102 protein-coding genes and 1 tRNA gene are annotated in these 113324 nt (G+C 63.0%); 54 read left to right on the plus strand and 49 right to left on the minus strand.

Annotated features, from left to right (window positions below; genetic code table 11):
* The 4 genes from nosD to RA25_RS03680 all read left to right on the plus strand — a co-directional run.
* The coding region (gene nosD / locus RA25_RS23195) for a nitrous oxide reductase family maturation protein NosD (protein WP_039170401.1) at positions 1–743 on the plus strand (743 nt) is incomplete at its 5' end.
* Entirely contained in the window at positions 736–1632 is an 897-nt protein-coding gene (locus RA25_RS03670; RefSeq protein WP_039148644.1) for an ABC transporter ATP-binding protein, read from the plus strand. The genes nosD and RA25_RS03670, both read left to right, overlap by 8 nt.
* A complete protein-coding gene (locus tag RA25_RS03675) occupies positions 1629–2450 on the plus strand; it encodes an ABC transporter permease (protein ID WP_039170403.1) in 822 nt (273 codons plus the stop codon). The genes RA25_RS03670 and RA25_RS03675 overlap by 4 nt, the downstream gene beginning before the upstream one ends.
* Positions 2447–2965: a nitrous oxide reductase accessory protein NosL gene (locus RA25_RS03680; RefSeq protein ID WP_039170405.1), complete on the plus strand. Its 519-nt coding sequence runs from the start codon at positions 2447–2449 to the stop codon at positions 2963–2965. The genes RA25_RS03675 and RA25_RS03680 overlap by 4 nt, the downstream gene beginning before the upstream one ends.
* Before the next feature lie 21 nt (positions 2966–2986).
* On the opposite strand, the gene hisD is transcribed toward RA25_RS03680, so the two are convergent.
* Positions 2987–4264: a histidinol dehydrogenase gene (gene hisD / locus RA25_RS03685; protein ID WP_039170408.1), complete on the minus strand. Its 1278-nt coding sequence runs from the start codon at positions 4262–4264 to the stop codon at positions 2987–2989.
* Positions 4265–4408: 144 nt separating this feature from the next.
* Complete coding sequence (locus RA25_RS03690; RefSeq protein WP_039148645.1) at positions 4409–5380, minus strand: LysR family transcriptional regulator; 972 nt, start codon at positions 5378–5380, stop codon at positions 4409–4411.
* A 206-nt stretch (positions 5381–5586) separates the two neighbouring features.
* On the opposite strand from RA25_RS03690, the gene RA25_RS03695 reads away from it, so the two are divergent.
* From RA25_RS03695 to RA25_RS03705, 3 genes are all read left to right on the plus strand, one after another.
* Positions 5587–6582 (plus strand): taurine ABC transporter substrate-binding protein, encoded by a 996-nt coding sequence (locus RA25_RS03695; protein ID WP_019294821.1) that lies wholly within the window; start codon positions 5587–5589, stop codon positions 6580–6582.
* A gap of 100 nt (positions 6583–6682) precedes the next feature.
* Positions 6683–7489: a taurine ABC transporter ATP-binding protein gene (locus RA25_RS03700; protein WP_019294822.1), complete on the plus strand. Its 807-nt coding sequence runs from the start codon at positions 6683–6685 to the stop codon at positions 7487–7489.
* On the plus strand, positions 7486–8751 hold the full coding sequence (locus tag RA25_RS03705) for an ABC transporter permease (protein ID WP_039148648.1): 1266 nt from the start codon (positions 7486–7488) through the stop codon (positions 8749–8751). The genes RA25_RS03700 and RA25_RS03705 overlap by 4 nt, the downstream gene beginning before the upstream one ends.
* Positions 8752–8820: 69 nt before the next feature.
* Here RA25_RS03705 and RA25_RS03710 read toward each other — a convergent pair whose 3' ends face one another.
* Positions 8821–11256, minus strand: coding sequence for a GcvT family protein (locus tag RA25_RS03710; protein WP_039170411.1), 2436 nt, complete (start codon positions 11254–11256; stop codon positions 8821–8823).
* Between the two features lie 459 nt (positions 11257–11715).
* Between RA25_RS03710 and RA25_RS03715 the strand changes: the two genes are divergently transcribed.
* The 4 genes from RA25_RS03715 to RA25_RS03730 all read left to right on the plus strand — a co-directional run bounded on the left by RA25_RS03715 (position 11716) and on the right by RA25_RS03730 (position 16330).
* Positions 11716–12840, plus strand: a complete 1125-nt coding sequence (locus tag RA25_RS03715) for an extracellular solute-binding protein (RefSeq protein WP_039148653.1) — start codon at positions 11716–11718, stop codon at positions 12838–12840.
* Between the two features lie 154 nt (positions 12841–12994).
* Positions 12995–14107: an ABC transporter ATP-binding protein gene (locus RA25_RS03720; RefSeq protein WP_019294826.1), complete on the plus strand. Its 1113-nt coding sequence runs from the start codon at positions 12995–12997 to the stop codon at positions 14105–14107.
* Between the two features lie 13 nt (positions 14108–14120).
* On the plus strand, positions 14121–15041 hold the full coding sequence (locus tag RA25_RS03725; protein ID WP_039170412.1) for an ABC transporter permease: 921 nt from the start codon (positions 14121–14123) through the stop codon (positions 15039–15041).
* The gene (locus RA25_RS03730) at positions 15038–16330 is read left to right on the plus strand and encodes an ABC transporter permease (protein ID WP_019294828.1); all 1293 of its coding nucleotides are present in this window, start codon (positions 15038–15040) and stop codon (positions 16328–16330) included. The genes RA25_RS03725 and RA25_RS03730 overlap by 4 nt, the downstream gene beginning before the upstream one ends.
* Positions 16331–16400: 70 nt before the next feature.
* Here RA25_RS03730 and RA25_RS03735 read toward each other — a convergent pair whose 3' ends face one another.
* From RA25_RS03735 to lpdA, 7 genes are all read right to left on the minus strand, one after another.
* Positions 16401–17405, minus strand: a complete 1005-nt coding sequence (locus tag RA25_RS03735) for a helix-turn-helix domain-containing protein (protein ID WP_039170413.1) — start codon at positions 17403–17405, stop codon at positions 16401–16403.
* A 71-nt stretch (positions 17406–17476) separates the two neighbouring features.
* Positions 17477–20335 carry an aminomethyl-transferring glycine dehydrogenase gene (gene gcvP / locus RA25_RS03740; protein ID WP_039170416.1) on the minus strand — a complete coding sequence of 953 codons (2859 nt, stop codon included), beginning with the start codon at positions 20333–20335 and terminating at the stop codon, positions 17477–17479.
* A gap of 61 nt (positions 20336–20396) precedes the next feature.
* On the minus strand, positions 20397–20762 hold the full coding sequence (gcvH, locus tag RA25_RS03745; protein WP_019294831.1) for a glycine cleavage system protein GcvH: 366 nt from the start codon (positions 20760–20762) through the stop codon (positions 20397–20399).
* A 21-nt stretch (positions 20763–20783) separates the two neighbouring features.
* Positions 20784–21881 (minus strand): glycine cleavage system aminomethyltransferase GcvT, encoded by a 1098-nt coding sequence (gene gcvT, locus RA25_RS03750; RefSeq protein WP_039170418.1) that lies wholly within the window; start codon positions 21879–21881, stop codon positions 20784–20786.
* A 69-nt stretch (positions 21882–21950) separates the two neighbouring features.
* Positions 21951–23321, minus strand: coding sequence for an alanine/glycine:cation symporter family protein (locus RA25_RS03755; RefSeq protein ID WP_019294833.1), 1371 nt, complete (start codon positions 23319–23321; stop codon positions 21951–21953).
* Between the two features lie 25 nt (positions 23322–23346).
* Positions 23347–24291, minus strand: a complete 945-nt coding sequence (lipA, locus tag RA25_RS03760; protein ID WP_039170538.1) for a lipoyl synthase — start codon at positions 24289–24291, stop codon at positions 23347–23349.
* Positions 24292–24307: 16 nt separating this feature from the next.
* Complete coding sequence (gene lpdA / locus RA25_RS03765; RefSeq protein ID WP_039170421.1) at positions 24308–25690, minus strand: dihydrolipoyl dehydrogenase; 1383 nt, start codon at positions 25688–25690, stop codon at positions 24308–24310.
* A 173-nt stretch (positions 25691–25863) separates the two neighbouring features.
* Here lpdA and RA25_RS03770 point away from each other — a divergent pair, with 173 nt between their 5' ends.
* Complete coding sequence (locus RA25_RS03770) at positions 25864–26478, plus strand: helix-turn-helix domain-containing protein (protein ID WP_019294836.1); 615 nt, start codon at positions 25864–25866, stop codon at positions 26476–26478.
* A 221-nt stretch (positions 26479–26699) separates the two neighbouring features.
* On the opposite strand, the gene RA25_RS03775 is transcribed toward RA25_RS03770, so the two are convergent.
* The 4 genes from RA25_RS03775 to RA25_RS03790 form a co-directional block, all read right to left on the minus strand.
* Complete coding sequence (locus tag RA25_RS03775; RefSeq protein WP_039170423.1) at positions 26700–27791, minus strand: sensor histidine kinase; 1092 nt, start codon at positions 27789–27791, stop codon at positions 26700–26702.
* On the minus strand, positions 27763–28254 hold the full coding sequence (locus RA25_RS03780) for a response regulator (protein ID WP_039148673.1): 492 nt from the start codon (positions 28252–28254) through the stop codon (positions 27763–27765). Before RA25_RS03780 ends, RA25_RS03775 begins: the two co-directional genes overlap by 29 nt.
* 83 nt (positions 28255–28337) lie before the next feature.
* The gene (locus RA25_RS03785) at positions 28338–29027 is read right to left on the minus strand and encodes a response regulator (protein WP_019294840.1); all 690 of its coding nucleotides are present in this window, start codon (positions 29025–29027) and stop codon (positions 28338–28340) included.
* 498 nt (positions 29028–29525) lie between these two features.
* Positions 29526–31889 carry a methyl-accepting chemotaxis protein gene (locus RA25_RS03790; protein WP_152612161.1) on the minus strand — a complete coding sequence of 788 codons (2364 nt, stop codon included), beginning with the start codon at positions 31887–31889 and terminating at the stop codon, positions 29526–29528.
* A 576-nt stretch (positions 31890–32465) separates the two neighbouring features.
* On the opposite strand from RA25_RS03790, the gene RA25_RS03795 reads away from it, so the two are divergent.
* A complete protein-coding gene (locus RA25_RS03795) occupies positions 32466–33179 on the plus strand; it encodes a trypsin-like serine peptidase (protein ID WP_082008999.1) in 714 nt (237 codons plus the stop codon).
* 62 nt (positions 33180–33241) lie between these two features.
* On the opposite strand, the gene RA25_RS03800 is transcribed toward RA25_RS03795, so the two are convergent.
* The 4 genes from RA25_RS03800 to RA25_RS03815 form a co-directional block, all read right to left on the minus strand.
* On the minus strand, positions 33242–34420 hold the full coding sequence (locus RA25_RS03800; protein WP_039170428.1) for an HlyD family type I secretion periplasmic adaptor subunit: 1179 nt from the start codon (positions 34418–34420) through the stop codon (positions 33242–33244).
* Complete coding sequence (locus RA25_RS03805) at positions 34417–36714, minus strand: type I secretion system permease/ATPase (RefSeq protein WP_152610588.1); 2298 nt, start codon at positions 36712–36714, stop codon at positions 34417–34419. The genes RA25_RS03800 and RA25_RS03805 overlap by 4 nt, the downstream gene beginning before the upstream one ends.
* 29 nt (positions 36715–36743) lie before the next feature.
* Positions 36744–38033 (minus strand): TolC family protein, encoded by a 1290-nt coding sequence (locus RA25_RS03810; protein WP_039151519.1) that lies wholly within the window; start codon positions 38031–38033, stop codon positions 36744–36746.
* A gap of 76 nt (positions 38034–38109) precedes the next feature.
* Positions 38110–40665: an Ig-like domain-containing protein gene (locus RA25_RS03815; RefSeq protein ID WP_039170540.1), complete on the minus strand. Its 2556-nt coding sequence runs from the start codon at positions 40663–40665 to the stop codon at positions 38110–38112.
* 730 nt (positions 40666–41395) lie between these two features.
* On the opposite strand from RA25_RS03815, the gene RA25_RS03820 reads away from it, so the two are divergent.
* The 3 genes from RA25_RS03820 to RA25_RS03830 are packed head-to-tail and all read left to right on the plus strand — an operon-like array spanning position 41396 to position 46187.
* Positions 41396–43330 carry a PrkA family serine protein kinase gene (locus RA25_RS03820; RefSeq protein WP_019294937.1) on the plus strand — a complete coding sequence of 645 codons (1935 nt, stop codon included), beginning with the start codon at positions 41396–41398 and terminating at the stop codon, positions 43328–43330.
* An 18-nt stretch (positions 43331–43348) separates the two neighbouring features.
* Positions 43349–44686, plus strand: coding sequence for a YeaH/YhbH family protein (locus RA25_RS03825; RefSeq protein WP_039151526.1), 1338 nt, complete (start codon positions 43349–43351; stop codon positions 44684–44686).
* Positions 44673–46187 (plus strand): SpoVR family protein, encoded by a 1515-nt coding sequence (locus tag RA25_RS03830; RefSeq protein WP_039170430.1) that lies wholly within the window; start codon positions 44673–44675, stop codon positions 46185–46187. Before RA25_RS03825 ends, RA25_RS03830 begins: the two co-directional genes overlap by 14 nt.
* A 75-nt stretch (positions 46188–46262) precedes the next feature.
* Here RA25_RS03830 and RA25_RS03835 read toward each other — a convergent pair whose 3' ends face one another.
* Positions 46263–47375 (minus strand): S-(hydroxymethyl)glutathione dehydrogenase/class III alcohol dehydrogenase, encoded by a 1113-nt coding sequence (locus RA25_RS03835; RefSeq protein WP_029204687.1) that lies wholly within the window; start codon positions 47373–47375, stop codon positions 46263–46265.
* Positions 47376–47731: 356 nt separating this feature from the next.
* Here RA25_RS03835 and RA25_RS03840 point away from each other — a divergent pair, with 356 nt between their 5' ends.
* On the plus strand, positions 47732–50239 hold the full coding sequence (locus RA25_RS03840; RefSeq protein ID WP_039170431.1) for a heavy metal translocating P-type ATPase: 2508 nt from the start codon (positions 47732–47734) through the stop codon (positions 50237–50239).
* Positions 50236–50625, plus strand: coding sequence for a Cu(I)-responsive transcriptional regulator (gene cueR, locus RA25_RS03845; RefSeq protein WP_039170434.1), 390 nt, complete (start codon positions 50236–50238; stop codon positions 50623–50625). The genes RA25_RS03840 and cueR overlap by 4 nt, the downstream gene beginning before the upstream one ends.
* A gap of 99 nt (positions 50626–50724) precedes the next feature.
* Here the strand turns inward: cueR and RA25_RS03850 are convergent, their stop codons facing one another.
* Genes RA25_RS03850 through pcaC form a run of 4 tightly spaced genes read right to left on the minus strand, consistent with a single transcriptional unit; the run spans position 50725 to position 53316 of the window.
* The gene (locus RA25_RS03850) at positions 50725–51555 is read right to left on the minus strand and encodes a 3-keto-5-aminohexanoate cleavage protein (RefSeq protein ID WP_039170436.1); all 831 of its coding nucleotides are present in this window, start codon (positions 51553–51555) and stop codon (positions 50725–50727) included.
* Between the two features lie 11 nt (positions 51556–51566).
* Entirely contained in the window at positions 51567–52187 is a 621-nt protein-coding gene (gene pcaG / locus RA25_RS03855; RefSeq protein WP_039170438.1) for a protocatechuate 3,4-dioxygenase subunit alpha, read from the minus strand.
* Complete coding sequence (gene pcaH / locus RA25_RS03860; RefSeq protein ID WP_039170441.1) at positions 52187–52924, minus strand: protocatechuate 3,4-dioxygenase subunit beta; 738 nt, start codon at positions 52922–52924, stop codon at positions 52187–52189. The genes pcaG and pcaH overlap by 1 nt, the downstream gene beginning before the upstream one ends.
* Complete coding sequence (pcaC, locus tag RA25_RS03865) at positions 52921–53316, minus strand: 4-carboxymuconolactone decarboxylase (protein ID WP_241477358.1); 396 nt, start codon at positions 53314–53316, stop codon at positions 52921–52923. Before pcaC ends, pcaH begins: the two co-directional genes overlap by 4 nt.
* An 86-nt stretch (positions 53317–53402) precedes the next feature.
* Here pcaC and pcaQ point away from each other — a divergent pair, with 86 nt between their 5' ends.
* The 3 genes from pcaQ (at position 53403) to RA25_RS03880 (ending at position 59161) form a co-directional block, all read left to right on the plus strand.
* Positions 53403–54329 (plus strand): pca operon transcription factor PcaQ, encoded by a 927-nt coding sequence (pcaQ, locus tag RA25_RS03870; RefSeq protein ID WP_039151536.1) that lies wholly within the window; start codon positions 53403–53405, stop codon positions 54327–54329.
* A gap of 304 nt (positions 54330–54633) precedes the next feature.
* The gene (locus RA25_RS03875; protein ID WP_039170442.1) at positions 54634–56292 is read left to right on the plus strand and encodes a transcriptional regulator; all 1659 of its coding nucleotides are present in this window, start codon (positions 54634–54636) and stop codon (positions 56290–56292) included.
* A 214-nt stretch (positions 56293–56506) separates the two neighbouring features.
* Entirely contained in the window at positions 56507–59161 is a 2655-nt protein-coding gene (locus RA25_RS03880; RefSeq protein WP_039170443.1) for a methyl-accepting chemotaxis protein, read from the plus strand.
* A gap of 138 nt (positions 59162–59299) precedes the next feature.
* Here the strand turns inward: RA25_RS03880 and RA25_RS03885 are convergent.
* Positions 59300–59375, minus strand: a tRNA-Ala gene (locus tag RA25_RS03885).
* A 185-nt stretch (positions 59376–59560) separates the two neighbouring features.
* Positions 59561–59887 (minus strand): TIGR02300 family protein, encoded by a 327-nt coding sequence (locus RA25_RS03890; protein WP_039151541.1) that lies wholly within the window; start codon positions 59885–59887, stop codon positions 59561–59563.
* 100 nt (positions 59888–59987) lie between these two features.
* On the opposite strand from RA25_RS03890, the gene RA25_RS03895 reads away from it, so the two are divergent.
* From RA25_RS03895 to RA25_RS03910, 4 genes are all read left to right on the plus strand, one after another.
* On the plus strand, positions 59988–60674 hold the full coding sequence (locus tag RA25_RS03895; protein ID WP_039170446.1) for a M48 family metallopeptidase: 687 nt from the start codon (positions 59988–59990) through the stop codon (positions 60672–60674).
* 84 nt (positions 60675–60758) lie between these two features.
* Positions 60759–62615 carry an adenylate/guanylate cyclase domain-containing protein gene (locus tag RA25_RS03900; RefSeq protein ID WP_039170447.1) on the plus strand — a complete coding sequence of 619 codons (1857 nt, stop codon included), beginning with the start codon at positions 60759–60761 and terminating at the stop codon, positions 62613–62615.
* Between the two features lie 52 nt (positions 62616–62667).
* A complete protein-coding gene (locus RA25_RS03905; protein WP_019294953.1) occupies positions 62668–63324 on the plus strand; it encodes a GntR family transcriptional regulator in 657 nt (218 codons plus the stop codon).
* A 55-nt stretch (positions 63325–63379) separates the two neighbouring features.
* A complete protein-coding gene (locus RA25_RS03910) occupies positions 63380–65617 on the plus strand; it encodes an adenylate/guanylate cyclase domain-containing protein (protein WP_039170449.1) in 2238 nt (745 codons plus the stop codon).
* Between the two features lie 31 nt (positions 65618–65648).
* On the opposite strand, the gene RA25_RS03915 is transcribed toward RA25_RS03910, so the two are convergent.
* Entirely contained in the window at positions 65649–66410 is a 762-nt protein-coding gene (locus RA25_RS03915) for a YdhR family protein (protein ID WP_039170450.1), read from the minus strand.
* An 89-nt stretch (positions 66411–66499) separates the two neighbouring features.
* On the opposite strand from RA25_RS03915, the gene RA25_RS03920 reads away from it, so the two are divergent.
* Together RA25_RS03920 and RA25_RS03925 are read left to right on the plus strand one after the other, a co-directional pair.
* A complete protein-coding gene (locus RA25_RS03920) occupies positions 66500–66913 on the plus strand; it encodes a winged helix-turn-helix transcriptional regulator (protein WP_019294956.1) in 414 nt (137 codons plus the stop codon).
* An 87-nt stretch (positions 66914–67000) separates the two neighbouring features.
* The gene (locus RA25_RS03925; RefSeq protein WP_039170452.1) at positions 67001–68206 is read left to right on the plus strand and encodes a tetracycline resistance MFS efflux pump; all 1206 of its coding nucleotides are present in this window, start codon (positions 67001–67003) and stop codon (positions 68204–68206) included.
* 106 nt (positions 68207–68312) lie between these two features.
* On the opposite strand, the gene RA25_RS03930 is transcribed toward RA25_RS03925, so the two are convergent.
* The gene (locus RA25_RS03930; RefSeq protein ID WP_039170453.1) at positions 68313–69275 is read right to left on the minus strand and encodes an acetyl-CoA carboxylase carboxyltransferase subunit alpha; all 963 of its coding nucleotides are present in this window, start codon (positions 69273–69275) and stop codon (positions 68313–68315) included.
* A 126-nt stretch (positions 69276–69401) separates the two neighbouring features.
* On the opposite strand from RA25_RS03930, the gene RA25_RS03935 reads away from it, so the two are divergent.
* On the plus strand, positions 69402–70235 hold the full coding sequence (locus tag RA25_RS03935) for an AraC family transcriptional regulator (protein ID WP_039151552.1): 834 nt from the start codon (positions 69402–69404) through the stop codon (positions 70233–70235).
* 88 nt (positions 70236–70323) lie between these two features.
* Here the strand turns inward: RA25_RS03935 and RA25_RS03940 are convergent, their stop codons facing one another.
* Entirely contained in the window at positions 70324–70920 is a 597-nt protein-coding gene (locus tag RA25_RS03940; protein ID WP_029204689.1) for a LysE family translocator, read from the minus strand.
* A 73-nt stretch (positions 70921–70993) separates the two neighbouring features.
* Here RA25_RS03940 and RA25_RS03945 point away from each other — a divergent pair, with 73 nt between their 5' ends.
* Positions 70994–71446 carry an Lrp/AsnC family transcriptional regulator gene (locus RA25_RS03945; RefSeq protein WP_039170454.1) on the plus strand — a complete coding sequence of 151 codons (453 nt, stop codon included), beginning with the start codon at positions 70994–70996 and terminating at the stop codon, positions 71444–71446.
* A 437-nt stretch (positions 71447–71883) separates the two neighbouring features.
* Here RA25_RS03945 and RA25_RS03950 read toward each other — a convergent pair whose 3' ends face one another.
* Both RA25_RS03950 and RA25_RS03955 read right to left on the minus strand, forming a co-directional pair.
* Positions 71884–72498, minus strand: coding sequence for a hypothetical protein (locus RA25_RS03950; RefSeq protein WP_039170456.1), 615 nt, complete (start codon positions 72496–72498; stop codon positions 71884–71886).
* A gap of 66 nt (positions 72499–72564) precedes the next feature.
* Entirely contained in the window at positions 72565–73524 is a 960-nt protein-coding gene (locus tag RA25_RS03955; RefSeq protein WP_019294963.1) for an L-malyl-CoA/beta-methylmalyl-CoA lyase, read from the minus strand.
* A gap of 174 nt (positions 73525–73698) precedes the next feature.
* Between RA25_RS03955 and RA25_RS03960 the strand changes: the two genes are divergently transcribed.
* The 6 genes from RA25_RS03960 to RA25_RS03985 all read left to right on the plus strand — a co-directional run bounded on the left by RA25_RS03960 (position 73699) and on the right by RA25_RS03985 (position 79638).
* Positions 73699–74970, plus strand: a complete 1272-nt coding sequence (locus tag RA25_RS03960) for an MFS transporter (protein WP_019294964.1) — start codon at positions 73699–73701, stop codon at positions 74968–74970.
* 110 nt (positions 74971–75080) lie between these two features.
* Positions 75081–76082 carry an N-acetyltransferase DgcN gene (gene dgcN / locus RA25_RS03965; protein ID WP_039170457.1) on the plus strand — a complete coding sequence of 334 codons (1002 nt, stop codon included), beginning with the start codon at positions 75081–75083 and terminating at the stop codon, positions 76080–76082.
* Positions 76083–76234: 152 nt separating this feature from the next.
* A complete protein-coding gene (gene dgcA, locus RA25_RS03970; protein ID WP_039170458.1) occupies positions 76235–77200 on the plus strand; it encodes an N-acetyl-D-Glu racemase DgcA in 966 nt (321 codons plus the stop codon).
* Between the two features lie 10 nt (positions 77201–77210).
* Positions 77211–78071 carry a D-amino-acid transaminase gene (locus RA25_RS03975; RefSeq protein WP_039170459.1) on the plus strand — a complete coding sequence of 287 codons (861 nt, stop codon included), beginning with the start codon at positions 77211–77213 and terminating at the stop codon, positions 78069–78071.
* 323 nt (positions 78072–78394) lie between these two features.
* Positions 78395–78631 carry a hypothetical protein gene (locus tag RA25_RS03980; protein WP_019294968.1) on the plus strand — a complete coding sequence of 79 codons (237 nt, stop codon included), beginning with the start codon at positions 78395–78397 and terminating at the stop codon, positions 78629–78631.
* Positions 78632–78801: 170 nt separating this feature from the next.
* Entirely contained in the window at positions 78802–79638 is an 837-nt protein-coding gene (locus RA25_RS03985) for an alpha/beta hydrolase family esterase (protein ID WP_019294969.1), read from the plus strand.
* Positions 79639–79672: 34 nt separating this feature from the next.
* On the opposite strand, the gene RA25_RS03990 is transcribed toward RA25_RS03985, so the two are convergent.
* Entirely contained in the window at positions 79673–80500 is an 828-nt protein-coding gene (locus RA25_RS03990) for a dienelactone hydrolase family protein (RefSeq protein WP_039170460.1), read from the minus strand.
* 73 nt (positions 80501–80573) lie between these two features.
* Here RA25_RS03990 and RA25_RS03995 point away from each other — a divergent pair, with 73 nt between their 5' ends.
* A complete protein-coding gene (locus tag RA25_RS03995; protein WP_237754612.1) occupies positions 80574–81062 on the plus strand; it encodes a winged helix-turn-helix transcriptional regulator in 489 nt (162 codons plus the stop codon).
* A gap of 109 nt (positions 81063–81171) precedes the next feature.
* On the opposite strand, the gene RA25_RS04000 is transcribed toward RA25_RS03995, so the two are convergent.
* The 3 genes from RA25_RS04000 to RA25_RS04010 form a co-directional block, all read right to left on the minus strand.
* Complete coding sequence (locus tag RA25_RS04000) at positions 81172–81486, minus strand: DUF1244 domain-containing protein (RefSeq protein WP_039151566.1); 315 nt, start codon at positions 81484–81486, stop codon at positions 81172–81174.
* A gap of 80 nt (positions 81487–81566) precedes the next feature.
* On the minus strand, positions 81567–81806 hold the full coding sequence (locus RA25_RS04005) for a DUF6868 family protein (protein WP_039170461.1): 240 nt from the start codon (positions 81804–81806) through the stop codon (positions 81567–81569).
* A 171-nt stretch (positions 81807–81977) separates the two neighbouring features.
* On the minus strand, positions 81978–82715 hold the full coding sequence (locus RA25_RS04010; protein ID WP_039170462.1) for an N-formylglutamate amidohydrolase: 738 nt from the start codon (positions 82713–82715) through the stop codon (positions 81978–81980).
* 120 nt (positions 82716–82835) lie between these two features.
* Here RA25_RS04010 and pyk point away from each other — a divergent pair, with 120 nt between their 5' ends.
* From pyk to rplT, 4 genes are all read left to right on the plus strand, one after another.
* The gene (gene pyk, locus RA25_RS04015; RefSeq protein WP_019298275.1) at positions 82836–84281 is read left to right on the plus strand and encodes a pyruvate kinase; all 1446 of its coding nucleotides are present in this window, start codon (positions 82836–82838) and stop codon (positions 84279–84281) included.
* An 84-nt stretch (positions 84282–84365) separates the two neighbouring features.
* The gene (locus tag RA25_RS04020) at positions 84366–84587 is read left to right on the plus strand and encodes a hypothetical protein (RefSeq protein WP_019298274.1); all 222 of its coding nucleotides are present in this window, start codon (positions 84366–84368) and stop codon (positions 84585–84587) included.
* Between the two features lie 116 nt (positions 84588–84703).
* Complete coding sequence (gene rpmI, locus RA25_RS04025; RefSeq protein WP_019298273.1) at positions 84704–84904, plus strand: 50S ribosomal protein L35; 201 nt, start codon at positions 84704–84706, stop codon at positions 84902–84904.
* Between the two features lie 15 nt (positions 84905–84919).
* A complete protein-coding gene (gene rplT, locus RA25_RS04030; RefSeq protein ID WP_008557989.1) occupies positions 84920–85285 on the plus strand; it encodes a 50S ribosomal protein L20 in 366 nt (121 codons plus the stop codon).
* Positions 85286–85343: 58 nt separating this feature from the next.
* On the opposite strand, the gene RA25_RS04035 is transcribed toward rplT, so the two are convergent.
* From RA25_RS04035 to RA25_RS04045, 3 genes are all read right to left on the minus strand, one after another.
* Positions 85344–87083 (minus strand): adenylate/guanylate cyclase domain-containing protein, encoded by a 1740-nt coding sequence (locus RA25_RS04035; RefSeq protein WP_039170464.1) that lies wholly within the window; start codon positions 87081–87083, stop codon positions 85344–85346.
* Between the two features lie 146 nt (positions 87084–87229).
* Entirely contained in the window at positions 87230–88279 is a 1050-nt protein-coding gene (locus tag RA25_RS04040; protein ID WP_241477359.1) for a PAS domain-containing sensor histidine kinase, read from the minus strand.
* 150 nt (positions 88280–88429) lie between these two features.
* On the minus strand, positions 88430–89032 hold the full coding sequence (locus RA25_RS04045) for a pyridoxamine 5'-phosphate oxidase family protein (RefSeq protein WP_039170466.1): 603 nt from the start codon (positions 89030–89032) through the stop codon (positions 88430–88432).
* A gap of 68 nt (positions 89033–89100) precedes the next feature.
* On the opposite strand from RA25_RS04045, the gene RA25_RS04050 reads away from it, so the two are divergent.
* Together RA25_RS04050 and RA25_RS04055 are read left to right on the plus strand one after the other, a co-directional pair.
* Positions 89101–89868, plus strand: coding sequence for an AraC family transcriptional regulator (locus RA25_RS04050; protein ID WP_039151622.1), 768 nt, complete (start codon positions 89101–89103; stop codon positions 89866–89868).
* A gap of 98 nt (positions 89869–89966) precedes the next feature.
* On the plus strand, positions 89967–91133 hold the full coding sequence (locus tag RA25_RS04055) for a sterol desaturase family protein (RefSeq protein WP_039170542.1): 1167 nt from the start codon (positions 89967–89969) through the stop codon (positions 91131–91133).
* 3 nt (positions 91134–91136) lie between these two features.
* On the opposite strand, the gene RA25_RS04060 is transcribed toward RA25_RS04055, so the two are convergent.
* Positions 91137–91490: a GFA family protein gene (locus tag RA25_RS04060; RefSeq protein WP_039170468.1), complete on the minus strand. Its 354-nt coding sequence runs from the start codon at positions 91488–91490 to the stop codon at positions 91137–91139.
* Positions 91491–91669: 179 nt separating this feature from the next.
* On the opposite strand from RA25_RS04060, the gene RA25_RS04065 reads away from it, so the two are divergent.
* On the plus strand, positions 91670–91933 hold the full coding sequence (locus RA25_RS04065; RefSeq protein ID WP_039170469.1) for a 50S ribosomal protein L20: 264 nt from the start codon (positions 91670–91672) through the stop codon (positions 91931–91933).
* Between the two features lie 8 nt (positions 91934–91941).
* On the opposite strand, the gene RA25_RS04070 is transcribed toward RA25_RS04065, so the two are convergent.
* Both RA25_RS04070 and RA25_RS04075 read right to left on the minus strand, forming a co-directional pair.
* Entirely contained in the window at positions 91942–92577 is a 636-nt protein-coding gene (locus tag RA25_RS04070; protein WP_019298266.1) for a DUF1326 domain-containing protein, read from the minus strand.
* Positions 92578–92665: 88 nt separating this feature from the next.
* Positions 92666–93118, minus strand: a complete 453-nt coding sequence (locus RA25_RS04075) for a PACE efflux transporter (protein WP_019298265.1) — start codon at positions 93116–93118, stop codon at positions 92666–92668.
* A gap of 100 nt (positions 93119–93218) precedes the next feature.
* On the opposite strand from RA25_RS04075, the gene RA25_RS04080 reads away from it, so the two are divergent.
* Both RA25_RS04080 and pheS read left to right on the plus strand, forming a co-directional pair.
* Positions 93219–94112 (plus strand): LysR family transcriptional regulator, encoded by an 894-nt coding sequence (locus RA25_RS04080; protein ID WP_193748092.1) that lies wholly within the window; start codon positions 93219–93221, stop codon positions 94110–94112.
* Positions 94113–94236: 124 nt separating this feature from the next.
* Positions 94237–95310 (plus strand): phenylalanine--tRNA ligase subunit alpha, encoded by a 1074-nt coding sequence (gene pheS, locus RA25_RS04085; protein WP_019298263.1) that lies wholly within the window; start codon positions 94237–94239, stop codon positions 95308–95310.
* Positions 95311–95895: 585 nt separating this feature from the next.
* Here the strand turns inward: pheS and RA25_RS04090 are convergent.
* Positions 95896–97026: a DUF2652 domain-containing protein gene (locus tag RA25_RS04090; RefSeq protein ID WP_039170470.1), complete on the minus strand. Its 1131-nt coding sequence runs from the start codon at positions 97024–97026 to the stop codon at positions 95896–95898.
* Between the two features lie 179 nt (positions 97027–97205).
* Between RA25_RS04090 and RA25_RS04095 the strand changes: the two genes are divergently transcribed.
* The gene (locus tag RA25_RS04095; protein WP_039170471.1) at positions 97206–98021 is read left to right on the plus strand and encodes an alpha/beta hydrolase family esterase; all 816 of its coding nucleotides are present in this window, start codon (positions 97206–97208) and stop codon (positions 98019–98021) included.
* 89 nt (positions 98022–98110) lie between these two features.
* On the plus strand, positions 98111–100507 hold the full coding sequence (gene pheT / locus RA25_RS04100) for a phenylalanine--tRNA ligase subunit beta (RefSeq protein WP_039170472.1): 2397 nt from the start codon (positions 98111–98113) through the stop codon (positions 100505–100507).
* Positions 100508–100611: 104 nt separating this feature from the next.
* Here pheT and RA25_RS04105 read toward each other — a convergent pair whose 3' ends face one another.
* Positions 100612–101505, minus strand: coding sequence for a LysR family transcriptional regulator (locus RA25_RS04105; RefSeq protein ID WP_039170473.1), 894 nt, complete (start codon positions 101503–101505; stop codon positions 100612–100614).
* Positions 101506–101592: 87 nt separating this feature from the next.
* On the opposite strand from RA25_RS04105, the gene RA25_RS04110 reads away from it, so the two are divergent.
* The 5 genes from RA25_RS04110 to RA25_RS04130 all read left to right on the plus strand — a co-directional run bounded on the left by RA25_RS04110 (position 101593) and on the right by RA25_RS04130 (position 104614).
* Positions 101593–102228, plus strand: coding sequence for a class I SAM-dependent methyltransferase (locus RA25_RS04110; protein ID WP_039170474.1), 636 nt, complete (start codon positions 101593–101595; stop codon positions 102226–102228).
* A 47-nt stretch (positions 102229–102275) separates the two neighbouring features.
* Positions 102276–102938 (plus strand): phosphoribosyltransferase, encoded by a 663-nt coding sequence (locus tag RA25_RS04115; RefSeq protein WP_039170475.1) that lies wholly within the window; start codon positions 102276–102278, stop codon positions 102936–102938.
* Positions 102929–103378 (plus strand): YtoQ family protein, encoded by a 450-nt coding sequence (locus RA25_RS04120; protein ID WP_029205037.1) that lies wholly within the window; start codon positions 102929–102931, stop codon positions 103376–103378. Before RA25_RS04115 ends, RA25_RS04120 begins: the two co-directional genes overlap by 10 nt.
* The gene (locus RA25_RS04125; protein WP_019298254.1) at positions 103375–103902 is read left to right on the plus strand and encodes a GNAT family N-acetyltransferase; all 528 of its coding nucleotides are present in this window, start codon (positions 103375–103377) and stop codon (positions 103900–103902) included. Before RA25_RS04120 ends, RA25_RS04125 begins: the two co-directional genes overlap by 4 nt.
* A 175-nt stretch (positions 103903–104077) precedes the next feature.
* Positions 104078–104614: a hypothetical protein gene (locus RA25_RS04130; protein ID WP_019298253.1), complete on the plus strand. Its 537-nt coding sequence runs from the start codon at positions 104078–104080 to the stop codon at positions 104612–104614.
* Between the two features lie 98 nt (positions 104615–104712).
* Here RA25_RS04130 and RA25_RS04135 read toward each other — a convergent pair whose 3' ends face one another.
* The 5 genes from RA25_RS04135 to ald form a co-directional block, all read right to left on the minus strand.
* On the minus strand, positions 104713–105519 hold the full coding sequence (locus tag RA25_RS04135) for a mechanosensitive ion channel family protein (protein ID WP_019298252.1): 807 nt from the start codon (positions 105517–105519) through the stop codon (positions 104713–104715).
* A gap of 78 nt (positions 105520–105597) precedes the next feature.
* Positions 105598–106029, minus strand: coding sequence for a large conductance mechanosensitive channel protein MscL (mscL, locus tag RA25_RS04140; RefSeq protein ID WP_039170476.1), 432 nt, complete (start codon positions 106027–106029; stop codon positions 105598–105600).
* Positions 106030–106175: 146 nt separating this feature from the next.
* The gene (locus RA25_RS04145) at positions 106176–107069 is read right to left on the minus strand and encodes a hypothetical protein (protein WP_039170477.1); all 894 of its coding nucleotides are present in this window, start codon (positions 107067–107069) and stop codon (positions 106176–106178) included.
* 194 nt (positions 107070–107263) lie between these two features.
* Positions 107264–107896, minus strand: a complete 633-nt coding sequence (locus RA25_RS04150) for a LysE family translocator (protein WP_082023035.1) — start codon at positions 107894–107896, stop codon at positions 107264–107266.
* Between the two features lie 102 nt (positions 107897–107998).
* Positions 107999–109117: an alanine dehydrogenase gene (ald, locus tag RA25_RS04155; RefSeq protein WP_039151601.1), complete on the minus strand. Its 1119-nt coding sequence runs from the start codon at positions 109115–109117 to the stop codon at positions 107999–108001.
* 139 nt (positions 109118–109256) lie between these two features.
* Here ald and RA25_RS04160 point away from each other — a divergent pair, with 139 nt between their 5' ends.
* Entirely contained in the window at positions 109257–109715 is a 459-nt protein-coding gene (locus RA25_RS04160) for an Lrp/AsnC family transcriptional regulator (RefSeq protein WP_039170544.1), read from the plus strand.
* Between the two features lie 69 nt (positions 109716–109784).
* Here RA25_RS04160 and RA25_RS04165 read toward each other — a convergent pair whose 3' ends face one another.
* Positions 109785–110624, minus strand: a complete 840-nt coding sequence (locus RA25_RS04165; protein WP_039170478.1) for a CPBP family intramembrane glutamic endopeptidase — start codon at positions 110622–110624, stop codon at positions 109785–109787.
* A 193-nt stretch (positions 110625–110817) separates the two neighbouring features.
* Here RA25_RS04165 and ppk2 point away from each other — a divergent pair, with 193 nt between their 5' ends.
* On the plus strand, positions 110818–111735 hold the full coding sequence (ppk2, locus tag RA25_RS04170; protein WP_019298245.1) for a polyphosphate kinase 2: 918 nt from the start codon (positions 110818–110820) through the stop codon (positions 111733–111735).
* 67 nt (positions 111736–111802) lie between these two features.
* On the opposite strand, the gene RA25_RS04175 is transcribed toward ppk2, so the two are convergent.
* Positions 111803–112990, minus strand: coding sequence for a CAP domain-containing protein (locus RA25_RS04175; RefSeq protein WP_039170479.1), 1188 nt, complete (start codon positions 112988–112990; stop codon positions 111803–111805).
* Between the last annotated feature and the right edge of the window lie 334 nt (positions 112991–113324).

A 113324-nucleotide genomic window follows, 5' to 3' on the forward strand; every position in this document is an offset into this window, starting at 1 on the left:
ACGATATCCGCTTCGGCCGCGACGGGATCTTTGTGAACAGTTCCAAGAAGAATGCGTTTACGAATAACCTGTTCCGCGACCTGCGTTTCGCGGTGCATTACATGTACGCCGATAATTCCGAGGTTTCGGGCAATGTCTCGATCGGCAATCACCTGGGTTATGCGGTGATGTTCTCGAAACGGGTCAAGGTGACCGGGAATGTCTCGCTGAATGACCGCGATCACGGGGTGATGCTGAACTATGCCAACCAGGGCGAGGTGCGCGGCAACTATGTGAAAGGCGCCAAGGACAAATGCACCTTCCTCTACAACGCGCACAAGAATGATTTCTCCGGCAACTGGTTCGAGGGCTGCGGCATCGGCATCCACTTCACCGCGGGCAGCGACGGCAACCGGATGGTTGGCAACGCCTTTGTCGGCAATCGGCATCAGGTGAAATTTGTCTCCACCAAATGGGTGGAGTGGAGCGAGGCCGGCCAGGGCAACTACTGGTCCGACTTCGCGGGTTTCGACGTGGACGGGGATGGCATCGCCGATGCGCCCTACCGTCCGAATGACAGCATGGACCATGTGCTGTGGACACAGCCGGCGGCGAAACTGCTGATGGGATCGCCCGCGGTGCAGCTGGTGCGCTGGTCGCAGTCGGCGTTCCCGGCGCTGCTGCCCGGCGGGGTGATCGACAGCCACCCGCTGATGCGGCCAGAGCGGCCTGGGGCCGCCAGAAAGGTTGAACAGGATGGATAACTCTCCGCTGCAGATCCGCGCGCTGGACAAGTTCCGAGGCAAGACACAAGTGCTGCATGGCATCGACCTGGACATCGCGCCGGGCGAACGGCTGGCGCTGTTAGGCCACAACGGCGCGGGCAAGTCGACGATGATCAAGGCGGTGCTGGGCCTGATCCGGCATGAGGGCGGAAGCATCCGCATTTGCGGTGCGGCGCCCGGCAGCGCCGCGGCGCGGGCGGCCACTGCCTTTCTGCCAGAGGCGGTTAGTTTCCACCCGGCTCTGACCGGGCATGAACAGCTGGCGCTGTTTGCCCGCCTTGCCGGTGAACGCGCTGACATCGAGGGCCTCTTGGAACGGGTCGGGCTGGGCGAGGCAATGCACCGCCGCATCGGCGCCTATTCCAAGGGGATGCGGCAGCGGCTGGGGCTGGCGCAGGTGCTGCTGGGCCGCCCGAAATTGGCGCTGCTGGACGAACCCACCAGCGGGCTGGACCCGATCTCGCGCCAGGACCTTTATGCCATCATCAACGAGCTGGCCGAACAGGGCGCGGCGGTGCTGATCGCCTCCCACGCGCTGACTGAGGTGGAGGCGCGCACCGACCGTATCGCCATTCTGCGCAAGGGTGTGAAAGTGGCGGATGACACGCTGGCGGGCCTGTCGGCCCAGGCCGGGCTGCCGGTCAAGCTGCGGGTGCAGGCCAGCGGCGCGCACGCCGACCGGATCGCAACAGAGACCGGCGGGCGGCGGATCAACGGCGCCTCGGTCGAGGTCCTGTGTTCACCGCAGGACAAAATGGCCGAGCTGCGCAAGATCGCAGCCATGGGCGATGCGGTGGCCGATATCGACATGGTGCCGCCGCGGCTCGAAGACCTCTATCGCCATTACTCCGGGGAGGACCGCAAATGAGACGTGCCTTTGCCATTGCCCGCGCCGAGATGCTGATTCTGCGCCGCAACCGCTGGCTTTTCATGGCGACGCTGATCATGCTGGCCTTTGCGCTGGCGTTGTCCTTTGCCGGATCGGCGCCGACGGGAACGCTGGGGGTGGATATGCTGACCGTTTCGGTCGCCTCGATGACCACGCTGTCGGTCTACCTGGCGCCGCTCCTGGCTCTGATGATGGGATTTGACACGGTGGCGGGCGACCGGGACCGGGGCAGTCTTGCCCTGCTCCTGGCCTATCCTGCGGGCCGTGCGGAGATCCTGCTGGGCAAGCTGATGGCGCATCTGGCCGCCTTGTCTGTTGCCATGTGCATCGGCTTTGGCGCGGCAGGGGCCGTGGCCGCCTGGTTCGGCGGTGCAGGTACAGAGAGCTTTATGGCGCTGGGGCGGCTGGTGCTGACATCAATCCTGCTGGGTGCGGTGTTCTTGGTGCTGGGCTATGCGCTGTCGGCGCTCAGCAGCAGTGCAACAGCTGCCGCGGGTCTGTCTGCGGGCGTGTGGCTGGTGTTTGTGGTGCTTTATGACCTGGGACTGCTCGGGGCCGTGGTGATGGACAGCGGCGGGGTCTTTACCCAGAAGATTTTCCCCTGGGTGATGGTTGCCAACCCGGCGGATGCGTTCCGGCTGTGGAATGTCGCAGCCTCCGAAAGCGTGGCCCTGTCCAGCGGCATGGCTGGGGCTGCCAGTGCGCTGCCCGGCTGGGCCGCACCGCTGTCGCTGCTGCTGTGGCCCGCGCTGGGCTTTACGCTGGCCTGTGCCGCCTTCCGGAGGGTGGAGCCATGAAACGCCTGATCCTTGCGGCTGCCTTGGTCCTGTCCGCATGCCAGGAGGAGGAGGCCAAGACGCCGCCTGCGCCGGTGGAGCTGACCGAAGCGGCGCTCAGCTACTTCTGCCAGATGAATGTGGCTGAACATGGCGGACCCAAGGGGCAGATCCATCTGGACGGTTTCCCTACACCGCTGTTCTTTGCCCAGGTGCGCGATCTGGCGGCCTATGTGAAAAGCCCGGAACGTGATGCGGAGATCACCGCGATATATGTGAGCGACATGGGTGCAGCACGAAGCTGGGAACATCCCGGCACTGAAAACTGGATTGATGCCAAGGGTGCGCATTTCGTGGTCGGATCCAACGCCGCTGGCGGCATGGGCGCGCCGGAGGTTGTGCCATTTTCCTCGCCGGAAGAAGCTGCGCGGTTTGCCAAGCGGTATGGGGGCACTGTTGCCGGGTTTGACAGCATCCCGGACGAGGCGGTGCTTGGACCGGTTGATCTGGACCAGCAACTGGAGACGCCGTCCTGAGAACGGCGCCTCCCTAAGGTATTAAACCGTCTCGGGCATCAGCCGCATTTCGGCGGCGATGGCGTGGCCTTCCATTCCTTCCATTCGGCTGATCCGCGCGGTGCGCTGGGCCAGTTCATGCGAGGCGGCGGCGTTGCAGCGCTGCCAGGTCACGGTCTTGGTGAACTTGTGCACTGACAGCCCGCCGGTATAGCGCGCCGCGCCGCTGGTCGGCAGTACGTGGTTGGGGCCTGAGCTCTTGTCGCCGAAGGATACCGTGGTTTCCTTGCCCAGGAACAGCGAGCCATAGGCGGAGAGGCGGTCGAGCCACCAATCTAGGTCTTCGGCCTGCACCTGCAGATGTTCGGGTGCATAGCGGTCGGCCACTTGGGCGGCCTCCTCGCGGGTTTCGCACAGAACGACCTCTGCGCGTTCGTGCCAGGCGCGGTGGGCGGCGGAAAGGTTGGGTTCAGGCAGCCTGTCGATCAGGCCCTGTACCCGGGCCATGACCCCAGTTGCCAGAGGTTCGCTGGTGGTGATCAGCCAAACCGGGCTGTCGGCGCCGTGTTCGCACTGGCTGACAAGATCCCAGGCGACGGTCTCTGCATCGGCGGTGTGGTCGGCAATCACCAGCGAGTCGGTTGGACCTGCAAACATGTCGATGCCAACCTCTCCGAACAGCATCCGTTTGGCCTCTGCCACATAGGAGTTGCCGGGGCCGACCAGAATGTCGGCAGGCTGGGCGCCAAACAGGCCCTGGGCCATGGAGGCAATGCCCTGCACCCCGCCGAGGTTCAGGATCAGGTCTGCGCCGCATAGGTCCATGGCATAGACGATAGCATCGGGGATGCCGCTGCCGGGGCGCGGCGGCGACACCGCTGTGATGTGGGACACGCCTGCCACCTTGGCGGTGGTGATGGTCATCAGCGCGCTGGCGATATGGCTGTAGCGGCCGCCCGGCACGTAACAGCCGGCACTGGATACCGGGATCTGCTTCTGGCCTGCGATCAGGCCGGGGATCACCTCCACCTCGCATTCACCCATCGTGGATTTCTGCGCCACGGCGAAGCGGCGGATGTTGGCATGGGCAAACTGGATGTCGTCCTTGGTTTGCTGCGATACCCGGTTGCAAGCGGCGCGGCGCTGGGCGTCTGTGACCACGATCGGACCGGTCCAGCCATCCAGCTTTTCCGCATAGCGGCGCACGGCCTCCTCGCCCTCGCGCTGGATATTGGCCAGCATCACTGCAACGGTATCGCGGATGTCGCTGCTTTCGGTGGCAGGACGTGCCTGGGCCTTTTTCAAATAAGTGATTGCCATGTCATGTTCCTCGAAGGGCCGCAGAATGCGCGGGGAGCGCACGGCGCGGATTGCGCCTAAGACAGCTGCTGACAGGCTTCATGGTCAACCCGTGGCCGGCGGGTTTCGAAAAACACGGATGTTTGTTTCGAATAGCAATAGCGGTCAGCCGGCGCCCGACGGCAGGGTCCGGAACTCTTCGCCCAGCCAGGGAAAGCGCTGGGTGATCGGATCGGTGAAATGCAGGCGCAGTGACTTTTGCAGGGCTTCATGAATGAGCTGGGAAGTGGCCGCGGGGTAGACGCTGGTTGTAAACAGCGACACCGTGCGGGCAAAACTTTTACCAGGAAAGCGCACGACCTTGACCTTGTCGTGGAAGCGCTGGGCGCGATGGTAGCTGGCGGCGGTGGTGACGGTCCAGCCGCTGTCTTCGGAAACCAGACCTATGATGGATTGGTTGCATTCCAGTTCAAAGCGGTTGGGCAGAGCGATCTTGAGCCGGGTCAGCTGGGTTTCGATCTGCTTGCCAATTGTGTGGTCGCGGGAATAGCGCAAGAAGGGCAGCGGCGCGTCAGCCTTGGTCAGATCCTCGACGCTGCCGGAATAGCCTGCCGGGACAACCAGAATGAACGGGTCGCGCATCAGCGGGTATTCGATCAGATCAGGGAGCAGCCCGGACGGGCGGGTGGCAACGCCTGCATCCAGTTTCTGCGCCTGCAGTTTTTCGATGATCTCATGGCTGGGGCGGGTGTAGTGCCGGAAGCTGCACCGGGGCAGCGCGGTGGAGAGGAACTGGAACAGCTCCGGGCCGACTTCATTGTCGAAGTCATCCAATAGGGCCATGCGCAGATCGGTTGCGTGCTGCCAGCTGCCGGAGCGTATTTCTGCTTCGCCCCGCCTCAGCGTCATCAGCCCGTCGTAGACATAGCGGGCAAAGACCACGCCTGCGGGTGTCAGACCCATCGGACGGCGTGTGTGATCCACCAGATCAACGCCAAGCGCGCTTTCCAGGCTGCGCAGATGATTGGACACGGTGCTGATCGAGAGCCCGGTTTCTGCTGCCACTTTTTGTATAGACCCGGACTTCGAAATCAGCTGAAAAACTTCCAGCCAGCGCAGGCTCAGCGTTTTTTGCATATGCGGCCCTCCTTAGGGTTTGCATATGCTATCCTCAGAAATGCGCCAACACATCCGAAAAAATCGAAACTGAGTTTTACTTTCCGTGCATGAGTAATTTTATTCTACAGCGAATTCTCTTCCCGGATAAGGTTTGCCGTGCAAAAATTAGAGCCTTAAGGCCCGCATAGAACGGGTCAGGCGTGACAACTGGGAGAACCAAAAACATGATCAAAAAGTATCTGCTTTCAACAGCCTGCGCAGCCGCAGCCGCGATTTCAGCAACACAGGCCTCAGCTCTGGATGAGATTACCGTGGCCTATTTCCTGGAATGGCCGATGCCCTTCCAGTTTGCCAAGGCCAACGGCACCTACGAAGAAGAGATGGGTGTAAAGATCAACTGGGTCTCATTTGACACCGGCACCGCAATGTCTGCGGCGATGGCCTCAGGCGATGTGCAGATTGCCGTCAGCCAGGGCGTTCCGCCGTTTGTAGTTGCGACTTCGGCCGGTCAAGACATCCAGACGGTGGATGTGGCGGTCAGCTACTCTGACAACGACAACTGCGTAGTGGCTGAAGCGCTGGAGATCGACAAGACCAACGCGGGCGAACTGAACGGCAAGAAGGTTGGCGTACCGATCGGCACCGCCGCGCACTACGGCTTCCTGTCGCAGATGGCGCACTTCGGTGTTGATATTGGCTCGATGGAGATCGTCGACATGGCGCCTGCCGATGGCGCAGCGGCATTTGCCCAGGGTAACCTGGACATGGTTTGCGGCTGGGGCGGCGCGCTGCGGCGGATGGTGGAGCATGGTAATGTTCTGCTGACCGGCGCCGAGAAAGAAGAACTGGGCATTCTGGTATTTGACGTGACCAGCGCGCCGGCAGGTTTCATTGCGGATGAGGGTGCGCTTCTGAGCAAGTTCCTGAAAGTGACCGCAGATGCCAATGCAATGTGGAATGCGGGCGACAGCAAGGATGAGATGCTGCCGGTGATTGCCAAGGACGCAGGTATGGACCTGGCCGATGCCGAGGCCACCATCGCAACCTTCAGCTTCCCCTCGGCTGAGGATCAGCTATCCGAGAAGTGGCTGGGCGGCGGCGCGCAGAACTTCATGAAGGGTGTGGCGGATGTGTTCGTGAATGCGGGCAGCATCGAAGCGGCGCTGGATTCCTATGACGGTGCCGTGGACAGCGGACCTCTGGAAGCCGCTCTGAACTGAGCCGTCATGTTTTGACTAAGGCGGACGGCCCGGATCCCGGGCCGCCCGCATCCGCATTTGCAGACCGGCTGCAAACTGGCGCTAACAGGAAGGGGAAGCGATGTCGGGACTGGACATCAAGAGTGTCTCCATGCGTTTCGATCTGCCCAATGGCAGCTCGGTTCAGGCGCTGAAAGACGTTTCATTGAATTTGCAGGCGGGAGAACTGCTGTCGGTGCTGGGACCGTCGGGCTGCGGCAAGACCACGCTGCTGAACATTTTGGCCGGGTTCCTGGCCCCCACCGAAGGCGAGGTGGAGCTGAACGGCCATGTGGTGACTGGTCCTGACGCTGAACGCGGCATGGTGTTTCAGAAAGGCGCACTGTTCGAATGGATGAACGTGCGCGACAACGTGGAATTTGGCCCCCGGATGAAGGGGATGGGCAAGGCGGAGCGGGAGAAGATCTCCGACCATCTTCTGGAAATCGTCGGCCTGCAGGATTTCAAGGAAAAGGCGGTTTACGAGCTGTCGGGCGGCATGCAGCAGCGTGTGGCGCTGGCACGCTGCCTGGCCAATGAGCCGGATGTGATCCTGATGGACGAACCTCTGGGTGCGCTCGACGCGCTGACGCGTGAGAAGATGCAGGGTCTGGTGCTGAAGCTGTGGAAGGAGACCGGAAAGACCATCATCCTGATCACCCACTCGGTAGAGGAGGCGCTGCTGCTGGGCGAGCGGCTGATCGTTATGGCGCCGCGGCCCGGCCGGATTCACCGCGAGTACCAACTACCCTTTGCTGAGCGCGGAGTGAATGCGGACCTGCGCGACGTCAAGAAATCCGAAGGTTTTGCCGAGACCCGGGATGAGATCCTCTCGATGATCTGGGAGATGGAAGAGGAGATCATGGGCCGGACGGAGCAAGTGGCATGAGCGTACTTCTGTTTTACATCGCGCTGTTTGCCGGTGCCTTTTTCCTGGTGCAGGTTATCCGCAAAGGAATGCAGTCGAGGCAGGACTTCACCAGCCTCAAGACCGTGACCTTCGGCGACGAAAGCGCGGTCACGCCGGACCGTGCGGCGTCGATCATATCGGTTCTGGTGATTTTCGTAATCTGGGCGGCGTTTACCGGCTCCAAGCTGTTCCCGATTCACGTTCCCGGGCCATTCACCGGCGAAACTGTATTCACGTATACCTTGGAAAACGCGGATGGTGCCACGGATGACGCAGATGTCACCGTGCGGGTCTTCGGATTTGGCGAGGACGTCGAGAAGTTCGAAGTCGAGGGCGGCAGCGGCTTTGCCGCGAATGATGCGCTGGCGGCCCAGGCAGGGCGTTCAACCACGCTGCTGTTTGACAAGAATGACGAGGCCAAACGCCGGGACGGCGCAAAGATCGTGGCGATCAATGGAGAGCCGATTGCGATTGGCGGCGCGGTCGACACAGGAGACGGCACCGTGACGCTGACCGGAAAGGGCGCAATCAGCTTTACTCCGGACAGCGGCATGCAGATGAACCCGATCTGGCTGCCGGCCCCGGAAACCGTGGTGTCGAGATTCTTTGAGATTGCCAGTGAGGGCTATCAGAATTTTTCGCTGTGGCAGCACCTGGGCTGGTCGCTCTTGCGGGTTGTGGCGGGCTTTGTGACCGGCGCCATAGTCGGTATCCCGCTAGGCTATGCCATGGGGCTATCCGGCTGGTTCCGCGGCTGGTTCGATCCGATTGTCGAGTTCATGCGGCCGGTGCCGCCTTTGGCGCTGATCCCGCTGGTCATCATCTGGTTTGGCATCTGGGAGACCGGCAAGATCGTTCTGCTGTTCCTGGCGGCGCTCTGGATCATGACCATTGCGGCGCGTGCCGGGGTTTCGGGCGTGAACATCTCCAAAATCCATGCGGCCTATTCGCTGGGCGCTTCAAAGTGGCAGATCATGCGCCATGTCATCGTGCCGAACTCTCTGCCCGAAATCTTCACCGGCGCGCGGGTTGCAATGGGGGTTTGCTGGGGCACGGTTGTGGCGGCTGAGCTGGTTGCAGCGCAGAAAGGCGCCGGCATGATGATCATTGCGGCGTCCAAGTTCCAGCTCACGGATATCGTGATTATGGGCATCGTACTGATCGGTATTATCGGCTACGGCATTGATATCCTGATGCGCAAGGCAGAGAACTGGCTGGTGCCGTGGAAAGGCCGAAGCTGACCTGAAAACTGCAGCGCAAAATAACAACGCCCGGGGACGGTCCCGGGCGTTTTGCTGTTCAGCACAGGATCAGCTGCGAATGCGGTCAAATCCTGGATCATATGGGGAGGGAGCGATAACCGTAGCGGCAACCAGATCCCCGCACAGATCAAGCTGCATGGCGCTGCCGGTCGCGGCAAGTTCCGGATCCACAAAGGCATAGGCCAGATTCATCCCTACCCTGTGGCCCCAGTCGCCGGAGGTCACAGTGCCCACAACTTTATTCCCTTGAACCAGCGACGCGCCGCCATGCGCCGGAGCATGGCTGGCCTCCACCTTCAGAGTGACCAGCCTCTTGCGCGCACCTTTTGCCTGGCGTTTCTGCAGGGCTTTCCTGCCAATAAAATCACCTTTCTCCAGCTTCACGAAACGGTCCAGCCCCGTCTCAAAGGGATCGAACTCCGTGATCAGGTCGGCCTTCCAGTGCAGAAAGCCCTTCTCCATCCGCATCGACTCGACCGCACGGGCGCCGAAAAGTTTAAGGCCGTGCGCCTCTCCAGCTTTGCGCAAGGCCAGATAGGCAGCATAGAGCGAGGCATTGGGAACGTGGATTTCATAGGCGAGCTCACCGGAGAAACTGACGCCCATCACCGTGGCCGGGGCAATTCCGATGAAGCATTCCCGTACCGACAGCCAGGGGAAGGCTTCAGCCGACCAGCTGCCCCGGGCGCAGTCCGAAAGCACATCCCGCGCCCGGGGGCCGGCCAGAACCAGGATCGTCTGGTCATTGGTCAAGGACCGGATGCGCACGTCTTCCCCCGGCTGGATGTTCTGGCTGAGCCAATCCATGTCGTGGAACTCGCTGGCGGCTGCAGAGCCGTACCAGACTCGCTCCGGCCCCCGGTCAGAAGCGGGCAAGTTGGCGATCGTGGCTTCGCTTTTGATCATGCCGTGGTGGTTCAGCAGATAGCCGAGGCCAACCCGTCCTGAATGTTTGTTGACGGTGCCGCAGAACATGCGATCAAGGAAGCTGTGGCGGTCGGCGCCGGTGAGCTCGAACCGGTTGAAGCCGCTAACCTCACAGAGGCCCACGTTTTCCTGCACGTTTTTTACTTCGGCGGCAACTACGTTGAAGGCCTCATCGAAGCTGAAGGTGAGTGAAGGGTGAAAGTCTGGCGCGGGCTTGATGTAGTCCACCCGCTCCCAGCCGTTCACCACGGTGAATTCAGCGCCCTCCGCGGCCATCACAGGCGTGAGCGGCGTGGTCTTGGCCGGACGGCCTGCCGGGCGGTGCTCATGCGGGAAGTGGAAACGGAATTCGTTCTGATAGTCCTCAATAGCCTTCAGAGCGGTCAGCTCCACGTTGGCATGGCCCGTGAAGCGACGCGGGTCGATGCACCAGGTATCGTAGCAGGCCTCGCCATGCACGATCATCTGCGCCAGAAGCCAGCCGTGGCCGCCCCCTTCACCCAGTCCTGCGCGCAAACCGATGGCGCAGAAAGCGTTGCGCTTGCCCGGGATTGGGCCGATCAGCGGCGCGCCGTCGATGGTATAGGTGATCGGGCCGTTCACGATGGATCGGATGCCGGTTTCGCGCAACGCAGGCATCCGCGCGAACGCGCCCTCCAGCACATCCATCACCCGCTCCAGATCATCTGGGCAGAGCGCGTTGACAAAGTTCGGGTCGATCCCGTCCATGCCCCAGGTCTTGCAATCCTGCTCGTAGAAGCCGATCAGCAGGCCGTTCTTTTCCTGGCGGCAGTAATAGTCGGAGATCGGGCAGCGGATCAGCGGCATCCGGTGGCCTGCCTCCACGATTCCGAGGATGTCTTCGGTCAGGAAATACTGGTGTTCCATCGACGCGACGGGGTGGTGCACCCCCATCATCGCGCCGACCTCATTCACCCGGTAGCCGCAGGCGTTTACGACGATGTCGCAGTCGATGCCCCCGTGTTCCGTGTGCACGGTCCAGGTGTCGTCCTTGTGCTGGGTAAGTGCGGTCACAGGCGTGTTGCGGTAGACCTCAGCGCCTGCCTTGCGGGCGTGATAGGCCAGCGCCTGGCATAGCTGCGCCGGGTCAATGTCGCCGTCCATCGGATCCCACAACCCGCCGGCCAGGTTAACGGTTGAAATCAGCGGGTGGCGACGGGCGCATTCCTCGGCATCAATCACCTCGAAGTGCACATCCATGCCGCGGGCCATCGAGGTAAAGTGGCGATAGCCACACATTTGTTCGGCAGTGTTGGCAAGGCGGATGCCGCCGTCGCCATGGTGGTAATTGATCGGGTACTCCGGGTCATCCGCCAGTTTCTTGTAGAGCGCGATGGAGTGGCTTTTCAGGCCAACCATCGTTTGGTTCATGCCGAAATTCGTTACCTGGGCTGCCGAGTGCCAGGTTGTGCCGCTGGTCAATTCGTTGCGTTCGACCAAAACGACATCGCTCCAGCCCTCCTGGGTAAGGTGGTAGAGGGTGGAGCAACCAGCGATGCCGCCGCCGATCACCACAACTTTGGTGCGCGATTTCATGAAGTGGGCCTCCCAACAGTATCGTATCGACTAGGCCGCAGGACGGCAGCGGCGGCAAGGCAACGTTCCGGAATTCGCAGAAAAACGAATGCGGAATTGAGCGAAATTGAAAGATACCGCAGCGCCACTGCCAGCGAGGCATTCCGTTAACGCTCAGCTGTGTCACGATGTTTTTACCTGCCGGAGTGATACAGCTTTCTGCTGGCCTAAGACGCAGGAGCGTTGACGGCCCGCCCCGCGGCGCGCAGAGTGCTACTACAGAGATAGTTTCTCATCGCGGTTTTGTCGCGGGTGTTCTCAAATCGTGCCAAAACTGGCACCATGTTGCGCAAATTGATGGGTGATCTGGTCTTATCGTTTTTGAAAACTGTCACTGTTGGAGGCGGGCAAGCCTTCGCAAGGTTTCACTGTTGAAACAACAAGAACAACAATTAACAGTCCAAAGGGAGAATTGGATCAATGACAAACACTGGTAAGCTGACGCGGCGGAGCATTCTGAAAAGTGCCGGCGCCGCCGCCCTGGCAGCCCCGCTTTATTCGAAAAGCGCGCTGGCGTCTTCGGGCGAAATCAACATCCTGATGTGGTCGGACTACCTGCCGCCGGAATTCATTTCCGGTTTTGAAGCCAAGACGGGCATCAAGGTGAACTACACCGGCATCGGGTCTAACGAAGAAATCATCAACAAGATGAAGGCCACCAAGGGTCAGGGGTTCGACATCGTTTCGCCGACCAACAACCGCTCGCTGCAGTGGGGGCCGCTGGAACTGCTGAAGCCGTTTGACATGAGCAAGGTCAACATTGACGCGGTGAACCCGGCTATGGCCAAGATCGGCACGGATGCCTGGAACTTCGGCGGTGGCGGTGTGCACTGGCTGCCGCATATCTGGGGCACCGAAGGCATCGCCTACCGCACCGACCTGTGGCTGCCGGAAGGCGATGCGCCGTCTTATGGCGACGTCTGGTCCGAAGAGAATGCAGGCAAGACCATGGGCCGGGCGCACTCGATGATGCTGGGCGCAGGCCTCTATATGGAAGCCTCGGGCGAGATGGAGCCGGGTTCGATCTGGGCTGCCTATGACGACGAAGAAACCATGCGCAAAGTCTGGGGCCAGGTTACTGACTGGTGCGTGGCGCGCAAGGACCGGATCAAGCTGATCTGGAACGATGCCGATACTCAGAAGAACGGCCTGCTGAACGAAGGCGTGGTGGTCGGCCAGACCTGGGACGGCCCGCCGCTGGCGCTGAAATCCGCAGGCGAGCCGGTGCACTATCAGGCGCCTGTTGAGGGCGCGATGGCCTGGGTTGACGGCATCTCGATGCCGGTGGGCGCGCAGAACGAAGAGCAGGTCTATGCCTTCATCTCCTATGCATACGAGCAGGAGCCTGCAGGCAAGGCAATCGACAGCCACGGATATAACTCGCCGGTGCTGGGCGCAGACGGCTTCTCCGGCGACGTCTACAAGAAGAACTTTGCCGAGGCCTATCCGGGCAATTCGCTGGCCAACCTGAACCCCTGGCCGGCAGAGGCGCCCTGGTACGCCGACGTGCGCACCGAGTTCGTCAACAAGTTCAAAAGCGCGTAACAACTGCGCCTGAAACACTTGGCCCCCGGATCTTTTCCGGGGGTCAGCCATGTGCCGCGCGGCGCAATCACAAAAGAATAGAAACAGGAAGCAGGCCTAGCGGGGCCGGTGGCTTGCCACCGGATTGGGGACCTGCACCCTGGGGAGAAGCCAAATGAGTGCTGGGGTCGGCGTTGATCTCGAGAATCTCTGGATCCGTTTCGGTGACTTTGTCGCCGTGCGAGATGCCAATGTGAACATCAATGGGGGGGATTTCTTTTCCTTCCTTGGGCCTTCGGGCTGCGGCAAGACCACGATCCTGCGCGCGGTTTCCGGCTTTCTGGATCCGAGCGACGGCCGTGTGCTGATCGGCGGCAATGACATGAAGGGGATCGGGCCGAACAAACGCCCGACCGCGCTGATTTTCCAGAATCTGGCGCTGTTCCCGCTGATGAAGATCTGGGAAAACATCACCTTTTCCATGGAAATCAAGGGCGCCTCTGCCAAGGAACGCCGCAAGCGCGCGGATGAGCTCTTGGACATGATCGCACTGCCGGGACAGGGCGACAAGCTGCCCTCCGAACTGTCAGGCGGCCAGCGCCAGCGGGTGGCGATTGCGCGCGCCCTTTGCGCAGAGCCGGATGTGCTGCTGCTTGATGAGCCGCTGTCGGCCTTGGACCTCAAGCTGCGCCAGCACATGCGCACCGAGCTGCGCGAGATTCAGCAGCGGGTTGGCATCACCTTCATCTACATCACCCACGACCAGGGCGAGGCGCTGACCATGTCCGACAATATCGCGGTGATGAAGGCGGGCGTCATTGACCAGATCGCCGATGGCAAGACCATCTACAACGACCCCTCAACCGCATTTGCGGCGTCATTCGTCGGCGAAAACAACGTCTTCCGCGGCAAGGTCAAGCGCGTTATGGGCAATGAAGCTCTGATCGCGACCAACCGCTCCGGCGAACTGGTGGCGCGGATCTCCACTGCCAACCAGGGCAGGATGAAGGAAGGCGACGATGCAATGATGTTCATCCGCCCCGAGGCCTTTGCCTTGGCGCCGCAAGGCGCGTCCGGTGACCATTTCGTGACGGCCAAGGTCAACCACGAGGAGTTTGAGGGCAACGTCTTCAACATTTTCATGGAAGGCGACGGCGGTAAGGAGCTGAAGGTCTCCATCCCCAATCTGGGCCAGTCCTTTGAGGATCACACCGGACAGAATATCACCCTGGAATACGAGACGAAGAACGCCGTCTGTGTTCCCGCCGGTGAGCTGGCCGCGGAATAAGGAGGCCCAAACCATGCCAAGCTTCCTGAGGGAGTTTTTCAAACGCAACGGCGTCGGCATGGGCAGTCTGATGCTGGGCCTGGTCCTGTTCTGGACCATTGGCCTCATCATTCTGCCGCAGCTGTCGATGCTCGACTTCTCGTTCCGTCCCAACCTGCCGCCGCCGGAGATCGGCGGACCCAAGGACGTCTATACGCTGGAGAACTACAAATACCTGATCTACGGCCCGGAGGGCGGCAGCCAAGACTATAACGCGGTCGACCTCAAGGTGTTCTTCCGCACCCTGGTAGCGGCGGTCTGCGTCACCATCTTCAACCTGATCCTGTGCTATCCGATCGCATATTACCTGGCTCAGACCAAGGGCAACCATATCCGCATCTTCGCGCTGATGCTGATCATCCCGTACTGGATCAACGAGATCCTGCGCGCCTTTGCACTGCGCATCATCTTCGGCGAGACCGGGGTGCTGAACAACATGCTGGTGGGCTTGGGTGTTTTCGACACGCCCTTCGACTTCATCCGCAATGACATCGCGCTTTATGCAGGCTTGGGCTACGCCTACATCCTGCTGATGATCTTCCCGATCTACAACGTGATCGAGAGCCTTGACCGCAACCAAATTGAGGCCGCGCGCGATATGGGCGCCAGCTGGCCGATGATCCACCGCCGGGTGGTCATTCCCTATGCCAAACCGGGGATTTCTTCGGGCTGCACCATGGTGTTCATGCTGTCGGCGGGCGCACTGGCGGCGCCGCAGATCCTCGGCGGCCCGTCGTCCCTGTGGTTCACGCAGCTGATCTATCAGCAGTTCAATGACAATTCCGACTGGCCGCAGGGTGCTGCTTATGCGGTGGTTCTGTTGGTCACCTGTATCCTGCTGGTGCTGGCGGTCATGCGCTTGTTCAAGGTGAACATGGGGGATATCGGCAAATGAAGAACTTCACCTTTATGCGCCTGAGCCTCTGGGTCTATCTGGCGATCTTCTTTGCCTATCTGCTGGGCCCCCTGGTGATCATGTCGGCGACCGCCTTCAACTCGCCATCGTTCCCGCGGATGACCCCCTGGGAATGCCTGACGTTTGAGTGGTTCTCGGCCCTGTTCCAGGACGAGCGGATTTTGAACGGTATCTGGAACTCGATCCTTGTGGGGGCGGGCACGGTTGTGCTGTCGGTGGCGATGGGTCTGGCGGGCGCGCTGATGCTCACCCAGATATGGCCCAAACTGCGGGCCACCTATTACACGGTGATCATTGCGCCGATCCTCATTCCCGGCGTGGTGCTGGGTATCTCGACGCTGGTATTCTGGGACCGGATCAACCGGATGCTGGGGCTTGGCGCCGACAGCTTCCTGTCGAACGGCTTGTTCCTGACCATCATCGGTCAGTCCACCTTCATCGCCAGCTATTGCATGCTGGTGCTGGTGGCGCGCCTGCAGCGCTATGACATCGCCCTGACAGAGGCGGCGCTGGATCTGGGGGCCACCCATGCTCAGGCTTTCCGCAAGGTTCTGCTGCCGTTCATGCGGCCCGCCATCGCCTCTGCCGCGGTGCTGGCGTTCCTGGCGAGCTTTGAGAACTACAACACTACCACCTTCACCTTCGGTGAATACCCGACGCTGACCATCGAGCTGGCGCAGAAAGTGCGTTACGGCATCACGCCCGCGATCTCGGCCCTGGCCTTTATCATCGTGGTGCTGACGGTCTTTGCGGCGCTCTTCAACGAGGCCAGCATCCGCCGCAAGCAGCTGGTGGCCGAGGCGCGCAAGAAGGCGACCGTGGAAGAGTTGGAAAGCGGCAAGCTGCGGCTTCCAGGTTTCCTCAGCTCAAATGCTGCTGCGGTAGCGCTTGTGGTTGTTGCCTGTGTAACAGTTGCGGTTGTCGGAACCGCAACGGTTTACAGCCCGCAGCAGTGTATCGCCAACGTGCAGGAGCAAAAGCGCCTGGAGACCGAAGAGCGCATCCAGGAACTGCGCCGCCAGCGCGAACTGCGCCGCCAGCAGTTGCAGGAACAGCAGGGCGAAGCCCCTGAACCAACCGCGCCCTCCACCGGCTCCGGCAACAACTCCGGCTTTGGCGGTGTGTTTGCCCCGGGCAGCCTGTCGGGTGAAGGCGAGGCAGAGCCTGAGGCAGAGCAGGCGCCTCAGGGCAACAACTCCGGCTTCGGCAATGTCTTTGATCCGAACGCCCTGTCAGGCGACGGCGAGGACAGCGGCTCCGGAAATTGAACTCCTCTGCCCTGAAACACCAAAGGCGGCCCGAAGGGGCCGCCTTTTCAGTTGCCAGGACCGGCTGTGCTCAGGCCAGCGAGCCTGCCGGATGCCGGTCAGCATAATATTGTTTGCGGAATGCCTGCGGGCTGGTTTTGTACTCACGTTTGAACCATTCCGTCAGGCTGCTGCGCGAGCCAAAGCCGGTGGCGGCCACAATCTCGGCCAGCGGCAGGGTGGTGTGCAACAAAAGCTGGCGCGCCTTTTCGATGCGCAACTTTCGGTAGGCCGCAAGCGGGCTGGTCTGTGCTTTCTGCTGGAAGCGGCGTTCCAGCTTGCGCGGAGAAACCCCGGCCTGCTGAGCGATGTCGCGGATTAACAGCGGCTCTTCCAGGTTCTGCTGCATCAGGTCGAGGATCTTGACCACCAGCGCGTCGCCGCCGGCTGTCTGACGCAGTTGCAAGGAGACCTTGGACTGTTCAGAGGCCGGGCCAAAGGCAAGGCCCAGGTAGTCGCAGACTGCATCAGCGATGAAGGCGCCGCGGTCAGCGCGCAGGAAAGCCGCAAGCACGCGCAGCGCAGCGAAACTGCTGACCGCTGTGCTGATGCGGCCTGCCGAGGTGGTCAACGTGCCTGACGGAGCGCAGATCATCTGCTCCTCTTCCGCGGCGGCGGCAAAATTTGTATGTACCGCGGTCTCGATAGCGGCATTCAGGCCGGTTTCCGGCAGCAGGAAAATGGCACTGCCGGCAAACAGGCAGCGCTGTGCCTGGCGGCAGATCCGCTGCAGGCTGGCTTTCTCGCCGGAGTTCAGCGGCCAGCGGCTGGAAATGCCACCGAGGAAAATGACGGTCTGCGGTTTCCAGCCCTCCGGCACGGTACGCATATGCGAGGCCAGATTGCGCACGGCGGTGCGGTAGCCGCTGTCGGGGAACAGATCATTGGCGGCGCGGAAGATTTCGCAGATCATCTGGGCCGCGGCGGGGGAATCTGGCTGCGGCAGAATGATTTCGACATCGTGGAAGCGGGCCTGTGCCGCGCTGTCAGCGGATTGCCGGGGCGCTGGCACGATCAGCGGTTCGAGACGGGACATCATTCTCTCCTCTGAGCGGGTCATGCGGGGTGCCCCGCCGGACAGGCCGGCGGGGCAGAAAGCCTGTTTGATCAGGCTTCAGCTTCTTCGTAGTCCGACATCGGCGGGCAGGTGCAGATCAGGTGACGGTCGCCATAGGCGTTGTCGACCCGGTTCACGGCCGGCCAGTATTTGTCGACGCCGAGGTTGCCCGGCGGGAAGCAGGCCTGTTCGCGGCTGTAGGGACGATCCCATTCACCCACCAGGTCGCGCACCGTGTGCGGCGCGTGCTTCAGCGGGTTGTTTTCGGGGTCGATCTTGCCGTCGATGATGTCCTGCGCCTCCGAGCGGATCGACAGCATGGCGTCGCAGAAGCGGTCCAGCTCATCCTTGGGCTCGGATTCGGTCGGTTCCACCATCAGCGTGCCGGCCACAGGCCAGGACATGGTCGGGGCGTGGAAGCCCGAGTCGACCAGACGCTTGGCGATGTCGTCCACGGTGACGTGGCCTTCATCGTTCAGCGGGCGGGTGTCCAGGATGCACTCATGCGCCACACGGCCCGTTTCCGAGGTGTAAAGGATTTTGTAGGCATCCTTGAGACGGGCTGCGATGTAGTTCGCGTTCAGGATCGCAACTTTGGTCGCCTGGGTCAGACCCTCGCCGCCCATCAGCAGACAGTAGGCCCAGCTGACCGGCAGGATCGAGGGCGAGCCGAACGGAGCCGCCGAAACCGGACCGACTGCAGTGCCGTACTCCGGGTGCCCCGGCAGGTGCTCTTCCAGATGCGCCTTGACGCCGATCGGACCCATGCCGGGGCCGCCGCCGCCATGCGGAATGCAGAAGGTCTTGTGCAGGTTCAAGTGCGAGACGTCGCCGCCAATCTTGCCCGGCTGCGCGAGGCCCACCATGGCGTTCATGTTGGCGCCGTCGATGTAGACCTGACCGCCGTGATCATGGGTGATCTGGCAGACTTCCTGAACGGTTTCCTCGAACACGCCGTGGGTCGACGGGTAAGTGATCATGCAGGCCGCGAGGCTTGCGGAATGCTCCTCGGCCTTGGCGCGGAAGTCGGCGACGTCGATGTTGCCGCTGTCGTCCGACTTCACCGGAACCACCTTGTAGCCCACCATCTGCGCCGATGCCGGGTTGGTGCCGTGCGCGGAGGTCGGGATCAGGCAGATGTTGCGGTGTGCTTCACCCCGGGCTGCGTGATAGTTGCGGATGGTCAAGAGGCCCGCGTATTCGCCCTGCGCACCGGAGTTCGGCTGCTGGGAGATCGCGTCATAGCCGGTGATCTGGCAGAGCTTGTCGTTCAGATCGGCGATCATCTGGTGGTAGCCCTGTGCCTGGTCTTCCGGGCAGAAGGGGTGCAGGTTGCCGAATTCCGGCCAGGTGACCGGGATCATTTCGATGGTCGCGTTCAGCTTCATGGTGCAGGATCCCAGCGGGATCATTGCACGGTCCAGCGCCAAGTCGCGGTCGGCCAGGCGGCGCATGTAGCGGGTGATTTCTGCCTCGGCCCGGTTCTTGTGGAAGATCGGGTGGGTCAGATACTCGCTTTCACGCAGCGCATAGTCCGGCAGGCGGTAGGCTCGGTTGGCAACGCTGTCGTCTTTCTTGTCGATGCCAAAGGCACCCCAGACGGCTTCGATGGTTTCCGGGCGGGTCTGCTCGTCCAGTGAGATGCCGACGTGGCTGTCGCCGATCTTGCGCAGGTTCACGCCGCGGGCAACCGCTGCTTCCATGACGGTTTTCTGCAGCGGGCCAACTTCAACTGTCAGCGTGTCGAAGAAGACTTCCGGCTGCACTTTGAAGCCGTGCTCTTCCAGGCCAGCAGCCAGGCGCGAGGTCTTGCGGTGCACCGACTGGGCAATCGCCTTGATGCCGTCGGGGCCATGGTAGACAGCATACATGGACGCGATGACAGCCAGCAGCGCCTGAGCAGTACAGACGTTCGAGTTGGCTTTTTCGCGGCGGATGTGCTGTTCGCGGGTCTGCAGCGCAAGGCGGTAGGCCTTGTTGCCGCGGGCGTCGACCGACACGCCGATAATGCGGCCGGGCATGGCGCGCTTCAGCTTGTCGGTGGTCGCCATGTAGGCTGCGTGCGGGCCGCCATAGCCCATCGGAACGCCGAAACGCTGGGTGGAGCCGATGGCAATATCCGCACCCATTTCGCCGGGCGACTTCAGCAATGCCAGCGCAAGGATGTCGGCGGCGACAACGGCGATGCCCTTGTGCTCGTGAATGGCTTCGATTTCCTTGGTGAAATCGCGCACGTGGCCGTAAGTGCCGGGGTACTGGAATATCGCGCCGAAGACCGCGCCCGGGTCCAGCTCGTCCGGATCGGCAACCACCACGTCGATGCCCAGAGGCTCGGCGCGGGTCTGGATCACGGCGACGGTCTGCGGGTGGCAGTTCTTGTCGACGAAGAAGGCCGCGTTGTTCGCCTTGGAGCGCGAGCCGCGATGCGCCATTGCCATGGCTTCGGCAGCGGCGGTGGCTTCGTCCAGCAGCGAGGCGTTGGCAACATCCAGGCCGGTCAGATCGCTGACCATCGTCTGGAAGTTCAGAAGCGCCTCAAGACGGCCCTGGGAGATTTCCGGCTGATAGGGGGTATATGCAGTGTACCAGGCCGGGTTTTCCAGGATGTTGCGCAGGATCGGCGCCGGGGTGGTGGTGCCGTAGTAGCCCTGGCCGATCAGCGAGGTCAGCACTTTGTTCTTGGAGGCCACCTGCTTCATGTGGAAGAGGGCGTCGCGCTCGGTCATTGCCGGGCCCCAGTCCAGCGCCTCTTTCTGGCGGATGGCGGGCGGCACGGTGGCGTCGATCAGCTCGTCCAGGGTTTTGAAGCCGATCACCTGCAGCATATCCCGCATCTCGGTCGGAGACGGGCCGATATGGCGCCGGTTGGCGAAGTCATAGGCTTCGTAATCGGTAAGTTTGAAGGCCATTACAGAGGTCCTTGTCTGGGGCAATGGACCCCGCCGGACGGTTCCGGCGGGGAGGGGGTGCTTAGCCGATCAGGGCTTTGTAGCCGTCCAGATCCATCAGATCGTCCAGCTGCGACGCGTCCGACAGCTTGATCTTGTAGATCCAGGCGTCGCCTTCCGGGCTTTCGTTCAGGGCGCCGGGGTTGTCAGCCAGGGCTTCGTTCACCTCGACCACTTCGCCGTCCAGCGGCGCGTAGATTTCGGAGGCTGCTTTCACCGACTCGATGACGCCGATCTCGCCGCCTTTTTCGAACTCTTCACCCGCTTCGCGCTGTTCGACGAAAACAACTTCGCCCAGCTGGTCGGCGGCGTGCTGGGTGATGCCCAGGGTTGCCACGTCACCTTCGACGGTGATCCATTCATGCTCTTCAGAGTAATAGGTGGCCATGTTGACTCTCCTGATGATGTCTTAGCGTTTGTAGTTCTGAGTAACGAAGGGCAGGGCGACGATTTCAGCCGGCTGCGCCTTGCCGCGGATGATGAGATTCACATTGGTGCCTGCGGCGCTGTGATCCGCCGCAACATAGCCCATGGCAACCGGGCCGCCGACAGTGGGGCCGAAGCTGCCAGAGGTGATGGCGCCCAGAGTATCGCCGCTTTCGCTTTGGATTTCCACGCCCTGGCGGGCAGGGGCACGGCCTTCGGGCTTGATGCCGACCAGTTTCTTGGCGGCGCCTTCGGCCAGTTCCTTCTGGATCCGGTCGGCACCGGGGAAGCCGCCTTCTTCCTTGCGGCGCTTCTGGATTGCCCAAGACAGCGACGCCTCGATCGGCGAGGTCGACTGGTCGATGTCGTTGCCATAGAGGCAGAGGCCGGCTTCCAAGCGCAGGCTGTCGCGGGCGCCCAGGCCTGCGGGCTCGCAGTCGTCATGGGCCAGGAATAGCTTGGACACGCGGATCGCGTCGGCTTCCGGGATCGAGATCTCGTAGCCGTCCTCGCCGGTGTAGCCCAGGCGGGAGATGCGGCATTCGACACCGCCGATCTCGGCAATGGCGGTCTCCATGAACTTCAGTTCACGGGCTGCGGGGCACAGCTCGCCGACAACGTCCTCGGCCTTGGGGCCTTGCACGGCAACCAGCGCGCGATCGAAGATCTCGGTTACTTCGACACCGTCCAGATTGGCCTGCATATGCGGGATGTCCTGGTGGCGCAGGGCGGCGTTCACCACCACAAAGTAATGATCGCCAGCGTTGGAGACGATCAGGTCGTCCATGATGCCGCCGCCCTCGTTGGTGAAGAAGCCGTAGCGCGCCTTGCCTTCCTTGAGGGTGGCATAGGCCTGCGGGCAGAGCGTTTCCAGCTTCTCGCCCACGTTTTCACCGCGCAGGATAACCTGGCCCATGTGGGAAACGTCAAACAACGCTGCTTTTTCACGGCATTGCTTGTGCTCGCCCATGATGCCCATGGGATACTGGACCGGCATTTCCCAGCCGGCGAAGTCGACCATTTTGCCGCCAAGCTCGACGTGCAGGTCATAAAGCGGGGTGCGTTTGGGTGCGTCGGTCATCCTGTGCAGCCTTTGAATTACTAGGGTTTCGGGGTGGAGGAGGGCGCAGGACGCGCCCTCCCGGAGAGCTTACTCGGCAGCGTGGCCGGCTTCTTCCGATTTGCCGCCGGTGGCAAAGAACTCTTTCGTCACCTTGAAGACGATCGGGCTCAGCAGCGCCAGGGCGATCAGGTTCGGGATGGCCATCATCGCGTTCAGCGTGTCAGCCAGCAGCCAGATGAAGCCCAGATCGGCGGTTGCACCGAAGTAAATCGCGATGATCCACAGGATGCGGTAGGGCAGCATGACCTTCACACCGAACAGGAACTCCATGCACTTCTCGCCATAATAGGACCAACCAAGGATGGTGGTGAAGGCAAAGATCGACAGAGCGATTGCGATCAGGTAGCCACCGAAGCCGGGCAGCGAGGTTTCGAACGCCAGCGAGGTCAACGCCGCACCGGATTCACCCGAGGTCCAGGCGCCGGAGGCGATGATCGCCAGGCCGGTGATCGAGCAGACAATGATGGTGTCGATGAAGGTGCCCAGCATCGCGATCAGGCCCTGGTTGACCGGACCTTTGGTCTCAGCCGCTGCGTGCGCAATCGGGGCGGAGCCGAGGCCCGCTTCGTTGGAGAACACACCGCGGGCCACACCAAAGCGGATCGCGGCCCAGACCGCCGCACCGGCAAAGCCGCCTTCGGCTGCCGACGGGGTGAAGGCATGGGTGAACACCAAGCCGAACGCGGCGCCGATAGCGTCTGCGTTGATGACCAGCACGATCAGGCCCGCAATGATGTAGCTGACCGCCATGAACGGAACCAGCTTGCCAGCCACTGCGCCGATGCGGGTGATGCCGCCCAGGATCACAGCGCCGGTCAGCACCATCAGAACTACGCCGGTGACAGAGGTGTTGAAGCCGAAGTTTGTTTCCAGCACTTGCGCCACACCGTTGGCTTGTACTCCGTTGCCGATGCCGAAGGCCGCGATGGAGCCGAACACGGCAAAAGCAACACCCAGCCAGGCCCATTTCGCGCCGAGGCCGTTCTTGATGTAGTACATCGGGCCACCGACATAGTTGCCTTCTTCGTCCCGCTCGCGGAATTTCACCGCGCAAACAGCTTCGGAATACTTAGTGGCCATGCCGACCAGCGCGGTCATCCACATCCAGAACAGCGCACCGGGGCCGCCGAGGAAAACGGCAGTCGCAACGCCTGCGATGTTGCCGGTGCCGATTGTGGCCGACAGTGCCGTCATCAGTGCGTTGAACGGGGTGATCTGGCCTTCGCCGGTGCCTTCACGGCCTTTGAACATCAGGCCGAAGCCCATGCCCAGTTTCCGGATCGGCATGAATTTCAGGCCGACCTGAAGGAAGAAGCCGACGCCGAGAATGAGGACCAGCATCATCGGCCCCCAAACCACGCCGTTTACGGCTCCTACGATTGAATTTAACGCTTCCATGGGTCTCCTCCCGCTTGCGTTAAGGTTAAATGCCCTTTGCCAAGGCCATCTGACGGGCCTCTTTCAGGGCGGCAAAATCTTCATCCGCGTGGAACGAAGAGCGGGTCAGCGGTGTCGCTGACACATGCAAAAAGCCCTTGGAACGCGCGATCTGTTCCAACTGCGCAAACTCCTCCGGCGACCAGAAGCGGTCGATCGGGTGATGCTTGGGAGTGGGCTGCAAATACTGGCCGACGGTCAGGAAATCGACCTGGGCCGCGCGCAGGTCGTCCATCACCTGGCGCACGTCCTCCAGTGTTTCGCCCAGGCCGACCATGATGCCGGATTTGGTGAACAACTGCGGGTTGGCGCGTTTGGCGTCATCCAGCAGCCGCAGCGAGGTGTAATAACGCGCGCCAGGGCGCACACGCGGGTAGAGGCGTGGCACCGTTTCCAGGTTGTGGTTGAAAACGTCCGGGGCAGCCTCGAATACCGCATCAGCGGCCGCGCCTTTGCCCAGGAAGTCCGGGGTCAGCACCTCGATTGTGGTGCCGGGGTTCTGGTGGCGGGTGGCGCGGATGGTTTGGGCGATATGCTCCGCTCCGCCGTCCGCCAGATCATCGCGGTCAACAGAGGTGATCACCACATGGCGCAGGCCCAGCTTTTTGACCGCCGCTGCAACCCGGCCCGGCTCAAACGCGTCCAGCGTGTCCGGCTTGCCGGTGGTCACGTTGCAGAAGGAACAGCCGCGGGTGCAGACCTCGCCCATGATCATCATGGTGGCGTGGCGCTTGGACCAGCATTCACCGATGTTGGGGCAGGCAGCCTCTTCGCAGACGGTGGCCAGATCATGCTCCCGCATCAGCTTGCGGGTTTCATAATACTCGGCGCTTTCGATCTTCTTCTTACGGATCCACCGCGGTTTGCGCGGGATGGCGCTGTCAGCCTTGTGGGCCTTTTCCGGATGGCGGGGGCGCAGCTGGATTGTCATCTGGCGGACCTCCGGGTCAGGCGTGAATGGCGCGGCCAAGCGCGTCGAGGCAGGCTTCCTTCACCGCCTCGCCCATCGCGGGGTGTGCGTGGCAGGTGCGCGCTACCTCCTCGACGGTTGCGCCCTTGGTCATTGCCAGCACCAGCTCGGCAATCAGGTCGCCGCCATGCGCGCCGCAGATATGTGCGCCAAGGATCTTGCCCGCTGGCGTTGCCAGCACCTTCACGGCACCGTCAGTTTCACCGGTTGAGCGGGCGCGGGAGTTCGCCATGAAGGCAAATTTGCCGGAAATGTACTCGGTGCCGGCCTCTTTCAGCGCTTCCTCGGTCTGGCCGACGGAGGCAACTTCTGGGTCGGTGTAAACCACGCCAGGCACGGTGTTGTAATCCACATGGCCGTGCTCGCCGGCCATGATCTCGACGCAGGCAACGCCGTCTTCCTCGGCCTTGTGCGCCAGCATCGGGCCGGGCACGCAGTCGCCGATGGCATAGATGCCGGGGACCGAGGTCTGGAAGGTTTCGTCAACTTCGATGAAGCCTCGCGCGTTGATGGAGACACCCAGGCCTTCGAGGCCCAGCCCGCGGGTCACCGGACGGCGGCCGATGGCGATCAGCACCTTGTCAGCCTCGATTTGCTCTTCTTTGTCTTTGCCCACGCGCTCCAGGGTCAGGGTCAGGCCGTTTTCACCTCTCTCAATGGACTTCAGCGCGCGGCCCAATTGGAATTTCAGACCGCGCTTGCTCAGTGCGCGCTGGGACAGCTTGGCGATCTCGCCATCGATGCCGGGCAGGATGCGGTCTAGGTATTCCACCACCGTCACCTTGGAGCCAAGGCGTGACCAGACCTGACCGAGTTCAAGCCCGATCACGCCGGCGCCGATCACCACCAAATGCTCTGGCGCGGCTTCAAGCGCCAGCGCTCCGGTGCTGCTCAGCACGTCCACCTCGTCGATCTCCACGCCTGGGAGGGGGGTGGGTTCCGAACCGGTGGCAATCAGAATGTTTTTTGCGGTGTAGCTGTCTTCCCCCACCTGCACCTGGCCGGGTGCCGGAATGCTGGCCCAGCCTTCGATGTGGTCGACGCCGTTCTTCTTGAACAGGAAGGCGATGCCCTTGGTCAGGTCACCAACAATTTTGTCCTTGCGGGCCATCAGCGCCCCCAGATCCAGGCTGACGCCTTCAACGGAAATGCCGTGGGCGGCGATGTGGGACAGCTCGGCGTATTTGGCGGACGAAGTCAGCAGCGCCTTGGAAGGAATGCAGCCAACGTTGAGGCATGTGCCGCCCAGCGAGCCGCGGCCTTCGACACAGGCAACCTTCATGCCCAGCTGTGCAGCACGGATTGCTGCGACATAACCGCCCGGACCGGCTCCGATCACGATCAGATCATATGCGCTCATGTGGTTTCTCCTCCGAAATGCGGTTCAGGACCGGCACGTATTCAGCCGTATACGACGTTGCGTCTCCTATAGGAAACTTTTTCCCTCTTGCAAACAAAAAGTGCGATCACGGAAATTTTGACCGGAAAATACATCAAAGCTAAAGTGTTTGCGGATCAGGAGAATTCGCAGAAATGGAACCAATTCCCTCAGAAGAAACAGGACTGGGCCCCGAGGCCATGGAGGCCCCGGATGGCGAAGTTCTAGGAAAAATGATTCGCGAAGCCCGCAAAGAAAAGGGGCTGACATTGGAGGAAGCCGCCAAGGCAGCAGCCATTGGCAGGTCCACTTTATCCAAGATCGAGAACAACCAGACCCGTCCCAGTTTCGAGATCATCCGCCGCCTGATGCAGACGCTAGAACTGGAAACACCGCAGTTGTTTGTGCAGTCCAGTCAAAGCGGCGTCACCGGGCGCCGGGACTTCACCCGCACTGGCGAGGGCGAGCACAAGGAAACCTCGACCTATGATCATGAACTGTTGTGCAGCGAGCTGACCAGCAAGCGCATGGTGCCTTATATCAGTACCATCAAGGCCCGGGATGTGACCGAGTTTGACAATTGGGTGCGCCACCAGGGGGAGGAGTTCATGTTCGTGCTGAGCGGGGAACTGATCCTTTATACGGAGCATTACCGGCCGTTGCGCATGGGGGCCGGGGATTCCGTTTATTATGACAGCGGCATGGGCCACGGCTGTGTTTCCGTCAGTAAAGAAGACGCCAAGGTGCTTTGGGTGTCGTTGGAGGGATAAACGCAGCAAGGCGCTCTTTGGCGTGAAAACATCCCGTCAGCTGCGGCTGAAACAGGCAGTTCCGGCCTGCGCGACCTCAGTTGGCCTAGTGCAGCCCGCCTTTCGGCAATGACGCAAAACGTGGCGCATTGAGATAGCGGGGCGTCCCCTCTGCCGATCGCTCCGCAACCTTCATCAATCGCGAAGCGGTGTAGGCTACCTGTAGCGTAATGCCTTTAATTTCAGGCTGATTGCCGTGCAGGTAGCGCGTCCAGGCTGATCGTGAACCGGATTGTGGTGCCGGCCTCAGTTTGCGGGTCGCACCAGATTAGTCCCTTGTGCCGCTTGGCGATTTTTGCGCAGGTTGCCAGCCCCAGGCCGGTGCCAGGCTGCTCGCTGCCGCGCTGCAGCCGCTTGAAGGGCTCAAAAATCTTATCCCGGTATTCCGGCGGCACACCAATGCCATTGTCGGCTACAGAGATCATCAGCCCCGGCTGGGCTGGTTCCGCGGTTATTGCGATCTCAGGTGTTTTGCCGCCGCTGTACTTTATTGCGTTGCCAATCAGGTTCTGCAGCAACTGCACAATATCGGGTGGAAAACAGACCACCCTCAGCCCACCGGACTGCCAATCAATGCGGGCACCGGATTCTGCCAGATCCTGCGCAAGGACAGCACGCAAGCTGTCGAACAGGCTGTCAACGGTTACTCGCTCTGCCCGGCCGTCGCTGTGCGGGTTGATATGGCTGGCAAGCCGCTCAATCAGCTCTGATGTCTTGTTTACCGACTTCTTCATCAGGTCGAATTGCCGGGCAACCTCGTCCAGGTCACCGTCTGCGTACTCTTCCTGGATCTGATCGCTCAGGAACTTGATTGCCCGCAACGGCGCCCGCATGTCGTGGACCAGAACGTCGGAGAAAAGCCTCAGCTCGTTTTGCTGTTCCTGAATGCGCCAGCGCATATCCGAAACTTTCAGCCCGTTTGCGATCATCCGTTTCAGTGCCTCTGCACTGAGCGCCGACTTCGGAATGTAGTCACTGGCGCCGGCCAGGATAACGCTTTTGGCAATCTCCTCATCGCCATGGCCAGTGGTCATGAACAGCACCGCCCGTGGCCAGGCTTCATTCAAACGTGCAATCAGATCGAGCCCGGTTCCGTCCGGCAGCAGGTAGTCGAGGAAAATCACGTCCGCCGGGTTCCCGGCAAATTCCAGCGCTTTCTCGCCGCTGTCGGCTTCGGAGATGCTGGCGTCCGGGTGAGGCTGCTTTAGTAACCGGCGCAGCAGTTTCCGGTCGCCGGCGTCATCGTCAATGAGCAGGATGTTGAGCGCCGCCATCGGTCACCTTTCTGATGTGGATTTCGGGCAGTTCGACAATCCGCCAGTAATTGTCGAGCGTTGCCATTAGGTCGGTAAACATGTCGCCGGCCTTTGATTTCAGTATGTAGCCTGCGACATTGTTGGCATAAGCCTCAGAGATGTCCCGATCGTCATCCGAGGTCGTCAGCACGATGAACAGGATATTGTGCAGTACCGGGTCCGCGCGGATTTCCCGCAGAAGCTCGATCCCGTTCTTGCGTGGCATGTTAATGTCGCTCAGCACCACGAAATGAGGCGGCGGAACCTGACTCATTTCACCACGCAGGAAGGCCAAGGCCTCGACCCCGTCAGCAAACCGGGTAACTGGATTGGCAATCCTGGCCTGCTCAAAGGCGCGCCGCAAGGCCTTTGCGTCGCCGTCATCATCTTCCACCAGAATGATGTTCAGGGCAGGGCGGCTGGCGTTCCGGGGGCTTTGCATCGTGCTGACACTCCTTTCTGCCGGGGCTTGGTGCTGTTCGGTGCGATCACCAGCTGGAGGGCTGGAAGAAGCGCGGCGGTCCCCTACTGGAGAAGGGTTGGGGACACGCGGGCTGTCACTTCGCGGGTGTCTTCGATCACGCTGTCCAGATCATCCATGAAGGCCACCAGATCCTTGCAGCTGCGTTCAAGCATCGACACATCCGACAGCACGGCTGGAGAAAAACTGTCATCCTGGCGGGCTTGCGACTTGACGATCCTGACCCCGGCAAGCGTCCGGCTCAGCAGCAGGCGCAGATCGGGGCCGCAGCCGACGATGAAGCGCTGAAAGATCCGCTTCAGTTCCTTCTCTGAAGCTTTGGCGCTGGAGAGCTGGCCGTAAAGGGCCCGCCTTTCGATGGCGGAGGCAATAGACTTTATCAGCGCATCCACAGAAAGCTCTTCCTTGACGATGTAATCGGAGCACCCCCGGCGCATGGCTTCGACGGCAGTCTGGTAGCTGGTGACGCTAGTGAGCATGATCGGGACGGCTTGGACCTGTTCCTCGTGGCTCAGCAGAAGTTTCAGCGCATCCAGGCCGGTATCCATACCAAGATTGTGGTCCAGAAAAACCAGGTCGTACTGCTCCTTGTCCAGCAGCTTGCGCATTTCCTCCAGATTGGCAGCCTCAAAGAACTCGGCTTCCATTCCAGCCTTGCGGCACAGCTTTTTAAGGCGCAACCGGTCTATTTCGTCATCATCAACCGAAAGGATGTTGAGGATTACGGGCGGCATGAAGGGCGGTGCAGCCCCTTTCTGAAAACGATTGTTACTCATCCTGGTACCCCTTTGAATTGACACAGCGCCCGGAACTAAAATTCGGAACGAGCACTCGCTTGGATTGTTTATATCACACAAGATCACGCTAAGGGTTATTATCAGGCGAGATTTGATTAAAGAACACTAAGCCGCTGCATGAGGGGGGAGGATTTTGCGGTTTCAATTCGCAGTTTGCTGAACTTTTATGGAAAAATTTCGGAGCGGCGTGCCTGCACGCGGGCTGGTAATCTGAATGCTGTGCGGAAGTTAAAACTTATTGAAAAATTGGCGTTTTTTAGGGGGCTGTTGCAGCAAGCTGGGGAAGGGGCTTGCAAGCGAGTGCCGCGGCCCTGGAAACTTATCGGCTGGAGTGGCGTCCGGTGGCCGCAAGCGGCCTGGCAGCCAGCCGCGTTCAGGCACAGGTTGCCATAGTCTGAAGGCGCCGCAGGTTTTTGCGGCGCCTCCGGTGAGTTTTCAGAAGTCCTGCCAGAGATCGCGGGCAGCGCTGCCGTTGGAAGCTGCCGCTGCGGGCGCCGGGCTGGCCTCGATGTCCCAGTTGTCCTCGCCATGCGCCGAGGGCGCAGATTTGGCGGCCGGGACGGCGGCCGGGGCCGCTGCGGGCGCCGGGCGGGCGGGGGCCGCGCCGCCGGAGACCCGGAAATGCGCCACCAGCTCGGCCAGTTTGCCGGCATCGGTGTTCAGCATATGGCCGGCTGCAGTCGCCTCCTCCACCATCGCCGCGTTCTGCTGGGTCACCTGGTCCAGCTGGGTGACGCCGGTGTTGATCTCGTTGAGGCCGGTGGACTGCTCCGCCGCGCCTTCGGCAATGCCGGAGACCAGCTGCGAGATATGGGTGACCTGCTCTACGATGCTCTGCAGCGCCTCGCCGGCCTTGCCGACCAGATCGACGCCGCGCTCCACCTGCTTGGAGCTGTCGGAGATCAGCGTCTTGATCTCCATCGCCGCATCCGAGGAGCGCTGCGCCAGGGCGCGCACTTCGCTGGCGACCACCGCAAAGCCCTTGCCGGCCTCGCCCGCCCGCGCCGCCTCGACGCCGGCGTTGAGCGCCAGCAGGTTGGTCTGGAAGGCGATGTCGTCGATCACGCTGATGATCTGGCTGATGTGGTTCGAGGACTGCTCGATCTCGGTCATGGCCGACACCGCGCTCTGCACCACTTCGCGGTTATTTTCCGCTTCGGTGCGGGCCTCGGCCATGGTCGCCTCGACGCTGCGGGCGCCGTCGGCGGCGGATTTGACGCTTGCGGTCAGCTCATCCAGCGCCGCGGCGGTTTCCTCCAGGGTGGCCGCCTGGCTCTCGGTGCGGTGCGACAGGTCGTCGGAGGCCTGGCTGATCTCGGCGGCGCCGTTGCGGATGCTGCCGGAGGCCTCGATCACCTGCTGCACGGTGGCGCTGAGGTTGCTGACGGTGCTGTTGAAGTTCTGCCGCAGCTGCTCGTATTCCTCCGGGAAGGCGCTGCTGATCGGCTGCGAGAAATCGCCGTCTGCCAGCTGCACCAGGCCGCTGCTCAGCTTCTCAACCACCTGCTGCTGCTGGCGCTGCATCTCGGCGCGCTCCTCCTCGGCGGCGCGGGCCAGCTTCAGGTCGTCCTGCATCGAGACCAGCGTTTTGCCGATCTTGCCGATCTCGTCGCCGCGGCTGGCCGCCGCAACTTCGGTGTCGAGATCACCGGAGGACACCGCTTCCATATCGCTGCAGATCCGGTCGATCGGCTTGGTCACCGACCGGGCAAACAGCCAGCCGAAGAAGGAGACCAGGGCTGCGCAGGCCAGGGAGATCAGGAGCATGATCCGCTGCTGGGCGGTTGCCGGAGCCAGGACCTCTGTCCGGTCAAGCTCTGCGACCAAAGCCCATTGCAAATTGCGGAAACTGACAGGTGCAGAAGCTGCGGTGACCTCACGCCCGTTGTCCCTGATGACGGACGGGTAGAAGGAGGCATCAGTGTTCGCCGGCGCCTCACCTGACGAGGCCGAAGTAAATGCAAAGGCCTCTTGGATGTGCGGCAGTGCCGGCAAGTCTTCGAGCAGCTCATGGCCACCTTCGAGACGCGAGGGCGTGCGGGCCTTGAGGTCCGCCCCGGCCAGGTACACGTCAAGCGTCTTCAGATCTCCTTCGAAGCTGGAAGTAATCGCAGCGATTTCGTCGATAGCAACCTGCAGTGCAAAGACGCCGATGTAACGGCCGCCGCTGTCCAGGATACGGGTCGCCGCAAAGGCCGCAGGAGCGTCTGCACTAGGTGCGTAAGGGGCGATGTCAGAAAAATAGACCTGTTCTTTTTCTCCCTCAGCGGCCAGACGGAAGGCTTGCGCCAAGCCGCTTTCGGTGTAGGGGCCGGAAGTCAGGTTGGTGGCATAGTCAGCTTCTTTCGCAACAGAGAAGATCACGTCACCCTCAGGATTGACCAGAAAGATGTCATAGTAGCCAAGCCGTTCCATCATTCCTGCGAATGCAGGGTGGTTGCGCTCAAAATGAATATCATACGGCGATGAGGCCGAGGCAAACATCGACAGGTTGCTGACTTCCTCCTGGCCGCTGCCGCCACGGCTGCTCCAGGTTATGCCCATGTCCTTCATCGCCTTTGCGGTGGAGGGTACGGCTGAGACTGTCAGAATTGCCGCTTCAATGGATGCCAGGTAGGATTGCAGCCCGGCTTCTCGGTCGCGGACCAAGGATTTCAGGACAATCTCTGCATCGTGGACGACGCTGCGCCGGAAGTAGCTGCTGGAGAAGGCAATCAGGACTACTGTTACCGTTAGTGCGGTTCCGACGATCAGCAACGGAAGCTTTTGGGAAAGTTTAAAATTCTGCAACATCTTCAACATAAAACCTCCGGCAGGTATCCCTCGGTTTGCCGCCGGGGATAAGGAACTGAGACTGGGGCTGATACAACGACAGATTGATTTTCGATCCGTTAATGCTCCAAAAAAAAGGCGGAAAAAATTTTCAAAATGATTGCATCCTGCAGGCGGCGCTGGCCTGCCTTGGCGCTTATTGACCGAGCCAGCGTTAAGGAATTGGCCTGATAGTGTGCGTTTGACCGGTTAGCGGCTGATGGCGGACACCTGGCCGGGTGGTTTGGATTCGTTAACCTTTCGCGGCTCGGATGGTGTCGAATCGCGCCGGGCCGGGGGGCTCCTCACCCGGCTTACGTCCGGAATTGACCGCTGAGTTCTCTTTTGTTGTTCGCGGGTTGGAAAAAATATTTACGCTTTGTTTACTTTTCCTAGCCAAGCCGCAGGATTTTTTGCCATGGTTAAGCATCAATAACCGGGGGGTTAGGGAATTGTTAACGCTGCCGCATTCTGTCCACCTTTTGGTCTCAGCCCGGCAACTTTGGGTCTCATTCCAGCCGCACGCCTGAATGACGATGCCCATGTGGGAAGCTGGAGTGGGTTATGAGACTGACTATTGCTGCAATTGCGGCATGCCTGTCCCTGGGCATGCCAATAGGCACGGCTGCGGATGAACTGCAGCCACGCGACGAAACGATACAGGGACTGGAGGCCGTCGGACGGCTGAATATCGCCAACCGCAACATGTGCACCGGAGCGCTTGTTGCGCCAAATCTGGTGCTGACCGCAGCGCATTGCCTGTTCGATCCCAGAACCGGTGCCAGGGTCGATCCGCAAAGCATCTGGTTTGAGGCCGGACTGTCAGGGCGCCGGGCCGTTGCCTTGCGGCAGGTGGTGAAGGCGGTTGTGCACCCGCAGTACCGGTACCGGCCGTCCGGAGCGCATCAGATCGGCAGTGACCTGGCGGTTCTGCGCTTGGACCGGCCAATCAGCAGTCGTCAGGCTGCGCCGCTCGCCATGGCAGGTGATGCCCAGCTAGGTGATACACTGGATGTTCTGTCTTATACCCGGGCGCATGCGACACGGCCCCGGCTGAAACGCTCGTGCAGTGTTCTCGCCCGCAAAAGCCGCACGCTGGTGATGTCCTGTCTGGTTGATTTCGGGGCGTCCGGGTCGCCGGTGCTGGAATTGCGGCCGGGCCGGGCACCGCGGCTGGTTTCGGTGATTTCGGCCAAAGCCGCCATGGGCAGCCGGAGGGTGTCGATCGGCACCGCCTTGGACGCCACGCTCAGCGATCTGATCCGCCGCGCCGGCTGACAGGTGCTTCCCGCACGTCAAAACGCAGGGGCTGCTTCGATCTGGGGCTGCCCCTTTCTGTATTAGGGTTCGCGCAATGCTTCGCGGGATTTGTAAAGCGGTTTCAGCAGGTATTGCAGCACGGTTTTGGCGCCAGTCTGCAGTTCCGCGACGGCGCGCATGCCCGGGCGGATCTCTATGGATTGCTGACGTTCGCTAAAGCCGGATTTGTCGACCCGAACCGTTACCCTGTAATAGGGCTCGGCGCGCGGATTGCGCTCATCCTCGAAGGTGTCGGCAGAGACGAAATCCACCTTGCCGCGGAGCGCGCCGTAAATGGTATAGTCATAGGCCGACAGTTTGATGGTAGCGTCCTGGCCGGGCTGCACGCTGGCGATGTCTTCGGGCTTGACCCGTGCCTCCACAAACAGTTCCTCACCCAGCGGGATGATCTCCAGGATCTCCTCGCCCGGGCGGATCACGCCGCCGATAGTGGTCACCGCCAGGCTATTGACGATGCCTGCCATGGGGGAGGTGATGATGGTGCGGTTCAACTGATCGACAGCGAGCCGCTGCTCCTGCCGCAAAGTAGTAATCTCCCGCAGGGTCTGGGCATATTCCTCGGCCTGCTCCAGTTCCGCCTGGGTTCCGATTTCGTTATATTTCGCGCGGGCGTCGGTGGCCGCCTTGCGGGCCTTGTTCACTTCAATCAGCGCCACGATCTTCTGCTTGAAGAGCTTCTCCATATTGGCAAGCTCCGCATTCAGCTGATCCATGACTTGCCGGGCGCTGTCGCGGCGGCTTGCAAAGTCCGTTTGCCGCGCGGTAAGCAAGCCGCGCTCGGAAGCCAGAATGCCGGGGGAGCGCTGTGCCAGCATGTCCGGCACGGCGAATTCAAAGGCGCCCTTCATTTGCGCTTCCAGCCGGTGGCGCCGGATCTCCAGCGCATCGATCTGGTTTTGCAACTCATCCGCAGCAGTGCGGAACTTGGTGTCCTGCAGCTTGGCCAGCACCTGGCCAGCCGTCACGATGTCGCCCTGGCGGACATGCAGCTCTGCCAGGATGCCGCCCTCCAGGTTCTGTACGATCTGGGCGCGGGAGGAGGAAACCACCTGGCCCTCGCCGCGCACGATCTCGTCGATAGAGGCAAAGGCGGCCCAGATCAGGAAGGTGAGCACGGCGGCCAGCGCCAGATAGATGATACGGCTGGCGCTGCGCGGCGTCTGCGCATCACCGTAGGGATCGTGAAGCGCCATGCTCATTTGCCCTCTCCTGCGGCCAGATGCGCCAGAACCTGATCTCGCGGGCCGTCCACCACCATTCGGCCTGACTGCAGGATCAGGGTACGGTTGGTCAGCGACAGGATCGGCATCCGGTGCGTGGCGATCACCGCGGTCCGTCCCTCCAGCCAGCTTTCCAGGCGGCTGACCAGGGTGCGTTCCAGCGTCTGGTCCAGCGCCGCGGTGGGTTCATCCAGCAACACGACAGAGGGGTTCTGCAGCCACAGCCGCGCCCAGCCGATCGACTGGCGCTGGCCGATCGACAGGCCATGGCCGCCGTCGCTGATCTCCAGATCCAGCCCCTTGTGGTGGTTGCGCACATGGGCGCCGAGGCCTGCGAACTCCAGCGCTTCCATCAGCCGGTCGTCGTCGCGCTCCAGCTGGTTGAGGTTCAGGTTGTCGCGAAGGGAGCCTGCAAACAGCCGCACGTCCTGGCTGAGATAGCCGATGTTGGCGCGCAGGTCGCGCGGGTCGATCTGGGCCATGTCGGTGCCGTCCAGCAGGATGCGGCCCCGGTCAGGTGCATATAGGCCCGACAATAGTTTGAGCAGGGTGGACTTGCCTGAGCCGTTGACCCCCAGCACCGCAACACGCTGACCCGGCGTGACCGCCACAGCCTGCACGTCCAGCGTCGGGGCGGCGTCATCCTCATAGCGGAACATGATCTCGCGCAGCTCAAACCGGCCTTCAATTTTCTGGCGGCGCAGATAGGTGCGTTCTTGTTCTTTCTCCTGCGGCGCCTGGGCGATTGCATCCAGCCCTTCCAGCGCTGCCTTGACGTTGCTCCAGCGTGCCAGGGTTGCGGCGAACTGCGTAAGCGGCGCAAGCGTGCGGCTGGTCAGGATGCCGGTCGCGATAATGGTGCCGACGGTGAACTCACCGGCAAAGACCAGCAGCGTGCCCAGCACCACAGCAGTGATATAGGTTGCCTGCTGCACCCCTTGCGACCAGTAGGTGAGGGCGCTGGACAGCTTGCGCTGCTCGGTGGCGGAGTGCGACGACAGCGTGTTCAGTTCATCCCACAGCCGCAGCACCCGTTCCTCGCCGCGCTGGGTCTTCACGGTGTCGAGTTCCGTCACCACCTCATGCAGCAGGCGGCCCGCCTTGGCATTCGCACCTTGGGTCTGCCGGGTATAGGCGATCATCTTCTTCTGCATGAAATAGGCAGGCAGCAGCATCAGGACGCCGCCAGCAATGATCACCCAGACCACCGGCCCGGCGATGGAAGCGACCAGCAGCAGGAACACCGCGATAAAGGGGATGTCCGCCAGAGTTGAGATGGTGGAGGAGGTAAAGAACTCCCGTACCGAGCCGAAATCGCGCATCGCGGCAAACAGGCCGGAGGGCGGCAAGGGCTTTTTGTCAGAGCGCATTCCGATCAGGCGGCGCATCAGGTTGTGCTGCACCGACAGCTCGATCTGGCGGCCGGCCGCATCGGTCAGCCGCGCGCGCGCCAGTTTCAGCATTGCTTCCAGCGCGATTGCCAGAAAGGCGCCCACCGCCAGCACCCATAGGGTTGCGTGCGACTGGTGCGGCACCACACGGTCGTAGACCTGCAAGCTGAACAGCGCGACCGACACCGCCAGTATATTGGCTACCAGCGACCCCAGCATGATCTCGCCCACCTGCCGGCGGTACTTGGGGAACTCGCTCCAGAACCAATGGCCCGGGTCGATCTGTGGAGTGTGCTTGGCTGCCATCTGTTTGAGCGATGGGCGGGCTGACAGCACGGTGCCGGTGAAATAGGGGCTGAACTCCGCCAGCGGTACCTCGGTCCGGTTATCCGGGCAGGCAGTGTCATATATGGTCAGCGCATCTTCGGCCTGTCCCAGCACCAGCACGCATTGGCCGCCGGACATGATCGCCAGAGCGGGCCACAGGGCTGGGGCAAGGCTCTGTTTTTCCAGCACCTTGGGCTGCAGCCCGGCGGATTGCACCGCCTTAGCAAGTGTGTGCAGCGACAGATCGCCCGGCGTTTCCTGCCAAAGGAAGGCGGCGACGTCGCTGACCGGCACCTCGCTGCCCTTCAGGGCGGCAAGGGTGGCAATCAGGCTGGCCCGGTGCTGGATGCGCGCGGCTGCCCCTTCCAGCAGCGAGCCGACCTCAGGTTGGGCGTCCTGCGGCTTGGGCCGGTTGTCGGTCTTGGGTTTCACCTGCGCATTGGGGCCAGCGGCTGGGGCAGAGATGTTGGCGGGCTGCAGCCCGTCCTGCGCCGCGGTCCTGGGAGCGGCAGCAGGGACCGACCGCAGAACCGGCTTCTGGCCAGGGGCGGGCATGCGGCGGGGCGGCTTTTGCGTGGTATCGGTCAAATCTTGTCCCCATCAGCCAAAAGCCCCAGGTCGCGCGCCAGCGCCAGCTGGATCAGCACCACCTCGTATTTTGCGTCGATATAGGCTTGCTCACGGCGTACCAGTTCCTCGTAGACCTGGATCACTTCCATCACCGGGCGCTGGCCCGCCTCAAACTGCTTCTGGAACAGCTCGTAGGTCTCACGGCTGCGGCGCACCAGCACCGCGGTCTCGCCTTCTTGCCGCTGGTAAGAGGCGATTTGCTGCACCTGGCGGCTGTAGGCGCGCCGGGCGGTTTCCTCGGCCTCGCCCACCTGGCGCATTGCGGCCTCCTTGGAGGCTTCCAGCGCCTGGATTGCGGCTGGAGTACCCAGTCCCAGCGGCTGGCCGACCCCCAGGGTGATGCCGGCGCCAGAGCCGTCCGTGGTGACGTTACCGGCTGCGGAAATCTGCGGCAGCAGCCCGGCGCGTCCGGATTTGGCCTGTGCAATGGTGCGTTCTGCTTCGGCGCCGGCTTTTAGCACAGACAGGAACTGTCCCTGTTCCGGCGGTGTGCCTATGGCTAGGTGCGACGGCTTCTGATCGAAACTCTGGCCTGTCATCGCCTGCAACTCGGCGCGAGCGGTGGTTGCAGCATCGCGGGCGGTGGCAGTGGCGGTGCGGATGCCGCTGATCTTGCTGTCTACCACGTTGAGATCTGCGCGGTCCGAGACCCCGCCATCGACCCGTCCCTGAACAATTCGGCGGAACTCCTCCATTCGGCGCAGGGCGCGGTCGCCATAGGCCGCCTTTTCGTCGCCGCGCAGGGCGGCGGCATAAAGCCCGACAGCGGTCTCTACCCGGCCGTTCATGTCCTCTGACAGGCTGACGGCGGCGACCTCAACATCGGCGGCGGCAAATTCGCGTTCCGCCTTGCGGCGGCCATTGTCGAACAGCACCTGCTCGATCAGCAGCCCGGCCACCAAGTCGCCCAGATCGGTCAGGCTGACCGAGGGTCCCAGGGTTGGAAACCAATTTTTTGAGGCGGCTTCGGCCCGCAGTTTGGCACTGATCAATTCTGCCTCGGCGGCGCGGGAAGAGGCGGCGATGGCAGCTGACGCGACCTGACCGTAGGCGCTGTCTTCCGCCAGCAGCGAACGCCGGTTCATCAGGGCGCTGATGACCGCGGAGGAAGTCTCCCCCGTTTGAGTGAAATTGCTGTGCGGGGCTCCGTCCGCTGCCTCGTTCGTGCCGCCAAACGGGGCCGTTGCGCAGCCAGACAGGCTGCACATCACTGCGATGGCGCAAAGAAAGCGTCCCGGTTGCATCCTGCCCTTTTGCCCTTTTGTTCAAGGCTTTTGATGATTTGGGTCTGGCAGCAGGTGCCGCTGCCAGACCAGAAAATCAGATCACGGTGTTGACGTCTTCATCAACAAGGATCGTGGTGCCGTCGTCGCCCAAAGTATAGACATCGTAAGTCTCGCCATCGATGGTCTGAGACCCGTCTGCGGTTGCACCGGTGATGGTCAGCGTGTCATCGGAGCCGCCGTGCACCGTCAATGTGTCGCCGTTGCCGGACAGCGCGTTAATGTCCGCTTCGGTCAGGGTCAGGTCGACGTTGTCTGCATGGACAAGGTTCAGTTCGTCAATGTTGAACTGCGACAGGCCCGAGTGATCCAGAACGGTGGCGTCGGCACTGTCTTCAAAAACAACCATGGTGCCAGAGCTGTTGCCGGCTTCGTCCACGCGGTTGACCACCAGGTTTGACCCGTCCGGCACGGTTTCGTCGAAGCTGAACAGGGTGCTGCCGCCAATGTCTGTCTCGGTGCCGGAAACATCCTCCACGCCGCCGCCGCTTGTCAGCTCATGCGTGGTGTCGCCGTCTTCATAGTCGTCGCTGAAGAAGCCTGTGACGCCGGAGCCGGTGCTGACAACGCTGCCCACATTCGGTGCATCGTATTCGGTATCGACTTCAAAGGTCTCTGTCAGGGTTGCGGTGTTGCCTGCGGGGTCGGTCGCAGTGATTTCTGCGCGGCTGGTGTAGGTGCCCTCCGGCAGATCGTCCGCGTCAAACTCCACGCTCCAGTTGCCATCGGCATCGACGGATGCGGCCCGGGTTACACCTTCGATGGTGACGTCGACCGTGGAGCCAGCCTCCACCGTGCCAGTCAGAGTCAGCCCCGCGGCGCGTTCGGCGATGTTGACGATGTCATCATCGGCGATGCTGTCGGCTTCGAAGGGCACAACTTCGGTGTCGATGGTAAGGGTGTCTGTGATTTCCGCCGTGTTGCCGGCAGCGTCCGTGGCTGTGACGGTGACATCGGCTTCATAGCTGCCGTCAGGGATGTCGGAGGCTGCAAAATCCACGCTCCAGTTGCCGTCGCCATCCACTGTTGCAGTTTCGGTAGCATCACCCAACTGCACCACCACGGTTGAGCCCGGCTCCACCGTGCCAGTTAAAGTGATCCCGTCGCTGTGCTCGTCCTCATTGACGACGCCATCCCCCTCAACAGTTGCTGTCTCAACGGTGAGCGGATCGACCAGGGTGTCCACATGCAGGTCAGCTGTTGCAGTTGCGCTATTGCCCGCTGCGTCGGTCGAAGTGACGCTGATCGTTGTGTCATATTCACCGGCAGGCAGGGAGCCCGCCTCGAACTCTGCAGCCCAGTTGCCATCGGAATCCACTGTCGCAGTCCGGGTCACGCCTTCGACGGTCACGCTGACCGAAGCGCCGGCCTCGCCGGTCCCGGTCAGGGTGAGCCCTGCTGCGGCTTCGGCGTTATTGACGAGGTCGTCACCGCCCGCTTGGCCGCTGTCAATTGCCACCTCAGTGGTGGTGTCTACACGGATCGTGCCGGTGGTCGTCTCGGTGTTGCCATAGGCATCGGTCGCGGTGGCCGTTACCTCCGCGTCGTATTCGCCGGACAGGATTTCGGACGCGGCGAAATCGGCGCTCCAAGTGCCCTCATCGGTGGCCGTCACCGTGCGTGTCACCCCCTGAAAGGTCACGTTCACGGTTGCCCCGGCTTCGGCGGTGCCGGTCAGGGTCACCCCGTCCGCGGCCTCCGCGCCATTGATCATGTCATCACCACCGGCCTGGCCGTCATCAAGAGCGACGGAGGTTTCGGTGTCGATGCGGATTGTGGAGGTGGCGGTTGCCGTAGCTCCGGAGGTGTTTGTCGATGTGGCCGTTACCTCCGCGTCGTACTCGCCGCCGGTGATTTCGGAGGAAGCGAAATCAGCGCTCCAGGTGCCTTCATCGGTAGCGGTCACTGTGCGGGTCACCCCCTGAAAGGTGACTTCCACAGTGGATCCAGCCTCCGCGGTGCCAGTCAGCGTAACGCCGTCTGCAGCTTCAGCTGCGCTGATCGTGTCGTCCCCTCCGGCAAGGCCGCTGTCGACAGTCACAAACGTGTCACCGTTATTGCCGCCAACGCCACCGCCGCCACCGCCGCCTCCATCACCGCCGCCGCCGCCGCTTGCGATCGCTGCGACGCCAACAGCGCCCGCAGCGGCTCCAGCCGCGCCCAGGCCGCCGAACAGCGGTGCCGCCAGCGGTGCCACAACAGGTTCAATCCGGTCGACGTCCAGGAACACCATCTCATCATAGGCGCTCCACTTGCCGGCCAGGTCAAGCGGCTCGTAGGTGGCAAACAGCATCCCGCTGGACTTGTCCTCCAGCACCACTTCGATGAATTGGCCTTCTTGGCTGAGGAACAGGTTCTTGCCGCCGGTTGCACCGAAGGAATAATAGTTCTCCAGCACCAGCTCCTGGCCGTTCGCCAAGGTCACATGCAGGTTGCTGCCCTGCCGGGAGTAGCTTTCGACGTCAGCAGGGCTGAGGTTCAGCGAAATGTCCTTGGCCTGGCTGGCATCAATGCGCGCCGGGGTGCCTTCAGAGAAATTTCCATGCTGCGTGGTGCCCGCCATATCGCGGGTGATAAATGCGACCGTGCTCATAAACTTACCGCCCATCTGAATGCGCCGCGGCCCGGAAATTGGCCATCGGCTTATGGTTAAGTTGCCTGTATTTTTGCCCAGCGGCCGTCTTTTGCGGCCATTTTGAGGCCACAATGTGACAATTTTTTCTGTCCTGTCCAGTATATGCAGGGCGTGTGTGAGGTTATTTTGCCGCCAACCGTGTCCTGGCTGCCGCAGATTTTCTAAGTTTTTTAACGCGACTGTGATGCTGCACCGGGCGCAAATGCCCCCTGCGCACGCACTGAAACCGGCTGGCAAAGCCCGCTGGGTGCGGTGTTCCCGGAGGCGCTGCGCCGAAAGGGAAAAGTTGCCGTGAAGCTCGGGTTTGACGGTCAGATTGCTGCAGAAGCCTTTGAAATGCCGCGACGCAGAAGGTCCGTGCAGCAGCGGTGATCGCCGTGATGTGAAGAAAATTTCCCGCAAAAGTTTCTGGCAATTAATTAAAAGTACACCACTTTCAGATAGTAAGAAGTTCGTAATTGGTGTAAGCTCGGAAGTAACTAACACGACGCCGCCAGCCTGGACTCCGGGCGCAGGCCGCCGCCAAGAGCGGCCAGCCGGACGTATGACGCCAGAAGCGGCGCCGAGCAGAAATCAGAACTCAACACTGACGCGGACACCTATGCCCACGTGCTGGGCACTCTCTGTCCGTGCGCGATCTTAAACGCCAGGAGGAACGGCGCGAGTTAACCAGGAGGCTTGATCCAAGATGAAAGACATTGCCGAACTTTTTGCAGAGCAGTACGGCGAAACGCGCGAGCAGGAAATGCCGCTGCAGGAGTATTTGAACGCCTGCCGTGACGATCCGAGCCTGTACGCAAACGTCGCCGAGAGGATGCTGAAGGCAATTGGCGAAGAGGAGCTTGTGGATACGTCCAAGGACGCACGGCTCGGGCCGATCTTTCAGAACCGCACGATCAAGCGCTACAGCGCCTTTCACGACTTCTACGGCATGGAAGATACGATCGAGCGCATCGTCGGCTACTTCCGCCACGCCGCGCAAGGGTTGGAGGAGCGCAAGCAGATCCTTTACCTGCTGGGCCCGGTCGGTGGCGGTAAATCCTCGCTGGCGGAGCGCTTGAAGCGCCTGGTCGAAGATCAGCCAATTTATGTTCTCAAGGCCGGTGACCAGATTTCGCCGATCTTCGAAAGCCCGCTGGGCCTCTTTGACCCGGTCCGCATGGGCAAGGTGCTGGAAGAGGAATACGGCATTGCCCAGCACCGGCTGCCGGGGCTGATGTCGCCCTGGGCCGTGCAGCGGCTGGATGAATTCGATGGCGATATCAACAAGTTCTCGGTTGTCCGCATGTATCCATCTCGGCTGCGCCGGATCTGTGTTGCCAAGGTGGAGCCTGGCGATGAAAACAACCAGGACATCTCTACCCTGGTCGGCAAAGTGGACATCCGACAGCTGGAGCATTTCAGCCAGGATAATCCGGATGCCTACAGCTTCTCCGGAGGCCTGAACCGATCAACCCAGGGCGTCTTGGAATTTGTTGAGATGTTTAAGGCGCCGATCAAAATGCTGCACCCGCTGCTGACGGCGACCCAGGAAGGCAACTACATGGGCACCGAAAGCTTTGGTGCCATTCCCTTCAACGGACTGATCCTGGCGCATTCAAATGAGTCCGAATGGCAGTCCTTCAAGAACAACAAGAACAACGAGGCCTTCATTGACCGGGTGTCGATCGTCAAGGTGCCCTATTGCCTGCGGGTCTCGGATGAAACCTCGATCTATGAAAAGCTGATCGAGTTCAGCGAACTGCGTGACGCGCCCTGTGCGCCGGAGACGCTGAAAATCCTCAGCCGCTTCTCGGTGCTGACACGCCTGAAGCCGCATGAGAATTCGAACCTCTACTCCAAGATGCGGGTCTATGATGGCGAAAGCCTGAAAGACACCGATCCCAAGGCGAAGACGGTGCAGGAATATCAGGACCGCGCCGGCGTCGACGAAGGAATGAACGGCATCTCCACCCGTTTTGCTTTCAAGGTGCTTTCGACCACATTCAACTTCGACACCAACGAAGTTGCGGCGGACCCGGTGCATCTGATGTACGTGCTGGAGCAGATGATCAAGCGTGAGCAGTTCCCGCAGGAGACGGAACAGAAGTATCTTGAGTTCATCAAGACCGAACTGGCACCGCGCTATGAGGAATTCATCGGTAACGAGATCCAGAAGGCGTACCTCGAAAGTTATACCGAATACGGTCAAAACGTCTTTGACCGGTATATCTCCTATGCTGACGCATGGATCGAGGAGCAGGACTACAAGGATCCTGACACCGGCCAGCTCTACAACCGCGAGGTTCTGGATGCGGAGCTCAGCAAGATCGAGAAGCCGGTCGGCATTGCTAACCCCAAGGATTTCCGCAACGAGGTGGTCAAGTTTGCGCTGCGCCACCGCGCCAACACTGGCAAGAACCCGGCCTGGAACTCCTACGAGAAGCTGCGCGATGTGATCGAGAAGCACATGTTCAGCCAGGTCGAGGAACTGCTGCCAGTGATTTCCTTCGGGTCCAAGAAGGACAGCAAGACCGAAGGCAAGCATCAGGAGTTCGTCGAGCGGATGCGCGGCCACGGTTACACCGACCGCCAGGTGCGGCGCCTGGTCGAATGGTACATGCGGGTCAACAAGGCGGGCTAAAGAGGAGCGCTGTGCAACATGCATCATTTCATCGACAGGCGCGCCAATCCAAAGGGCAAGAGCCTCGGGAACCGCCAACGGTTCCTGCGGCGGGCCCGGGAGAATATTAAGGAGCGCGTCGATCAGTCGGTCCGGGGGAAGTCGATCCAAAGCGGAAGCGGTGTCCCGGACGAAGGCGAAAAGGTCACCATTCCCACACGGGGGCTGAAGGAGCCGCGGTTCTTCCATTCCTCCAAGGGCGGCATGCGCCGCCATGTGCTGCCCGGCAACAAGGATTTTGTTGTCGGCGACACCATCAAGCGGCCGCAGGGCGGTGCCGGACAGGGCGGCCGCCAGGCATCGGAGGACGGGGATGGTGAGGACGAGTTTTCCTTCACCCTGACCCAGGAAGAATACCTGGAAATTCTGTTTGAGGGGCTGGAACTGCCGGACCTCGTGGAAAAGGCCACGGTGGAAACCGAAACTATCGGCACCCGCCGGGCTGGTCTGACAACAGCGGGCACCCCGAACAACCTGAACTTGGTGCGCACCATGCGCAACTCGCTGGGCCGCCGCATTGCTTTGCAGCGACCCACCACCAAATCCCAGCGTGAGCTTGAGGAGCAGATCGCTGAGCTGGAAGCGCTGGATGAGCGCACCCCGCCGCAGGAGGAATTCCTGGCGACGCTGAAAATGCGGCTGGAAGGTATCATTCGCAAGCGCAAGGTGGTCGGATACATCGACCCGCTGGACCTGCGCTATGACACCTTTGTGCCGGAAAAAATCCGCAACTCCCGTGCCGTGGTGTTCTGCCTGATGGATGTCTCCGGCTCCATGCAGGAACGCGAGAAGGATCTGGCGAAACGCTTCTTCCTGCTGCTGCACCTGTTCCTGGAGCGCTGCTATGAACACACCGAGCTGGTGTTCGTGCGCCATACCCACCACGCCCAGGAAGTGGATGAGGAAACCTTCTTCTATGCGCGCGAAACCGGCGGCACCATCGTGTCGACCGCGCTGGAAAAGATGAAGGAGATCATCGAGGAACGCTATCCGCCGGACGAGTGGAACATCTACGGCGCCCAGGCCTCGGACGGCGAAAACTTCGGCAATGATTCAGTGCGCTGCAAGAATCTGCTGCTGAATGATCTGCTGCCGGTCAGCCAGTTCTACGCCTATGTGGAAATTGTAGACGAGGCGGCGGAGATGCTGCTGAACAACCCCGAAGCAGGCGAAGACCTGTGGCAGAACTACCGCGAGGTGAAGGCGCAGGCGCAGCATTTCGAGATGCAGCGGGTTTCGCAGCCCGGCCACATCTATCCGATTTTCCGGGAATTCTTCCTCCCCAAGGTGAAAGGGATGCAGCATGCAGGCAGCTGAAAAGGCGCGCGAGCCGCTGTTTGACGGGCCGGAATGGACCTTCGAGCTGATGGAAAAGGCGCGCGACGCGATCGAAAAGATCGCGCTCGAAGACCTCGGGCTGGACGTCTATCCCAATCAGATCGAGATCATCTCGGCGGAGCAGATGCTGGACGCCTATTCCTGCGTCGGCCTGCCGCTGATGTACCAGCACTGGTCTTTCGGAAAACACTTCGCCCGCGACGAGGCGCTCTACCGCACCGGCCGCCAGGGCCTGGCCTATGAGATCGTCATCAACTCCAACCCCTGCATCAGCTATAACATGGAAGAAAATACCATGGCGATGCAGACACTGGTGATGGCGCATGCAGCTTTCGGGCATAACCATTTCTTCAAGAACAACTACTTGTTCCAGCAATGGACCGATGCGGCCGGCATCCATGACTACCTGGCGTTCGCCAAGAACTACATCGCCGCCTGCGAGGAGCGCTATGGCCCGATGGCGGTGGAAGAGGTGCTGGACGCCGCCCATGCGATGCAGTCTCAGGGGGTGTTCCGCTACGGCCGCCCGCCCAAGCCCACCAACGAGGAACTGGTGGCGATGCAGAAAGTGCGCGAAGGGTATGAAAGCGGCCAGAGCGTGCTTGATATTTGGACCGACTCAACCCTTGGCCGGGACAAGCTGGAACTGATCGAGGATGCCGACTTCAGCGCGCGCCGCAAGATGATGAACCTGCCGCAGGAGAACATCCTGTATTTCCTGGAGAAACACAGCCCGGTTCTGGAACCCTGGCAATGCGAGATCCTGCGTATCGTGCGGATGCTGGCGCAGTATCTGTATCCGCAGAAACAGACCAAGGTCATGAACGAGGGCTGTGCAACCTTCGTGCATTACTACATCATCAACAAGCTCCATGAGCAGGGTCAGATCACGCAAGGAGCCTATATGGAAATGCTGCACAGCCATACCAATGTGGTGATGCAGCCTGAATATGACGATCCGCGTTATTCCGGCATCAACCCTTATGCGCTGGGCTTTGCGATGATGCAGGACATCCGCCGCATCTGCCAGGATCCGACTGACGAGGATCGCGAGTGGTTTCCGGACTTTGCCGGCAACCCGGACTGGCGCGGGGTGCTGCGGGATGCCTGGGCGAATTACCGGGATGAAAGCTTCATCCAGCAGTTCCTGTCGCCCAACCTGATCCGCAAGTTCAAGCTGTTCACGCTTACGAATGACGCGGAGCTGCCCAATCTGGTGGTCAGCCAGATCCACAACCGGGCCGGATACAAGGCCATCCGGCGCGATTTGGCGAAACAGTATGACCTCGCCTATCTGGAGCCGGATATCCAGGTGACAGACGCTGATCTGCGCGGCGACCGGGAACTGAAGCTGACCCACAACGTGCGCGATGGCATCCATCTGGATGAGGACGACCAGGAGGAAGTACTGAAGCACTTGCGCCGGCTCTGGGGCTATGGCGTCAGACTCGATGCGGTGGAGGCCACCACGGAAAGCTGACGGCAGGACACGCGATGCCAAAAGAAAACGCAGGCCCTCGGGCCTGCGTTTTGGTGTTTCACATGAATCCCGGGATCAGAATTCCACTACCGCGCGGATCGACTTGCCTTCATGCATCAGCTCGAAGCCCTCGTTGATCTGGTCCAGCGTCAGCTTGTGGGTGATCATCGGGTCAATTTCGATCTTGCCGTCCATGTACCAGTCAACGATCTTCGGCACATCGGTGCGGCCCGACGCACCGCCAAAGGCGGTGCCGCGCCAGCTGCGGCCGGTGACCAACTGGAACGGGCGGGTGGAAATCTCGGCCCCCGCAGGCGCAACACCGATGATGATTGACTCACCCCAGCCCTTGTGCGCGCATTCCAGCGCGGTACGCATCACGTTGACGTTGCCGGTTGCGTCAAAGGTATAATCCGCGCCGCCGCCGGTCAGTTCCACCAGATGCGCCACCAGATCGCCTTCGACCTCGGCCGGGTTCACGAAATCGGTCATGCCGAATTTCTCAGCCATCTCCACCTTGCCCGGGTTCAGGTCGACACCGACGATCTGGTCGGCACCGGCCATCCGCAGGCCCTGGATCACGTTGAGGCCGATACCGCCGAGGCCAAAGACCACCGCGCGGGAGCCGATTTCCACCTTGGCGGTGTTGATCACAGCACCAATGCCGGTGGTGACGCCGCAACCGATGTAGCAGACCTTGTCGAACGGCGCGTCCTCACGGATTTTCGCCAGCGCGATTTCCGGCACCACGGTGTGGTTGGCGAAGGTCGAGCAGCCCATGTAGTGGTGGATCGGGGTGCCGTCCAGCATCGAGAACCGGGTGCTGCCATCGGGCAGCAGGCCCTGGCCTTGGGTCGAGCGGATCGCCTGGCACAGGTTGGTCTTGGGGTTGAGGCAGTACTCGCACTCACGGCACTCCGGGGTGTAGAGCGGGATCACGTGGTCGCCCGGCTTCAGGCTGGTCACGCCTTCGCCGACCTCAATCACGATGCCTGCGCCCTCATGGCCCAGGATCGCCGGGAAGATGCCTTCCGGGTCGTCGCCGGAGCGGGTGAATTCGTCGGTGTGGCACAGGCCGGTTGCCTTGATTTCCACCAGAACCTCGCCCGCCTTGGGGCCTTCCAGGTTCACTTCCATGATTTCCAGCGGTTTGCCGGGGGCAACCGCAACGGCAGCGCGGGTCTTGATCATGTGACTGGTCCTTCGTTCTTTTCTTCGGGACCGGGCCGCCGACAGGCGGGTCCGGGGTGAATGCGGTGCCGGCGGCTGCGCCGCGGGCCGGAATGACCCAGCGTTACATTTGCGAACCGGCACGCGCAAGCATTGCCTCGGCACCCTAACAGGGGAGGCACCCTGGGCTTTGCCCCGAAAGCGACAGCTGAGCCGCGGTCCGCGCCATCCAGGCGCAATGAAAAATGCCCGGTTTCCAGCAGTTTGCCTGCAGGCTTCCAGTTTTGGGAAGGAATTATGCTGCCACCCCTTGACCTTCCCCTGACTGGAACCCTCATATCCACTGTCAATGGTATAGAACCGGCGGATTTCCGATGTCAGACACGACCCAAATATCCTTGCATATCACAGGCCTGAGCTGTGCGGGCTGCGCTGGCCGGGCGGAGCGCGCGCTGGCGGCAGTGGAGGGGGTTCAGTCGGCCTCCGTAAACCTCGCCAATGCCACCGGCCAAGTGGAGGCCGCCCAGGATGTGGCGCTGACGGATTTGACCGGCGCCCTGACCGATGCCGGCTATCCGGCCGCGGAATCGCAGGCTGTAGTGGTGATCAGCGGCATGAACTGTGCTTCCTGCGTGGGTCGCGTGGAAAAGGCGCTGCTGGCGGTGCCGGGGGTGCTGTCGGCCAGCGTCAACCTGGCAAACGAGACCGCGCAGATCCGCTATCTGACCGGTGCCGCCCGCGCTGCGGATCTGGCCCGCAAGGTGACGGAGGCCGGCTATCCGGCCCGTCTCAGCGGTGCGGTGGAGGATGAGGCGGAACAGGCCAGCCAGCGCAAGGCGGATGAAATTTCCGCACTGGGCCGCCAGGTGCTGATCGCCGCGCTGCTGACCCTGCCGGTGTTCCTGATCGAGATGGGCGGCCATATGGTTCCGGCGCTGCATCACTGGGTGGCGGCAAATATCGGCATGCAAAACAGCTACTTGCTGCAGTTTGCCCTGACCACCGCGGTGCTGGCGGGGCCGGGACGGCAGTTTTGCGCCAAGGGTTTCCCGGCGCTTTTCCGGGGCGCACCCGACATGAACGCGCTGGTGGCTTTGGGCACTGCCGCGGCATACGGGTTCTCGGTTATTTCCACCTTCGCACCCCGGCTGCTGCCCGCAGGCACCGCCAATGTCTATTACGAGGCCGCAGCGGTCATTGTCGTTCTGATCCTGACAGGCCGCTTCCTGGAAGCCCGCGCCAAGGGCCGCACCGGTGCCGCAATCCGCAAGCTGGCGGGATTGCAGCCGAAGACCGCTATGGTGGTCTCTGGCGGCGAAGCAATCGAGACCCCGGTGGAGGAGATTGGCACTGGCGATCTAATCCGGGTCCGCCCGGGCGAACGTATCGCGGTGGATGGCGAGATCACCTCCGGCGGTTCCTACATCGACGAGAGTATGATTTCAGGCGAACCGGTGCCGGTTGCCAAGTCCCCCGGCGATGAGGTGACGGCTGGCACCATCAACGGCAACTCCGCGCTGGAATTCCGCGCGACACGGGTGGGGCGCGACACTGTGCTGGCGCAGATCATCCGCATGGTGGAGCAGGCGCAGGGCGCCAAGCTGCCGGTGCAGGGACTGGTCGACCGGATCACTCTGTGGTTCGTGCCTGCCGTCATTGCGGTGGCGGCGCTGACCGTGCTGGTCTGGTCCGTGTTCGGCCCGGCGCCGTCGCTGCCTCTGGCATTGGTGGCCGGCGTCTCCGTGCTGATCATAGCCTGCCCCTGCGCCATGGGGCTGGCAACGCCGACCTCTATCATGGTGGGCATTGGCCGTGCTGCCCAGATGGGGGTGCTGTTTCGCAAGGGCGACGCGCTGCAGCGGCTGCAGGAAGTCAAGGTGGTGGCGCTCGACAAGACAGGCACATTGACCGAGGGCCGTCCGGCGCTGACCGAATTGATCTGCGCCGAGGGTTTCATCCGCGAAGAGGTGCTGCGCCTGACTGGCGCCGCCGAGGCGCAGTCCGAACACCCGATTGCCCGGGCCATCACGGCGGCCGCAGGCAAGGGGCTGCCCAAGGCGTCAGGCTTCGAGGCGATCCCGGGCTACGGCCTGCGGGCAGAGGTCGAAGGACGCGTGGTGCTGGCCGGTGCTGCCCGTCTGATGGCACGCGAAGGCATTGCGCTTGGCGCGCTGGAGGCGGAAGGCGCGCGGCTGGCCAAACGCGGCGAAACCCCGCTCTATGTTGCCGTCAACGGCCAAGCCGGGGCCGTGATTGCGGTGGCGGACCCGATCAAGCCGGGCACCCCGGCAGCGATCAAGGCGTTCCACGAGCAGGGGCTGAAGGTGGCCATGATCACCGGCGATGCGGCCGCGACGGCGCAGGCGATTGCCAGGCGGCTGGGTGTTGACGCGGTTAAGGCCGAATGCCTGCCTGCGGACAAAGTAAAGGCGCTGCAGGAACTGCAGGCGGAACACGGCACCTTGGCGTTCGTCGGCGATGGCATCAATGACGCCCCGGCGCTGGCGGCGGCAGATGCGGGCATCGCCATCGGCACCGGCACCGACGTGGCGATCGAGGCCGCCGATGTGGTGCTGGTCTCCGGCGATCTGCGCGGCGTGGTCAACGCGCTGACCGTCAGCCGCGCCACCATGCGCAACATCCGCCAGAACCTGGGCTGGGCCTTCGGCTATAACGTGCTGCTGATCCCGGTGGCGGCGGGCCTGCTCTACCCCTTCGGCGGGCCGCTGCTGTCGCCTGCGCTGGCGGCAGGCGCCATGGCGCTGTCGAGTGTTTTTGTGCTGTCGAACGCGCTGCGCTTGCGCCGCCTGAAACCGGCCATAGATGAGGATCAGGCCGCACCGGCACCCAAGGCGGACACCAAACAGGAGGCGCGCGCATGAATATCGGGGATGTTTCCAGCCGCTCAGGGCTTCCGGCCAAGACGATCCGCTATTACGAGGACATCGGCCTGATCAAGCCGCACCGCAGCGCCAACGGCTACCGCTGCTTTGCCGAGACCGACCTGCACAAGCTGGCCTTTCTAGGCCGCGCCCGGGCGCTGGGCTTCACCATCGAGGACTGCCGCACCCTGATGGCTCTGTATGAGGACGAAAGCCGCGCCAGCGCCGATGTGAAACAGCTTGCGCAGGAACATCTGGCCAAGATCGAGGAAAAGATCGCCGACTTGCAGGCAATGCACGACACGCTGGGCGAGTTGGTCAAAGGCTGCGCCGGCGACAGCCGTCCGGATTGCCCGATATTGAAGGATCTGTCCGGCGAAGGGTGAGTTTCGGAGGGCAGGGGCTCCCGCGCCCGCAGCAGCCCTGCCGGGCCGCCCTGGCGGCCTTGGGCATGGCTGCGGGCCGCTGGCCCGAAGCGGGTGCACTCATGCGGGGCGCAGCTCCAGGATCTTGCGGGCTTGCTGCCAGGTGGCGATGGGGCGTTCGTATTTGTCGCAAAGCTCCGCCGCCCGTTTCACCAACGCCGCGTTGGAAGGCGCGAGCGTGTCACGGTCCAGCCGCATGTTGTCCTCCAGCCCGGTGCGGGTGTGGCCGCCCGCGGCGATCGACCATTCGTTGACCAGGATCTGCCCCGGCCCGACACCGGCACCGCACCACTGGGCCTCCGGCGCCAGCCGCTGCATAGTCTTGACGTAGTAGTCGAACACGTCCTTGTCGACCGGCATCGCGTTCTTCACCCCCATCACGAACTGCACATAAAGCGTGCCGGGAATGCGTCCCTCGCGGTTCATCTTCACCGCCTGGTGGATATGCGACAGGTCAAAGGCCTCGATCTCCGGCTTCACGCCGTAGGTGCGCATCTCCGATGCCAGCCAGTCCACCAGATCGGGGGAGTTCTCATAGACCCTGGTGGGGAAATTGTTGGACCCCACTGACAGCGACGCCATGTCGGGCCTGAGCGGCAGCATGCCGCCGCGTTCGCGGCCCGCGCCGGAGCGGCCGCCGGTCGACAGCTGGATGATCATGCCGGGGCAGTGTTTCTGCAGACCTTCCATCAGCCGCGCGAACCTTTCCGGGTCCGAGGTCGGAGTCTGGTCGTCGTTCCGCACATGGCAATGAGCGATTGAGGCCCCAGCCTCAAACGCCTCATGCGTGCTTTCGATCTGTTCCGCGATGGTGACAGGCACCGCCGGGTTGTTTTCCTTGGTCGGGACAGAGCCGGTGATGGCAACGCAGATGATGCAGGGTTTGCTCATGGATTTCCCCTTCAGGTGTCGAAAAACACAGTTTCATCTTCGCCCTGCAGGCGGATGTCGAACCGGTAGACGGCCAGACCGTCCCGCAGCTCACGCTTTGCGATCAGGGTGGCGCGGCGGCGCTCCCACTCTATCACATTCAGCACCGGGTCGGCAGTGTTGGCCGCGGCCTCATCCTCAAAGTAGATCCGCGTGTTCAGCCCGACGTTGATGCCGCGCGCCACGATCCACAGGTTGATATGGGGCGCCATCATCTGCCCGTTGCGGCCCGTCACCGGCCCGGGCTTCACCGTGTCAAATCCCCATTCGCCGGTTTCGAAATCGGTGATCACCCGGCCCCAGCCGCGAAAACCGTCCTCCACCTCGCCTGTGTGCTCCGGATGGGCATAGATGCCGTCCGCGTTGGCCTGCCAGGCCTCCAGCAGCACGTCCTTGACCGGTGAGCCTGTGCCATCGGTCACCACGCCCTCTACCCGGATGCGCTCGCCCTTGGCGTTGGGGCCAGCAATATCCCAGCCAAGTTCTTGGCCGTAGATTTCAAACCCTGCCGCGCCGGGAGCCAGGCCGATATGAACATATGGTCCTGCGGTTTGCGAAGGGGTTTCCTTCAGGTACTCCAGCTTCTGGCGCATCAGTTCCCCTCCAGCCGGTTCTCAAACAGGGTGGACCGCCGCCCGCGCAGAACGATGTCGAACCTGTAGGCGATGGTGTCCAGCGGAATGGTGGCATTCATGTCGAGCCGGGCCACCAGCATCTCCACCGCTTCCGGGTCCGGGATGGTGCTCACGATTGGGCAGCGGGCAATCAGCGGGTCACCCTCGAAATAGAGTTGGGTGATCAGCCGCTGGGCAAAGCCGCTGCCAAAGACCGAGACATGGATATGCGCCGGCCGCCAGTCGTTCACCCAATTGCGCCAAGGGTAGGCTCCGGGCTTCACGGAGCGGAAGTGGTAGCAGCCGTTCTCATCCGTCAGCGTCCGGCCGCAGCCGCCGAAATTCGGGTCCAACGCGCCAAGGTAGGTATCCTTCTTGTGCCGGTATCGGCCGGAGGCATTGGCCTGCCAGATTTCCACCAGCGTATTCGGCACCGGGCGCGCGTTTTCATCCAGCACCCGGCCGTGCACGATGATGCGTTCGCCGATCGGGCTCTGGCCGGGCTGGGCAAAATTCGACAGCAGGTCATTGTCGGCGGCATTGATGTCGTTATGGCCGAACACCGGCCCGGTGATCTCGCTGGCGGTGTTTTCCAGGCTGATCAGGGGGAACTTCGGCGAGCGGGTGACCGAGGTCTTGTAATCCTGCGACAGGGCAGGGGGGTGCCAGTGGCGGTCCCTCTGGTAGAACTCCCCGGGCTGCGGCGGCTTGGTCATGCGGTGTCCTCTCCCTCGCTCTCCATTTCGGCATAGGTCTGTTTGGCCAGTTTCAGCGCGCGGTTGGCCCGCGGCACCCCGGCATAGATCGCCACATGTTGGAAGGCCTCCAGCACATCCTCCCGGCTGGCGCCGGTGCGGGTGGTGGCGCGAATGTGCATCGGGATTTCGTCAAAGTTGCCAGTCGCCGCCAGCAGCGCCAGCGTTAGCATTGAGTGTTCCCGCAGGCTGATCCTGTCCGAGGCCCAGACTGTGCCCCAGGCGCCTTCGGTAATCAGCTCCTGAAACGGCTGGTCCAGCGCGGTCTTGGCGGCCTCCGCGCGGTCCACATGGGCGTCGCCCAGAACCCTGCGCCGCACCTGCATACCGCGGTCGTAACGGTCTTGCATCATTCCAGTCTCCCTTTGCTCAGGAGTATCGCATACCGCAAGTGATCTGTATAATCTTCAAAAAGGCATAAACAAATAACCTGTGTGATATGCGTCTATCGTCATCCTTGAAGCTGCGCCATCTGGAGGTCTTCGTCGAAGTCGCCCGCAAGATGAGCGTCACCCAGGCGGCGGAGGCGCTGGGGATGTCCCAGCCCGCTGTCACCCGGGCTCTGCGAGAGCTGGAAGCGGTCTGCGGCAAGCCTCTGGTGGAGAAACATGGCCGCGGCATCCGGCTCAGCAGCTATGGCGAGCTGTTCCGTGATCATGCAGGCCGCAGCCTGGCGCTGGCCCGCGACGGTGTGGCGCTGCTGCGCGGCCTGGATGAAGCCGATGGGCCGCTGGTTGCCATCGGCGCCCTGCCCACGGCGGCGGCAGATCTGGTTCCGGACACGCTGGCAGAGCTGCGCAGCAGCGGCGCACCGGGCCGGTTCGTGGTGGTGTCCGGGGACAACCGCTATCTGATCGACCAGCTGCGCCGGGGCAGGCTGGATGTGGTGGTTGGGCGGATGCCGGCGCCGGAGACCATGGCTGGGATCGGTTTCGATCCGCTTTACCGCGAGCGTGTGGCCGCAGTTGTGGCCCGGGACCACCCGCTGGCCAGTGCCGGCCGCCTGCTGCCTTCTGCCTTTGAGGACTATCCGGTGCTGATGCCGTCAGAAGGGGCGGTGATCCGGCCGCTGGTGGAACGGATGTTTCTGGAGCAAGGGCTGGCGATGCCCCGGTTCCCGGTTGAAACCGTTTCGTCCAGTTTCGGGCGGCGCTTTGTGCTGGCACATCAGGCCATCTGGATCATCAGCCAGGGCGTGGTGCGGCCGGACCTTGACGCGGGCACGATGACGGCTTTGCCGTTTGACACCAGCACCACCCTTGGGCCGGTCGGCCTGTGTGCCCGTCTGGAGCACCAGCTGTCACCCGCTGCGGCGCGGTTCTGCAATGCCTTGCGCAGCACTTGTAAGGAACGGGGACTGGGGTAGCCTGCAATTGCCAATGTGAGCGGTTGCTTTTTATAGCATTAAATGCACCTTTTGCGAGCATTTACCCATCTCTTGAGTCTGGGGCAGCGGTGCAGGGCTGTTTCTGCGCGTCATTTATGTCGCAACTTTCCTTACTTTATACCACTGAATTTAAATACATTATACAGCTCGCCTTCTCTCTTCTGGCAGGCTGCTGAAGGTGAATTTTCCGGATAATGCAATCAGTAATTGCAAAACAACCTAAAGGTGTGCACCATAACGGTACTTTAATATTGAATGTATCACGCGTGGAGTGGGGTGGCAGATGACTGTTCTTCTGAAAATTCGCCGGTTCGGAGCTTTTGGTGTTTTCCATGCGGACGGGGCGGGCGTGCAGCTTGGCGCCAAGCATCAGGCTTTGATGGCTTTGCTGTCCACTGCTGAGGGCGGTATCCGCACCAGGGCCTTTCTGGAGAAGACATTGTGGTGCCTGGCGCAGCCGGAGCAGGCCAAGGCCAGTTTGCGCACGGCCCTGTCGACGCTGCGGCGGCACCTTGGCCCGGAGGCGGCCAGGCTGCTCTATGCCAACCGGGAGCGGGTCATTCTGGACCTGACCCGGGTGGAGCTGGACAGCCGCGCGGGCGGGGCAGACTTCATGGAAGGCTTCGAGCTGCCGCATGAAGCTGTGTTCAATACCTGGCTGGATGAGGCCCGGACAGAGCTTTCCCGCAGGCCCGCGGCTCCGGCTGCCCAAGGGGGCACGTCGCCGGGCCGGGTGATCCTGGATGGGCTGCTGCCTTCCATTGCAGTACTGCCCTTTGTGCACCGGTCCCCGGGGGAAGCAACCGCACCGCTCGGCTCGCTGATCTCAGAAGAACTGTCGCGCTACCTGTCGCGCAGCTGGGCATTCTCGGTCACCTCCTATTTGGCCTCCCGCCAGTTCGACCCGGCAACCGTGCGCCCGGCGGAGGTTTCCTCGGTGGCTGGCGCAGACTATCTGGTGTCGGGCGCAGTCACTTGCAGCAGGGGCCGTTTCCATGCCGAAATCGACCTGCATGATGCGGTGCGGGAAAAGGTGATCTGGTCACGCAGGTTCGAAGGCTCGCTGGACAATCTGATGGAGGGCCGCAGCTCTGTACTGCGCAACGCCACCTTGCAGATCGGCCAGACCGCCGCGGGCGAGGCGGTGCGGCTGGCCGATTTCAAGCCGCTGGCGGGGTTGGAAAGCCACACCCTGCTGATGGCCGCCATATCCTTGATGCAGGAAATGGATGTGCAGAAATTCCAGCAGGCCTACGGTATCCTGTCGCATTTGCTGGAGCGTGAGCCTGGCCACGCGCTGCCGCTGACCTGGATGGGATTCTGGCATGTGATGCGGGTCGAACGCGGGCTGTCCCGCAACCGCGAGGAAGACAGCCGGCTGGCTTGCCAGATGGCTGATGCCGCGACTGAGGCCGCGCCGGGGTTTTCCTTGGCCCATACTCTCAAGGGGTTGATTTCCAGCCACCTGACCTTCCGCTTCGATCAGGCCCTGGACGCCTATGATCTCGCGCTGCGCGATAACCCGAACGAGGCGCTGGCGCTGCTGCTCAAGGGCGCAACGCTGGCCTATCAGGATATGGCGGACGAAGCCGTGCAGATGACCGATGCCGCCCGGCGCCTGACGCCGCTGGGGCCGCAATGCTACTATTTCGATGCGTTGTCGGCACTGGCAAACCTGTCGGCGCGCAATTACGGCCGCGCCATCGAACTGGCGGACCGCTCGCTTGAGGCCAAGCAGGCCTTCCCGGTGCCGTTGCGGTCCAAGGCGATTGCGCTGCAGATGTCGGGCCAGGACGCGGAGGCGCGCAGCACCGTCCAAAAGCTGCTGGAGGCAGCGCCGGAATTCTGCCTGTCGCAATTCCAGCGCGATAACCCGGCTGCCATGAGCCCGGCTGGCCAGGAATGGGCCAGCGCCCTGCGGCAGGCCGGCGTTCCGGATTAACCGTTCCAGAGCTGCCCTGGCCGGAGGCGGCGGCTGCGCGAATGTTGGCGGCCTGCGCAAGCGGGTCGTTAAAATACGCGGTAATATCCGCCGCATTCTCACCCTTTCTTTACGTCTTGCGGCCCTTCTTTAGGGAAATGCAGGCCCCTGCACTTCAGCGGGGCCAGCGCCGCTAGAAGTGCCCGGGGTGCGGGCTGAAGACTTGGGTGATAGAATGAGTTCGAAGAAAGACCTCCCGGCGAAACGCAGGTTCCGGCTGTTTTCCAGCATCGGTGCTAAGATCACGCTGATCCTGATGGCAATGGGCGCGACGGCGGCAGTCGGCGGTGTTCTTGTCACCCTTGTGTTTGCCCAGACCGGCCGCCAGATGGAGGTCCTGACCGGCGAGAAAGTACCGCAACTGGAACTCAGCAGCCGCATGGTTAATGCTGCAAGCCAGGCCAAGAATGCGATGATTGGCGTGCTGCAGGCCGCCTCGGTGGAGGAGCTGGCAGCAGCAGAGGAGGCCGCCGCTGCCGCGGTTTCCACCCTTGAGGGCAGTGTTGCGGAGCTTCCTGCAGAAGAGCAGGCTCAATTCGCCCCTGAAGCGGCAGCGTCCTCGGAGCGGCTCAGCAACCTGCTTGCTGCGCGCCAGGCAGCGTTCCGTAATCAGGCCTGGATCGACACCCAGACTGCTGACCTTCAGACCCTCAGCCAGGGGGTGCAGGAAAAACTGGTTCAAGTGGCGGCTGAGGCGCGCGACAGCCTAATGGATGGCGGCGAGGAGACCATTATCCAGGTCGACGAGGTCCTGAACAATCTGGTGGACCAGCAGTTCGGCAGCTTGCAGACCCTGCTGGAAGCGCGTGCTGACATCAGCATTCTGTCCGGTGCTGCGCTGGCGCTGGGCCATGTCCGCGATGTGCCAACCAAGCGCGCGCTCAAGAAGATGGCGACTGATGCCCTGAAACGGCTGGAACCTGTACTGGGTCGACTTGAAGAGCTGGGCCTCGATGCGTTCCGCGCCAAAAAGGTGACGGAGGGGGTTGAACTGTTCCGCTACACTCTGACAGCCAGCCGCAAGGAATTGAAGGAAAGCCGCAAGCAGGTGCTGAGCGCCCGGAATGCCAGTGTCCGGCCGCTGACCCAGGCGATGGAGCGGATGGTGTTTACCCTGTCGGTGGCTGCCACCCAGGCCAGCGCTGACAACCGCACTGCCATTCAGGGGCTGCTGGACAATCAGGTTGATGTGCTTTTGCGCCTGCTGGAGATCAACGGCTGGACCAGCGCTTTCCAGGTTGCCGCGCTGGATATGGCGGCCGCGCATAGTATCGAAGCCGCCAATGCTGCCGCTGTCCCGCTGCAGGAGGCAGCTGCGGCGCTGCAAGGCTATACCGGATTCGGCGGCGGCGTTTTTGCAACGGAGCTGGAAGGAATGGTTGCGCTGGCCGACCCGTCCCAGGGGCTGCCGGCATTCAAAGTCGCCTCGCTGGAGGCCGCGGCGGAAGCGGACGCAGCTTCGGAGGCCACGGTCGAGGCGGTTCTGCAATTTGCCCGCCGTGCAACCGCGCTGGGCAATGAAAGCCAGCTTGAGATCGCCGCAATTGCAAATGGTCTTGCAGCCGATGTAACGGGGGCGCAGCACCAATTGCAGGTCCTGGCTGCAGTCTCCGCCGGAGTGTTCGTGGCCGCTTTGATCCTGACCCGGATCCTGATCCTGCGCCCATTGGCGGACATCAGCGGCACGACAGAGCGCCTGGCGGCAGGCAACCTGCGCCCGGTGAAAGGGTACGAGCGGTCCAGTGATGAAATCCGCCGCATTGCCATGGCTCTTGCGGTGTTCCGTGACGGTCTGGTGGAAAAGGCTGAGGTCGAAGCCGCGTCCAATGAGGAGCGCAATGCCCGTCTGGCGGAACAGACCGTTGCCGTAACCGCAATCGGCAACGGGCTGGAGCGGCTGTCGCAAGGCGACCTGACCTTCCGCATCCGCGAAGAAATGGGCGAGGGCTACGCCAAGCTGCGGGACGATTTTAACGCGGCACTGGAAAAGCTCGAAGCTTCGGTGCGCAGCCTCAGCGCCAACGGTCAGTCCATTGCCGGTGTCAGTACCGAAATTTCTGCCGCCTCCCACGACTTGTCGGAACGGTCTGAGCGCACCGCGCAAACCCTGGCGGGCACTGCTGCCGCGGTGAATCAGCTGTCGGTGTCGATCGCCGGCACCGCTCAGGCTTCGGGTGAGGCCTCCGCTTCTGTCGAAGCGGCCCGCCGCAACGCGACCGGCAGCATTGATGTGGTGAAGCGCACCTATGGCGCCATGGAGGCGATCAAGGAAAGCTCCGAAAAGATCTCCCGCATCATCGGCATGATCGAAGCGATTGCCCAGCAGACCAACCTGCTGGCGTTGAATGCCGGCGTTGAGGCCGCCCGCGCTGGCTCCGTCGGCAAGGGGTTTGCCGTTGTCGCCTCCGAGGTCCGCACCCTGGCACACCGGTCCAAGGAGGCTGCGACCGAAATCGCCACCCTTGTCGATGAGGCCAGCCAGAATGTCGAACTGGGCGCTGACCTGGTCGAGCAGACCCGCGCCGCCATCGGTGAAATCTCGGAATCCGTCGCCAGTGCTGCCGACCTTATGAAAACAATCTCCCAGGCCTCCTCGGAACAGTCCGGAAGCCTGCAGGAGATCAACTCGGCGATGGCCAATCTCGACGATGCCACCACCCGTAATGCAGGGCTGTTTGAAGAAGTCACATCCTCCAGCCAAGGGCTCTCGAAAGAGGCCCAGGCCATGGCTGGCGCCCTTGGCGCCTTCCGCACCAATACGGCTGCGGCGGAACCGGCCTGGGATGAGGCTGCGCTGTCAGAGGGAGACGGCTGGCGGCTGCAAGCCTGATGGGAATGTGGCCCGGCAGCCTCGCGGGGCGGCCAGCACAAGGGGGCAAAGGGGCTTTTGCCACGCGTCCGGAGCTGCGGATTGCAGCGCGGCGCAGATGCAATGGCTGGTCTTCGCAGGTTATCAAAAGAGAGGATTTGGTGGAGCCTAGCGGGATCGAACCGCTGACCTCCTGCATGCCATGCAGGCGCTCTCCCAGCTGAGCTAAGGCCCCAAACCTGTCCGCTTTCAGTGTCCGTTCCGTCTCCGGTGCGGTCCGTCTTGCGGTGTGAGCGTCGTTTACGGGACGGCGGCGCGGGCTGCAAGCGGAAAAATGCGCCGGGTCCGAAAATTTTTGCCGCCGGTCAAAGCGGACGGTCCGGGGACAGCAGGCCGCGCCCCCGAACCGCTTGAAACGCCTTAGGAATCGTCGTCCGGCGACGACATGTCGGCGATGTCGTCCAGCGAGACGTTGTCATCATCATCGTCATCATCCAGGACATCATCTCCCAGATCGACATCGACGTCTTCGTCATCATCCAGGACCACGTCATCCGCGTCCATGTTCTCTTTGGCCTTCAGGGTGGCCGCATCTTCGGCATCTGCTTCGATCATCCGGGTCTTGCCGGTATCCAGCTCGACGACCTCGCCCGTGTAGGGGCTGACGATCGGGTCCTTGTTCAGGTCATAAAAGCGCTTGCCAGTGGTGGGGCAGACGCGCTTTACACCCCATTCTTCCTTGGGCATGTGGATCCCCTTGATTTACTGGTGAGTCGTATCGACGATTCCGGTGCCTTGCCATATGAGGGGGGCACTGTCAAAGCCAAAGCCTGGAAAGGGCACGTGCATGGCCGACTATCATCTCTCCGGGAACCCGCCAGTGCAGCTGACTCTGCGCCGTTCTGCTCGGGCGCGGCGGATCAGCCTGCGGATTTCCTCGCTGGACGGGCGGGTGACGCTGACCCTGCCTAAGGGGCTGCCGGAGCGCACCGCGCTGGCCTTTGCGGAGGAAAAAGCCGACTGGATCCGTGCCAACCTGGAAAAGCACCCTGACGCGGTGGATGCGGTCTTTGGCGCGGTGCTGCCCATCGACGGACAGGACCGGGTGATCAAGCCCGCACCAGGCCGCCGCATCCAGCTGGATGCCGGCCGCATCGCAGTACCGGGATCCAATCCGGGCCGTCCCTTGCAGCGGTACCTCAAGGAACTAGCGCGCAACCGGCTGGCCGAGGCTTCCGATTTCTACGCTGGCCGGCTGGGCATGGGCTACAGCCGTCTGACCCTGCGCGACACCCGCTCGCGTTGGGGGTCCTGCACTGCGGACGGCGGGCTGATGTATTCCTGGCGGCTGATCCTGGCACCGCCCGCGGTGCTGCGCTATGTCGCCGCCCATGAGGTGGCGCATCTGGCGGAAATGAACCACTCGCAGGCCTTCTGGGACACGGTGGAGCGCATCCACGGCCGCTGGCAGGAACCGCGCGCCTGGCTGCGCGAAAACGGCGCCAGCCTGCACCGCTTCCGTTTCGGCGAATAGAATCAGGGCTTTGAGCCGGCGGGTGCGCGGGCTAAGCTGACACCAGTTGCAGTTGCCAGTTCCCGGTCAAAAGGCCCGTGTCCCGTGTCAGACAAGCCGCAAAGACGCCTTGCCGCCATCTTCATGCTGGATGTCTCCGGCTTCAGCCGGATGATGGCCCAGGACGAGGCTGGCACCCTGAACCAGGTGCTGGCACAGCAGCAGACATTGATTGCGCCCGCCATCCGCAGCCATGGCGGCCGCATCGTCAAGCTGATGGGCGACGGGGTGCTGGCGCTGTTTCCCAGCGTGATCTCGGCTGTGGAGGCCGCAGCGCAGATCCAGTCGGATGCGGCGCGCACCCGGCATCTGCAGCTGCGCATCGGCATCAATCTGGGCGAGGTGCTAATCGCCCAGGGCGACGTTTTCGGCGACGAGGTGAACATCGCTGCCCGGCTCGAAAGCCTGGCGCAGCCCGGCGGGGTGGCGCTGTCGGCCGCCGCCTATGACCAAGTCCGCAACCGCATTCCCTATGATTTCGAGGATTTCGGTCTGCATGAGGTTAAGAATATTCCCGATCCGGTGCAGGTCTTTGTCCTTGGAGAAGAACTGACCTCGCTGCCGTCCTTGCGCCGCAGCACCCAGCCGCCCAGGCCGCCCGCGCCTGCGCAGCGCGCCGGCATGCGCCCCGCGGTGCTGCTGCTGGCAGGCTGCCTGGGGGCGGCCACAGCTGTGGCCGGGATCTGGGGCTGGCAGCAAGCGGGCCGCCAGGGCAGCGCCGCACCCGTGCCCGGTCAGCCCGCTGCCGCGGCATTTGAGGGCCGCCCGGTGATTGCGGTGCTGCCTTTCACAGCCGAGACGTTGCAGCCGGAAACCGCGCGGATGCTGTCGCAGGACGTGGCCCGCAGCCTGGCTGCCGCCAGCGATGTCCGCATTATTGCGCCGTCCAGCAGCCGTGCCGCTGCAGGTCTGCTGCCGGGCGAGGCTGCGGCGCTCTTGGGGGCGGATTTCGTGGTCACGGGCCATTTGCCCGGCACCCTCCATGACGGGGTGCGATTGGAGATCCTGCAGGCAGCGGCTGGCAGCGGCGGCGAGGCCGGGGCAAAACCGCTCAGCATTCTGCCGCCGCAGCGGCTGGCAGCGGCGGCGCCACTGGCCCCGCAGCTTGCGGCAAACATTGTCCGTTACTTCGGAAAACCCTTGCCGGAGCCTGTCCGCCCGGAAGTGCCTGACGACGCGGTGGTGCAGCTGCTGGCCGCCCGCAGCCTGAGGGAGCAAGGCAGCCGCAGCGGGGCGGAGCTGGCCCTGCGCCGGGCGCTGCAGATGGCTCCGGACTGGCCGGAGGCACAGGCGCTGGCGGCGCTTTGGCACCTCGATATGCTGACCGGCCCGCTGGCCGCACTGCCGCAGCGCGCGGCAGAGGCGGCGCAGATCGCGGCCAGATTGCCGCCACAGGCTGGCGTCCTGCAACTGCGGGCGCTGGCGGCGCAGTTTGCCGGTGAACCCGACGCAGCCTTGCGGCTGGCCGAACAATTGGCTGAGGCCTACCCCAACGACGCTCAAGGTCAGCTGCTGCGTGCCTGGCTGCTTCATCTGGCCGGCCAAGGGAGCGGCGCTCAAAAAGTTTTCGGCCTTGTCCGCCAACTGGATCCGCTGCCGCAGCCAATGGCCCTGACACTGCAGTCCTCGATGCACCTTGCGGCCGGGCAGGACGCGGAAGCCGCAGCGGCGGCGGCCGAGGCCTTAGCGCTGGAGCCTGCGGCGCAGCAGGCGCGGGTGCTGCTCTGCGCCAGCCTGGCTGCACTGGGCAGTTTTGACGAGGCCGCCGCCGCCTGCGCCGGGCTCAAAGGCGCGCCGCTGACGCTGGATCAGGCGGCAGCAGCCTTTCCCTATTCTGCCGCGGCCCCGCGGCGGGCGCTGCGCACCGGTCTCAGCCTGGCCGGACTTGCGGGCCGCCCCTGACGCGCGCAATTGCGCGGTTGACCGCAGCGGGATTTGTGATCACATGAATGGCATGAACCAGACTGTCCGCCCCGCCCAGGAAGCCGCCTCAGCGCCCGCTCATGACCGTGTTTACCGCGCCCTGCGCACTCGCATCATGCATGGCGAGATCACCCCCGGCGCCGCGCTGACCCTGCGCGGAATCGGCGGTGAATTCGGCGTTTCGATGACACCCGCCCGCGAAGCGGTGCGACGCCTGGCTGCCGAGGGTGCACTGTTTCTGTCTTCCTCAGGCAGGGTGACGACGCCGGAGCTGACAAACGAACGGATCGAGGAACTGGCTGCCCTGCGCGCATTGCTGGAGGTGGAACTGGCCAGCCGCGCCCTGCCGCGCGCGCACATGGCGCTGATCGACCGGCTGCAGACGATCAATTCCAACGTCGCTGAGATGGTCTCGAAACGCGATGCGGTCGGTTACATCCGCACCAATCTGGAGTTTCACCGCACACTCTACCTGCGCGCCCAGGCGCCCGCGATGCTTGCGATGGCGGAAACCGTCTGGCTGCAGCTGGGGCCCACGATGCGTGCTCTCTATGGCCGGTTGCGCCGCACCGATCCGCCGCAGAACCACCGTCTGATCATCGCCGCACTCAAGGCGGGGGATGAGCCTGGCCTGCGGCTGGCGGTGCGCTCCGACGTCACCCAGGGCCTGCGGCTGCTGGCAAGCTAAGCCGGTCTGTGAAACCGGTTCCCAGGCTGCGGGTGAACTGGTACACTCCAAGCCTATGAAAAGCCCTTCAAATCGCCGCCTGGCAGCGATCCTGGCTGCTGATGTAGCGGGCTATTCCCGGCTGACCGCCGCGGATGAGGAAGGCACGGTTGCCGCCCTTCGCGCCATCCGCAGCGAGGTGGTCGAGCCGCTGACAGAGCAGCACGGCGGCCGCATCGCCAATACCGCGGGCGACAGTTTCCTGATCGAGTTCCGCAGCGCCGTTGATGCCCTGCGCGCGGCTCTCAGCATCCAGGACAGGCTGCAGGCCCGCAATGCCGGGGTGGCAGCGGACCGGGCCATCCTGCTGCGCATCGGCCTCAACGTGGGCGACGTCATCTCCAACGGCGGGGACATCCTGGGCGACGGCGTCAATGTGGCGGCCCGGCTGGAAGCCCTGGCAGAGCCGGGTGGCATCACCGCCTCGCAGGCTGTGGTCAGCTATGCCCGCAAAAGCATCGCTGCGGACTACATCCCGATGGGCCCGCAAAAGGTCAAGAATATACCGGAGCCGGTGGAGGCTTACCGGGTCCAAAAGGCCGGGCAGGCGCCGCGGCCGGCATCCGGGCCCAAGGCCTCTCGCTCCCGGCTGGCCGCAGGGGCCGGCCTTCTCGCCGCCGCTGCAGCAGTGGCGGTATTGTGGATTGCACCCTGGCAGCCCAACCCGGACCAGGCGGTGGCGGCGCGGATGGCCTTCCCGCTGCCGGACCTGCCCTCCATTGCGGTGCTGCCGCTTGCCGACACTACCGGTGACAGCGGCAACGCGATGCTGGCGGATGGTTTTTCTGAGGACCTGATCACCGACCTGTCGCGGATCTCAGGTCTGTTCGTGATCGCCGGCAACAGCTCCTTTGCTTACAAGGGGCAGCAGATCAGCCCGGTGCAATTCGCCGAGGAAATGGGGGTGCGCTATGTGGTCGACGGCAGCCTGCGCGGAACTGGCGCGGCGTTCCGGGTCAACATCCGCCTGACGGATACCACCAGCGGCCAGCTGGTCTGGGCCGAACGGTTCGATGGCCCGCTGGAGGATATCTTCTCGGTCCAGAATCGTATTGCCCTAGCCATCGCCCAGGCGATCGGCCTGCCCCTGGACGCCGAAGAGCGCAGCGGCATCGAACAGCAGGACACCGCCACTATCGCCGCGCGCGAAGCCTTCCAGCAGGGCTGGGAACTGTACGCGCGGTTCAACGAGCAGGACAATCTGGCCGCAATCCCGCATTTCGAACAGGCGGTGGTGCTGGATCCGGGCTATGGCCGCGCCTGGGCTGTCCTGGCAATGGCGCATCTGCGCCCGCATATCCTGCACCACTGGCGGGGCTACACCCCGGCCACCGGCCAGACGCACATCGGCCAGTTCTACAAACACCTGCGCGAAGCTGTCCGGCACGACACGCCGCTCCGGCACGTGATCCGGGCGATGGTGCTCTTGAACCTGCCGGACTGGGAGGGGGTCTATGGCGGCAGCCGCGGCACCATCGAGGCCCGGCAGGAAGCGGCCAAAGCGATTGCCCTCCAGCCCAGCGATCCTGAGGCTCATCTGACAATGGGCTGGGCGCTGATTGCCGCGGGCGAGCCGGAACAGGGGCTGGCCTTTGTCCGCGCCGCCATGCGGCTTGATCCCAAGCATCCCAGCCACTACGCGCTGTTCGAGGCGGCAGCCCTTTTTGCAATGGATGATCTGCTGCAGGCCGCCGACGTGCTGCAGGCGGAGTTGGACCGCAACCCGCATGCCAGCGAGCTGATGCCGGTTGCGGCCTCTGTGCTGGCGTTGCAGGGGGAAATTCGGGCTGCGCGTGAAATGGTGGAGCGCTGGCACAGCGGCGGCAGCACCGCCTCGCTGCCGGCCGCGGTGCAGGATTATTTCTTCATCCTGCGCTGGACCGGCGCCAGCCAGCACTTGAACCGGCGGCTGTCAGACGGGCTGCGGCTGGCGGCGCTGCCGCCGGGCACAACAGTCGCCAGCCTGAGGGCGGAACTGTCGCTGTCCGATGCCAGCACCCAGCGCCAGGCGGCGCGGGCGCTGGGCTTGTTCGGCGCTGCGGCAGCCCCGGCGGTGCCGGAGCTGACCGCGCTTCTGGACAGCCCCTCCGCCTTTGTGCGCAAGGAGGCCGCCAATGCCCTCGGCAGTATTGGCGCAGCGGCTGAGCCGGCCTTGGCGGCTCTGGACTCCCTCGCTGGCACGGGTCTGGCCGGTAAACGTGCGGCCCTGGCTGCGGAACGAATCCGCAGCAGCCTTGCTGAGAAGGACCTCTGACAGGGGCGGCTGTTGTGAACCCGGCCGGGCGTCAGGCGGCCGGGCTGTAGTAGGGTGAATTCATCGCCCGGCTGGCGGTCTCCGTCAGCGCCGCGTCAAACACCCGTGTATAGAAGGCACAGCCCAGCTCTGCGGCCGTTTCCGGGAACATTTTCACCGCAAAATCCAGCGCCTGATCCAGCGTGGCGAAGGCATCGAACCCGCCTAGCGTCTGTGTCTGCAGCCCGCTCAGCCAGACCTTGTTCTGCAGCCCCGGCAGCATCTTCAGCGCCTTGTTGCGGGCCTGCCAGGGCGCGTCTTCAAACGGGACCGACAGTTGCAGCTCGGTATAGACAAAGGCGCCGGGGGCTGCTGCCGGGCCGCCGTAATGCACCGCGCCCATGTCGCGGCTGGCGGCTTCGGTCACCTCTGCATCAAACACCCGAGTGTTATGCGCGACGCCAAAGACGCGCGGCTCTGACGGGAAATAACCGGTCACGAATTCGCGTGCGTTTTCAATGCTGTCAAAACCATAGAAACCGCCCAGCGAGTTGTTGCCGTGGCCCGACAGCCAGGTCTTGTTCAGGAACCCCGGCTGCTGCCGGATCTGCTCGTTGATCTGCTGCCAGGGCGCCTGGCCGAACGGCACGGAGATGGCAACTTCGGTATAGACAAAGGCTTTGGGGGTCATGGCGGTTTCCTGTGTTTTGGCAAGTGAGGGCAGCAGCAGCGCGCCCGCTGAGGCGGCCAGCAGCTGGCGGCGGGACAGCCGCGATCGTTCGCGGGATTCCGCGTTCGTTGGTGTCTTATTCATGGTCACTCCTGATTGCTTGCGTTTTGCAAGTGATTCAATGGCTCGCATGAGTGCTTGCACTTTGCAAGTGAAAACTTTAGGCAGGCTGTATGACCCAATCGCGCAGCAAATACGACTCCGGCTGTCCCGTCGCCTATGCGCTGGACATTTTCGGGGACCGCTGGAGCCTTCTGGTGATCCGCGACATGGCGGTGAAGGGCGCGCGCACCTATGGCGAGTTGCTGGCAGGGTGGGAGGGGATCTCCACCAACATCCTGGCGCAGCGGCTGAAGCAGCTGGAAGAGGCGGGCATCGTCACCAAGGCCAAGGATCCGGACAATGGCCGCAGTTACGTTTATGCGCTGACAGAAAAGGGCCGCGGCCTAGCGCCGGTGCTGATCGAGATTGCCCTGTGGAGCGGTCGCCACAACCCCGCCGCCCACGCCATGACCGGTTTCCTGGACAAGATCGAGGCCGACCGGCCCGGAACTGAGGCCAGGATGCGGGCAGGGGAGCTGCCCTGAGGCTGGTCTCCTGGTTTCGGCAACAGGGCCGCTGGCCGCAGCTTTCACAAGACTTGCTTTTGCCCGGTCCCCGTCCGATAGGGCAGTATGTTCAAGAACCGTGCCATTACCTTCATTCTGATCACGCTGATGATTGATGCCATCGGCATCGGCATTGTGTTCCCGATCATGCCGGACCTGATGAACCGGGTCGGAGCGGGCGGAACCGGGCAGGGGGCGTTTTGGGGCGGGCTGCTGATGGCCGCCTATTCAGGTGCGCTGTTTCTGTGCGGCCCCGTTGTCGGCAGCATCTCTGACTCGGCCGGGCGCAGGCCGGTGCTGATTGCTGCGCTTGCCATGCTGGCACTGGATTATGTGATCATGGCGCTTGCCGGCAGCTTCTGGCTGCTGCTGCTCGGGCGCACGCTCGCGGGGCTCGCCGGTGCAACCTACATCACCGCAACCGCCTATATTGCCGACATTTCCTCACCCCAGGAAAAGGCGGCGAACTTCGGCCTCATCGGCGCGGCTTTCGGGATCGGCTTCGTGCTGGGTCCGGCAATCGGCGGTCTCGCCGCGGAGATCAGCCTCGCGGCGCCGTTCTGGATCGCGGCAGGCTTGTCGGCGGCCAACGCACTGTTCGGGATACTCGTGCTGCCCGAAAGCCTGGCACCGGACAAGCGCCGCCCCTTCGGCAAGCGCGACCTCAATCCCTTCAAGTCGATCTTCGATGCCTTCCGCCTGCCGGGCCTTGCAGTGCCGCTGCTGTGCATCTTCATGTTCGAGTTTGCCAATATGGTCTACCCGACGATCTGGGCCTTCTGGACCCGCGAAGTGTTCGGCTGGCCGACTCTCTACATCGGCCTGTCACTGGCAGCCTACGGCGTGCTACTGGCGCTGGTTCAGGGCGGGCTGCTGCCCAACCTCATCAGGTGGTTCGGGGATTTCCCCACCCTGATGCTCGGGATGGCGTCTGCCCTGATTGGCATGATCGGCTTTGGCTTCACGGGATCTATTGCAGGATTGATGGTGTTCCTTGTGCTTGCTGCCCTTTCGGACCTGGTGCCGGCCCTGATGACGGCCATGGCTTCCAACCAGACAGATGAGGACCGTCAGGGCGTGGTGCAGGGCGTGATTGCGTCGCTGTCTTCGGTGGCTGCAATCGTGTCGCCGCTTGCGATGACCTCTCTGTTTCAGGCCTCCGTCGATGCGGATGGCCTCTATCTGCCGGGCGCGCCCTTCCTGTTTGCGGCGGTTCTGGTCATCGCGATGATGCCCTTGGCGGTCCGCTTGAAAGGCCATGCCTCCGCCTGACAGGGCCGTGACCAACCTGTTGGTTCAGCCCGCACGCACAACTCTCGGGCACAACAAAAAACCCGGCCTCTCAGCCGGGTTATCTGTCTATCGCTGATACCGGCGCTTACGCGGCCAGCCCCTTGGATCCGATGGCGAGGAACTTCTGGCGCCGGTCCTTGACCAGCGCGGCAGAGTCCATGTCCTTCAGCTCATCCAGCATCTCCTGGATTGCGCCGCTGACGGATGCAATCGCGGCCTTGGCATCGCGGTGGGCGCCGCCCAGCGGTTCCGGGATGATCCGGTCGTTGACGCCCAGCTTGTTCAGGTCCTGCGCGGTCAGGCGCAGCGCCTCGGCGGCTTCGCGCATCTTCTCGGCGTCTTTCCACAGGATCGAGGCACAGCCTTCGGGCGAGATCACCGAATAGATCGAATGCTCCAGCATCGCCACACGGTTCGCCGTGGCAAAGGCCACCGCACCGCCGGATCCGCCTTCGCCGATGATGACTGAGATCAGCGGCACGCCGATCTTCAGGCACATCTCGGTCGAACGCGCAATCGCCTCGGACTGGCCGCGCTCCTCGGCGCCTTTGCCGGGGTAGGCGCCGGCAGTGTCCACCAGGGTGATCACCGGCAGCTTGAAGCGGCTGGCCATCTCCATCAGCCGGATCGCCTTGCGGTAGCCCTCAGGCCGCGCCATGCCGAAGTTGCGCTCGATGCGCGATTTGGTGTCGGACCCCTTCTCGTGGCCGATCACCACCACCGGCTGGTCGTTGAAGCGCGCAAGGCCTCCCATCACCGCCAGATCATCGGCAAAGTTCCGGTCGCCGGCCAGCGGCGTGTACTCAGTGAACAGCGCCTCGATGTAATCCTTGCAATGCGGGCGCTCCGGATGGCGCGCCACCTGGCACTTCCGCCAGGGCGTCAGATTCTTGTAGAGGTCCTGCAGCAGCTGGGCGGCCTTGGCGTCCAGCGCCTTGGCCTCATCCGCCACATCCATTTCCTCATTCGCGCGCGCCAGCGCCCGCAGCTCCTCCGCCTTGCCCTCGATTTCGGCCAGCGGTTTTTCGAATTCCAGATACTGGGTCATGTTGCCTCTGCTCTGCAGGTTTGCAGCTATATGGCCTTAGCTGCGCCAAGATGCAACTCAGCAAGATTTGTGATCTAGGCTTATGCCATCACCTGAGAGCAGAGAGACACGAAGGAGACGCCGCAAATGGCAGCCAGCTACGAAGACCGGATCCTGCGGGTTCTGGCCCATATCCATGATAACACGGATGGAGACCTGTCGCTGGACAGGCTGGCGGACGTGGCGGCGATGTCGCGGTTCCACTGGCACCGGGTGTTCCGCGCCCTGACGGGCGAAACCTGCGCCCAAGCGGTGCGCCGGATCCGGCTGCATAGGGCCGCGGTTTGGCTGGCGAAGGACGACATGCCTATCGCGCAGGTGGCCGCCCGCGCTGGCTACCCGAACCAGAACAGCTTCTCCCGCGCGTTCTCTGAGTCTTACGGCAGCAGCCCGGCAGCCTTTCGCCGCGACGGCCAGGTGCGGCTGCCCAACCCAGCCCTCAGAACAGGAAGCTATCCCATGTATGATGTGATCACCCGCACCGACCCCGCCCGCCGCCTGGCTGGCCTGCCGCACAAGGGCGCCTACCATGAAATCGGCAAAAGCTTCGAGGCCTTTGGCGCCATTTGCGAAACCCGCCAGCTGTGGCCGCATCTGGGCGCGGTGCTGGGGGTCTATTTCGACAGCCCCGACGAGGTGGCGGAGGCGGACCTGCGCAGCTTTGCCGGGGGAGAGTTCACCGGCGATGCGCTGCCGGAAGGCATGGAGGAAGTAAGCCTGCCCGGCGGCCGCGTCGCGGTGCTCACCTACAAGGGGCCGTATTCCGGCATCCACGCCGCCTATCACAGTCTGTTTGGCAACTGGCTGCCCGCCTCGAACGAAGAGCCGGCTGACCAGCCCTGCTACGAGGTCTATCTCAACAACCCCCGCGACACCGCGCCGGAGGATCTTCTGACCGAGATCTGCCTGCCCCTGAAATGACGTCCCGCCCGGCGGAAGGCCGGGCAGCGCCCGCCCTCTTGCGCGGGGGCGGGAGCTCCGCTCCTTCGGGCCGGGAGCGCCGCTCGCGTTACTGCGGCCAGATCACCGGGTAGAGCGAGGCCACCAGCAGCGCCGCCATGGTCCAGTTGAACAGCACCAGGCGGCGCGGGCTGGTCAGGAACCGCGCCATTTGCTGGCCCAGCACCGTCCAGGAGCCGACCGAGGGCAGGTTGATCGCGCCGAAAATCGCCCCCACCAGCAGGATTGCCGCCAGCGTCTGATCCGGCGTGTAGGCGCTGATTGCGGTCAGGGCCATCGCCCAGGCCTTGGGGTTCACCCATTGAAACGCCGCCGCCTGCAAAAACGTCATCGGACGGCCTTCCGCGCCTTTGGCCTGCACCGGTGCCGCATTGGCGATCTTCCACGCCAGCCACAGCAGATACACAACCGAAACCGCCTTCAGAACTGTGTAGCTGACCGGGAAGGCATCAAACACCTGCACCAGTCCGGCGCCGACCAGCAGCACCATGAACACGAACCCCAGCGCCACCCCCAGCATATGCGGGATGGTGCGGCGGAAGCCGAAATTGGCGCCCGAGGCCATCAGCATCAGGTTGTTTGGCCCCGGAGTGATCGAGGAGACAAAGGCGAAGAGCGCAAGCGCGGTGAGGAGTTCATAGGTCATGCGCAAAATCATTGCGCCAAACGCGCCAAATGAAATTGCGTTCTGCCATTACTTGCGCGTAATTTCACAACTAATGGCGAAAAATGACAAGATAAACCAGCAGATATTGCAGGAGCTCACCCGCGACGGCCGCATCAGCAATCTGGAACTGGCTGAGCGGGTGGGCCTGTCGCCCTCGGCCTGCCTGCGCCGGGTGCAGGAGCTGGAGCGCGCAGGCGTCATCACCGGCTACCGCGCGGTTCTGGACCGGCAGAAGCTGGGGGTGGGCTTTGCCACCTATATCGGCGTCGGCCTGGGCGAGCACACCAAGGAGGCGCAGGAGGCGTTTGAGCGCGCCATGCAGGCGGCGCCGGAGGTGGTGGAATGCCACAACATCACCGGCACCATCGAATACTTGCTGCGTGTCGAATGCGCCGATCTGCCCAGCTACAAGAAGTTCCATACCGACATCCTCGGCACCTCGCCCTATGTCACCGCGATCACCACCTATGTGGTGATGGGCTCGCCCAAGGACCTGCGGGCGTGAACTTTGGCTGAGGCTGGATTTTGAGTATTTGGGGAAAGATGAAAGGCTGATGCGCTTCATCTTTCCCTAAATACTCACTGCACTACGGTATCCACCGGCGCGCGGCTGCAGGTGTTGCGCACCCTGCGTACGCTGCTCTCACCGGATCTTAAGCCGCTTTTGGCAGTCTTGCTCCCGGTCGCGATCACCCGCCGGGGCTTGGCTCCCCGGCATCTTTGGAACCGGACACCCGCCTGGCAGCGGGGCCGTGCAGAGACAACGTTTAGCACGCGGGCGGATACGCCCGTCCATCTCCGCCATTCTGGCGGCGCCGCCAGTCCATAACGCCTCCGCTGAAGCAGATCATGGATACAGGCAAAAACGGATCTGACACACCGGCAGGGCAGGAGCCTTGGCCGGGAAAAACGCATGCCATGCCGCTGCTCGCCTCTTCTTGGTTAGGCGCCTGCCTTATGCTCCGCGAGCAAAGCCCGCACTGCAATCTCCGGAGAGGCAAGCACCGGCACCCGTGTCTGCTCTCGCAGCAGCTCAGCCGCCCCGGCCATCGAGGCCTGCGCCAGCACCACACAGCCAAAATCCATTGCCGCCAGGGCCTCGGCCACATCCTCTGCGATGGCAGCTGCAAAACCCGCTCCTTCTCCGGCTTCAAACAGCGGCCAGTGCTGGCCCAGTTCAAGGCAAGTAAGCTCCGGGTCACGCGCCCCGAAGGCGCGGCGCAGCAACGCTTCCGAAGGCTCGGCGGTGCTCTCCAGGCAATAGGCCATCAGCACCGGCCCGCCGGTGCGCGACGCTTCCTGCATCATCGGCCAGTCGATGCGGATGGCGCCCGCGTCCTCCGCCGCCGGGCCAAGGGTGGTGCAGGTGCACAAGACCGGCCCGTCCGCCGCCGCGACCGCCGCGGCAATCTCTGCCCTCAGGCCCGCATCAATTCCGCCCTGCGCCCGCTCCAGCCAATCAGCACGCACCTGCTGGTCCAGATCCGCCTCCGGCGCCAGCGCGCGAAAGGTTTCCACATGCACCTCAGCCGTATGCAGCAAGGTCAAATCCGGCATCTCTTCCTCCAATCAAAAAGGGCGCCCCCTGGGGACGCCCTTGGAACCTCTCGTCGCGGACCGGCGTCAGCTGCCCGCGATCAGCTCGGCCTGCGCTACAATCACCTCCGCCTGCTTGATCGAGGCGATATCGACCAGACGGCCCTTGTAGACCGTGGCACCGGCGCCGGAGGCCTTGGCCTCTTCCATCGCCGCCAGGATCTCGCGGGCTTCTGCGACCGCCTCGTCCGACGGGGTGAACACCTGATTGGCCAGGTCAATCTGGCTGGGGTGGATCGCCCATTTGCCGACCATGCCCAGCGTCGCGGAGCGTTTCGCCTGGGCGATATAGCCGTCCTCGTCGGAGAAGTCGCCAAACGGCCCGTCCACCGGCAGGATGCCATGGGTGCGGCAGGCCGCGACAATCGCTGCCTGCGCCCAGTGCCAGGGGTCGGACCAGTGCTTCTGGCCCTCGCGGATCATGTAGTAGTTCTCCTGGGTGCCGCCGATCCCGGTGGTCTGCATTCCCATCGAGGCTGCAAAATCCGCAGCCCCCAGGCTCATCGCCTGCAGGCGGGGGGAGGATTTGGCAATGTCTTCAGCATGGGCGATGCCAGCTGCCGACTCGATGATCACCTCAAAGGATACCGGTTTGGTGCGGCCCTTGGCGCGCTCGATGGCCGTGACCAGCGCATCCACCGCATAGACATCCTCGGCGCAGCCCACCTTGGGGATCATGATCTGGTCGAGCCGGTCACCGGCCTGCTCAAGAATGTCCACCACGTCGCGGTACCAGTAGGGGGTGTCGAGCCCGTTGATCCGCACCGACAGGTATTTATTGCCCCAATCGACGCTATTGATCGCCTCGATCACGTTGGCGCGGGCCTGATCCTTGTCATCCGGCGCCACCGAATCCTCCAGGTCGAGGTTGATGACATCCGCCGCCGAGGCCGCCATCTTCTCGAACAGCTTCACTTTGGAACCGGGGCCGAACAGCTGGCAACGGTTGGGGCGCGCCGGGGCGGCGGGCTGGATGCGGAAGCTCATGGGGCAATCCTCCGGGTAATGACATTTCAATTCTGCTGGGGTGAAGTGTTAGAAAGTTGCGCGAGCATGTGCAAGGGAATTTTGCACATGCAGAAAGTGCCGCTGCGATGCGGCGCCGGAAACTTTGCCGCAAACAGGCGCGCAAGCCCGCGGCGCCCGTGCGAGCAACCGGGCATGAAACGTGCATTTATTGAAAACTGGGCCCTGTTTCTGGGCATGCTGATGCTGATGGTGGCCAACGGGCTTCTGGTCACCTTGCTGACAATCCGGGGTGCGGGGCTTGGCTTCTCCGACCTTACCATTTCGATCATGCAGGCGGCCTATCCGGCCGGCGCCCTGCTAGGCACCGTGATGGCGCCGGGAATGGTGGCCAAGGTCGGTCATATCCGGGCGTTTTCGGCGCTGGCCTCTTTGGTGTCGATCTCGGCGATCCTGCACCTGCTGACCTCCGATCCCTATTCCTGGTCGGCGATGCGGTTCCTGGCCGGGGTCTGTTATCCCGGCATGTATGTGATCACCGAAAGCTGGCTGCAGGCAAAATCGGAAAACAAGAACCGGGCGCAGATCCTGTCGATCTACTTCATGATCTGGATGGCAGGCCCGGCCATCGGCACTGCACTGGTGGCGCTGCCCGATCCCAGCGGCAACCTTCTGTTCGGGGCGGTTTCGATCTTGATCTCGCTGTCGATCGTTCCGCTCTTGCTGTCAGGCAACAAGGCGCCGGAGTATGAGGTGCCGGACCGGATGCCGGTGCGTAAACTGTACCGCGTGTCGCCGATGGCGGTGCTGGGCAATCTGGTGAGTGCGACCGCGGTGGCCGGCTGGTTCATCGCGCTGCCGCTGTATGCGCTGTCGCGCGGTATGAGCCCGGCAGAGGCCTCTGGTGCGCTGGTGGTGGCGATGGTTGTCGGCGCTGTGGTGCAATACCCGGTCGGCTGGATCAGCGACAAGACCGACCGGCGGCTCGTGCTGATGGGGCTCGGCGTCATCGGCGCCGCGGCCTGCCTGTGGATGCTGGCGACCCCCACACCGCAGGCGCTGGTGATCGGTTTTGCGGTGCTCGCGGGCGCCAGCCTGCCGATGTACGCGGTCTGCTCTGCCCATGCCAACGACCAGCTGAAACCCTCCCAGATCGTGCCGGCCAGCGGCGCGATGGTGTTCCTTTTGAACGTCGGCCAGTTTGGCGGCACGCTGGCGGCCCCGAATATGGTCAGCATTGCTGACGGAAATGGATTGCTGATCCTGCTTGCAGCCCTGTGTTTTATGGTCGCGGGGGTTGCTGCGCTGCGGCGGACGCAGGCCGATGCGCCAGAGGAAACCGGCTCCCAGCAGGCCATAGCGGTGCTTGGAGCGCCCCAAACCGGGGTGCTTCAGGCCGAATCTTGGCTGGAGGAGGAAAATAATGTCAGCAATGGTGACATACCGCGGGAATCTTCGGCAAATTGACAAAAGTGACGGATAATCTTGCGCTCCAGGCGCGCTGCGCAGCGGATTAGGCATGAACTTGTGCGGGAATCTCCGCAAACTCACCGGCAAGAGTGAAGAGGAAACCCGCCATGATCGAAACCCCTTATCTGCTGTTCCTGGGCGACGTGCCCGATATGCTGGCTGCCAAGGTTGCCATCGGCATCCGTGACTGGCGCCCCGACCACGCCGTCGGCCAGATCTCCCTGCCGGGCTGCGGTGCCGACCTGGGCTTGAAGGAGATGACCCTGGCCGAGGCCAAGGAAGCCGGCGCCAAGACGCTGGTGATTGGTGTTGCCAACCGCGGCGGCGTGATTTCCGACGCTTGGAAGGCAGTTCTGATCGAAGCGCTGGAAATGGGCTATGACCTGGCCTCCGGCCTGCACAACCTGCTGCGCGACGAAGGCGACCTGGTGGCCGCGGCCCAGACCCACGGCGGCACCCTGCACGACGTGCGCGTGCCCACCGTCGGCTACCCGATTGCCAACGGTAAACCGCGCAGCGGCAAGCGCTGCCTGGCGGTTGGCACCGACTGCTCGGTCGGCAAGATGTACACCGCAATGGCGATGGACAACGAGATGCGCGAGCGCGGCATGAAGTCGACTTTCCGCGCCACTGGCCAGACAGGCATCCTGATCACCGGCCACGGCGTGCCGCTGGACGCGGTCATCGCCGACTTCATGGCGGGCTCTATCGAGTATCTGACCCCGGACAACGATGACGACCACTGGGATCTGATCGAAGGCCAGGGCTCGCTGTTCCACGTCTCCTACTCGGGTGTCACCATGGCGCTGGTGCACGGCGGCCAGCCGGATGCGCTGATCCTGTGCCACGAGCCGACCCGCACCCATATGCGCGGCCTGCCGGAATATGACGTGCCGAGCCTGGAAGAGCTGCGCGACGTAGCCCTGCCGCTGGCACAGCGCGCCAACCCGGCCTGCCAGATCGTGGGCATCTCGGTGAACACCCAGCACCTGAGCGAAGACGAAGCGGTCAAGTACCTGGCCGAAGTCGAAGAGCGCATGGGCCTGCCCGCCGTCGACCCCTACCGCCACGGCGCCGGACGCCTGGTGGACGCGCTGGCCGCGGTCTGATCTAACAGCCCCCGCCGGAGGTGCTCAGGCGCAGCCTGGGAAGCCTCCGGCGGGAGTATTTTTAGCAAGATGAAAGAGCAGGTGCCCCGGATGAAGGGCATCGTGCCAAGGCCCGCTGCTGCGCGCGCAGGGCCGCAGGAAAGGGCAGTTTCATGAACATCACCGTCACCCCGGACGTCTTCAAACTGGCGCAGGTCTTCACCATCTCTCGCGGCTCGCGCACCGAGGCCAAGGTGCTGACCGTGCGGGTGGAGAAGCACGGCGTCACCGGCTGGGGCGAATGCGTACCCTATGCCCGCTATAACGAGACGCTGGAGAGCGTGACTGCTGAGATCGAAGGGCTGCCTGCCGATTTTACCCGCGAAGAACTGCAATCGCTGCTGCCCGCCGGTGCCGCCCGCAACGCGGTTGACTGCGCGCTGTGGGATCTGGAGGCGAAACAGGCCGGCAAGCGGGTTTGGGAGCTGGCAGGCCTGCCGGAGCCCAAGGCAGAGATCACCGCTTACACCCTTTCGCTGGATACGCCCGACAAGATGCAAGCGCAGGCGGCGGAGAACGCCCACCGGCCGCTGTTGAAGATCAAGCTCGGCACCCCCGACGACATGCCCCGCCTGGAAGCGGTGCGCGCCGGTGCGCCGGACGCCAAGATCATCATTGACGCCAACGAGGGCTGGTCGGCAGAAGTCTATGCCGAACTGGCGCCGCATTTGGTGCGCCTCGGCGTGGAACTGGTAGAGCAGCCCTTGCCCGCGGGTGAGGACGAGGCGCTGATCGGAATGGAGCGCCCGGTGCCGGTCTGCGCCGACGAAAGCTGCCATGACCGCGAGAGCCTGCCCAAGCTCAAGGGCAAATATGACGTGGTCAATATCAAGCTGGACAAGACCGGCGGCCTGACCGAGGCGCTGAAACTGCGCGAGCAGGCCTTGGCCGAGGGCTATCAGGTGATGGTCGGCTGCATGGTCGGATCTTCGCTGGCGATGGCGCCTGCGACGCTTGTGGCGCAGGGTGCGGCGGTTACGGATCTTGACGGTCCGCTGCTTCTGGCCGAAGACCGCGAGGAACCATTGTTGTTTGATGCCGAGGGCGTGCACCCGCCGAAACCGGCACTTTGGGGTTGAGGAGACCAAGATGACCCGTACCGTTTATGTGAATGGCGAATACCTGCCCGAGGGTGAAGCCAAGGTATCGATCTTTGACCGCGGCTTCCTGTTTGCCGATGCGGTTTATGAGGTGACTTCGGTCCTCGACGGCAAGCTGATCGACTTTGAAGGCCACGCCGTGCGCCTGGACCGCTCGCTGAAAGAGCTGGACATGGCGTCGCCCTGCTCCAAGGAGGAGCTCTTGGAGATCCACCGCAAGCTGGTGGAGCTGAACGGCATCGAAGAAGGGCTGGTCTATCTGCAGGTTTCCCGCGGCTCTGATGGCGACCGCGACTTTGTGTTCCCGTCCGAAGACACTCCGCCGAGCCTCGTGCTGTTCACCCAGAACAAGCCGGGTCTGGCTGACAGCCCGGCGGCGCAAAAGGGCGCCAAGATCATCTCGATCGAGGACATCCGCTGGGGCCGCCGCGACATCAAGACCGTGCAGCTGCTGTATCCCTCGATGGGCAAAATGATGGCCAAGAAGGCCGGCTGCGATGATGCCTGGCTGATCGAGGACGGCTATGTGACCGAGGGAACCTCCAACAACGCCTATTACGTCAAGAACGGCAAGATCGTGACCCGGCCGCTGTCCAATGACATCCTGCATGGCATCACCCGCGCCGCGGTGCTGCGCCTGGCGGCGGAAGCGCAGATGGAGATCGAGGAGCGCCTGTTCACCATCGAGGAAGCCAAGGAAGCCGATGAGGCCTTCACCACCTCCGCCAGCGCCTTTGTGATGCCGGTGGTTGAGATCGACGGCGTGACCCTGGGTGACGGCACCCCGGGTCCCATCGCCAAGCGCCTGCGCGAGATCTACCTGGAAGAAAGCCGCAAGAAAGCCGTCTGAGGCTGATTGCCCGACCGGATCAAAAGGCCGCCCTTCGGGGCGGTCTTTTTGTTCAAAAGAGAATCAATTCGGCTGTTCCGGGCCGTATGGCTGGTCCGGAAAGCGAGGCCTTGAAAGCAGTGAGACTGCGTATTTTCCAGCCTCTGGCAACAATAGGCGGCTGGCCGAGCGACTGTCCCGGAAAACCCCTGCTTCGGCTCAGGATTTTAACTAATTTTACACAAAATGGCCCCGTCGCGTCAGGAATGCGGTAACCTGATTTCAGGTGATAGGAGCCGGCCAGGGGGGCCGCCAGCCAGAGCCGCAGACCGTGGAGGTGCCAGATGCAACAGTGTTATCAGCCAGAGATCGGGGAAGCCGTGAACAGCCAGGCCGCAGAGCCGAGCGACGCGGAAATTCTGGCCGCTGTCCGTCAGGTGCTGACCGCGGAAGTGGTGGAGCATCCCGACTATGCCGAGGCGCCTGCCAGCCGGGGGTGGCTGGCTGGCAAGCTCCTGGCGCGGGAACGTCCGGCCTCTGGTGCACTGGCCTCCCGGCTTCTGGGCCGCTTCCGCGGCTAGGCGCGCCATCGGGGGTGCGCGCCCTGCTGCGGACCGGTGGTCCAGGGAATTTAAGTAAGACATTTTGCAGCGGCCGCCCAGAACGGGCGGCCTTTTTCTTGTTCCTGTCAGCTGCAGCGCCTGCGGATTGTGCTAGCCTCGGTTCTGTACCGTATGGGGGAGGGGCGCAGATGCTGAGCCGGATATGGATGCTGCTGATAGCGGGGCTGCTGGCCGCGCCAACAGGAGCAGCGGAAGAGGCCGCGCCGTGCGGCGGGGAGACGCCATGCCCGATAGATGGCGGTGACTACCACTTGGCTTTGCCGGAGGGCTGGCAGGGCGGGCCGGCAGTGATGTTCCTGCATGGCTACGGCAGCAGCGGTGCCAAGGTGATTGCCAATACCGGGCTGGTGGGGGCTTTCAGCCGTCGCGGCTATGCGGTGATTGCCCCCAGCGGGCTGCCTTGGGCAGAGGGCAAACCCGCCGACTGGTCGGTGCGTGACGGCTGGAACACCTATCCGCGCCGTGACCTGGTATTCCTGCGCGATGTACTGGCGGATGCCACGGAGCGTGCCGGGGTAGAGCCGGACCAGCTGCTGCTGAGCGGTTTTTCCCGCGGCGGCTCTATGGTCTGGGATGCGGCCTGCCAGATGCCGGAGTTCGCAGCCGCCTATGTTCCGGTTTCCGGCGGCTTCTGGCTGCCAATGGTACGGGACTGCAAGGGGCCGGTGAAGCTGCTGCACATTCACGGGTTTACCGACAAGGTGGTGCCGCTGGAAGGCCGGGTAATTCAGGGCTCGGTGGCCGAGATCATACAGGCTGACATCTGGGAAGGTCTGCAGCTGTGGCGGCGCGAAAACAGCTGCCGCAGAAATGCTGCTGACCATCAGATCGAAGATGGCATCTGGCGCAAGCGCTGGGACTGTGAAGCCGGCGGGCTTGAGCTGATCCTGCACAAGGGCGGCCATGGCCTGCCCAAGGGATGGAGCACTATGGCGCTGGACTGGTTTGAAAGCCTGGAGCGCTGAGGCGGCGGGCGAGGCAGCGCCGCCGCCCGTTAGATCAGCTGCCTGCTGTTAGCCGTTGCCTGAAGAATGCCAGGATCTCATCCCGTGCGGTCAGGGTCGGGCTGCCTGCCTCATCCACCAAATGCGCGGTGACCACGCTGTGCGGGGTGGGGACGTGTTTGGCAAAGAACGGCGGCACTTCGGCAGCGGCGGCGCTGTCGGGCAGGGTGCGGGCGTCAAAGCGGTCGCCTAAGGCCTCCGCATAGGCGGCAAAGCGCTGCGCCTGGCAGAAGGCGTCACCCTGAAACCGGTAGGCCAGCACCGTGAGGTCCTCGCGCTCCAGCCGCTCACGCACGGCGGCCAGTTCCTCTGGCGGGCTTTCGACACCCGCCGGGTTGTCCAGCGGCAGAGAGGGCTGCGCCAGAACCGGAGCAAGCATGGTGGGCTCCAGCATCATCGACAGCGCAAAGTTGCCGGTGAAGCACATGCCGATGGCACCGGTGCCGGGACCGCCGCATTCCTCATGCGCCAGCCGTGCCAGCGCCCGCAGCCACTGGGTGACCGGGCTGGCGCCATTGCCCGCAAAGGCGCGGAATTCGGCGCTGACGCAGGCGCGGCGGAACACCTCTGCGCCGTCCTCTGCGGTGGCCACGGCGCCGTCCTTGCCGAACAGCGAGGGCATGTAGACGGTAAAGCCTGCATCCCGCACCCAGCGGGCAAACCGGGCCACATGCGGGCTGATCCCGGGCATTTCCGCCATCACGATAACCGCCGGGCCGTTGCCGGACACATGCACGGCTTTCTCCGCATCGTTGAGGGTGATTCGGCGCGGCTCGAAGTCTTCGAGCGTATCGTCGCGGTCCATCGGGCGCTGCTGGGTCATCGGGGCTGTCCTTTCGAATACGAATCTGAGTCTAAATTTTGAACTCAGGTAGAAATCCCCTATCTGGGTCCGCATGTCAAACCCAGCTTCTGATTCCCGTGAAACCCTGCCTGCGGTCCGCCGCCGCGCCCTGGTGCCCAAGGAGCAGTGCCCGATGGCGCTGGCCGCCGAAATCCTCGGCGACCGCTGGACGCTCTTGATCCTGCGGGAGGCTTTCTATGGCGTTTGCCGCTATGACGACATGCGCGAAGACCTGAAGGCGCCGCGCTCGACGCTGACGGACCGGCTGAACAGCCTGGTGGCGCGCGGGGTGCTGGAGAAGCAGCCCTATCAGGAGGCGGGCGACCGGGTGCGCCAGGCCTATGTGCTGACCGAAGCCGGGCGCGGATTGGCGCTGACCTTTCTGGCGCTGGCGCAATGGGGGGAGGCGCATGTCACCGGCGGCGCGGCACCGGTCGGGGTGGTGGACCGGGAGAGCGGTGCGCCGCTGCGGGTGGGGCTGATGGATGCGGATGGTGCGCCGGTTGATCCAGCGCGCGCGGCCCTGCGGCTGAGAGGCTGAGGCTGCGGCCGACCCGGTTCTTTCACCTTTGGGCAAATACTCCGGGGTGAATTGGCCGCACGGCCAAGAGGGGCAGCGCCCCTCTGTCCCGGTTTAGCGGAGCAGCTGCTTACTGCTTGTCGGTCACGTTTTCCTTGAACGCCACCTCGAAGGCCGCCTGTTTCTCGGCGCTGGCCTCGGTCTGGTAGTTGGCCTTCCACTCATCCATGGTCATGCCATAGTAGATTTCACGCGCTTCGGTCTTGCCCATCTCGATGCCGCGCTCGTTGGCGGCTTCCTGGTACCAGCGGGCCAGGCAGTTGCGGCAGAAGCCGGCCATGTTCATCAGGTCGATGTTCTGCACATCGGTGCGGTCTTCCATCAGGTGCTTTTGCAGGCGGCGGAAGGCGGCGGCCTGGATTTCGGTCTCGGTTTGCTTGTCCATGGCGGTGGCTCCGGAGTTGTCTTGCGTCCCCGCAGGCCTAGCAGCCGGGACAGGGGCGGGCAATGGGGGCGGGCGGCTGGTCAGATCAGCTGCAGCGCCAGCCAGGGCCCCAGCGCGGTGGCAAAGATCACGATCTTATAGGTGCCGAGCCAGCGGTAGACCGTCAGGCTGACATCCGCGGGCGCCAGCCCGAACATGCGGGCGTGCAGCCCAGCCACCCAGTCCCGCATCAGCATCAGAAGCACGGCAGAGAGGGTGAACAGTCCGATATGCAAAACGGTCAGCCATCCGAAAAAGGCAGAGAGGGTTTCCTGGGTCATGACTGCTCCTTTCCCCGAAAATCTTTCCCCGAAAATCCCGCGTTTCCGTTACAAATATGGGTGCGCGCGGCCCGTTCTGCAATGTCAGCGCCGTTTTCCGGCGCGGAAAACGGCCCGGAAAACACGTGTTTTCCGAGCCGGAATTCGCGCCGAATTCCGGTGCCCGGCAGGTCAGAGCTCGGAGGCGTCCAGTGCCTTGGGCAGGATACGGGCGAGGCGCTCGGCCCATTCGTGCTGGCCCTCGTGCTCTGCAATCAGATCGTTCCTCAGCTCGACCAGCGTGTTGGGGCGGCCCGGCTTGGTGGCATGGGTTTCGATCGCGTCGCCGGGCAGATAGCCGGTGTAGGGCTCATTGACGCCCACACACAGGCCGTCCTCGCGGTTCAGCTCCTCAATGACGAAGGGCGAGAACCGCTCGCCCTCGGGGAACAGGATGCCGATTTCCCAGGGCCGCGGCGCACGCCCGCGCAGCTGGCGGGTGAAGCTGTGGACCGAGACGATCACCGTGCGCGGCCGCTCTGCCAGCCGGGCCAGCGCCCGGTGGTAGGGGCGGTAGCAGCTTTCCAGCCGCTCCTTCAGTTCTGCCTCGCCCGCGTGGCGGTTGGCCGGGATGATGGTGCCGTCATAGAGCTTCATCAAGAGGGTCGGGTCGTCCTCGCCGCGGTTGGGGTCGATCACCAGGCGGGAGAAATTCGAGGCCACCACCGGCGCGTCCAGCATCTCGCCCAAGAGCTTGGACACCTCATAGGCGCCGACGTCATAGGCGATGTGGCGCTCCATGTCCTCGCGCGGGAGGCCGAGGTCGCCGCCGCCGGCAAAATCCGGCACATGGTTGGTTGCGTGGTCGCAGGTGATCAGCCAGCGGGCGGGACGGTCTGCGCCGTGAACAAAAAACGGTGTGTATGTCATGAGCCTGATATGTTTTGCCGCATTCTCTTTACGGGAGTTGCGCGGAAATGGGAATTGGGGGATAAGCACCCCGAGCTGTTTGCGGTAACATGAAGGCGAGATCCGAAGGAGAGGACCCCAATGAAACGATCGCGCAATGTGAAGATTGTCGCCACTTTGGGGCCGGCCTCGGAGACCTACGAGACCATCCGTGCGCTGCATGAGGCGGGCGCAGATGTGTTCCGCCTGAACATGTCGCACGGCAGCCACCCGGAGATCGCCGAGAAGCACAAGATCATCCGCCAGGTGGAGCAGGACCTGGACAGCCCGATTGCGATTCTCGCTGACTTGCAGGGGCCGAAGCTGCGGGTGGGTGTGTTTGCCAATGGTGCCGAAGACCTGGAGGAGGGGGCGAAGTTCCGCCTCGACCTGGATGAGGCGGAGGGCGGCGTGTCGCGCGTGTGCCTGCCGCATCCGGAGATTTTCCAGGCGCTGGAGCCGGGTGCGCACTTGCTGGTGAACGATGGCAAGATCCGCCTGGTGGTGGATGACTGCGGCCCGGACTTTGCCGATTGCACGGTGGAGACCGGCGGCACGATTTCGAACCGCAAGGGCGTAAATGTGCCCGACGTGGTGCTGCCGCTGGCGGCCTTGTCCGAGAAGGACCGTGCGGACCTGGAATTTGTCTGCTCCCTGGGGGTGGACTGGCTGGCGCTGTCCTTTGTGCAGCGGGCCAAGGATGTCTATGAGGCGCGCGCGCTGGCCGATGGCCGTGCGGCGGTGCTGTCGAAGATTGAAAAGCCGCAGGCGGTGGAGGATTTCGAGGCCATTCTGGATGCCTCTGATGGCATCATGGTGGCGCGCGGCGACCTGGGCGTCGAGCTGCCGGTGGCGGCGGTGCCGCCGATCCAGAAACGTCTGGTGCGCAAGTGCCGGGCCGCGGCCAAGCCGGTGATCGTGGCGACCCAGATGCTGGAAAGCATGATCGAAAGCCCGATGCCGACCCGGGCCGAGGTCTCCGACGTTGCCACCGCCATCTATGAGGGCGCCGATGCGGTGATGCTGAGCGCCGAGAGCGCGGCGGGCCAGTATCCGGTGCAGGCGGTGCAGACCATGGACAAGGTGGCGGTCGAGGTCGAGGCTGACCCGACATATACCCAGATCATCGCGTCTTCGCGCTCAGCCAAGGGCACCACGGTGGCTGACGGAATCGTCGCCGCAGCACGGGAGATTGCGGAGAAGACCGAGATCAAGGCGATCTGCTGTTTCACCCAGTCCGGCACCACCGCGCTGCTGACCGCGCGGGAGCGCCCAGGTGTGCCGATCATCGCAATGACCCCGGTCAGCGCCACCGCGCGGCGGCTGTGCCTCAGCTGGGGCTGCAAATGCGTGATGACGCCGGAGCTAGACCGGTTCAAGGGCGCGGTGGTCAGCGCCGCGCGGGCGGCGCGGTCGGGCGGCTACGCCTCCGAGGGCGACCAGATCGTGGTGACTGCCGGCGTGCCCTTCAACGTGCCAGGCACCACCAACATCCTGCGCATCGCCCCCTGCGACGAGCGGCTGATCTACAGCACCGATCCGGAATGACCCCAAGGCGGCCGGCGGCGATTGAAATGCTTCCGGCTGCCCCTACCATCTCTCAGGTTGCTGAGGTCATGGGGGAGATGGTTCATGGATACGGATCTGGCGTTGATCCTGGGGCTGGTGATTGCGGCATTCACGGTGCCATCGGTCATGTCCTCCCTGAGTGAACGCCGCCCGCCGCGGGCGTCAATTCTCACCATATTGATCGCCATCTCGCTGATCGCCTATGCCGTGGTGCAGAAACCTGGCGGATATGCGATTGATGAGATCCCGGACGTGTTTTTCAGGGTCGTCGGGCGCCTTCTTTAGAGAATCCGCTTGCCCATCCTGCCAGCATTGCTTAAAGGGCAGCTCTGTTCCGCGCGGCCGGCCGTCGAGGCATGCCGAGTCGCGCGTCTAGCGAACCTGCATTGAAGGAGACGGAAATGCCCAAGATGAAGACAAAGTCGAGCGCCAAGAAGCGCTTCAAGATTACCGCCACCGGCAAGGTGAAAGCGGGTCAGGCCGGCAAGCGCCACGGCATGATCAAGCGCACCACCAAGTTCATCCGTGACGCCCGCGGCACCACCACCCTGTCCGCACCGGACGCAAAGATCGTCAAGGGCTTCATGCCCTACGACCGCTAAGAGGAGATCTGAGATATGTCCCGCGTTAAAGGTGGTACCACAACTCACGCCCGTCACAAGAAGGTCATCAAGGCAGCCAAAGGTTACTACGGCCGCCGCAAGAACACCTTCAAGGTTGCCCGTCAGGCCGTCGACAAGGCCAACCAGTACGCAACCCGCGACCGTAAGAACCGCAAGCGCAACTTCCGCGCGCTGTGGATCCAGCGTATCAACGCTGCTGTGCGTTCGCACGACGAAGCGCTGACGTACTCCCGCTTCATCAACGGCCTGACCCTGGCCGGCATCGAAGTGGACCGCAAGGTTCTGGCCGACCTGGCCGTGCACGAGCCCGAAGCCTTCGGTGCGATCGTCCGTCAGGCACAGGACGCGCTGGCAGCCTAAGGTTCCAGAGTTCGAATTCAGAGAAGGCCGCCCATCGGGGCGGCCTTTTTTGTTGCCGCTATTCCGGCAACCCTGCCGTACGGAGCGCGTTCAGATAGGGATCCAGGCCGCCGGGATGTTTGACGGGCAGGCTGCGGGCCAGGTAGCTGAGGGATAGTTTCGGCAGTTCGCCAATCGCGGTCTGTACTGAGACCCTGGCCTCGTCCAGGCGCCCGGCCTGCACCAGGGCGGCTGCCTTGACCGCATGCGGCCAATAGCCGGTTGCCCGGGGCAGCTGCATTGTCTTGTCCACCCAGGCCAGGGCGGCCTCTGTATCTCCGGCCAGCACATCCGCCAGCGCATGGGTAATTGTCGTCGCCCAGAGGATCGGATCGCGCGGACTCAACGGCTCGACACGTTCTTCGCAGGCGCGCGCTTCGTCCAGGCGGCCGGCCAGGGTCAGCACCATGCCCAGCCCGTGGTGCGCCTGGCTGAAGCTGGGGTTGAGCTGGATCGCCCGCTGCAGCGCTGCAATCGACAAGTCGTGGCTGCCCTGCATCATGTGGATCCGGCCGATGGCGAAATAACCCACCGGGTCGGTGTCGTCGATCTGCAAGGCGCGGCGTGCGGACGCCATGCCCAGTTCCAGATGGTGCTCCGGGTCGTCCGGCCAGCCCATTACCACGCCCTCATAGTAGGCGTAGCACAGATACGCGTGCGCGGTGGAAAACTCCGGATCAAGCTCTGTTGCCCGCCGGAGAAGGTCCAGAGACTTCTGGTGGTCCTCGCGGCTGTAGTCCCACATGTGCCAGAGGCCGCGCTGGTAGCAGGCCCAGGCATCCAGGCTTTCTGTTCTGCGGCTGATTGCCTTCTCGCGTTCGGCAGCGGCCATTTCCGGCTCCACCCGGCCGACGATGGTCCGGGTGATCTCGTCCTGCAGATCGAAAATATCCTGCAGCTCACGGTCGTAATGTTCCGCCCAGACATGCAGTCCGGTCGGCGCATCAATCAGCTGCGCGGTGACGCGGACGCGGCTGCCGGCCCGCCGCACGCTGCCCTCGAGCACGTAGCGAACGCCAAGTTCGGCGGCGACGCGTTTGATGTCGACGGCCTGGCCTTTGTAGGTGAAGGTGGAATTGCGGGCGATCACCAGGAACCAGCGGATTTTCGACAGCCCGGTGATGATGTCCTCGCTCAGCCCGTCGGCAAGAAACTCTTGCTCCGGGTCGGCGGACATGTTGGTGAAGGGCAGCACTGCGATGGAGGGCTTCTCTCGTGTCCGGCTCGCGGATTTCGGTGAGGCGGCGCCGCCGTCCCAGCGCCAGACCCGGAAGGGGCCGTCGATGTTTTTGAGGCTGATCTGGCCGGCGTCGATGAAGGTGGCGCCCACTTTGCCGCGGACCTGGCTGTGCACGTGGTCGGAGGTCAGAACGCCGCCGCGGGGCGCGGCGGCTTCCAGCCGGGCGGCGACGTTGACGCCTTCACCCAGCACATCGTCGCCCTCGACAACGATGTCGCCCAGGTTGATGCCTATCCTGAAATCAATCGGGTCCAGATCTGCGTTTTCAGAATTTCTTGCGCGCAGAGCGTTTTGCAGCGCAACCGCACATTCCACCGCATCCACGGCGCTGGCGAATTCAGCAAGGGCGCCATCGCCCATGGTCTTGAAGATGCGGCCCCTGTTTCCGGTCACAAGAGGGATGAAGATTTCGCTCCAGATGACTTTCATCCGTTTGAGCGTTGCCGCCTCGTCCGCCTGAACGAGTTTGGAATAACCCACGACATCTGCTGCTAGAATTGCAGCCAGGCGGCGCTCCATCCACTGGCCCTCCCCTTTGGGTCAGGGTAGCGGGAGCGGTGGTAAAAAACCAGTTCCCAGTGCTGAGGTGCAGAAAGCTGCTGCTATCGGGTGCAAGGAACCGAAAGCAGAAAACAGCGCCGAATATTTGCTGACCCCTGCCGTGCTCAGCCTTGGCGCGGCATCCGCAGGGTAAAGATGGTCTGCTGGCGATCCGACGCTGCCACGATCAGGCCGCCATGCGCCTTGGCGATTTGCTGGGCGATGTAGAGGCCGAGGCCCAGGCCGTTCTGCGACTCGCGGGTTTCGGCGCGGGTGAAGGGTTCGAACAGCAGGGCCATGGTTGCCTCAGGGATCGGTTCCCCCTGGTTGGCGACGGACAGAGTGAAATCGCTGCCGTCCTCGCGGGCCGTCACGATGACCGGTTTGCCTTGGGCGCCGTGAGTCACTGCATTGGACAGAAGGTTGGAGACCAGTTGGGCGATGCGGTCCGTGTCGCAGTTCAGCGGGTCGGTGAAACTGTAGTTCTCGGTGATCGGGGTGCCCGGATTTGCCAGCCGGATTTCCTCAACCGTTTGCGCCAGGACCGGCCGCAGCTCCGCGCTGTCCGACCGCGTGATTTCAATGCCTTCTCCAAGGCGCGACCGGGCAAAGTCCAGAATGTCGTTGATCAGCGCCGACATCCGGGTGACGGACTGGCGCCCGAGCGCCAGGATCTCCAGCGCCTTGGCTGATTGCGGTTCATTCTCCAACAGCCGCAGCGTGGCGCCGATCGCCGACAGCGGGTTGCGCAGGTCATGGCCCAGCACAGCGATGAACTGCTCGCGGAAATGGGCTTCCTGCTCGCGGGAGGCCAGATTGGCGGCGTTTTCCTTGGCTTTGGTTACATCCCGGGCACTGCAGTAAAAGCGTTCGCCTTCCGGAACCGCGTTCCAGGACAGCCAGCGATAGCTGCCGTCCTTGTGCCGGTAGCGGTTTTCGAACTGCAGCACCGGCTTGCCCTGCTTGACGCGCTCAAAGGCGGCCTCGGTCCGGGACATGTCGTCGGGGTGCAGGAAGTCGAAGAACTGGCGGCTTTCGATCTCTTCCGGCAGCAGGCCCAGCGTGGTGAACCAGGCCGGGTTTGTGTCTGTGAAGATGCCGGAGGCGTCGATGATGCCCAACAGGTCTGGCGTGACCTTCCAGGTCTGGCTGGTGCGGTCCATTTGTGTGGGCACGGCAGTACATCTCTTTGGGACGGCAGGTCTGCAACTTGCACAGGTTGCCTGCCTGCTGGCAAGCGCTAAGGTGCCGCACTTGCGGGAAAAACTGTCTGCTGCGGCATGCGTTTGCCTCGCCGGACCAGACGGGCAGCCGCGGAAACGCCATCACCACATGCGGGACTTGGCGTATTCCGCATATCCTGCGTCATATGCCTCTGCCTCAAAGCTCTCCTCCTGCTCTTTCAGGAACTGGCCAGCGGTGGGCACCGCGGGGCGGTTCGCCTCCAGGTCCCACAGGCGGGAGCGCATCAGCGCCTTGGCGCATTGGAAATAGAGCTCTTGAAGCGTGATTACCGCCACAGTCGCGGGCCGCAGGGATTTGCGGGCAAAATGGGAGCGGATGGCCTCGTCCGCGGTCAGCACGGCGGTGCCGTTCACCCGAACCACGTTGTTGCAGCCAGGCACCATGAACATCAGGCTGACGCGGCTGTCGCGGACGATATTGCGCAAGCTGTCGATGCGGTTGTTGCCGCGCCAGTCGGGCAGCCAGAGGGTGCGCTCGTCCGCCATATGCACCACAGGGCCGTCATCGCCGCGCGGGGTGGCGTCTGTGCCCTCGGGGCCAACGGTGGACAGCACCAGGAACCTCGAGGCGCCGATCCAGTCGCGGTAGAGCGGCGTCAGGCGGGTGGTGACCTTGGTCAGCGATTGCGGCACCGGGGCGCCGTAGATCTCTTCAAGCTCATTGGTGCTGGTGATGGTCTGCATGGGGCCGGCCTCCTTTTGGTTGCGTTTTAGCTTGCCCTTTCGCGGCGATGGGGCCAGTTTTTGCGCAAATGGGCCAGAATGCGGATATCCGGCGGCGGGGACCGTCCTCCTCCGATGCGGTGCAGATGCTGCCGCATGGGGTGGCATCCTATGCGCGCACCTATGCGGACGGCTATGTCTCTGCCTGGCATGATCATCCGCGCCACCAGCTGGTCTATGCGGTGGCCGGGCTGATGATGGCAGAGGCCGGCGGCACCACTTGGGCGGTGCCTGCGGGGTCGGGGCTGATCGTGCCTGCAGGGGTGCTGCATGAGATCCGCATGGCGGGCGAAGTGCAGCTGCAGTCGCTCTATATCGATCCGGCGGCACCAGGGGCGGAGATGATGGCGGAGTGCCGGGCGGTGACCGTGGAGCCGCTGCTGGCGGGGCTGATTGCGGCGCTGTGCGCCATGAACAATCCCTGGCCGCTGCCGCCGCGGGCACACCATCTGAGCCAGCTGATCCTGATAGAACTGGCGGCGGCGCCGAAATCCCCGCTGGCGCTGCCGTACCCTGCGGACGCGCGGCTGCAGCGGGTCTGCGATGCGCTGATCGGCGCACCGGGCGCGCCGCACACGCTGGACCATTGGGCGGCGCTGGCAGGGATGAGCCGCCGCAGCTTCACCCGCCGGTTCCAGCAGCAGACGGGGCTGAGTTTCGGTGGCTGGCGCGACCGGCTGCGCTGCCAGATCGCACTGCGGGCAGAGGCACGCGGCGCGCGGTTGGACCAGGTGGCGCAAAGGCTGGGCTATGCCAGCCGCCAGTCGCTGCTGGCGATGATGCGGCGGCTGGTGTGACGCCCGGCGAGGACGGCTGGCCGGTGTCATGATTTCCGTAGTCGCAGGCCGCTGCTATCTGTGGCAGGTTGCGCCGGAACGGCGGCAATGAGGCAGGCATGAAATTCATCCGGGATGTGATCGCGCAACTGGAATCCCCGCGCGAGGTTCGGCCGCTAGGCAGCGGCTGGCTTTCGGGCTCGATGGCGCTCTTGGCGGCCATTACCGGGCTGCTGCTGGTGCTGCTGCGCTGGTACCCTGAGACGTTCTCTTATCCGCAGATCGCATTTGTGCATTCCAGCGGCTATGTGACCGCCTTCCTGCGGTTTGTGCTGCTGGCGGGCTATGCGCTGTCACTGCTGAGCCTGATCCTGAGCCGCCAGAAAAGCCTGGGCTGGGCGGCGCTGGGTCTGTCTGTAGTTGCCTCGCTGATGGCCACGGCGCAGCCGCAGCACGCGGGCGAGGCTCCGCAGAGCTTGTATTTCGGGCTCGACTATTTTGTCGTGAACGTGCTGCTGGTGGGTTTTCTGTTCGTGCCGCTGGAGCGGGTCTTTCCGGCGCGGCGCGAGCAGACTGTGTTCCGCACCGAATGGCGCGAGGACATGTTCTATTATCTGATCAGTTCCATGCTGGTGCAGGTGCTGACGTTCCTGACCATGGCGCCCGCGAACTATGTGAACACCGAGTTCGACCTGGAGGGGATCCGCGCCCATATCACCAATCTGCCCTTTGCGGTGCAGGTGCTGATCATCATGGCGGCAACGGATTTCGTGCAGTACTGGGTGCACCGCGCCTTTCACACCTTTCCGGCGCTGTGGCATTTTCATGCGATCCACCACTCGGCCAAGAAGATGGACTGGCTGGCCGGCGCGCGGATGCATTTTATCGAGATTGCAGTGCTGCGCGGGCTGACTGCAGTGCCGATGTTTACGCTCGGCTTCAAGCCGGAGGCGATCCAGGGCTATCTGCTGATCGTCTATTTCTACTCTAGCTTCATTCACGCCAATATCGGCTGGAAGCTGGGCTTTGTGGAGCGGTTCCTGGTCACCCCGCGCTATCACCATTGGCATCATGGCAGCGAGCGGGCGGCGATCGACATCAACTATGCCTCGCATTTCCCGCTCTATGACTGGCTGTTTGGCACCCACCACCTGCCGGAGAAGGAATGGCCGTCGAAATACGGGGTGGCCGGTGACACGGTGCCAAACGGCTACTGGCGGCAATTCCTGTACCCGTTCAACCAAAAGCGCTGGAAGAAGCGGGCGGATGAGGGCAGCAAGGGGTGAGGTTCAGAGGCTTTTGCCATCAAATATCTCCGATGGCAGATGCAGGGCATCCACCCCGCCGATGCACCCCAGGTTGACACGGTAGCTGCCGGGCGACAGGCGCGGCTCCACAAAGGTGTGGATGCCGCAGGTGCCGCAGAAATGGTGCTGCGCGGCCATGGTGCCGAACCGGTAGATTTTCAGCGCGTTGTCGGCTGCGGTGACCGTCATGTCCGCCTTTGGCACCTTGAACGGGGTCAGATAGGCGGTTTTGCGGATGCAGATTGAGCAGTCGCATTGCATCGCGCTGGTGATCTCCGGCGCGCGGAAGGAAAAGCGGACCGCGCCGCAATGGCAGCTGCCGGAATAGGTTTGCATGGTGTGTCTCCTATGGGGGGCAGGCGGCTTGCACGGGCGGAATGGAGCTTTTTGCTGTTCTGGCTAGGGATGCAGCCAGGGCACCCCGGTGAGCAGGGCCAGACTTCTATTGTGTTGACGCGCTTGAACTTTAGTCTAGGTTGCGCCTGCGTTTGCAACAAAAGAGCAGGATTAGACTTATGAAATTTGGGGTAATGTGCGCCGCGGGTGCCGTGTTGCTGGCTGGCTGTCAAAGCAGCACAAACAGCGAAATGGTCGTCGCCAGACCACAGGCCGCGTCTGCGGGCATTACCAAGGCTCAGATCGAAACCTGCTGGAAGAAAGCGGGCATCCAGGGCGATCTTTATAAGTTCATGACACCGGAGGAAGCCGCAGGCATTCAGCCCGGCGGTGTCTTTACCAAGGAAAAGCACGCGGTGTTCACCGCTTGCCTGAACGCATAATCTGAACCTCAGGCCGCGATTCCGTGCGGACCGTGGCGGATGATGGCCCATTGGCCATAGCTGTCATCCAGGTCCAGCTTGATCGCCGCGTCAGACTTGGTGCTGGCGCTGCCGATCTCGGCCAGGGTGAACTCGATGCCGCCGGGGATGTCGATCCGGACCCGGTGCTCGCCGCCGCCATGCGGGGCCTGGATCGGCCGGCCGGTTGAGGTGACCAGCCCTTCGATGTCCAGTTTGGCAGTGCGGTTTTCAATGTCGACTTCGTAGTCGATCCGCTTGATCAGCGTCTCGTGCACGGTGTCGCACATGGCGCGGAACACCCACCAGTGGGTGGCTTCCTCATCGGTTTCGCCGCCCAGCATCACGGTTTCCAGCGCCGCGCGCTGGGCGTCGGTGGCGCGGTCGTCGATGATCGCCTGCAGCGCCCCCTTGCCCTCGAAAACCGGGCCGGGCCAGGCGTAGAACAGCGCTGCGCGGGTGCCGGTCAGGTCGGTGCCGCCGAAATGGCCCTTGTCGATACGGATCACCTCGAACCCGGTGCAATGCCCATGGGTGGGCAGATCCTCGAACTGGCAGGGACAGCCGTAGTTGCAGTTGCAGTTCCCGAAGCTGGGGCCTTCGATATACCAATCCACATGTGCCATGGCTGTCCTCCGGTTGCTGCTGAATGGGATGCGCTGTGCCGCACGCCGCAAGTATAGCATAAAACCGCAGGCTCTGCCGGGCGGCAGGTCAGGCGCTGCTGTTCTCCGCCGCTGCGACCGGGAACAGGCGGTCATAGGCGAGGGTGAAACCGTAGGTGTAGACCACCACGAAGGAGGTCACCGTCAGGTCTGCGGCCAGCGCCTGCAGCAGGCCCAGGTTCAGCCACCAGATATAGACCGGCAGCGAGGTCAGCAGCAGCGTTGCCTCGAACCCTGCGGCATGGAGCAGGCGGCCCAGCGGCGAGCGGTCGCTGGCGACCCGGCCTGCTCTGGCATCCGCGTGATCGAAGATCCAGTTGTAGAGGAGGTTCAGCAGCATTGCCTTCACGGACAGGAAGGCGCCCAGGAGGCCGATGTCGCTGAGCGGTTTGTCAAAGAATGCTGCACCAACGGGCACCAGCATTGCCATCAGCAGGATTTCGAAGCTGAAGGTATAGCGCAGCCGGTCCCTTGCGGTACGCATTGCAACTTTGCCTGCCATTCTGTGCCTCCTTTTGAAGTCTGGGCGTTGTCTTTGTTCTATCCCTATTTCATGATGCTTCCAGTCAGTATGTATCTGAAAATCAGATGGGTGGGCCATGATGTCTCCGGAAACCCTGCAGGCCTTTGTGCTGGCCGCCGAACTGGGCTCCTTCTCAGCCGCGGCGCGCAGGATGGGTAAGGCGCAGTCGGCAGTCTCGACTGCGATTGCCAACCTTGAAATCGACTGCGGACTGCAGTTGTTCGACCGCAGCGGACGGTCGCCTGCGCTGACAAAGGCGGGCCGCGAGATGCTGCCGCATGCGCACGGCATTCTTTTGGGTCAGCGGGAGTTCTCCGCCAAAGCTGCGTCGATGGCCGAGGGGGTGGAGGACAGCCTGTGCCTGGCAGTGGAGCAGGGGCTGAACCAGGCGCCGCTGCTGGAGGCGCTGCGCGGCTTTGCCGAGGCCTTTCCGCATGTGGCGGTGGAGATTCTGTCGGCGGGACCCAATGATACGGCCGCATTGCTGAAGGAAGGCCGCGCCGATCTGGGGCTGATGACGGAGCAGGAGAGCTACCCGGAGGGGTTCCAGTTCCGCGGCGTTGGCCACACGGTGGCGGTGCCGGTTTGCGGGCGGGATCACCCGCTGGCTGCCCTTGGCCCCCTCGCGCACCGCGACCTGCGGGCGCACCGGCAGCTGGTGCTGCAAAGCCGCTCGCAGGAGGCCCGCTGGCTGATCGGTGAGGCCTACAGCGCCTCTCTCTGGTGCGCGGAAAGCCCGGGGATGATTATCGAGCTGCTGCGGCAGGGGCTGGGCTGGGCCGAACTGCCGCTGCCCGCGGTGCAGCCGCATCTGGACAGCGGCGCCCTGGTGCGGTTGCGCTATGGATTCCAGCAGAGCGATGCGCTGGCCGGCATCGACGTGGTCTGGACGTCGCAGCGGGTGCTGGGGCAGGCCGGGCAATGGCTGCAGCAGCACCTGTTAAGGCTGCCGCAGGAGGCGTGGCGGGGGTGACGGCTTCTGGCTCCGGTCCGTCGCGGCGCGCCGTGGTGACACACCGCTGACGCATCGGTCCCCGCCCTCTTGCTTTCGCGCGCCCTTGTGGTAGCAGGGCACAAGCAGAATTCGAGGGGCCGTGATGGACGATCTTAAAGCCAAATACCTGGGTCAGATTGCAGAGGCCGCCGACGAGTCGGCGCTGGAGGCGATCCGCCTTGCCGCCGTCGGCAAGAAGGGCGAAGTGGCGCTGAAGATGCGCGAGCTGGGCAAGATGACCCCGGAAGAACGCCAGGTGGCCGGTCCCGCGCTGAACGCGCTGAAGGATGAGATCAACTCGGCCTTGGCAGCCAAGAAGGCCGGCCTGGAAGATGCAGCACTTGATGAGCGCCTGCGCACCGAATGGCTGGACGTGACCCTGCCGTCACGCCCGACCCGCCATGGCAGCCTGCATCCGATCAGCCAGGTGCAGGAAGAGATCACCGCGATCTTTGCTGAGTTGGGCTTCTCGGTTGCCGAAGGGCCGCGGATCGACACCGACTGGTACAACTTCGATGCGCTGAACATTCCCGGCCACCATCCGGCGCGCGCCGAGATGGACACGTTCTACATGCACCGTGCCGAGGGCGACGACCGCCCGCCGCATGTGCTGCGCACCCATACCTCGCCGGTGCAGATCCGCTCGATGGAGAAGATGGGCGCGCCGCTGCGCATCATCTGCCCGGGCGGCGTTTACCGTGCCGACTATGACCAGACCCATACGCCGATGTTCCACCAGGTCGAAGGCCTGGCGCTGGACAAGGACATCTCGATGGCGAACCTCAAGTGGGTGCTGGAGGAGTTTGTCAAATCCTTCTTTGAGGTGGATGACGTCGAGCTGCGCTTCCGCGCCTCGCATTTCCCATTCACCGAGCCGTCGGCAGAGGTCGACATCCGTTGCTCCTGGGAAGGCGGCACGCTGAAGATCGGTGAGGGCGACGACTGGATGGAGATCCTCGGCTCCGGCATGGTGCACCCCAAGGTGATCGCCGCGGGCGGCATCGACCCGGAGATCTATCAGGGCTTTGCCTTCGGCATCGGCATCGACCGCCTGGCGATGCTGAAATACGGCATCCCCGACCTGCGCGCCTTCTTCGACAGCGACCTGCGCTGGCTGCGCCACTACGGCTTCCAGAGCCTGGATATGCCGGCGCTGCATGGCGGTTTGAGCCGGTAGGTGTATCTAATCGGGATTTTTCTGGCGCGGTACTATGACTGGTGTACTGCGTTTTGCGAAAGAATTCCGTGGTGGGCTGGTTTTGCCATCCCGGTTTGTGCAGTTGTGCCATGCTGGTTGCTGATTGCGCATGCACCGGCGTTGGTCGGAGCTGCTTATATTCTCATTGCAGCTCCTATGGCTTCAATGTTTCTGCATGCTCACCAGAAAGTTTGGGCCAAGCGCATGTAAGTGTAAATGTTTGCTGATTTCGCAGCTCCTAGCATGCGAGTTCCGACTAGGCGTGCTAAGTCTTGGTGCGGGTGCGATCGCGTCAAGTAACGGTGCGATCGGGTTCAGCTCTAAGCGCGGAATCAAGGCCGAGAGGCCGCCGCGCCATCGCTTGCCTCTCGGCGATTGCGAGCAATCGCCTGTCGGCAGTGCATAGCTTTGCAATGCACGAGAGACCGCCCGCACGGGCAGGCGATTTGGGGCCGCAAGCACACCGGTTAGACGTCGAACGGATTAGGCCGGAATAAACTGCCAAACACCATCGTTGGATCGCCTCCCCGCGGTCAGGCGGTGGCGCGGCTTGGCCAGGGCATCTTAGGCAGGCGCGGCTGCAGGTGCGCCGCCCAACCGTTTTCCCAGCGCCTTGATCTTGGCGACCCGGTTTTCCTTGTCAGGAATGATGAAGCCGCGGAGCTTGCGGTTGATCATGCCGGCCATCAGCTTGCCCAGGAGCTTGGGGGAACGCGTCTTGGCATAGCGCAGCTTGATCAATGTGCCGCCGCCGACCTCTTCCATCTCGATGGTCTCATACATCATCAGCCCCATCGGCAGGTTGTAGCGGCCGGTGACATATTCGCCGGGGTTCCAGTCCAGCACTTCGTAAGGAAACAGCGCGTCGCCGTGGTAGCAGTGATACATCGTGCCGGGTTCGATCTTGCCCTTGTTGGTGTTCAGCAGGTCCATCTTGTCGGCGCCCAGCCATTCGGTGCGCAGATCGGGGCGGGTGCAGATGGTAAAGGCGATCTCAGGCGAGACGGCCAGCGGAACGATCCATTCGTCAAACAGCAGGTCATCCGTGGCGCCGACAAAGCTGCGCTCGGTTGAGCGGCGGCGCTGCCAGGCCACACGCATGTCGCGCACCACATACTCAACCGGGCCGATGTGTTCGATGTCCTCGCTGTGAAACTCGCTCTCCTCAAAGAAATCGACCAGATCCATCGCCCGCAGCGCATCGCAGGAAATAAGCGTATAGGCGGTGAGGCCGGTGCGTTCGGTGACCGAGTTCTTGAGCAGCCGGAAGGCGGTGATCACGTCGGGGCCGGCCAGCTCGTTGCTGCCCCTTGTGTCCTGCAGGATGCATTCGCCGTGATGCACCACCAGTTTCAGCTCCAGATCGCCGATCTTGCTGCAGGCATCGCAGGTGCAGCCGGTGTTGAGGATCATTTTCTCCTTTTCGCGGGCGAAAATGCAGTAAAGGCTTTCGGCAAAATCGAGGATGAACTGCTTGGTCATCACCTCGCTTTCAAAGGCATAGGCAAAGACCGCATCGCCCTGCAGGCCGGAAATTTGAAGCGGTGCGCGGATGGCGGGGAGCAGCGCACCAAAGAGCGCATCGAGGATGCCCTTGGAATGCTCCAGCGGGGTGCCGGCCATGAATTTGGTGTAGCCCGACAGGTCGGCAATGACGAAGAAGGCGTTTTGAACCCCGGAATGCTGATCCGTCATCGGTGTCTCCCTGGCAGTGAGGGGATCAGTATGCGCGAAGATGGGGGAATCTCAAAACATCGCGTGCCGGGAATGTTTGAGGGGTGGGCTGCCAGTTTGCGGCCAGGCATCGGCGCCGCCGCACAGGCCCCACAAACTTGTGACGTGACAGCTGCGGCGTTGTGGCTACCCTAGGGCGAATGATCCGAGCAGTTCTTTCTCTCTCCGCCGCCCTGCTGTGGGCTACTGCCGCTGCCGCCATGGGGCCGTCAAAACCCGCTGAATGCCTTGGCGCAACGCCCTGCGAACTGGGTGACCGCTCCTATCATGTGATGGAGCCGGAGGGCTGGGACGGGACCTCGTCTCTGCCGGTGCTGCTGCACTTCCATGGCTGGTCCCGCACCGGGCGCCATGCGCAGAAAAGCGAGCGGGTGGGGGTCTCTGCCAAGCGGCGGGGTGTCTTACTGGTGACGCCGAACGGGCGCAATAAGACCTGGGATTTCTGGTCCGCGGAAACAGATGACGTAGCTTTTGCCGACCGGGTGCTGGCGGACGTCGCCAAACGCTACCCGGTTGATCCGGATCGCATTTACGTCTCCGGCTATTCCTATGGCTCGGCCATGGCCTGGCGTTATGTCTGCCACAGCGGCAACGATGTCGCCGCACTTCTGGCGGTGGCCGGAACCATCCAGCAAAGCGAGGACTGCCCTGAGGCCCCGCATGAGGTGCGCCATGTGCACGGGCTGAAGGACAGGGTGATGGATTTCCCCTATGGCCCCGGCGGCGAGCGGACCTATCCGGTGGCGCTATGGCGGGCGCGGCTGGGCTGCGGCGCGGCGCGGGCGCTGGGGCAGTGGCAGGTGGTGGAGTTCCTCAAGCTGGACCGCACGGTCTGGGCGGGCTGCGCCGGCGGACAGGTGGTGCTGGACACCCATCCCGGCGGTCATTTCATCCCGCATGGCTGGATCGGGCGGCAATTGGATGAGCTTTTGAACCTCACTCCCAGCTATCCTTGAGTGCTGGCGTGCTGAACCCTTGAACCTTGGCGCATTCTTTGCCATTGCCTCAGGTCAAACACGCATGTCTGCCAAGGGGTCCCCGACCGATGAAATTCACGCTTTCCTGGCTGAAAGACCACCTCGACACCGACGCCTCGGTGGAAGAGATCACTGATGCCCTGACCGATCTGGGTCTTGAGGTCGAAGAGGTCGTCAATCCGGCGGACGCGCTGAAGGATTTTACCCTCGGCTATGTGAAACACGCCGAGAAGCACCCGGATGCCGACAAGCTGCGGGTCTGCAAGGTGGACACCGACGAAGGCGAGCTGCAGATCATCTGCGGCGCACCGAACGCGCGCGAAGGCATCACCGTGGTGGTCTGCAAGCCGGGCATGTATATCCCCGGCCTCGACATCACCATCGGCGTCGGCAAGATCCGCGGCATCGAGAGCTTTGGCATGATGGCCTCCGAGCGTGAGCTGGAGCTGTCGGAAGAACATGACGGTATCATCGAGCTGCCCTCCGGCGCGGTTGGCGACAAGTTCGTGGACTGGCTGGCTGAGAATGATCCGGCCAAGGTCGATCCAGTTATTGAAATCGCGATCACCCCGAACCGCCCCGATGCGCTGGGCGTCTATGGTATTGCCCGCGACCTGGCGGCGCGCGGTCTGGGCACACTCAAGACCCGTGCGTTTGAGGCAATCCCGGGCGACTTTGCCAGCCCGATCAAGGTGACCATCGACGAAGACACGCTGGATGGCTGCCCGCTGTTTGCGGGCCGGGTGATCAAGGGTGTGAAGAACGGCCCCAGCCCGCAGTGGCTGCAGGACCGGCTGAAGGCGATCGGCCTGCGCCCGATCTCGGCGCTGGTGGACATCACCAACTTCTTCACCTTCGACCAGAACCGCCCGCTGCATGTGTTTGATGCCGCAAAGGTCGCGGGCGACCTGCGGGTGCACCGCGCGGCTGGCGGCGAGACGCTGAAGGCGCTGGACGAGAAGGAATACACCTTTGGCGCGGGCCAGATGGTGATTTCCGACGCTAACGGCCCCGAGAGCATCGGCGGCATCATGGGCGGCGAGGAGACCGGCTGCACCGAGGAAACCGTGGATGTGTTCCTGGAGAGCGCATTCTGGGATCACGTGCAAATCGCCATGGCGGGCCGGGCGCTCAAGATCAACTCCGACGCGCGCTACCGCTTTGAGCGCGGCGTCGATCCGGAATACACCATCGAGGGCCTGCACCGCGCGACCCAGATGATCCTGGACCTGTGCGGCGGCGAGCCGTCCGAGGTCGTGATCGCGGGCGACGTGCCGGATCATTCCCGCGCGTACAAGCTGGATGCGGATCGTGTGCAATCGCTGGTGGGGATGGAAATTCCGGAAAGCGACCAGCGCCAGACCCTGACCCGCCTGGGCTTCCGGCTGGAGGGCAGCATGGCGCATGTGCCCAGCTGGCGCCCGGACGTGCAGGGTGAGGCCGACCTGGTGGAAGAAGTCGCGCGGATTGCTTCGCTGACCAAGCTGGTGGGCAAGCCGCTGCCGCGGCTGACCGACGGAATCCCGAAGCCGGTGATGACCCCGCAGCAGCGCCGCCAGCAGATGGCGCGCCGCACCTGCGCCAGCCTCGGCTATAACGAAGTTGTCAGCTACAGCTTCATCGACAAGGCCTCTGCTGCGCTGTTCGGCGGTGGCGATGATGCCACCATGCTGGCCAACCCGATCTCTTCCGAGATGTCGCATATGCGCCCGGACCTGCTGGCAGGCCTGCTGCAGGCTGCGGCCCGCAACCAGGCGCGCGGCTTCATGGACCTGGCGCTGTTCGAGGCAGGCCCTGCTTTCACCGGCGGCGAGCCGGGCGAGCAGGTCAACCAGATCGCGGGCCTGCTGGTTGGCCGTACTGGTCCCAAAGACGTGCATGGCGCCTCGCGCGCAGTGGATCTTTATGATGCCAAGGCCGACATCGAGGCGGTTCTGGCGGCCATCGGCGCCCCGGCCAAGGTGCAGGTCCTGCGCGAAGGTGCCGCCTGGTGGCACCCGGGCCGCCATGGCCGCATCTGCCTGGGGCCGAAAAAGACCCTCGGCGTCTTTGGCGAGCTGCACCCGAAGGTGCTGAAGGAGATGGGCATCAAGGGGGCCGCCGTGGCCTTCACCATCTTCCCGGATGAGATTCCGCTGCCGCGCAAATCCTCTGCCACCCGCCCGGCGCTGGCAATCAGCGATCTGCAGGCCGTGGAGCGGGACTTTGCCTTTGTCGTCGATGATAGCGTCGAAGCGCTGACCCTGGTCAATGCCGCGGCAGGTGCCGATAAGGCGCTGATCGAGGATGTGCGCGTCTTTGACGAGTTCATCGGCGGCTCTCTGGGTGAGGGCAAGAAGTCGCTGGCCATCACCGTGCGGCTGCAGCCCAGCGATCAGACGCTGAAGGAAAAAGACATCGAGGCGGTGAGCGAGAAGATCATCGCCAAGGTGACCAAGGCCACCGGCGGTACCCTGCGCGGGTGACGGCTTGCCCAAGGCTTTTGAGAAAAAGCCTTGGCAAAAGTTTTGAGGAAAACTTTTAGGCGGCTCCCGGTTCAGGGGTCGCCCTTTTCCTTTGCGGCGGCGGTTCAGAAGCGCATCTTCAGCCCGGTCAGGTAGTCGGCCAAAATGTCGAACACCAGGCGGATGCGGCGGCTTGTGTGCAGCTCGCGGTGGGTGGCCAGCCACAACGGGAACTCCAGCGTTGGCAAATCTTCCAGGTCCAAGGGCTCCACGTCGGGGCTCTTGCGGGCGATGGCGTCCAGCATCGGCACAATGCCGAATCCCTGCCGTACCAGTTCCCAGGCCGCCAGGCCGCTGGTGGAGCCGACAGGGAAGTTCCCTTCGCTCAGCCGGATGCCGAGCGGCTCCAGGTAGCCGAGGAACTGAGGAATGTCGCCGAAGGACACGAAATCATGGGTGCTGAGGTCGGCGCGGCTGCGCGGGGTGCCGCGGCGTTCCAGATAGCTGCGGGCGGCATAGAAGCGGGCAGTGGTGTCCTGCATTTTGCGGGCGATCAGCTCCGGCTGTTCCGGGCGGACGTGGCGGACCGCGATATCGGCCTCTCGGCGTTGCAGGTCGCGGATGTCGTCCGCCGCAACAATCTCAATCCGCAGCCGCGGAGCCTGCTGGCGCAGCCGGTCCAGCACCCCGGGCAGGATATGGGCCGAGATGCCGTCGCTGGCAGTGATGCGCACCAGCCCTTCGATGGTCTGCGCCTGGCCGGTTGCCGCAAGGGCCAGCCCGTCGGCGGCTTCCCCCATCCTGCGGCTGTGGGCGAGCAGCTCCCGCCCCGCTTCGGTCAGGGCCAGCGAGCGGCCCAGCCGTTCGAACAGCAGCACGCCCAGCTCTTCCTCCAGCGCGGCAACTTGGCGCGACAGCGTCGGCTGGGTAAGGCCAAGCTTGCGTGCCGCTGCGGTCAGAGAGCCGGTTTCAGCGGTGGCGAGAAAGGCGCGGATATGGTTCCAGTCGGGGCTCATTATGCAAATACGTATATCAGCCTTGCGGATTTCGGCAATTTATCCGTGGTTCCTGCATAGGTAGGGTTCGGTCAGCCAAGGAGACCCGCAATGACCGCCGACGCCCGCTTTTGGAACAAGATCGCCCCCAAATACGCCAAATCGCCGATCCGCGACATGGATGCTTACCGCTACACGCTGGAGCGGACACGGTCCTATCTCAAGGCGGAGGATGCCGTGCTGGAACTGGGCTGCGGCACCGGCTCCACTGCCATTGAGCTGGCGCGCGGTGTCTCCAAAATCACCGCAACCGATCTGTCGGAGGCGATGCTGGAAGTTGGCCGTGAGCGGGCTTGGGATGCAGGTGCCGGCAATGTCGAGTTTCAATGCTGCAGCGCCGGGCAGGCGCCGGAGGGGCCGTTTGATGCCGTCCTGGCGCATAACCTGTTGCATCTGCTGCCGGATCTGGAGGAGGTCCTGGATGGTGTCGCGGCACGGGTGAAGCCCGGCGGGCTGTTCATCTCAAAGACTCCCTGCTTGGGCGAAATGCGGGGCAGCTGGAAATACTGGCTGTTTTCGGCCGCCATTCCGCTGATGCGGCTGGCAGGCAAGGCGCCCAGCTTTGTGGACTTCATCGATATCCGCAGGCTGGAGGCCGCGGTGCAAAAGGCAGGGTTTGAGATCATCGAAACCGGCAACTACCCGGCCGACACACCCGGGCGCTACCTGGTGGCGCGGCGGCGCTGAGGTTTGCCTTTGCAGCTTCCGCGCTAGGTAACGGGGTGGAGGCCGAAATGTTCGAGGACCGGATTTCCGCCGGGCTTCAGCTGGCCAAGGAACTGGCTGAACTGCCGATGACGGACCCCGTGGTGCTGGCGCTGCCGCGGGGCGGGGTGCCTGTGGCACTTCCCATTGCGCAGCAGCTGGGCGCGCCTCTGGATCTGATCCTGATCCGCAAGATCGGCATGCCCTCCAACCCGGAGCTGGCTGCGGGGGCCTTGGCCGAAGGCAGCAATCCCATTTTCAACGGTGCTCTGCTGAAGGCCACGGGTATGAGGTCAGAGGATTTTGCCGCCCAGGTCGCCGAAGCGCGGGAGGAGAACGCCGCCCGCCGCGCCCGCTATCTGCAAGGGCGCGACCCGATCGTGCTGGAAGGGCGCACCGTGATCGTGGTGGACGACGGGATTGCCACCGGCGCTACCTTTATGGCGGCACATTTCTGGCTGAAGGAACGTAAGCCCGCGAATGTGATCCTGGCGGTTCCTGTTGCGCCGCCGGAAGCGGTGGACGAACTGCGTCCCTTGGTGGATACTCTGGTCTGTTTGCTGAGCCCCAGGGAGTTTTGGGCGGTCGGCGCGCATTACAGGGATTTTACGCAAACCAGCGATGACGAGGTCATGGCCGCACTGGCCGCGGCCCCGGACGCTGGCGCAGGAAAGGACAAGACGTGGCATTGAATGTTTATCTCTCGGGCGAGATTCACACGGACTGGCGGGAACAGATCGTTGAGGGTGCAAAAGGGCTGGAGGTGAGCTTCAGCGCACCAGTGACGGATCACGATGCCAGCGATGATTGCGGCGTGGCGGTGCTGGGGGCCGAAGAGAACAAGTACTGGCACGACCACAAGGGCGCGATGGTCAACGCGATCCGCACCCGCAAGGGGATTGCGGACGCCGATGTCGTGGTCGTGCGCTTTGGGGACAAGTACAAGCAGTGGAACGCGGCCTTTGACGCGGGCTATGCCGCGGCGCTGGGCAAGTCGATCATCGTGCTCAGCCCGCCGGAGCATCAGCATGCGCTGAAAGAGGTTCATGCCGCTGCGCTGGCGGTGGCAGAGGAGCCGCGCCAGGTGGTCGAAATCCTCACCTATGTGCTGACCGGCAAGCTGCCTGCATGACACCTCCCGTGCTTGAGACGGAACGGCTGATCCTGCGCCCGCACGGGGTGCAGGATTTCGAAGCCGTGGCGGCACTTTGGGCGGAGCCGGAGGTGGTGCGTTTCATCTCCGGGACACCCTCGGCGCCGGAGGAAAGCTGGACAAGGCTGCTGCGTTACATCGGTCACTGGCAGGCGCTGGGCTATGGCTACTGGGCGGTGACCCTGCGGGAAAGCGGCCGGTTCATCGGCGAGGTGGGTTTTGCCGACTACCAGCGCAGCATGGAGCCGCCGCTGGCAGGGGTGCCGGAAGCGGGCTGGGTGCTGGCGCCGGAAGTGCATGGGCGGGGAATGGCTACCGAAGCGGTTGGGTGCATCCACGAGTGGGCGGCAGAGGCCACGGACTGGGCGGAAACCGCCTGCATCTTCGATCCGGCCCATACGGTGTCGCACCGGGTGGCGCTGAAGCTGGGGTATGCACCTGCGGGCGAGGCCCTGTATCGGGGCAACCCAACTTTGGTCATGAAACGGCCTGTCAGCCGGTGAAGCTGGAAACATTCCTGTATTTCAATGTTTTGCGGTGTTCGAATTGCACTTGGAAAAGCTGTGATCGCTGGAACGGAGCAACGGTTCTTTAACGGGAGCGGGCTAGTTTTCCCGTGACAAATAATAGATCGAAATGGCACCGCTCTCTCCGGAGGGCGGTGTTCGGGACTGCTGAATGACGAACCGCCGCCGCCCTCCCATGCAAGTCACCCCGCTGGTCGAAGATGCGGGGCTGTTCAAGCGCGAGGTGCGCGATGTGCCGGTGGAGCTGGTGCCGGTGTTCAGCCGTAACAACCGCGGCGATCTGGTGGTGAAGGGGCTGGTCAGCCCGGGCGCCGAGATTGAGGTGATCTTTGCCGGCCGCCGCCTGCGCGAAGCGGCCAGCCTGGTGGAGCGGATGAGAAAGCTGCGGGCACAGGGCGCGCGTGCCGCCCTGAATGGCCATCAGGCGATGATGCAGATCCGCCAGCTGCGGCTGCCGGTGCAGGTGCGTGGCACCTGGCGCTTCCGGTTTCAGCCAGACGCTTCCGGCTGGGAAGTGAAGAGCTACCAGCTTATAGCGGCGCAGTGGGCGTTTACCGATCTTGAGGGGTACAAGGTGCTGGCCGGCTGGCCGCCGGCGGAACCTGAAAACAGAGTGCAGGACCGCGCGCGGGAGGCCAGAGCCCGGAATGCGGCTGTTCGCGCTATGCAGGCCGCGCGGGAACGTTGATCCCCTGAACCCGGAACGCGGAAACGCCCCGCCAAAGGCGGGGCGCCAGGCCCAACGGGGTGCGGCCCCGGCAGGGGCCAAAGTCAGGCGGGAGCGCCTCAGCCCGCTTTCTTGATTTCCACCGCATGGGGGTAGGGGATGGAGATGCCCTTGGCATCAAAGGCTTCCTTCACGCCCTGAGTGAGGGCGAATTTCACCTCCCAGTAATCATCCGCCTTGCACCAGACCCGCGCTGTGAGATCGACCGAGCTGTCGCCCAGGTTGGTGACCCGCACCCAGGGTTCCGGATCTTGCAGAACCCGTGCGTCTGCGGTGGCCTGTGCCAGAATGACCGCCTTGGCGGTGTCGGCGCTGTCGCCATAGTCGATGCCGAACACCAGGTCGACACGGCGGGTAGGGTGGTGCGAGAAGTTGGTGATGACCGAGCCCCAGGCCTGGCCGTTGGGGACGATGATCTGCACGTTGTCCGGTGTTGCCAGCTCGGTCACGAACAGGTTCACGTCCTTCACCGTGCCGGCGGTGCCGCCGATGTCCACATACTGGCCGATCTTGTAGGGGCGGAACAGGATCAGCATGAACCCCGCCGCCAGATCGCTAAGCGTGCCCTGCAGCGCCAGGCCGATCGCCAGTGTGGCGGCGCCCAGCATCGCTACCAGGCTGGTGGCCTGAATGCCGAAGATGCCGAGGATGGCGACCAGCACCACCGCCAGCAGCGCCCAGCGGATCATGCTGGCAGCGAAATTGCCGAGCGTCGGGTCGATCTGCGGGGTCCTGTTGATGCGGTTGCGTACTGCGCCGCTGATCCAGCCGGTGGCGATCCAGCCGAGGATCAGCACCACCAGCGCCTTGACGCCGCTTACCAGCAGCGGCCAGTAGGCCCCGGCCTGTTCAATCAATTGTTCCATCAGTTTCAATCCCTTGCAAACGCGCTAAAGGAGCGGAAGCCCGCCCCTTTGCAATTCCTTGATGCCGGTGCACCGGCGTTATTTTTTCAGCGAGTCGCGGATTTCCAGCAGCACGTCAAGTTCTGTCGGCCCGGCGGGCGCTTCCTCTGCCGGAGCCTCTTCCTGCCTCTCCATCGCGTCGCGGGCGCGGTTCACGGATTTGATCAGCAGGAACACCACCCAGGCGATGATCAGGAAGTTCAGCACCGCCATCAGGAAGGAGCCGTAGGCAAAGACCGAGGCACCGGCTTCGCGCGCGGCCTCCAGCGAGCTGTAGCTGGCGCCATCGCCACCCAGCACGGCGAAGTTGTTGGTGAAATCCACCCCGCCGGTGAACAGGCCGATAATCGGGTTGATCAGATCATCAACCATGGACTTCACGATCGCGGTGAAAGCGGCACCGATAATGATCCCCACCGCCATATCCATCACATTGCCCTTGGCAATGAAGGCCTTGAACTCGTCCAGCATTTCCGTTTCCTTTCCATCCCTGCCGCGCTGTTTATGCGCTTCAGGCTAGGAGCGGCGTTTCACTCTGTAAACGGGGAATATCAGGCTGGAAACGCCTCAACCGCAGGGCGGCATAAGGGGCGGCCGCCGGGCCGCCCCTGGGGAGATCATAGCAGCTCGAATTCGTCTGCACCCAGATCCTCTTCAGCCTCCGGATCTGCCTCTGCGTGATCCTCCAAACTCAGTGCTGCCATCAGGTCCTGACCGGCCAGGCCTCCGGTGGCTTCGAGAGCGTCGTCATAGGCGGCCAGCAGGTCGTCCGCACTTTGGAAGCCGCCCTCCGGCGCGTCGATGCGGAACAGCTCTTCCTGCGCGCCGTCCTCTCCGGTTCCGTAAAACACCACCGACTGCACAGCGGACAGGTCACCGCCGATATCTTCCGACAGGAAGTAGGACAGGTAGTTGTCAAACGTCGGTTCCGTGCCGTCGGGCAGGGCGGGGATGCTGTAGGGGTTCGGGTCCGGTTCTTCGTCCAGGATGAAGGTGCCGCCCAGCGGGTCGCCGGAGTCAGAGAACACCTCGCCGAAGAAGACCTTCTCATAAGTGGGCTCTTCCGGGTCCTCGGGCTCTTCCGGCTCCTCCGGATCGCCGCTCACGCCTTTGATGGAGCCTGCGTCATTGGTGGTGGAGGTGGCGCGGATACCGAAGATGTCGATCTCGTCCAGGCTTTCGATGTCCAGCGAGACCGTCATCGTGTCACCGGTCTGCAGGTAGGTTTCCTTGTCTTCGCCCTCCGGCCCCAGGCCGGGGTCGCTCAGCTCCGTGGCTTCGTCCCATTGCACCTTTTCGCCGTCCAGGCGGGTGCCGTTCATGTTCAGCGGGCCGCTCAGGGACTCGCTGGAGCCGGAAAAATCATCATCCCCGAAGTAGATGGCGTTCACGTCCATGGCGCCGTCGTCGACGGTGATGTCGGCAAAGAATTCGCCGTTTTCCTCGTAAACGGTGACGGTGTAGGCAAGGCCGTCCACCGCGTAGGTAAAGATCTTGGAAGTCTCGGGCATTGATTTGCTTTCACTCGTGACCGGAAATGGTTGCGCAGGCTTGCCCTGCCGGCCGCTGCTGTCCGGACATGCCGCAATTTCACAAATTTGCCTCATTTTTAACAAAATTGAGGTGAGCTAAAAAACCGCCTCTGCGGGAACAAAGCTGGCTGATTGTCTCCATTGGGTAAACGGCAAATGAGTCGTTCCGGTCTTCAGGGCAGCAGCATCCAGACCGCAACCGCCGCCAGAACGGCGCCGAACAGCACATTCAGGCGGCGGGCGCCTGCGGAGGTTCGGAACAGCTTGGCGATCCTGCCGCCGGCCAGGGCCCAGACCGTGAAGGCCAGCAGGTTGTTGAGAGTGAAGACGGTTGTGATCAGCAGCACCGGCAGCAGCCGGCCGTCCTCCTCCTGGGCCAGGAACTGCGAGAACATCAGCGCGATGATCACGTAGGCCTTGGGGTTCAGCACCAACAGCACCGCGCCATCTGTGAAACCGGCCGGCTGCGGCTCCTGTGCGCCGCTCAGCACCCCGGCCCGGACCAGTTTCCAGGCGAGCGACAGGACATAGAGGGAACCTGCGGTCTTGAGCACCGCAAACAGCTGCGGCGTCTGGTCCATCACTGTCAGGAAGCCCAGCCCGATCGCAGCTGTCATGAACCAGGTCGCCAGGTGGTAGCCTGCATTGGCCGGAACCGTGGCAGCAAAGCCGAAGCGCGCGGCATTGGCGGCAAAGAACAGGTTGCCGGGACCGGGGCTGTAGGCCAGAGGAAACAGGAACACGATCAGTGCGGCGGCGGTCTGGAGCATCTGGAAAACCTCTTGGTGCGGCTCCAGAAACGCCATTTCCGCAGGTCCGGTCGATCCGGTTCTTGCGCAAAGGGGCACAGAAAAAGCCCCGCCGGTTTGGCGGGGCTTTCTTTGGATTTCCTGCCGTACAGCGGGAAGTTACATCTTGATTGCGTCTTCCGCAGAGATGCAGTCCAGGCCCAGGGCCTCGCCGACCGCGGCATAGGTCAGCTTGCCGGCGTGCACGTTCAGGCCGTTCAGCAGGTGACGGTCGTCGGCGCAGGCCTGACGCCAGCCCTTGTTGGCCAGGTTCAGCATGAACGGCAGGGTCGCGTTGCCCAGTGCCTGGGTCGAGGTGCGTGCCACGGCGCCCGGCATGTTGGCCACGCAGTAGTGCATGATGCCGTCGACCTCATAGATCGGGTCGGCGTGGGTGGTCGCCTTGGAGGTCTCGAAGCAGCCGCCCTGGTCGATGGCAACGTCCACCAGCACTGCGCCCGGCTTCATCTCAGAAAGCTGTGCGCGGGACACCAGTTTCGGCGCTGCCGCACCGGGGACCAGCACCGCGCCGATCACCATGTCGGCGTCGCGCACCAGCTCGGCGGTGGCGCCGGCGGTGGAGTACTGGTTCTTGAAGGTGCGGCCAAAGACGTCGTCCAGATACTTCAGGCGGGTCAGCGAACGGTCGAGGATGGTGACATCCGCGCCCATGCCGGCCGCGATCTTGGCTGCGTGGGTGCCGACAACACCGCCGCCGATCACCACCACCTTGGCCGGGGCCACGCCGGGGACGCCGCCCATCAGCACGCCGCGGCCGCCGTTGGCCTTCTGCAGGGTGTACGAGCCAACCTGCGGCGCCAGACGGCCGGCCACTTCCGACATCGGCGCCAGCAGCGGCAGGCCGCCGCGGTCGTCGGTGACGGTCTCGTAAGCGATTGCGGTACAACCGCTTTCCAGCAGGTCGTGGGTCTGTGCCGGATCGGGTGCCAGGTGCAGGTAGGTGAACAGCAGCTGGCCTTCGCGCAGCATCTTGCGCTCAACCGCCTGGGGTTCCTTCACCTTGACGATCATGTCGGCGGTGGCAAAGATTTCCTCGGCAGTGTCCAGGATCACGGCACCGGCGGAGACATAGTCCTCGTCGGTGAAGCCTGCGCCCAGGCCGGCGCCTTGCTGGATGACAACCTCGTGGCCGCGCAGGACGGCCTCGCGGGCGGCGTCCGGGGTCATGCCGACGCGGAATTCCTGCGGTTTGATTTCGGTGGGGCAGCCGATTTTCATCTGAGTATCTCCTCAAAACTCTCTGCGGTCATAATGCCGCAGGCAGCCCAGAATGTGCTGCTTATTTGGGCAGAATAAAAACATGCGTTTCGAAGATTCTTCGCGTAATATGGCAGGACACAGCAAGGATCTTCGCAAAATGTCGCTGGACGAAACAGATCGTCGCATTCTCTCGGTTCTGCAAAAGCAGGGGCGCATCTCCAACGCGGACTTGTCGGAGCGGGTGAACCTGTCGGCCTCGGCCTGCCACAGGCGGGTGCAGCGGCTGGAGGCGGAAGGGTATATCCGTGAATATGTCGCGCTCCTGGACGCGCGCAAGATGAACGTGCCGTCGACGGTGTTTGTCGAGATCACACTGTCGGGCCAGGCGGATGAGGTGCTGGACGCGTTCGAGAAGGCGGTGTCGCGGATTCCGGATGTGCTGGAGTGCCATCTGATGGCGGGGACGGCGGACTATATCCTCAAGGTGGTGGCGGAGAACACCGAGGATTTCGCCCGCATCCACCGCCAGCACTTGGCGCGGCTTCCGGGGGTGGCGCAGATGCAGTCCAGTTTTGCGTTGCGCACGGTGTTCAAGACCACGGCGCTGCCGGTCTGAGGCAGGATATTGGGGGGGTGGCATGCGTGCACCCCCTGTGCACCCCCTGTGCACCGGTAAGGCGGATTTTCAGGCCGGACCGGGGTAAGTGAACAGCAAAAGGTGGGTGAGGTTGAAGGCAAAGTGCATCGCAACCGGCACGTAAAACCGCCCCGCGCCCCAATAGCCCAGCCCGCAGGCCAGCCCCAGTAGCGCGGCGAATGCGGCCACTGCAGGACCGGCGCCGATGTGGGCGAGGCCGAACAGCAGGCTGGCGGCGGCGATGCCTGCCGCCGGGCCGAAGCGGCGGCTGAGGCCGTGCTGCAGGTAGCCGCGGAAGAAGGCTTCCTCTGCCAGGCAGGTGAGCAGCAGGTTTGAGGCCATCCACAGGAGGAGCCAGTCCGGCAGCGACGGCTCCAGTTCCAGCGCGCCGGTGAGCAGGGCCAGCGGCAGCAGGGCGGCGAGGATCAGAAGGCCGGAGATCAAGGCGCGCCTGCCTGCCGGATCATTGCGCTGCAACAGGGCAGGCCAGGCCAGCAGCAGAGCGAAGACCACCAGCGGCTTGTCGAGGTTCAGGTGCAGGGAGTAGGGCGCGCTGGCGGGACCGGCCTGCACCTGGTCCAGGATCAGAAGGTTGCGCACTCCCGGCAGCAGATGTGCGCCAAGCGCCAGCGACCACAGCACCAGCACCGCGTGGCCGATCAGCCTGGCGGGGCCGCGGGTGCGGGGGATGAAGGCGGCAAACCGCAGGCCGGTGGCCAGCGCCATCAGCGCGATTGGTTCCAAATGCCCGAGGGCCAAAGCAACGCCGCCGAAGACCGCGAGCAGGGCAAAGGCCAGTCCGCGCTGGCCGCTCCAGCCTGCAGCAAGCGCTGCCATCAGGATCAGCCAGGGCCAGGTTTGGGGCAGGGAGGATAGAACAAAGCTCATGGCGTGCACATAAACCGCTCATCTGCCCGGTTTCCAGCAGGTGGCGCAGGGGCATTGCTCTTTTTGCGCTTGAACCTGCCCGGGAATTCCGCTTGCCTTAAAGGGAGCTGCAGCCGGGCGGGTGACATCAAGCCGTCATATGGAACCGCTAGAAAGCAGCACTTGCACCAGCTGACAAGGAAGGAACCCGCCCGTGACCCGCGAATTTGAAACCGCCTCCCTCGACTGGCTGGAAGCGGAACTGCAGGACACGCTGGACGAGGACATCGAGATCGAGTTTTCCGAGCCGATGCTGAGCCAGGAGATCCGCAAGGTCTACCGCGAGCAGCACCCGGAGATGCTGGACCGGCAGGTTTATTTCCGCAACCTGCTGCGGCTGCAGGCGGAGCTGATCAAGGTGCAGGACTGGGTGCAGCACACTGGCGCCAAGGTCTGCATTCTGATGGAAGGCCGCGACAGCGCCGGCAAGGGCGGGGTAATCAAGCGGATCACCCAGCGGCTGGATCCGCGGGTGGCGCGGGTTGTGGCACTGCCGGCGCCGAACCGCCGCGAGCAAAGCCAGTGGTATTTCCAGCGCTATGTGCCGCATCTGCCCGCAGGCGGTGAGATCGTGCTGTTCGACCGCTCCTGGTATAACCGGGCCGGCGTTGAGCGGGTGATGGGCTTTGCCAGCGAAGACCAGGTCGAACAGTTCTTTCAGGACGTTCCCGAATTCGAGCGGATGCTGGTGCGCTCTGGCATTATCCTGCTGAAGTACTGGTTCTCGATCACCGATGAGGAACAGCAGCTGCGGTTTTTGATGCGCATCCACGACCCGATGAAACAGTGGAAACTGTCGCCGATGGATTTGGAGAGCCGGATCCGCTGGGAACAGTACACCAAGGCCAAGGAGGCGATGTTCAAGCGCACAAACATCCCCGAGGCGCCCTGGTACATTGTCGAGGGCAACGACAAGAAGCGCGAGCGGCTGAACTGCATCGAGCACCTGCTGACCAAGATTCCTTATGAAGAGGTGCAGCACGAGAAGGTCGAGCTGCCGGACCGCAAGTACAATCCGGATTACGAGCGCCAGGTGCTGCCGGATGAGCTGTATGTGCCGAAGATCTACTGAGACATGACGGAACAGCAGAAAGGGGCGTGCCTAGGCGCGCCCCTTTCTTGTTTGCCCGGTGGGAGTATCAGAACAGGAAGTCGCCGGAGTTCAGCTGCTGTTCTGTGATGCCGGCCAGCAGCATACTGTCGCCATCGCTGTCGGTGATCAGCAGGCCGTTAGCGGTCTGAGTGGTGTGGTTGTTCATCAGGTCGCTGTAGCTGGTGATACCGTCGGCATCGCCCAGGTCGATCCGCTCGCCGCTGGTGTTCACGCTGAAATCGGTGACGGTGTCATTGCCGTTGCTGAAGACAAACAGGTCAGCGCCGCTCTTGCCGGTCAGGCGGTCATTGCCGTCGTCGCCGTCCAGGGTATCCTTGCCGCTGCCGCCATACAGAATGTCATTGCCGGTGCCGCCCCACAGCTTGTCATTGCCGTAGCTGCCCCGCATGGTGTCGTTGCCGCTGCCGCCCCAAAGCCGGTCGTAGCCGGCCCCGCCGCCGATGGAGTCATCGCCGCCGTTCCCGGAGATTTTGTCGTAGCCTTCATCGCCGAGCAGGGTGTCGCGTCCGGTGCCGCCGTACATGCGGTCGCCCTGGCTGCCGCCCCGCAGGTTGTCGTTGCCGCCCTCGCCATAGACGGTGTCATTGCCTTCGTTGCCCTTGAGGCTGTCGTTGCCGCCGCTGCCGGTCAGCTTGTCGTCGCCGTCCAGGCCGTCCAGGGTGCCAGCGCTGCCCAGGGTCAGGACATCGTCGCCCATGGTGGGCTGGCTTGTGCCGCCGCCACCGCCACCGCCGCCGGAGCCGCCGCCTGACCCGGTGTCCAGCTGCAGTTCGGCGCTGGTCTTGGCGAAATTCTGGGTGACCATCACGGCATCCCAGCCTTTGAAGTTGCCCTGCTCGATGCCGATGCCGATCACTTCGACATTGGCGTTCAGGATGTTGGCGCGGTGGCCGGGGCTGTTCATCAGCGAATTGTGCAGGTCGATCACGTCATCGGCCAGGCCGGGCGCGCCGCGCTCGCTTTGCCAGGCGATGTTTTCCGCCCAGGTCCAGCTGCCGGAGAAGACAAAGCCCGCGTCCTTCATCCGGTCGCCGGCGCTGGAGCCGCCCGAACCGGTGTGCGAGAACACATCCGCTTGCAGCATCCATTCGCTGTGATCCTCGGCGGAATCATTGAGCCGCAGCTCCAGCTGTACCGGGTTAAGCCCGCGCGAAGTGCGCTCGGCGTTGATCAGCTCGAGCATCTGCCGCTCGAGTTCGCTTGCCTGTGACATCGTTAACTGCTCCATGAGTGTGCCGGACCTCCGGCGGTGCGCCATCCGGTTAAAGGAAATTGTTTCCGCCGGAAGTCGGACGGGGCGGTTTTGCGGTTTTACGGCGGAGGCCTGCCCGTTGAGCGGCGGATGGTACGCGGATTTCTGCGCGTTTTGCCGGTTTGGACCGTTGCGGCCCCGCCACGGAGGCCGGCGGCAATTGTCTGCTGCCTTGCCGGCCACTTGACGGGGGCAGGGGATTCGCCCTGGCGCACGGGCAGCAGGCAGGCGGCGAGGATGGAATCAGAGGCCTGGAAACGGTCCGGACGCTGCCGGGGGGTGGCAGCGTCCGGTA

Origin of the sequence: Leisingera sp. ANG-S5 (genome assembly GCF_000813925.1) — a bacterium.
In the GTDB taxonomy this organism is placed as follows: domain Bacteria; phylum Pseudomonadota; class Alphaproteobacteria; order Rhodobacterales; family Rhodobacteraceae; genus Leisingera.

Bases quoted from the DNA above. Each gene is read 5' to 3' on its own strand.
- RA25_RS04010 (WP_039170462.1), bottom strand. From the start codon at position 82,715: ATGACATACACACCGTTTTTTGTTCACGGCGCAGACCGTCCCGCCCGC.
- RA25_RS03700 (WP_019294822.1), top strand. From the start codon at position 6,683: ATGTCGGGACTGGACATCAAGAGTGTCTCCATGCGTTTCGATCTGCCC.
- RA25_RS03955 (WP_019294963.1), bottom strand. From the start codon at position 73,524: ATGAGCTTCCGCATCCAGCCCGCCGCCCCGGCGCGCCCCAACCGTTGC.
- RA25_RS04145 (WP_039170477.1), bottom strand. From the start codon at position 107,069: ATGCCCGAGACTTCCAAGATCTTTACCTACGCGGTGGACGGCCTTGCC.
- RA25_RS03690 (WP_039148645.1), bottom strand. From the start codon at position 5,380: ATGCAAAAAACGCTGAGCCTGCGCTGGCTGGAAGTTTTTCAGCTGATT.
- RA25_RS04035 (WP_039170464.1), bottom strand. From the start codon at position 87,083: ATGGAGCGCCGCCTGGCTGCAATTCTAGCAGCAGATGTCGTGGGTTAT.
- RA25_RS03755 (WP_019294833.1), bottom strand. From the start codon at position 23,321: ATGGAAGCGTTAAATTCAATCGTAGGAGCCGTAAACGGCGTGGTTTGG.
- RA25_RS04125 (WP_019298254.1), top strand. From the start codon at position 103,375: ATGACACCTCCCGTGCTTGAGACGGAACGGCTGATCCTGCGCCCGCAC.
- RA25_RS04130 (WP_019298253.1), top strand. From the start codon at position 104,078: ATGACGAACCGCCGCCGCCCTCCCATGCAAGTCACCCCGCTGGTCGAA.
- RA25_RS03930 (WP_039170453.1), bottom strand. From the start codon at position 69,275: ATGACCCAGTATCTGGAATTCGAAAAACCGCTGGCCGAAATCGAGGGC.
- mscL (WP_039170476.1), bottom strand. From the start codon at position 106,029: ATGCTGGACGAGTTCAAGGCCTTCATTGCCAAGGGCAATGTGATGGAT.
- dgcA (WP_039170458.1), top strand. From the start codon at position 76,235: ATGAACATCACCGTCACCCCGGACGTCTTCAAACTGGCGCAGGTCTTC.
- RA25_RS03770 (WP_019294836.1), top strand. From the start codon at position 25,864: ATGGAACCAATTCCCTCAGAAGAAACAGGACTGGGCCCCGAGGCCATG.
- pyk (WP_019298275.1), top strand. From the start codon at position 82,836: ATGAAACGATCGCGCAATGTGAAGATTGTCGCCACTTTGGGGCCGGCC.
- RA25_RS04165 (WP_039170478.1), bottom strand. From the start codon at position 110,624: ATGAGCTTTGTTCTATCCTCCCTGCCCCAAACCTGGCCCTGGCTGATC.
- RA25_RS04080 (WP_193748092.1), top strand. From the start codon at position 93,219: ATGTCTCCGGAAACCCTGCAGGCCTTTGTGCTGGCCGCCGAACTGGGC.
- RA25_RS03825 (WP_039151526.1), top strand. From the start codon at position 43,349: ATGCATCATTTCATCGACAGGCGCGCCAATCCAAAGGGCAAGAGCCTC.
- pcaH (WP_039170441.1), bottom strand. From the start codon at position 52,924: ATGACCAAGCCGCCGCAGCCCGGGGAGTTCTACCAGAGGGACCGCCAC.
- RA25_RS03795 (WP_082008999.1), top strand. From the start codon at position 32,466: ATGAGACTGACTATTGCTGCAATTGCGGCATGCCTGTCCCTGGGCATG.
- RA25_RS03810 (WP_039151519.1), bottom strand. From the start codon at position 38,033: ATGCAACCGGGACGCTTTCTTTGCGCCATCGCAGTGATGTGCAGCCTG.
- RA25_RS03990 (WP_039170460.1), bottom strand. From the start codon at position 80,500: ATGACCCAGCAGCGCCCGATGGACCGCGACGATACGCTCGAAGACTTC.
- RA25_RS03960 (WP_019294964.1), top strand. From the start codon at position 73,699: ATGAAACGTGCATTTATTGAAAACTGGGCCCTGTTTCTGGGCATGCTG.
- RA25_RS04065 (WP_039170469.1), top strand. From the start codon at position 91,670: ATGAAATTTGGGGTAATGTGCGCCGCGGGTGCCGTGTTGCTGGCTGGC.
- RA25_RS03775 (WP_039170423.1), bottom strand. From the start codon at position 27,791: ATGGCGGCGCTCAACATCCTGCTCATTGACGATGACGCCGGCGACCGG.
- rpmI (WP_019298273.1), top strand. From the start codon at position 84,704: ATGCCCAAGATGAAGACAAAGTCGAGCGCCAAGAAGCGCTTCAAGATT.
- RA25_RS03680 (WP_039170405.1), top strand. From the start codon at position 2,447: ATGAAACGCCTGATCCTTGCGGCTGCCTTGGTCCTGTCCGCATGCCAG.
- lpdA (WP_039170421.1), bottom strand. From the start codon at position 25,690: ATGAGCGCATATGATCTGATCGTGATCGGAGCCGGTCCGGGCGGTTAT.
- pcaQ (WP_039151536.1), top strand. From the start codon at position 53,403: ATGCGTCTATCGTCATCCTTGAAGCTGCGCCATCTGGAGGTCTTCGTC.
- RA25_RS04000 (WP_039151566.1), bottom strand. From the start codon at position 81,486: ATGGACAAGCAAACCGAGACCGAAATCCAGGCCGCCGCCTTCCGCCGC.
- RA25_RS04075 (WP_019298265.1), bottom strand. From the start codon at position 93,118: ATGGCAGGCAAAGTTGCAATGCGTACCGCAAGGGACCGGCTGCGCTAT.
- RA25_RS03730 (WP_019294828.1), top strand. From the start codon at position 15,038: ATGAAGAACTTCACCTTTATGCGCCTGAGCCTCTGGGTCTATCTGGCG.
- RA25_RS03980 (WP_019294968.1), top strand. From the start codon at position 78,395: ATGCAACAGTGTTATCAGCCAGAGATCGGGGAAGCCGTGAACAGCCAG.
- RA25_RS03800 (WP_039170428.1), bottom strand. From the start codon at position 34,420: ATGAGCATGGCGCTTCACGATCCCTACGGTGATGCGCAGACGCCGCGC.
- RA25_RS03895 (WP_039170446.1), top strand. From the start codon at position 59,988: ATGGCCGACTATCATCTCTCCGGGAACCCGCCAGTGCAGCTGACTCTG.
- RA25_RS03715 (WP_039148653.1), top strand. From the start codon at position 11,716: ATGACAAACACTGGTAAGCTGACGCGGCGGAGCATTCTGAAAAGTGCC.
- RA25_RS03945 (WP_039170454.1), top strand. From the start codon at position 70,994: ATGGCGAAAAATGACAAGATAAACCAGCAGATATTGCAGGAGCTCACC.
- RA25_RS03910 (WP_039170449.1), top strand. From the start codon at position 63,380: ATGAAAAGCCCTTCAAATCGCCGCCTGGCAGCGATCCTGGCTGCTGAT.
- RA25_RS03815 (WP_039170540.1), bottom strand. From the start codon at position 40,665: ATGAGCACGGTCGCATTTATCACCCGCGATATGGCGGGCACCACGCAG.
- rplT (WP_008557989.1), top strand. From the start codon at position 84,920: ATGTCCCGCGTTAAAGGTGGTACCACAACTCACGCCCGTCACAAGAAG.
- RA25_RS03890 (WP_039151541.1), bottom strand. From the start codon at position 59,887: ATGCCCAAGGAAGAATGGGGTGTAAAGCGCGTCTGCCCCACCACTGGC.
- RA25_RS03675 (WP_039170403.1), top strand. From the start codon at position 1,629: ATGAGACGTGCCTTTGCCATTGCCCGCGCCGAGATGCTGATTCTGCGC.
- RA25_RS04005 (WP_039170461.1), bottom strand. From the start codon at position 81,806: ATGACCCAGGAAACCCTCTCTGCCTTTTTCGGATGGCTGACCGTTTTG.
- RA25_RS03995 (WP_237754612.1), top strand. From the start codon at position 80,574: ATGTCAAACCCAGCTTCTGATTCCCGTGAAACCCTGCCTGCGGTCCGC.
- lipA (WP_039170538.1), bottom strand. From the start codon at position 24,291: ATGACAATCCAGCTGCGCCCCCGCCATCCGGAAAAGGCCCACAAGGCT.
- pheT (WP_039170472.1), top strand. From the start codon at position 98,111: ATGAAATTCACGCTTTCCTGGCTGAAAGACCACCTCGACACCGACGCC.
- hisD (WP_039170408.1), bottom strand. From the start codon at position 4,264: ATGGCAATCACTTATTTGAAAAAGGCCCAGGCACGTCCTGCCACCGAA.
- RA25_RS03785 (WP_019294840.1), bottom strand. From the start codon at position 29,027: ATGCCGCCCGTAATCCTCAACATCCTTTCGGTTGATGATGACGAAATA.
- RA25_RS03880 (WP_039170443.1), top strand. From the start codon at position 56,507: ATGAGTTCGAAGAAAGACCTCCCGGCGAAACGCAGGTTCCGGCTGTTT.
- RA25_RS03830 (WP_039170430.1), top strand. From the start codon at position 44,673: ATGCAGGCAGCTGAAAAGGCGCGCGAGCCGCTGTTTGACGGGCCGGAA.
- RA25_RS03840 (WP_039170431.1), top strand. From the start codon at position 47,732: ATGTCAGACACGACCCAAATATCCTTGCATATCACAGGCCTGAGCTGT.
- RA25_RS04135 (WP_019298252.1), bottom strand. From the start codon at position 105,519: ATGGAACAATTGATTGAACAGGCCGGGGCCTACTGGCCGCTGCTGGTA.
- RA25_RS03940 (WP_029204689.1), bottom strand. From the start codon at position 70,920: ATGACCTATGAACTCCTCACCGCGCTTGCGCTCTTCGCCTTTGTCTCC.
- pheS (WP_019298263.1), top strand. From the start codon at position 94,237: ATGGACGATCTTAAAGCCAAATACCTGGGTCAGATTGCAGAGGCCGCC.
- RA25_RS03710 (WP_039170411.1), bottom strand. From the start codon at position 11,256: ATGAAATCGCGCACCAAAGTTGTGGTGATCGGCGGCGGCATCGCTGGT.
- RA25_RS03670 (WP_039148644.1), top strand. From the start codon at position 736: ATGGATAACTCTCCGCTGCAGATCCGCGCGCTGGACAAGTTCCGAGGC.
- RA25_RS03905 (WP_019294953.1), top strand. From the start codon at position 62,668: ATGAACCAGACTGTCCGCCCCGCCCAGGAAGCCGCCTCAGCGCCCGCT.
- RA25_RS03735 (WP_039170413.1), bottom strand. From the start codon at position 17,405: ATGTCCCGTCTCGAACCGCTGATCGTGCCAGCGCCCCGGCAATCCGCT.
- RA25_RS03805 (WP_152610588.1), bottom strand. From the start codon at position 36,714: ATGCCCGCCCCTGGCCAGAAGCCGGTTCTGCGGTCGGTCCCTGCTGCC.
- RA25_RS03925 (WP_039170452.1), top strand. From the start codon at position 67,001: ATGTTCAAGAACCGTGCCATTACCTTCATTCTGATCACGCTGATGATT.
- RA25_RS04150 (WP_082023035.1), bottom strand. From the start codon at position 107,896: ATGGCGTTTCTGGAGCCGCACCAAGAGGTTTTCCAGATGCTCCAGACC.
- RA25_RS03915 (WP_039170450.1), bottom strand. From the start codon at position 66,410: ATGAATAAGACACCAACGAACGCGGAATCCCGCGAACGATCGCGGCTG.
- RA25_RS03705 (WP_039148648.1), top strand. From the start codon at position 7,486: ATGAGCGTACTTCTGTTTTACATCGCGCTGTTTGCCGGTGCCTTTTTC.
- RA25_RS04160 (WP_039170544.1), top strand. From the start codon at position 109,257: ATGTCGCTGGACGAAACAGATCGTCGCATTCTCTCGGTTCTGCAAAAG.
- RA25_RS04175 (WP_039170479.1), bottom strand. From the start codon at position 112,990: ATGTCACAGGCAAGCGAACTCGAGCGGCAGATGCTCGAGCTGATCAAC.
- gcvH (WP_019294831.1), bottom strand. From the start codon at position 20,762: ATGGCCACCTATTACTCTGAAGAGCATGAATGGATCACCGTCGAAGGT.
- pcaC (WP_241477358.1), bottom strand. From the start codon at position 53,316: ATGATGCAAGACCGTTACGACCGCGGTATGCAGGTGCGGCGCAGGGTT.
- RA25_RS03950 (WP_039170456.1), bottom strand. From the start codon at position 72,498: ATGCCGGATTTGACCTTGCTGCATACGGCTGAGGTGCATGTGGAAACC.
- RA25_RS03695 (WP_019294821.1), top strand. From the start codon at position 5,587: ATGATCAAAAAGTATCTGCTTTCAACAGCCTGCGCAGCCGCAGCCGCG.
- RA25_RS04110 (WP_039170474.1), top strand. From the start codon at position 101,593: ATGACCGCCGACGCCCGCTTTTGGAACAAGATCGCCCCCAAATACGCC.
- RA25_RS04020 (WP_019298274.1), top strand. From the start codon at position 84,366: ATGGATACGGATCTGGCGTTGATCCTGGGGCTGGTGATTGCGGCATTC.
- RA25_RS04095 (WP_039170471.1), top strand. From the start codon at position 97,206: ATGATCCGAGCAGTTCTTTCTCTCTCCGCCGCCCTGCTGTGGGCTACT.
- RA25_RS03820 (WP_019294937.1), top strand. From the start codon at position 41,396: ATGAAAGACATTGCCGAACTTTTTGCAGAGCAGTACGGCGAAACGCGC.
- RA25_RS03920 (WP_019294956.1), top strand. From the start codon at position 66,500: ATGACCCAATCGCGCAGCAAATACGACTCCGGCTGTCCCGTCGCCTAT.
- RA25_RS04055 (WP_039170542.1), top strand. From the start codon at position 89,967: ATGAAATTCATCCGGGATGTGATCGCGCAACTGGAATCCCCGCGCGAG.
- ald (WP_039151601.1), bottom strand. From the start codon at position 109,117: ATGAAAATCGGCTGCCCCACCGAAATCAAACCGCAGGAATTCCGCGTC.
- RA25_RS04090 (WP_039170470.1), bottom strand. From the start codon at position 97,026: ATGACGGATCAGCATTCCGGGGTTCAAAACGCCTTCTTCGTCATTGCC.
- cueR (WP_039170434.1), top strand. From the start codon at position 50,236: ATGAATATCGGGGATGTTTCCAGCCGCTCAGGGCTTCCGGCCAAGACG.
- RA25_RS04115 (WP_039170475.1), top strand. From the start codon at position 102,276: ATGTTCGAGGACCGGATTTCCGCCGGGCTTCAGCTGGCCAAGGAACTG.
- RA25_RS04060 (WP_039170468.1), bottom strand. From the start codon at position 91,490: ATGCAAACCTATTCCGGCAGCTGCCATTGCGGCGCGGTCCGCTTTTCC.
- RA25_RS04070 (WP_019298266.1), bottom strand. From the start codon at position 92,577: ATGGCACATGTGGATTGGTATATCGAAGGCCCCAGCTTCGGGAACTGC.
- gcvP (WP_039170416.1), bottom strand. From the start codon at position 20,335: ATGGCCTTCAAACTTACCGATTACGAAGCCTATGACTTCGCCAACCGG.
- pcaG (WP_039170438.1), bottom strand. From the start codon at position 52,187: ATGCGCCAGAAGCTGGAGTACCTGAAGGAAACCCCTTCGCAAACCGCA.
- RA25_RS03875 (WP_039170442.1), top strand. From the start codon at position 54,634: ATGACTGTTCTTCTGAAAATTCGCCGGTTCGGAGCTTTTGGTGTTTTC.
- RA25_RS03985 (WP_019294969.1), top strand. From the start codon at position 78,802: ATGCTGAGCCGGATATGGATGCTGCTGATAGCGGGGCTGCTGGCCGCG.
- RA25_RS03935 (WP_039151552.1), top strand. From the start codon at position 69,402: ATGGCAGCCAGCTACGAAGACCGGATCCTGCGGGTTCTGGCCCATATC.
- RA25_RS03720 (WP_019294826.1), top strand. From the start codon at position 12,995: ATGAGTGCTGGGGTCGGCGTTGATCTCGAGAATCTCTGGATCCGTTTC.
- RA25_RS03725 (WP_039170412.1), top strand. From the start codon at position 14,121: ATGCCAAGCTTCCTGAGGGAGTTTTTCAAACGCAACGGCGTCGGCATG.
- RA25_RS03850 (WP_039170436.1), bottom strand. From the start codon at position 51,555: ATGAGCAAACCCTGCATCATCTGCGTTGCCATCACCGGCTCTGTCCCG.
- RA25_RS03975 (WP_039170459.1), top strand. From the start codon at position 77,211: ATGACCCGTACCGTTTATGTGAATGGCGAATACCTGCCCGAGGGTGAA.
- gcvT (WP_039170418.1), bottom strand. From the start codon at position 21,881: ATGACCGACGCACCCAAACGCACCCCGCTTTATGACCTGCACGTCGAG.
- RA25_RS03780 (WP_039148673.1), bottom strand. From the start codon at position 28,254: ATGCAAAGCCCCCGGAACGCCAGCCGCCCTGCCCTGAACATCATTCTG.
- RA25_RS04050 (WP_039151622.1), top strand. From the start codon at position 89,101: ATGGGCCAGAATGCGGATATCCGGCGGCGGGGACCGTCCTCCTCCGAT.
- RA25_RS04045 (WP_039170466.1), bottom strand. From the start codon at position 89,032: ATGCAGACCATCACCAGCACCAATGAGCTTGAAGAGATCTACGGCGCC.
- dgcN (WP_039170457.1), top strand. From the start codon at position 75,081: ATGATCGAAACCCCTTATCTGCTGTTCCTGGGCGACGTGCCCGATATG.